Source organism: Pseudomonas sp. RIT-PI-S, from assembly GCF_025642975.1.
Taxonomy (GTDB): domain Bacteria; phylum Pseudomonadota; class Gammaproteobacteria; order Pseudomonadales; family Pseudomonadaceae; genus Aquipseudomonas.
In genome coordinates, this window is sequence record NZ_JANZKJ010000001.1 from 736,062 (window position 1) to 851,404 (window position 115,343).

A 115,343-nucleotide genomic window follows, 5' to 3' on the forward strand; every position below is an offset into this window, starting at 1 on the left:
ACGCTGCGCAGCCGGGACGATGCCTTCAAGGCTGAACTTCTAAGGGAAGTGGGGCAGCAGGTGCTGCCGTTGTTCGCCGAAGGGCGGCTGAACCCGCAAGTTGCCATGACCTTCCCGATCCAGGACGCCGAAGAGGCGTTCGCCGAACTGGCGTCGAACAAAGTCACCGGTAAAGTGGTGCTGGTGATCGACCCTACCCTGGTTTGAACCGAATGCTGTAGGTGCGGGCGTCAGCCCGCGAACCTAGGTGCGTAGGTTCGCGGCTGCGCAGGTTCGTGGGCTTTGCCCGCATCCACAGCGCCTTGGTTCAAATGCGGGCCGTCAACGCATGTCCGGCAAGTGGGCCTCGCTTTTCACGTCGGTCTTGGCAACGGCTTCGATCGGCAGAACGGTCTTGGCTTTTGGCAAGAGCACGCCCATGTTGGCCAGTACCCGATACATCGAGTATTCCTCGGTATAGCGGACCTCGGTGTAGCGGCGGTTGGCGTTATACAGCTCGTTTTCGCTGTCCAGCAGGTCGAGCAGTGTACGTTGGCCAAGACCGAACTGGTTCTGGTAGGCCGCGCGGACGCGCGTGGTGGTTTCGGCGTACTCACGCGCGCTCGGTGCCTGCTGGCGAGCGTTGAGCATGGCGTTCCAGGCCAGCGACATGTTCTCGTTCAGGGTGCGCAGGGCGTTATTGCGGATGTCCATTGCCTGGTTGATGCGGTGGGCATCGCTTTGCAGCCGAGCCTTGTCGCTGCCGCCGCGGAAGAGGTTATAGCTGACTGCCACGCCGGCGCGCCAATCATTGGCATGACCTTCCTCGCCGGAGATGTTGTCGTTGGCGCCAACGGCAACCTCAGCATCCACTCGCGGATAGAACTGCGACTTGGCCCCTTCGTATTGCTGCTCGGCGGCTTGAACATCAGCCTGGGCAGACTTCAAATAAGGGTTGTTGTCGATCATCGACTGGCGCGCTTCGGTGATTTCCGGCGGCAATTCACCGCGGATGGTCGGCGGTGCTTCCAGCTCGTCGGGCATGCGCCCGGTCGCGCTGAAGAAGTTCGCCTCGGCATCGGCCAGGTCGACCATTGCAGTCTGGTAGTTGTTCTCGGCCAGCGCGCGGCGAGCGCGGGACTGGTCGCTGTCGGCAGTGCTGCCCACACCGCGTTCGGTCCGCAAGCCGATCTGGTCGTTCACCCGCAGGTGCGCCTGCAGGTTGTTCTTGGCAAGGTCGACCAGTTCACGACGCTTGAGCACTTCGAGGTAAACCTCGACTGCCCGCAGCGCGAGGTCCTGGGCAACGCCCTGTACATAGAATGCACGGGAGTTGGACACCGCCTCGGTACGCGATACCTCGCGTGTAGCACTCGAGCCGTCGAACAGCATCTGCCGCAGACGCAGTTCGGATGTGGTGTAAGTGAGCAGCTCCTTGTGGTGGCCACCCTGTGCGCGGGTGGTCGGCGTGTCGGAGTTTTCGCGGCCGTAGCCGCCTACGAAGTCGACACTGGGAAGGTATGCACCGCGGGCGACCTTTACGTCTTCATCGGCGGCGAGGCGACTGTTGATGTTCGATTGCAGCTCCGGGTGGGTATCCACGGTGCTCTGAATGGCCTCCTGAAGCGTCATGGCGTGGGCCTGCATAGCCCCGATCGCTAATAACACTGCGCTGCAGATGGGGGTAAAGGTGCGCATCGGTGTACTTCTCCCTGTCCCTGATAGTCGTTTTTTCCGCCAAATAATTGGCGAAGTTTCTTATACTTCCGTGCACGGATGCTAACACCACTGCCGCACGGATAATTCTCTGTCGCTAATACGATTTTTTCATAACGCTTATTCCCAAAAAAACTTATGTGCGCTTCTCTCTTTCGGTTCATCGTACCTTCGCCCGATTCGCTGAAAGTACCGCATACGGCGGGCTGTAGCGATTCCTGGGGTCTTGGTATTTAGCGTTAAAAGGGATTAGTGGATCGTACTCCAGAAGGATTTTGGGCAGTTGTGAGGGTGGCGGTTTTCTGTCACCGCAGTCCGCAGGGCGATTTCGCTCTCATGTTCGATACGAAGCTTCCACAGACTGAATGTCATTGAATTCGTTCGGTTTTTGGTTCGTGAAGAAATGCTTCGACGCGGTATGGGCTAGCAAGATGCCAGCCCCGCCGTGAACTCCGGGGAACATCCCCTGTCTCCTTTGCGCAGCGGCTGGTGCTGAAAAGCAATGGAGGAGTGGGCAATGGCAACCTTGATCGGTGTCGTCAGCAAAGTAGTGGGGCAGGTATTCGCAGTCGCCGGTGATGGCACTCGTCGTCTTCTAGTCGAGGGGGATCGTGTCTATGCCGGTGAGCAACTGGACACCGGTGTTGGCGGCGCGGTTTCCGTTCACTTGCAAAGTGGGCAAGACATCGCTTTGGGCCGGGGCAGCAGCCTGGCACTGAACGAGGGGTTGCTGCACCATCAGGCACCGGACATTCATACGCTGGACGAGCGCGTCGCTGACACCGCCCTGGATGACGTCAACGCTTTGCAGCAGGCGATCGCCGCCGGCGTGGACCCGACCCAGGTGTCCGAGCCGACCGCTGCCGGCCCTACCGCCACCGGCCCAACAGGCGTGCCTGGTGGCGGTGGCGGCCATAGCTTCGTGCTGCTCACCGAGGTGGGCGGTTCGGTCTCGCCGACCATTGGCTTCCCCACAGCCGGCTTGCCAGCGACACCTGAATTCCCGGCGCCGACGCTGCCGCCTCTGGTGACCCTCGCGGGCGCCGCGGTGCCTCCGGACAACCCAGTAACGCTCAATGGGCTGGACATCACCGGCGGTGAAGTCAGGGTCAACGAGGCCAACCTTGCCAACGGTTCGAGCCCGGATGCCGCGGCGTTGACCCAAACCGGCAGCTTTAGCGTAAGCGCACCAGACGGCCTCAGCAGTTTGCTGATCGGCACGCTGGAAGTGGTCCGCGCGGGGCAAGTGGTCGGGGTAGGGCAGTCGTTCACCACGGCTGAGGGTAACGTGCTGACCGTGACCGGTTTCGACCTGGCCACCGGTACGCTGACCTATAGTTACACCCTTACCGGGAACGTCGATCATCCGGCCGGCGCCGGCACCAACACCCTGGGCGAAAGCATTCCGGTGACTGCCGTGGACAGTGACGGCTCTACCGCCAACGGTTCGCTGGATGTAGTCATCCAAGATGACGTGCCCACCGCCGTCAATGATACCCAGGCCGTGCCGGTGACCGAGCAGTTGACCACCGTCAGCGGCAATGTGCTGGACAACGACAGTCAGGGCGCGGATGCCATTGCCGGGGGTGGTATCACCGCCGGCACCTTCGTGGGCACCTATGGCACCTTGGTGCTTGCCGCCGACGGCAGCTACACCTACACGCTCAACACCGCCGGGACCAATTTCCAAGACTTGTTCGGTGGCCGTTCGGCTACGGACACCTTCACTTACAGCCTCAATGACAGCGATGGCGACAACAGCACTGCAACCCTGACGCTGAACGTGACCAACCTGGATGACCCGGTCATCATCCGCAACCTCGGTGTCGATGGCGGCGAACAACGCGTATTCGAGGCCAATCTCAGTACGGGTACCGACCCGGATGCCGCCGCACTGACCCGGACCGGCACCTTCACGCTGGATGCCAAGGACGGGCTAGCCACGCTTACCATAGATGGCGTGGACGTGATCGGTGGGGCGGCCACGGGCTTGCCGGTGACGATCACCGGCCAGTTGGGCAATGCATTGACCATCACCGGCTACGATGCCGCGACCGGGGTAGTCAGCTACAGCTACACGCTGTCTGTGGCGCAGGAGCACAACCAAGGGCAGAGCGAGCTTTCCGAGGACTTCAAGGTCGTGGCCACCGACCGCGACGGCGACAGCGGTACCGCCTGGCTGAACGTACGCATCGAAGATGACAACCCGATCGCCGTCAACGATACCGCCTCGGTCAATGACACCCATACGGTCGTCACCGGCAATGTGCTGGCCAACGATTCGCTGGGCGCCGATGCAGTGACCAGTCCGGTCACTACCGCCGGCACCTTCACCGGCACTTATGGCACCTTGGTGCTCGCCGCCGACGGCACCTACACCTACACCCTGGACACCAACAGCCAGGCGTACAAGGACCTGCTCGCCAGTAACGCACCAAGCGGCAGTGCCACCGAAACCTTCAATTATTCGATCATCGACCGCGATGGCGATACCGCTACCGCTCATTTGACCGTCAACGTGCTAAACCTCGACGACCCGGTGAAGTTCTTCGACCTAGGTGTGAACGGTGGCGAGCAGCGCGTTTTCGAAGCGAACCTCCCTGGCGGTACCGATCCGAACGACGCCGCGCTGACCCGCACGGGCAGCTTTACCCTGGAAGCCAAGGACGGCCTGGCGACCCTCACCATCGATGGCGTAGATGTGATCGGTGGCAGTTCCAACGGCCTGCCGGTGACCATTACCGGGCAGCTCGGCAACGCCCTGACCATCACCGGGTACGACGCTACTACGGGGCTGGTTACCTATAGCTACACCTTGTCCGAGGCGCAGCAGCACAACGTGGGCCGCAGCGAGCTGTCTGAAGACTTCCATCTGGTGGCCACCGATACCGACGGGGACACGGGCAATGCCTGGTTGAACGTACGCATCGAGGACGACAACCCGATCGCGGTCAACGACACCGCCACCGCCGATGACACCCATACCGTGGTCACCGGCAATGTGGTCGCCAACGACTCGCCGGGCGCCGATGCAGTAGCCAACCCGGTTACCACCGCTGGCACCTTCGTGGGCACCTACGGGACCTTGGTGCTCGCCGCCGACGGCACCTACACCTACACCCTGGACACCAACAGCCAGGCGTACAAGAACCTGCTTGCCGGCAATGCGGCGAGCGGCAGTGGCACCGAGAATTTCAATTACTCGATCATCGACAGCGATGGCGACACGGCCACGGCGACACTGCACGTCAATGTGACCAACATCGACGACCCGGTGACCTTTATCAGCCTGGGCGTGGACGGTGGCGAGCAGCGCGTGTTCGAAGCCAACCTGCCCGGCGGCAGCGACCCGGATGCCGCCGCGCTCACCCGCACTGGCACCTTTACCCTGGACGCCAAGGATGGGCTGGCCACCCTGACCATCGACGGCGTTGATGTGATCGGCGGCAGCTCCAACGGCTTGCCGGTCACCATTACCGGCCAGCTGGGTAACGAGCTGACCATCACCGACTACAACGCCACCACGGGCGTGGTCAGCTACAGCTACACGCTGTCTCAGGCACAGGAACACAACGTCGGCCAGAGCGAGCTGTCCGAAGACTTCCATCTGGTGGCGACCGACAGTGATGGCGACTCCGGCAATGCCTGGCTCAACGTGCGCATCGAGGATGACGTGCCGACCGCGGCGCCTATTACCGAGAACGTAGCGTCGCCAACGGTCAATACCAACCTGTTGCTGGTCTTGGATGTCTCCAACAGCATGGGTGGCCTGGTGGGCAACACAGGGCTGACCCGGCTGGACCTCGCCAAACAGGCGATCAATGAGTTGCTTGCCAAGTACGACAGCCTGGGGAATGTCAAAGTCCAGGTGGTGACGTTCAACAACCATGAACACGTGCTGAGCACCGAGTGGATGACCGTCGCCGATGCGCGCACACTGATCAACAGCAACACCATCACCAATGGCGGCGGCACCAACTACGACTATGCACTCGCAGGCGCGGAACAGGCCTGGGCCACCGCCGGCAAGCTGACCAACGCCCAGAACGTCAGCTACTTCCTCTCAGATGGCAACCCGACGCTGTCCGACACCCATCCGAAAACCGGCAACGGCCAGTCTGGCGACAAGACCGACGTGGCCTTGGGTGACGGCATCGATAGCACGGAACAAGCGGCCTGGCAGAGCTTCCTGGACACCAACCAGATCCAATCAAACGCTATCGGCATCGGCCCGAGCGCCAAGGCGGTGTACCTGGACCCCATCGCCTATGACGGTACCACTGGCACCGATACCGCGCCGGTGGTGGTGGCTGATGTGTCGCAACTGCCCGCCGTGCTCAGCGGCACCGTGGGCAGCGGCTATGTCGCCGGCAGCCTGACCAGCGCCGCGCACCTCGGCGCGGATGGCGGCCACGTGCAAAGCATCAGCGTCGACGGCGTGACTTACAGCTACAACGGCCAAGGCGCCGTCACAGCCAGCGGCAGCGCGGGCAGCTGGAGCTTCGACAGTGCCACCGGCTACCTGACCGTTGCCACCAACCAGGGCGGCACCTTCGCTATCAACGTGGAGAACGGCCTGTACCGTTATGTGGCCGCACAAGGCGCAGGTGGCAGCACCAGCGAGCATATCGGCTATACCCTGGTCGACAGCGACGGGGACACCGCCAGCTCCACCATCACCGTGAACATCACCCCGGGCGGGGCGCTGGCAGCAGCGGCCGATCACGTGATCACCAATGTGTTGTCGTCCTCGCTGGAGATTCCAGCGGCGGCGCTGCTGGCCAACGATGCCCAGCCCAATGGCGTAGGCGCCTTGGTGAACGGCAACAACGCCATCACCGTTAACACCGGCTGGAGCGCGCCAGGCGCAGACTTCACCGCCACGGGGCCCACCAGCCTTACGGTCGCAGCACGCACCCTCGAAGCCGAGCGCTCCAATTTCTTCGCCAACAGCCTGGCGCTGACTGCAGTTTTGTTAGTGTCCGGCACCCTGGGTAGTGTGAACACCGCCGACGCCAGCGATACGGTGAGCGTGGTCCTGCGCCAGGGCGAGACCCTGAACCTGGATTCCGCCGCGATCAGCAGCGGTGCAGTGAGCGTCAGCTATGCCCTGGATGGCGGCAGCTATACCACTGTCGCTGGTAACAGCATCACCGCCACCAGCGATGGCACCTATCACTTGAAGCTGACCAACGTGGACGCTTCGGCCAGCAGCGAGACGTATCAGCTGAACCTCAACCTGAATTACAGCCAGGTACAGGCAACGCCTACGGTTACCGCTCATTACAGCGTCGAAGACGCCCACGGCGGCCACTCCAGCGCAATCGTCACTGTGGAGCACCAAAGCGGGCAGGCCCTGACCGGTACCGCTGGCGATGACACGCTGATCGCTAACGACCAAGGTTCCGTGCTCCAGGGCGGTGCTGGCAATGATGTGCTGATCGCAGGGCAGGGCGCGGATGAGCTGCATGGTGGTGCCGGCAACGACCTGCTGCTGGCCGGGGCGCATACCGTAGTGCTCGATGGCGGTGACGGCTTCGATACCGTTAGCTATGCCGCGGCCACCAGCGCTGTCACCGTCGACTTGCACGCCGGAACTACCGGCGGCTGGGCGGCTGGAGAAACCTTGACCGGCATTGAGCAGTTGATCGGCTCGGACTACGGCGACATCTTCCATGCCGGCGACAGCGGCTTGGTAATGGATGGCGGCAAGGGTAACGACCAGCTGTACGGTGGCAGCGGCGCCGATACGCTGATCGGTGGCGCGGGCAACGACGTGCTAAGTGGCGGGGCGGGCGCTGACCAATTCGTTTGGCATGCGGGTGATACCGGCAGCGACACCGTGACTGATTTCCAGCTCGGTACCGACACCCTCGACCTTGGCGCGCTCCTGGGCGATGCCGGCAAAGGTAACCTCGAAGGCCTGTTGAGCTTCAAGGTCAGCGGAAGCGGCAGCACCCTGGTGTCCACCATTGAGGTCAGCACTACCGCTGGTGGCGCCCCGGTGCAAAGCATCGACCTGCAGCACGTCAACCTGGCCCAGGCCTATAACGTCAGCACCGATGCCAACGGCATGGTCGTGGGGTTGCAGAACAACTCGGCCATCATCAACGGCCTGCTGGGCGATCACTCGCTGAAGGTAGACAGCACCGTGTAAAAGCACATCGCCGCGACCGGTGCTTCGGTCGCGGCGATGATGTTCGGTGTGCAGGTGGTTGGCGCCGGACGGCTGGCCCCAGTTCCTACAGGGTGTCAGGCTGAAGGCGCACTCAATGCGTGCGCGGCTTGAGCACTGCTGGCTTTTCGTCCGGCGCATGGCTGAGCAGGTAGAGCCCGGTAAGGATTTCCGGGATCTGCACCGTCATGTCCGCCTGCAGCTCTGGGCTGGCAGCGATCTCGGCGAACTCCGGCTGGTCGTCGAACAACCCCGAGCCCACCATGATCGGCAATAGCAATTCGCTCACTTCATCTTCGGCGGAGGCGAACCAGGCTTCCTCGCGCAAGAACACCCCTTCCATGAAGCCGATGCACCAGCCGCGCAGCTCGGAGTCGTCCGGCTCGTCGCCCAGGTCCAGGTCGCAAGGCAGCTCGAATTCTTCGTCGCTGGCCAACTGGCGAGCGATATGTGCCTTGAGCTGAACCAGGGTGCCTTCGATCGCCTCGCGCTCGGTGGCATCGGTGTAATGGGGTTCTTCGGCGAACAGGGCGTCGATCCATTCGCGCTCCGGCACCGCTTCGGTGGAGATGGACAGCGCGGTCAAATAGCCATGCGCCGCTACGTAATCCAGCGCTTCTTCATGGAGCTCGTCGGCATCCAGGAAGACTTGCAGGCGGGTGAGTTGCTCGGCGAAGGACATGAATGACTACCTTGGGGAATGACAATGCACAATTCTAGGCCCTGAAGCCGGTTAAGCGCCACCGCAAGGGATGGAAAACCGCTGTACCCCGGCACTTTGGTATACTGCCCGCCTTTTTGCGACCGGCAGCCGTGGCGGTTCGTTCCAGGCGCCAGCCGGAACCGGGCCTCGCGCGTCGTGGCGACGCCGACCGTTTTGGGATTTCTGGAGTCATGCATGCTCGAACAGGCACAACGCGTCCTCAAGGACGTCTTCGGCTACGACAGCTTCCGCGGTAGCCAGGGGGCGATCATCGAGCGCGTGGCCCGTGGCGGCGACGCCCTGGTGCTGATGCCGACCGGCGGCGGCAAGTCGTTGTGCTACCAGGTGCCTGCGCTGTTGCGCGATGGCCTGACGATTGTGGTGTCGCCCTTGATTGCATTGATGGACGACCAGGTCGCTACCCTGGATGAGCTCGGCGTGCCGGCCGCCGCGCTCAACTCCACCGTCAGCCCCGAGCAACAGCGGGAACTGGCGGTGCGCCTGCGCCAAGGCGAGATCAAGCTCCTCTACCTGGCCCCCGAGCGGCTGGTACAGCCGCGCATGCTCAGCTTCTTGCAACAATTGAACGTCGCGCTGTTCGCTATCGACGAAGCGCACTGCGTGTCGCAGTGGGGCCATGATTTCCGCCCGGAATATCTGCAACTTGGCCAATTGGCGGAACTGTTTCCCGATGTGCCGCGCATCGCCCTCACCGCCACCGCGGACAAGCGCACCCGCGAGGAAATCGTCAACCGCCTGGCCTTGCATGACGCCGAGCGCTTCCTCTCGAGCTTCGACCGCCCGAATATCTTTTACCGCATCGTTCCCAAGGAGCAGCCGCGCAAGCAACTGCTGGCGTTCCTGGGCGAGCGAAAGGGCGACGCCGGCATCGTGTACTGCCTCTCGCGCAAGAAAGTCGATGAGGTCGCCGCGCAGCTGGTGGAGCAGGGCTTCCCTGCGCTGCCGTACCACGCCGGGCTACCAGCAGAGCTACGTGCCTTTCATCAGAAGCGTTTCCTTAATGAGGAAGGGCTGATCATGGTCGCGACCATCGCGTTCGGCATGGGCATCGACAAGTCCAACGTGCGCTATGTGGCGCACCTGGACCTGCCCAAGTCGCTTGAGGCCTATTACCAGGAAACCGGCCGGGCGGGCCGCGATGGCTTGCCGGCCGATGCCTGGATGGCCTACGGCCTGCAAGATGTGCTGATGCTCAAGCAGATGATCCAGAACTCCGAAGGGGACGAGCGACACAAGCGGGTGGAGCAACACAAGCTCGATGCGATGTTGGCGCTCTGTGAGGAAATCCGCTGCCGCCGCCAGGCGCTGCTGGCCTACTTCGATGAAACCCTGCCACAGCCCTGCGGCCATTGCGATAACTGCGTCGACGGTGTGCTTACCTGGGATGCCACCGAGCCTGCGCGCCAGGCGCTGTCGGCGATTTACCGCACCGGCCAGCGTTATGGGGTGGGGCACCTGGTGGACGTGCTCTTGGGCCGCGACAACGAGAAGGTCCGCTCGGCGGGGCATGAGCGGTTGGCGGTATTCGGCGTGGGCAAGGGGCGCCCGGAAGGTGAATGGCGCTCCCTGTATCGCCAGCTGGTCGCCCGTGGCCTGGCGGATATGGACCTTGAAGGCTTCGGCGGGCTGCGCCTGACCGACGCTTGCCGGCCACTGCTGCGCGGCGAGATAAGCCTGGAACTGCGCCGTGACCTCAAGCCGCAGGTCACCGCCCGCAGCAGCGGAGGCAGCCCGGCCAGCCAGCTGGTACGGGGCGAGGAGCGCGAGCAATGGGAAGCGCTGCGTGCCCTGCGGCGGCGCCTGGCCGAAGAGCACGGGGTGCCGCCGTATGTGATCTTCCCGGATTCGACCCTGCTCGAAATGCTCCGCAGCCAACCGCAAAGCCTGGCCGAGATGGGCCGCGTCAGCGGCGTGGGAGCGCGCAAGCTGGAGCGTTACGGCGCTGCCTTCCTCGACGTGCTGGGCGGTGGCAGTGCAGTGGCGCCGGCGCCGGTGGTCGATTTGCGCCATGAGCTGGTGAGCCTGGCGCGCGCAGGCATGACCCCCGCGCAGATCGCCGGCCAGCTCAACTGCACCGAGAAAAACGTCTACAGCCTGCTGGCCGAAGCCATCGCTGCCCAGCAGCTGTCATTGGAACAGGCCCTGGACCTGCCTTTCGAGCTGCTCAGCGAAATCCAGGACGCGTTCCTCGACGGCGAAGGCGAGTTGCCCGCGGTCAGTGACATCGCCGGCCAGTTCCAGGGAAAAGTGCCTGAGGGCGTGCTTTATTGCGTGCGTGCGGCCCTGCAGTCGGAATTCGAACTGTAGGCGCCCGGATCACGCCGTTCCTTATAGAAGCGGGGGTGGCCATCCGATACAGCCTGGGACGGCTTGCGTAACGGGAGGGTGTCGGCTTGCCAAGCGGTGGCGGCCATGATTAGCTCGCTATTAATTGTGTAGTGATACGAGTTACCTATGCCTTTGACTGATCAACACCGTTTCGGAATGCAGCTGGCCCAGCTGTCTCGCGGCTGGCGCGCCGAGCTCGACCGCCGGTTGGCTGGGCTAGGGTTATCGCAGGCTCGCTGGCTGGTGCTGCTGCATCTGGCGCGTTTCGAAACGGCGCCAACGCAACGGGAGTTGGCGCAAAGCGTTGGCGTGGAAGGCCCCACCCTGGCGCGCTTGTTGGACAGCCTGGAAACCCAAGGGCTGGTTCGCCGCCAGGCGGTGGTCGAAGACCGCCGGGCCAAGCAGATCAGCCTGAGCGAATCGGCGCTGCCGCTGATCAAACAGATCGAAACCATTGCCAATGCACTGCGGGTCGAACTCTTCACCGGCATCAGCGCGCAGGATTTGGCTACAGCCATGGCGGTTCACGCTAAGGTTCTAGCTAATCTCGAAAAGCGCGGCTGACGGCGAGCCCGCGTTGGTGCTTTGAGTTTCTCCAGCCACAGGCTATAAGGAAGGCTGTGGAAGTCGTTCCCAAGGGATGCTTATGCGCAAGCGTTTTACCCGCACCGCCCGGTCCGCGCCTCGATCGACCACGCGGTTGGCGTTCTATTCGGTAGTTGGCGGCTGTGCGCTGGCATGGTCGAACCTTGCCTGTGCGCTGGGCTTGGGCGACATCACCCTGCATTCGTCGTTGAACCAACCGCTTAACGCAGACATCGCGCTTACCGATAGCGCCGGGCTCGATGAAAACGACATCCGGGTCAGCCTGGGCACGCCGGAAGAATTCGCCCGCGCTGGGCTGGACCGCTCGTTCTTCCTGACCGACCTACGCTTTACACCAATGTTTCGCAACGGGCGGAAGGTCATTCACGTCAGTTCCAGCAAGGTCGTGGCCGAGCCATACCTGAACTTCATCGTTCAGGTCACCCCGCCAAGCGGGCAATTGCTACGCACTTACACGTTGTTGATCGATCCGCCAGGCAGTGTTGCATTGGCCCCGCCGCTCGTGGCCACCAATGCGCCGGCCGAGGCCGTATCCTCGGTTGCGCCCATGCCGACACCGGTTCAGCCGCCAAGCCCGCCACCCGCCGCGCAGCGCAAAAAAACCAGCCAAGACAGCAACGCGACGAAGCAAGCATCTGCCAGCGAGCAGCTCACCGCCACGGCGGAGCAGAACCAGCAGCTGCAGCAATCGCTGGACAACCTGCAAGCGCGCATGCAGGAGTTGGAAGACGAGCGCGCTAGCAAGGACGAGCAGCTGGCCCAGCTTCAATCACGGTTGGCCGAGGCCCAAGCGCTAGCGGCCGCGCGCAATGCCTTAGCCCCGGCGCCGGCCACGCCTGCGCCGGGTTCTGCGAGTGGTGCGGCGGCTTCCGGCGCGGCGGCGGTGGTCACGCCGCCGGTGCCTGCACCCGCCACCGCGACCGCGACCGCCAACCCTGGCCAGACCACGACCTTGCCTTCAGCTTCGTCGACATCCACGCCTGCGCCTGCGCCCACCGTTGCGCGGCCTACGGTGAACCCGCCCGCGCCCGCCACGGCGCTGCCCGTAGCGCCAGAAACCGATGACCTCACCTGGCTATTGCAGCTGGGCGCGCTGGTTGCGCTGTTGTTGCTGGTCGGCGCTTGGCTGTTGCAGCGGCGGCGGCAACGCCCTGCCTCTTCCGAAGCCGCCACGTTGCCCGCCGTGGTTTCAGCTACCAGCCAGGCCGAATCCCTGGCTGCGCAAGCCGAACCCGACAGCGCCACGCCAGCCGCCGCTCGACGCGAACAGGCGCCGGCGACCGATGCCTTGGACGCGGCCAGTATCTATATCGCCTACGGCCGCTTCAACGAGGCGCTCGGTGTACTGCGTGAAGGCCTGCAGCGCCAACCCGAGCGCCGTGATTTGCGCCTGCGCATCCTTGAAGTGCTTGGCCTGCAAGGCAATGCCCACGCCTATGCGGAAGAGGAGGCCGCCTTGCGAGCCAACGGTGAGCAAGATGCAGTGTTGGACCAGACCCGTTCACGTTTCCCGAAGCTCGCGCCGGCGGCGGTAGCCCTGGCAGCCGGCGCGGCGATGGCCGCAGACCTGGCACCACGCTTGTCGGATACCCCCCCGGCGGAGCCCTTTGACGAGCGTTCCTCGTTCGCTTCCCCTGGTTTGGAGGACGATGGCCAAGCGTCAGGGAGTGCCGCCTCGGACCTGGATATCGACTTCGACGCCCTCGGCGACTTGGGCGATCCGGCTGACATAGCGCCGTTGGCCAGTGGCGGGCGGGAGAGCGAGGCGGACGAGTTTCACCTCAACCTGGACGATGTGTCCCTGGATGCCGACTGGTCCTCGATGGACCCGTTCGAACCACCGCCCGCGCTTGCTGGGCGGCCGGCCCATGTGGAAGAGATAGAGCCCGAAGACAACTTGGCGGCGGCCGACAGCTTGTTCTTCTCGAACCTGCGCGAGCTGCCGGAGGTGCTGGAGTTACCGGAGGAGGAGTTTCTCAGCGACTTCGCCGACGAGCCCCTGGCCCCCCTCGAGGAAGCAGGCGACGACCTGGATGCGGCCTTCCTGGATAGTTTTGCTGATGAGCCGACGGGTACGCCTGGCATAGGCGAGTTGGAGCTTCAAGGGATAGGGCAGCACGAGAGCGCCGGGGATGGTTTCGAGCCGCCGGCTGACGCACTGCCGGACCTGGACGATCTGAGCATCGACTTCGACGACATTCAAAGCCAGGCACAATCGGCGGACCGCCTTGACCAAGCGCGCTCGTTGTTGGCCCGGGGAGAACAGCAAGAGGCCAGTTGGCTGTTGCACGAGCTGCTGCAGGACGGCGACGAGCCAACTCGCGAAGCGGCGCGCCAGTTGCTTTCGGGGTTATGAGGCTACGGTGCGGGTCGCAAGGCCTTTTCCGTAAAGTCCGGCCTTGCCCGCGGTCGCTAGCGCTGGATGCGATTGCGGGCAAGCACGACCGCTACGGGCAGTGTTGCTTAGAACGCCAGCTTGCCGGTGATCAGGTCTCGAAACATCACGAAGTCGCCCATCAGGCTGTATAGCGGGTGCTTGAAGGTAGCCGGGCGGTTGTGCTCGAAGAAAAAGTGGCCTACCCAGGCGAAGCCATAGCCGGCAATCGGCACGGCGAGCAACAGCCAGAAGTTCAGGGTGGCGACCGCGTAGGTCACGAAGGCAATCACCAGGCTGGTGCCCACGAAGTGCAGGCGTCGGCTGGTGCTGTTGCTATGTTCGGCGAGGTAGTAGGGGTAGAACTCGGCGAAGCTGGCGAAGTCACGGGTTTTGCTCATGGTTGCCTCCGGCTTGCGCGGTGGGGTTGAGCTGAGAATAGCCAATGCTCGGGTTGGCCTCAATGCCTCCAGAAGGCCGGCACGCACAGCACCAGCACGGTGATGATTTCCAGCCTGCCCAGCAGCATCCCGAAAGACAGCAACCACTTGGCGGAATCGGGTAGCGAGGCGAAATTGCCTGCCGGGCCGATGGTGTCGCCGAGCCCCGGGCCGACGCCCGAAACCGTACTGGCGGCGCCGGTGAGCGCGGTCATCCAGTCCAGGCCGAGCAAGCCCAGCGCCAGTGCGATCAGGCCGATGGTGGCGCCGAAGAAAAACGAGAACGTAAGGATCGAGCGCACGATATCTTCGTCCAGGCGATGCCGGTTGTACTTCTGGCTGATCACTGCGCGTGGGTGAATCAGCTGGTTGAGGCTGGCCTTCAGCAAGATGAACGCCACTTGGAAACGGAAGATCTTGATCCCGCCGGCGGTAGAGCCCGAGCAGCCGCCGATAAAGCCCAGGTAGAAGAAGAACATCAACGCGAAGTTGCCCCATAGGCTGTAATCCCCGAGCGCAAAGCCGGTGGTGGTCACCACTGAGGTCACGTTGAACGCCACGTGCCGCAGGGCCTCGTACCAGGGCAGGGATGTGCTCCACCAGTACCAGCCTCCTAGCACCAGCCAGCACAGCAATAGCATGACCATAAACCCCTGCACCTGTTGGTCCCGCAGCAATGCCCGGTAATTGCCGCGCAGCGTGGCGACGTAGAGGGTGAAGGGAAGGCTGCCCAGGATCATCAGCACGATCGCCACCCAATGCACCGCCGGCTGCTGCCATTTCGCCAAAGACTGGTCAGAGGTCGAGAAGCCCCCGGTGGAGATCGCCGACATGGCATGGTTGACGGCATCGAACAGGCTCATGCCTGCGCACCACAAGGCCAGAGTGCCAAGGAAAGTGATCCCCACGTATACCAGCACGATGGACTTGGCCACCATGTGCGAGCGCGGCATGAGCTTTTCCGAACGGTCCGAGGATTCAGTCTGGAATAGGCGCATGCCGCCGATGCGCAGCAGGGGCAGAATCGCCACGGCCATGGCGATAAAGCCGATGCCGCCGAGCCAATGGAGCAGCGAGCGCCAGATCAGAAGCCCCGGCGATAGCGTATCCAGCCCGCTTAGCACGGTAGAGCCCGTCGCGGTGATGCCCGACATGCTCTCGAAGAAGGCGTCCGTATAGCTGATCCCGGCAGTGAAACGCAGGGGCAGGGCAGCGAAGACGGCCACCACTACCCAGCTGCTGACGGTGAGCAGGTACATGTCGCGGGGGCGCAGGTTGCTCTGTTCTGGGCGGCCGCGGATCATCAGCGCCAGGCCGGCGACGAAAGTCAACAGGCTGGCCCAGAGGAAACTGTGGAGGTCGTCGGTGCGCTCGAAGATCACCAGGGTGAGCATCGGAATCGTCATGCTCACGGCGAGCGTCAGCAGGAAAATGCCAATGATGAAGCCGATGACTCTGAGGGTCGACAGTGACATTGAGCCCACGCTGGCCGGTAAGGGCCGCACATTTTACCTGCGAGACATTCCCTGTAAACGTTAGACTGCCTGCTCAGACTTGAAAGGGAGTGAGCGATGGAAGCCTTGGAAGCCTTGCTGGAGCGTGTGTCCGTGGGTCGCTTGGTGGAGCCGGCCCCGGATGCCAGACAGCGGCAGATTCTCTTCGAAGCGGCGATGCGCGCCCCCGATCACGGCCAACTGCGGCCTTGGCGGTTCCTGACCGTCGAAGGGCAGGCTCGCGAAGCCTTGGGCGAGCTTTTGGCCACGGCCGCGGCGCAGAAGGGCGGCGAAAGCAACCAGGCCGCGATCGACAAGGCCAGGGCAGCGCCGCTGCGCGCACCGCTCGTGGTAGTGGCCATCGCCGTGGTTCAGCCGCATCCGAAAGTGCCTGCATCCGAACAAGTGCTGGCCGCCGGTTGCGCCGTTCATGGGTTGTTACTGGCGGCTTACGCCCAAGGCATTGGCGCCATGTGGCGTAGCGGCGAGTTGTCCTTCGCCCCTTCGGTGGCGGCAGGGCTGGGCCTGGGGGCGCATGAGCAGATCATCGGCTTCATTTACTTGGGTACGCCGGCCAACCCACCGCGCCCCGCAAGCCGCCTCTCCCCGGACGGTTTCGTCGCGCCTTGGCCGGGTAGCTCGGCCGATGACGCCGCGCGCTAGCCCGTTACACCCCGTAGGGGCCAGGCCCTGCCTGCGCTGCGTATGCCAAGCATGGCGCCTACGGAATTTCGAGCCGACTTGTGTGCACCTAGAGCCCTCTGCGAGGGCTGGCGGCCCCTTCAGGCCGCCGAAGGCGGTTCGAATGGCAGCTCCAGGCTAGCCACGAAGCCGCCTTGCGGGTGGTTCTCCAGCACCAGCCGCCCGCCGTGGCGCTCCGCCGCGCGGCGGGCAATGGCCAGGCCCAGGCCGTGACCGGCAGCGGCCTGCCCAGGGGCGCGATAGAACGGCTCACCCAACTGGGCCAAGTGTTCAGGGGCGCAACCGGGGCCATGATCGCGGATGCTGATCGTCACGCCACTGGCGTAGGCTTGGGCGCTTACCTCGATGGCCTGCCCCGCTGGGTTGAACCGCAGCGCATTGCGCAGCAGGTTATCCGCCGCGCGTTCGAGCAGGGTGGGCCAGCCGCGCAAGGCCATGTCTGGGGCGATCGTGACCATGACGTCTTGGTCCGGCGCGCTCAGCCTGGCGTCATGGACGATGCCTGCCAGCAACGGCTGCAAGTCCACGGCTTCGGCGCTGGCCTGCTCCGCATCCACTCGGGCAAGCACCAGGATCTCACTGATCAAGGATTCGAGGCGGTCGCATTCCAGGGTCAGGCGCGGCCACAGCCGCTCGCGCTCTTCAGGCCCTGCGCGTTCGGCCAGGGCCAGGGCGATGCGCAGCCGTGCCAAGGGCGAGCGCAACTCGTGGGAAACGTCTCTGAGCAATTGCCTTTGGCTGTTGATCAGGCTTTGCAGCCGCGCGCCCATGCGGTTGAAATCATTGGCCAGCACGCCAAATTCGTCGCGCCGTGCTGCCAACTGAGCCAGGCTGTGTTGCTGGTAAGTGGCCTGTCCCAGGTCATGTACTGCCCCTCGTAGCCGTTGCAGCGGGCGGGTGATCGACAGCGTGACCAATAAGCTGAACAAGGTCAGCACCACCAGCGCGATCCCTAGCGCGCCCACCGGCCAGAGCAGGCTTTCGCGATGCCAGGCGTCCAGTTCCGGGTGCGGTATACGGTAAATGAACAGGTAGGTGTCGCCGCTGCTGGGGCTGGTGTATTCGGTGGTCAGCCGCCGCCACGGCAGTTGGCGGTCGTCCTGGCTCTGGCGCGCTTCGAACGCCTGGGCCCGGCGCGGGAAGGTGCCCGGCACTACGGCCTCGCCAGCTTCGTTCAGCACTTGGGTATCCACGTGATAGCGGCGCTTGTGCTCCTCCAGCATTTGCTCGGCGGCGTCCGCCCCGTCGGTTTCGAAGCGCTGGGTCCACTGCTCGGAGAAATCCTTGAGCGCCGGGTGCCGGCTGAGGATCCAGGCATCCTGGTTCAACACGTGCCCCATCAGCAGCGACAAGCCCGCGACCAGGGTAATTGCCAGCCAGAAGCTGGCCAGGATCCGCCAGAACAATGAACGCAACGGGGCACCTCTGCTATGAATGGACAAACCCGGCCAAACGGGCCGGGTTTGTGGGGCTACGGCGTATCGCCGCCTTATTGCGCCTTGTGATCCTTCTGCGCTTTCCAGGCTTGGAATTCAGCCCACTCGGCGCGGCGCTCATCCTGCTTCTTGGTCATCTGGTCAAACTGCTTCTGCTGGTCAGGGGTCAGCACAGCGCGGATGTCGCCGCGGGTTTTTGCTTCGCTTGCCGCCAGTGCGTCGTGCATCGCCTTTTGCTCAGGTGCCGGCAGCTTGGCCAGGTAGGTTTTGGTGATGTCGCGACGTTGCTGCATCTGCTCGCCCATCAGCTTGCCCACCTGGCGGCGCTGGTCGCGGTTCAGGTCCAGCCCTTCGAACAGCCCAGGCCCGCGGTGGTGCATCATCGCCATGCCAGGGCGCGCGCCTTCGTCAGGTGCATTGCCGGGGCCCTGGGACGCCATGGCGAGGGTCGGCAGGGTGGCTGCGAACAGCAGGGCAGTGAGAGTCTTGCGCATGGTGAATCTCCTTGTCTCGTCGCCGGTCGTTTACCGGATGAGTTCAGTCTACGCAGGCGTTCGTCAAGGGCGGTCATGGGCGGGTAAAGGGAAGGTAAACCTTGGCTCTGTACGCGAAGTATCTGCACTGGGCTGTGCAGAACCGCGGCGCGGCCTAGGCGGCGTAGTAATAGCCGCGGCTGCGCAGGGCTACGATCCTGGGGCGGCCGTCGGGGTGGGGGCCGATTTTCTTACGCAGGTTGCTCACATGCATGTCCAGGCTGCGGTCATAGAGGGTGAGCTTGCGGCCCAGCGCGAGTTGCGCCAGCTCCTGTTTGCCCAGCGGCTCGCCTGGCTGGCGCAGCAGGGCCTCGAGGATGCGGCTTTCCGAAAGCGTGAGGGAGATATCGTGCTGATCGATGCTGGCAACTCCGCGCACCGGGCTGAAGGTCAGGTCGCCCACTTCGATCTGGCTGGCGCTGGCCGTTGGATGGCTGCGCCGCAATACCGCCCGCAGGCGAGCGGTCAATTCCCGCGGGTCGCAAGGCTTTGCCAGGTAGTCGTCGGCGCCCAGCTCAAGGCCGAGGATACGGTCCAGCGGTTCGCCGCGCGCCGAGAGCATCAGCACAGGCAGGTCGGCGTGCTCGCTGCGCAGCTGCTTAAGCAGTTCCAGGCCGCTCCCATCCGGCAGCATCACGTCAAGCACCACGACCGCCGGCGCGGCTTCGGCCAGCGCGCGACGGGCGCTTTTACCATCGTGGCAGGCGCGAACCTGAAAGCCCTCGTGGCTCAGCCAACTGCTCAACAGTTCGCACAGCTCCACGTCGTCATCGATCAGCAGCAGCTCGCTCATGGGTCAGGCGCTTGGGAACACTTGCTTGAATGGTTTGACCACCACGCTGGCGTATACCCCGGCAGCTTTGTAGGGGTCGGCTTCTGCCCACTCGCGGGCGGCCTCCAGGGAGTCGAACTCGGCGACGATCAGGCTACCGGTGAAGCCAGCAGAACCAGGATCGTTGCTGTCGATAGCCGGGTGCGGCCCGGCTAGCACCAGCCGCCCATCATCCTGCAATGCTTGCAGGCGCGCCAAGTGGGCCGGGCGGGTGCCGAGGCGCTGTTCCAGCGAGCCGGCGACATCGGTGGCGATGATTGCGTAGAGCATGTCAGTCCTCGGTTTTGGTGGTGGGCGAACGGTCATGCATATGCCGCGACAGGTACAGGCCCTGGCCGAGCAGGAACAGCAGGGTCATGCCCAGGCTGCCGAAGACCTTGAAGTCCACCCAGAAGCGTTCGAAGGTAAAGGCCACGAACAGGTTGGCCGCGCCACAGACCAGGAAGAACACGATCCAGGCGATGTTCAGGCGTTGCCAGATGGCCTTGGGCAAGCTCAGGGCATGGCCCATGATGCGTTCGATCAGCACCCGGTCGCCGATGAAATGGCTGCCCAGGAACGCCAGGGCGAACAGCCAGTTCACCACCGGGGCTTTCCACTTGAGGAAGGTTTCGCTATGGAACGCCAGGGTCATGCCGCCGAACAGCAGGCAGGCGAGCAGGGTCAGCCATTGGCTTTTCTCCAGCCGGCGTTGGCGGGCCAACAAGAACCCATAGACCACCAGCGAGCTGCCGATCAGGAAGGCCGTTGCGCTGAAAATGCCGCCGAAGGCGATGCTGTGCCCGGCGATGTCCAGGGTGCGGGGTTCGGTTTTATAGACGATGAAGAACAGCAACAGCGGGATAAAGTCGATCAGTTGTTTCACAATGGCAGCCAGGCGCGGGATGTGGCGGCATAATAGCAAACCTTCCTGAACTCGAAAGCGCCGCCATGAATGTTGACCTGCACTGCCACAGCACGGCCTCCGACGGGGCGCTGGCCCCTGCCTGCGTGGTGGCCCGCGCGCACGAGCATGGCGTGCGCCTGCTGGCGCTGACCGATCACGATACCCTCGACGGCCTCACCGAAGCCCGGGATGCCGCGGCTGCGCTGGGGATGGGCTGGGTCAGCGGGGTCGAAATGTCCTGCACCTGGGGCGGTGCTACCATTCATGTGCTCGGCTATGGCTTTGCCCTGGATGCGCCAGCGCTGAACGATGCGCTCGAACAACTGCATGCCGGCCGGTGGTTGCGTGCCGAGGAAATCGACCGCCGGCTGGCCGCCAAGGGCATGCCGGGTGCGCTGGAAGGCGCCCGCGCCATCCAGGCTGCGCTGGGCGACAGCCGCAATGCCCCGGCGAGGCCGCATTTCGCCGACTACCTGATTCAACAGGGCCACGTGCCGGACCGGCCCACCGCGTTTCGAAAATGGCTCGGCGCCGGCAAGATCGGTGACGTCAAGCAGCACTGGCCCAGCCTCGAGGCGACGATCGCCACGCTGCGCTCGGCCAATGCCTGGGTCAGCCTGGCGCATCCAATGCACTATGATTTCAATCGAAGCAAGCGCCGCCGCCTGGTGACCGAGTACCTTCAGGCTGGCGGCCATGCCATCGAGGTGGTCAATGGCCACCAGGCGGACGAGCAAACAGGTACTCTGGCAATCCTTGCCCGGGAGTTCGGGCTGCTGGCCAGCGCTGGCAGCGACTTCCACGGGCCCGGCAACTGGGGAGAGATCGGCAGCTATCGCTCCATGCCGGATGACCTGCCACTGTTGTGGGAGCGTTTTCGTCATGACCGTGCATGCATACCAGCAGGGATATGAATTGAGCCAGTTCTTTCAGATTCACCCACAAACGCCACAGGCGCGATTGATCAAGCAGGCGGTGGAGATCATCCGTGCCGGTGGCGTAGTGGTGTACCCGACAGATTCGTCCTACGCGGTCGGCTGCCGGATCGGCGAAAAGTCCGCGATCGAGCGGGTACGTCGGCTTCGTCAGCTCGACGACCGTCATAATTTCACCCTCCTGTGCCGGGACCTCTCCCAACTGGGGCTGTTCGCCAAGGTGGATACCGCCGCGTTTCGCTTGCTCAAGGCGCATACCCCCGGGCCGTACACCTTTATCCTCGACGCCACCCGTGAGGTGCCGCGGCTGCTGCTGCATCCGAAGCGGCGTACCATCGGCCTTCGCGTGCCACAGCACCCCATCGCCCTGGCCCTGCTGGAGAGCCTGGGCGAGCCACTGATGAGCGTCAGCCTGGTGCTGCCTGGGGAGGCCGAGCCGTTGGCCGACCCTTACGAGATGCGCGAGCGCCTGGAGCACCAAGTCGATCTGATAATCGACGGGGGCCCTGGCGGGGTGGCGGCCTCCACCGTGGTGGACCTGTCCGGCGCCGAGCCGCAGGTGGTGCGGGTGGGCTGCGGCGACCCGGCGCCTTTCCTGGCGGGCGCATGAGCGAACTCGCCACGCCTGTGGCCGAGCTGGAGCCCGGGGGCCAACTGCAACTGGCGCTGGTCTACGGCGAAGCCTTTACCGAGGTGCCGCAGGACCTGTACATCCCGCCGGACGCGCTGGAGGTCTTCCTCGAGGCCTTCGAAGGCCCGTTGGACCTGCTGCTGTACCTGATCCGCAAGCAGAACATCGACGTACTGGATATCCCCGTGGCGGAGATCACCCGCCAATACATGACCTACGTGGAGCTGATGAAAACCATCCGCCTGGAGCTGGCCGCCGAGTACCTGGTGATGGCCGCCATGCTGGCGGAAATCAAGTCGCGGATGCTCTTGCCGCGCTCGGCAGAGGTGCAGGAAGAAGAGGGCGATCCGCGCGCCGAGCTGATTCGCCGCTTGCAGGAGTATGAGCGCTTCAAGGCCGCGGCCGAAGGCATCGACGCCTTGCCTCGCCTGGGGCGCGAGATCGTAGTGCCGCAGTTGGACGCGCCGCAGGCCAAGGCGCGCCGGTTGTTGCCAGACGTGGCCCTGGAAGAGGTGCTGCTGGCCATGGCCGAGGTGATGCGGCGCAACGACCTGTTCGAAAGCCATCAAATCAGCCGCGAGGCGCTATCCACCCGCGAGCGGATGAGCGAGGTGCTGGAAAAACTCAAGGGCGGCGCCTTCGTGCCCTTCGTCGAGCTCTTTGGCGCTCATGAGGGCAAGCTGGGCGTGGTGGTGACCTTTATGGCGATCCTCGAACTTGTGAAGGAATCTTTGATCGAGCTGGTGCAAAATGAGCCCTTTGCCGCCATCCATGTTCGGGTGCGCGGAGACTGAACGCACCGGCCCTTGCGCCACGACCAGATGTAAGCACCCATGAACCTGAACGAACCCCGCGAGCTTGCGTCCTTGCTCGAAGCCTTTCTGCTCGCCTCTGGCAAGCCACAAAGCCTGGACCGGCTCTACGAGCTGTTCGAAGAGGCCGAGCGGCCGGGGCCGACGGTTTTCCGCAAGGCCCTGGACCTGCTGCGCAAGTCCTGTGACAACCGCGCCTTCGAGCTGGTAGAGGTCGCTTCCGGTTACCGCCTGCAAATCCGCGAGCGCTATGCGCCCTGGGTCGGCCGCCTGTGGGAAGAGCGCCCGCAACGGTATTCCCGAGCCCTGTTGGAAACCCTGGCATTGATCGCCTATCGCCAGCCCATCACCCGGGGCGAAATCGAGGACGTGCGCGGTGTGGCGGTCAACAGCAACATCGTGAAAACCCTGCTCGAGCGCGAGTGGATTCGCGTGGTCGGCCATCGCGAGGTGCCTGGGCGGCCCGCCATGTTCGCCACCACCAAGGGCTTTCTTGACCACTTCAACCTGAAAAACCTTGACGAGCTGCCGCCGCTGGCCGACCTGCGCGAGCTGGAGCCGCGGCCGCTGGGTGACGAGGAAGATCTTCCGGTGCCCGCGCACTTGCAGGCGCTCGCCGACGCCAGTGCAGGGCAAGACGGCGACGAGGCCGCGCCGGTGGGCGAAGAAACCAGTTTCCGCAGCCTTTTGCTCGAACTCGACACCCTGGAGGCGGGGCTGAAAACCGACTTCGACGACCTGCCCGACCCGGAGCCCGCCTTCGAGGTGGCGCCATTGGGCGTTGGCAGCGGTTTGCCGCGCGAGGCCGACGACGACCAGCAGGGGTGATGCGCTGGTCGAATACTTTCCCTGGGTAAGTGCGTGGCGTGTGTAATGAGCGTATGATTCGCGCCCTTCGGCGAGCCTTTGGCTAGCCTGTTTCGGCGCAAGACGCCGTATTTTCTACCCACCGGGAGGTGCCACCCCATGAATGAACACGAACTCGACGCCCAGGCTCCTGTAGAGCCGCCCGCCGGCGAAAAACTGCAAAAGGTATTGGCCCGTATTGGCGTGGGCTCGCGCCGTGACGTCGAGGCCTGGATCGGTGAAGGCCGGATCAAGGTCAACGGCAAGGTCGCGACCCTTGGCCTGCGGGTGGACCTGCACGACGCCATCAGCGTTGACGGCAAGCTGATCAAGCGCGCAGAAGCCGCCGAAACGGTGCGCCGCGTGATCATCTACAACAAGCCCGACGGCGAGATCTGTACCCGCGACGACCCTGAAGGTCGCCCGACCGTATTCGACCGCCTGCCACGCCCGCGTGAAGGTCGCTGGATCAACGTCGGCCGCCTGGACATCAACACCACCGGGCTGCTGTTGTTCACCACCGATGGCGAACTGGCCAACCGGCTGATGCATCCTTCGTACGAAATGGACCGCGAGTACGCAGTGCGCGTGCGCGGTGAAGTCGATGACGACATGATTGCCCGGCTCAAAGAGGGCGTAGTGCTCGAAGACGGCCCGGCGAAGTTCACCGACATCCAGCAAGCGCCGGGTGGCGAAGGCTTCAACCATTGGTATCACTGCGTGGTGATGGAAGGGCGTAACCGTGAGGTGCGGCGCCTGTGGGAATCCCAGGGCCTGGTGGTCAGCCGCCTGAAACGCGTGCGTTTCGGCCCGGTGTTCCTCAACTCCGACCTGCCGATGGGCCGCTGGCGCGAACTGGGCCAGCACGAGGTGGACATCCTCAGCGGCGAGGTTGGGCTCAAGCCGGTCGCCATGCCGGTGCAAACCGCCAAGGCCAAGGACAAGCTCGAGCGCATGCAGCGCAAGTCCGCCCGCCCGCTGGGCCGCAATGAGCGCGTGCGCCAGGTTCGGCCGGCCTTGGAAGGCGCCGAAGAGCGCGCGCCGCGCAAGCCGCGCGACGAACAGCGCCCACGCCCGGCCTCTACCCGTGGTTCGGTGGTCGCCGAGCGGCCGAGCGACGTACGCGGCGGCAATCGTCGGCCGCCCAAGGGTCGCCCGGACGGCTCGCCGAAGCGCTGACGCAAGGTATTATTGCTTGTCTGTTGCTCGCGTTCTCGCTCTCCCCGATGTGCACTGCGCTATGTACACTCCTTCGCTTGATCGTGGCCGCCCCAGGGGGGCGGCTACAGTCTCTCCAGCCCAGCCGGCTCAGGGCGCGGCGGGCTGTTCGCCCAATAAGAACAAGGAATGTATGCGATGAGTGCCCGGCCACCCTCTGGCGGTAGCTTCCAACGCGGCCTGAAAAACCGCCATATCCAACTGATTGCCCTCGGCGGCGCAATCGGCACCGGGCTGTTCCTCGGCTCGGCCGGGGTGCTGAAATCCGCCGGCCCCTCGATGATCCTCGGTTATGCCCTGTGTGGGTTCATCGCTTTTCTGATCATGCGCCAGTTGGGCGAAATGATCGTCGAAGAACCGGTTGCCGGCTCGTTCAGCCACTTCGCCCACAAATACTGGGGCGGCTTCGCTGGCTTTCTTTCCGGCTGGAACTGCTGGCTGCTCTACACGCTGGTAGGGATGTCCGAGCTGACGGCGGTGGGCAAGTACATTCAGTTCTGGTGGCCTGAAATTCCTGCCTGGGCCTCGGCCGGCGGGTTCTTTGCCCTGGTGACCTTGATCAACCTGACCAACGTGAAAGTGTTCGGCGAAGCGGAGTTTTCCTTTGCCATCATCAAGGTGGTCGCGGTTGTGGGCATGATTGCCCTGGGTGCCTACCTGCTGGCTTCTGGCAACGGCGGGCCACAAGCCTCGGTAGCCAACCTCTGGCAGCACGGCGGGTTCTTCCCCAACGGCGTTCAAGGTCTGGTGATGGCCTTGGCGCTGATCATGTTCTCGTTTGGTGGCCTGGAAATGCTTGGCTTTACCGCCGCTGAAGCAGACCAGCCGCGCCAGGTGATTCCCAAGGCGATCAACCAGGTCATCTGGCGGATCCTGATTTTCTATGTAGGCGCCTTGGTAGTGCTGTTGTCGCTGATTCCTTGGGACAGCCTGCTGCAAAGCATTGGCGCGGCCGGCGACGCTTACAGCGGTAGCCCCTTCGTGCAAGTGTTCGCCATGCTTGGCAGCGGCACCGCCGCGCACCTGCTCAACTTCGTGGTGCTGACCGCTGCGGTGTCGGTGTACAACAGCGGCGCGTATTGCAATGGCCGCATGCTGGTGGGCATGGCCGAGCAGGGCGATGCCCCTGCTGTGCTGGCTCGGGTAGACCGTCGGGGCGTTCCGGTGCCCGCTGTGCTCGCCTCCGCCGCAGTGACCGCGGTCACCGTGCTGCTTAACTACTTGATGCCGCACAACGCCCTGGAGCTGCTGATGGCCCTTGTGGTCGCCACGCTGGTGATCAACTGGGCGATGATCAGCTGGTCCCACCTGCGCTTCCGCCAGCACCTGCAGCGCCAGAAGCAGGCACCGCTGTTCAAGGCCATCTGGTATCCGGTGGGCAATTACCTTTGCCTGGCGTTCGTGGTGGTGATCCTCGGCGTGATGTGGGCCACGGGCATGCAGGTACCGGTGATGGCGATACCGGTATGGCTGCTGGTGTCGCTGGGGCTGTACCGATTGAAGAAGACCGAGGTCGCCGCCCAGGCGGTCGAGGCCAAGTAAGGCCGTGATGCGGGAGCTGATATAGGTTCGCAGGCTTTGCCAGCGCCTCCGCCGCCGCGGGAGCTAGCGAAGCCTGCGAACGTGGCTACAATGCCCTTTCCCGTTTGCTCCCATGGCGTTTCTCATGTCCTCGTCGCCCCGCCCATTGGCGGTCACCCTGCAAGTCGTTTCGATCGTTGCCTTTACCTTCATCGGTTACCTGAACATCGGCATTCCGCTGGCGGTGCTCCCGGGGTTCGTGCACACGGACCTGGGCTTCGGCGCGGTGCTGGCAGGGTTAGTGATCAGCGTCCAATACCTTGCAACGCTCCTGAGCCGCCCTTACGCCAGCCGGATCATCGATAACCGTGGCAGCAAGCTGGCGGTGATCCTCGGGCTGACCGGTTGTGGCGCCAGCGGCGTATTCATGTTGCTGGCGGCTTGGTTGCAGGCGTTTCCCGGTGCGAGCCTGAGCTGTTTGTTCGTTGGCCGGATAGTGTTAGGCGCGGCCGAGAGCCTGGTGGGCTCCGGTTCCATCGGCTGGGGGATCGGCCGGGTAGGGGCGGCCAACACCGCCAAAGTCATTTCCTGGAACGGTATCGCCAGCTATGGCGCGCTGGCCATCGGCGCGCCTGGGGGCGTTTGGCTGGTGCAGCAGCTTGGGCTTTGGAGCATGGGCGTGGCGGTGTTGCTGCTGTCTGCATTGGGCGTGGCCCTGGCCTGGCCCAAGCTGGCCGCACCTGTCGTCAGCGGCGAGCGCTTGCCGTTCATTCACGTCCTGGGCCGCGTGCTGCCGCACGGGTGCGGGCTGGCACTGGGTGGTATCGGCTTCGGCACGATCGCGACTTTCATCACCCTGTATTACGCCTCCCGTCACTGGGGTAATGCCGCGCTGTGCCTGTCGCTGTTCGGTGGCTGCTTTATCTGCGCACGGCTGCTGTTCGGCGGCATGATCAATCGCCTGGGTGGTTTCCGCGTGGCCATCGTCTGCCTGGGCGTGGAGGCGCTCGGCCTGCTGCTGTTGTGGCTGGCGCCCGGGGTCGAGCTGGCCATGGCCGGGGCGGCGTTGAGTGGCTTCGGCTTTTCGCTGGTGTTTCCGGCGCTGGGGGTAGAGGCGGTAAACCTGGTGCCCGCCTCCAGCCGTGGCGCGGCGGTGGGCGCCTATTCGCTGTTCGTGGACCTGTCCCTGGGGCTTACCGGGCCGGTGGCCGGGGCGGTGGCGTCTGGTTTTGGCTTCGCCTCGATCTTTCTGCTTGCCGCATTCGCCGCCGCTGCTGGCCTGCTGCTGAGTTTGCGCTTGTACCGCCAGCAACTGCAGGCGCCCAGACACCCGGACCAGCCGCTATAGGCGCAGTGGCTTGGCGTCAGTCCACGCAGCCATTGCCCATCACTTCATACTCGAGCAAGTGGCGCTGGCCTTTGCTGTCGTCGTACACCATGTGCATCGGCACTACCTCGCAGGTGTTTGGCACTGCCTCCATGGACACCACCCGGGCGATATCCAGTGGGGTGGAATAGTTGTAGTGTTCTACCAGCAGCTCGCCAGTGGTAGCGGGCGCCTGTCCGGCAGCGGCGAATGTGCTGGCGCAGGCGGAGAGGGCGAACATCAGGCGTTTCATTGCGGTTTCACCTTTCTTGCGGTCGAACGTGCCCGCGCGACCTTTTTTCGAGGTTGCGGGCGTGGCGTTCAGGGCGTTTGGAGGCAGACCTTCGTGGGGGCTGTCGTTGCGTTTGCCATAGCTGGCGGGGCGCATTCTAGGCGCGAGCTTGACGGCCGGAACAGGCTGGCTTTTGATAAACAGTATTATCGGAATACGTAACAATTCAGCCGCCTGGCGGCCCTGAAGAGCCTTTTACTACCATCGTCGAATGGTTGCGTGGCGGTAACTTCACGTACAACGCAAACATACAAGAACAACGATTGCCTCCGAGGAAAGTAAAGATGAGCGCGGCTTCCCTGTACCCAGTTCGCCCTGACGTGAAGGAACACACCCTCACCGACGAAGCGACCTACAAGGCCATGTACCAGCAGTCCGTGGTGAACCCCGACGGCTTCTGGCGCGAGCAAGCCCAGCGTCTGGACTGGATCACCCCCTTCACCAAGGTCAAGCAGACCTCTTTCGATGATCACCACGTAGACATCAAGTGGTTCGCCGACGGCACCCTCAACGTGGCGTACAACTGCCTGGACCGCCACCTCGAAACTCGGGGCGATCAGCCAGCGATCATCTGGGAAGGCGACGATCCTTCGGATAGCCGCACCATCACTTACCGCGAGCTGCACGAGGAGGTGTGCAAGTTCGCCAACGCCCTGCGCGGCCAGGATGTGCACCGCGGTGACGTGGTCACGCTCTACATGCCGATGATTCCCGAAGCTGTGGTCGCCATGCTCGCCTGCGCGCGCATCGGTGCCATCCATTCGGTGGTGTTCGGCGGCTTTTCGCCCGAGGCGCTGGCGGGGCGCATTATCGACTGCAAATCCAAGGTGGTGATCACCGCTGACGAAGGCGTGCGCGGCGGCAAGAAAACCCCGCTCAAGGCTAACGTCGACCGTGCCCTGACCAATCCGGAAACCGCCAGCGTGCAGAAGGTCATCGTGTGCAAGCGTACCGGTGGCGAGATCGAGTGGAACCGCCATCGCGACATCTGGTACCACGCCCTGCTGGACGTTGCCTCCAGCACCTGCGCGCCGAAGGAAATGGGCGCCGAGGAAGCGCTGTTCATCCTCTACACCTCCGGTTCCACCGGCAAGCCCAAGGGCGTGCTGCACACCAGCGCGGGCTACCTGCTGTATGCCGCGCTGACCCATGAGCGGGTGTTCGACTACAAGCCTGGCGAGGTCTACTGGTGCACCGCCGATGTGGGCTGGGTGACCGGGCACAGCTACATCGTGTATGGCCCGCTCGCCAATGGCGCCACCACCTTGCTGTTCGAAGGCGTGCCGAATTATCCGGACATCACCCGCGTGTCGAAGATCATCGACAAGCACAAGGTCAATATCCTCTACACCGCGCCTACGGCGATCCGCGCGATGATGGCCGAAGGCACCGCGGCGGTCGCTGGCGCCGACGGTTCCAGCCTGCGCCTGCTCGGGTCGGTAGGGGAACCGATCAACCCGGAAGCCTGGAACTGGTATTACAAGACCGTGGGCAAGGAGCGTTGCCCGATCGTCGACACCTGGTGGCAGACCGAAACCGGCGGCGTACTCATCAGCCCGCTGCCCGGCGCGACCGCGCTCAAGCCGGGCTCGGCCACCAAGCCGTTCTTTGGTGTGGTACCCGCGCTGGTGGACAACCTGGGCAACCTGATCGAAGGCGCCGCTGAGGGCAACCTGGTGATCCTCGACTCCTGGCCCGGGCAGGCGCGGTCGCTATACGGGGACCACGATCGCTTCGTCGATACCTACTTCAAGACGTTCCGCGGCATGTACTTCACCGGTGACGGCGCCCGCCGCGACGAAGACGGGTATTACTGGATCACCGGGCGGGTGGACGACGTGCTGAACGTGTCTGGCCACCGCATGGGCACGGCGGAAATCGAAAGCGCCATGGTCGCCCATCCCAAGGTGGCCGAGGCCGCGGTGGTGGGCGTGCCTCACGACATCAAGGGCCAGGGCATCTACGTCTACGTCACGCTCAACGCCGGCGAGCAATCCAGCGAAGCCTTGCGCCAGGAGCTGAAAAACTGGGTGCGCAAGGAAATCGGCCCCATCGCCTCGCCGGATGTCATTCAGTGGGCCCCCGGCTTGCCGAAAACCCGCTCCGGCAAGATCATGCGGCGAATCTTGCGCAAGATCGCCACCGCCGAATACGGTGCCCTGGGTGATATCTCCACCCTGGCGGACCCGGGTGTTGTCCAGCACCTGATCGACACTCACCGGCAGATGTCTGCTGCTTAAAACCGCCTTATCGAGCACACGGTAATCCAGCCCCGCTTCGGCGGGGCTTTTGCTGTATGGAAACAAAACCTGTGTTACCGGATAATGCGCCGCTGAGGTGGGGGGAAACACTTTGCCAGGCCGCGCTAGTCGATGACGGGCCGCGAACCGCTCTACACCGCGGTTGCTCGTAAAAGGGCAGGGAACTTGCAGTAGCTTTCTGTTTGGCCTTCGCTTTGCTGATCATCCGCCGGCCTGCTTGTCAAGAGGTATGCCCGCCGTCCCAGGTTCTTCTGTAACTTGTTGTCGCATTGCAGAAATTTCCTACAACCGCCCACCGCTAAAATGCCCACCACTCGCCTCCGCTCCGGTGGCGTGATTTATTTTTGGCAGCGCCTGGCCTCGCCCTCGCGCCTCGTCATCCGATGGAGTATTCCCATGAAGAAGCTTGCACTGTTTGGTGCGCTGGCGCTGTCCGTGCTGTCCTTTACTGCCGCGGCCGACGACAAGCCATTGAAAATCGGTATCGAGGCCGCTTATCCACCGTTTGCCTCCAAGGCGTCGGACGGCAACATCGTTGGTTTCGACTACGACATCGGCAACGCCCTGTGCGCTGAGATGAAGGTCAAGTGCGTTTGGGTCGAGCAGGAGTTCGATGGCCTGATCCCGGCGCTCAAAGTGCGCAAGATCGACGCCATCCTGTCTTCGATGTCCATCACCGAGGATCGCAAGCAGTCCGTGGATTTCAGCAACAAGTACTACAATACCCCGGCTCGCCTGGTCATGAAGGAGGGGGTTGCCCTGGATGACTCGCTGAGCGCACTCAAGGGTAAGAACATCGGCGTGCAGCGCGGCTCGATCCACGAGCGCTTCGCCAATGAAGTGTTGGCACCCAAGGGGGCTAAGGTCACACCTTATGGCTCGCAGAATGAAATCTACCTGGACCTGGCCGCTGGCCGCCTCGACGGCACCGTTGCCGATGCCACCCTGTTGCAGGACGGCTTCCTGAAAACCGACGCGGGCAAGGGCTTCGCATTCGCCGGCCCGGCGTTCACCGACGTGAACTACTTCGGCGACGGCGTGGGCATTGCGGTGCGCAAGGGCGACAAAGCCGACCTGGACCGCATCAATGCCGCCATTGCCGCTATCCGCGCCAACGGCACCTACAAGCAGATCCAGGACAAGTACTTCGACTTCGATATCTACGGCCAGTAACGCCGCCATCACCTCGGGCAGGGGCCGCGTGCGGCCCCGCTTCGTTTTTGGCCCCTGAGCGGTTTCATTGCATCCGCGTTGCTCCTGCATTTCACCCGCGTTGCACCCGCGCGATGCGTCCCCGCTCATTCAGAAGGTTTGCGAGCATGTTGAAAGGCTACGGCGAGGTCATCCTCGAGGGGGTCGGCCTGACCCTGCAACTGGCGCTCTCGTCCATGGCGCTGGCAATCGTCCTGGGCCTGGTAGGCGCCGCGTTCCGACTGTCGCCTATACGCCTGCTGGCGTGGCTGGGCGAGCTGTACTCCACGGTGATCCGCGGCATTCCGGACCTCGTGCTGATCCTGCTGATTTTTTATGGCGGGCAGGACCTGATCAACCGGGTCGCGCCCTTGGTCGGCTATGACGACTACATCGACCTCAACCCGTTGATGACCGGGGTGTTCACCCTGGGCTTCATCTTTGGGGCCTACCTGTCAGAAACCTTCCGCGGCGCGTTCATGGGCATTCCCAAGGGGCAAGCCGAAGCCGGCATGGCCTATGGCATGAGCAGCCTGCAGATTTTCTATCGGGTGCTGGTGCCGCAGATGATTCGCCTGGCGATTCCCGGCTTCACCAACAATTGGCTGGTACTGACCAAGGCCACGGCGCTCATCTCCGTGGTGGGTTTGCAAGACATGATGTTCAAGGCCAAGCAAGCGGCCGACGCCACCCGTGAGCCCTTCACCTTTTACCTGGCGGTGGCGGGGCTGTACCTGCTGATCACCAGCGTGTCGCTGCTGTTGCTCAAATGGCTGGAGCGACGCTACTCCGTAGGGGTAAGGACGGCGGAATTATGATCTTCGACTACAACGTGATCCTGAGCAGCCTGCCGCTTTACCTGGCCGGTTTGCTTGAAACCCTCAAGCTGCTGGCCCTCTCGCTGTTGTTCGGCCTGGCCGCCGCCCTGCCGCTAGCGTTGATGCGGGTATCTCGCCAGCCATGGATCAACGCGCTGGCCTGGAGCTATACGTATGTGATCCGCGGTACGCCGATGCTGGTACAGCTGTTTTTGATCTACTACGGCCTGGCCCAGTTCGCCGCGGTGCGTGAAAGCGTACTGTGGCCTTGGCTGTCGAGTGCGACCTTCTGCGCCTGCCTGGCGTTTGCCATCAACACCAGCGCTTACACGGCCGAGATCATCGCCGGCAGCCTGCGTGCCACGCCCCATGGGGAAATCGAGGCGGCACGGGCGATGGGCATGTCGCGGGCATTGATGTACCGCCGCATCCTCCTGCCATCGGCCATGCGCCGGGCGCTGCCGCAGTACAGCAACGAAGTGATCATGATGCTGCAGACCACAAGCCTGGCCTCCATCGTCACCCTGATGGACATCACCGGCGCGGCGCGGGCGGTCAACGCCCGTTACTACCTGCCGTTCGAAGCCTATATCACCGCTGGCGCTATCTACCTGTGCCTGACCTTCGTGCTGGTGCGGCTGTTCAAGCTGGCGGAGCGACGCTGGCTGGGCTACCTGGCACCGCGCAAGGGCTAAGCGCATTTGCGGGCGGCCTCAGCGCCGCCCGGCCTTATTTCAGAGACCGACCCCATGAACAAACTCGAAGTACAGGACCTGCACAAGCGCTACGGCAGCCATGAAGTGCTCAAGGGCGTGAGCCTGGCCGCCAAGGCCGGCGACGTGATCAGCATCATCGGCTCCAGCGGCTCGGGCAAAAGCACCTTTTTGCGCTGCATCAACCTGCTGGAACAGCCTTGGTCCGGGCGCATCCTGCTCAACAACGAGGCGCTGACGCTGGTGCCGAACAAGGGCGGCGGCCTCAAGGCGGGCGACCCCAAGCAGCTGCAACGCATGCGCTCACGCCTGGCCATGGTGTTCCAGCACTTCAACCTGTGGGCCCACATGACCGCGTTGCAGAACGTGATCGAGGCCCCGGTGCATGTGTTGGGCATGAACAAAAAAGAAGCATTGGAGAAGGCCGAGTATTATCTGGCCAAGGTTGGCGTGACGCACCGCAAGGATGCCTACCCTGGGCACATGTCTGGCGGTGAGCAGCAACGCGTCGCCATCGCCAGGGCACTGGCGATGGAGCCAGAAGTGATGCTGTTCGACGAACCAACGTCTGCATTGGACCCCGAGCTGGTGGGCGACGTGCTCAAGGTGATGCAGTCGCTGGCCCAGGAAGGACGTACCATGGTGGTGGTTACCCATGAGATGGGTTTCGCCCGCGAGGTGTCCAACCAAGTGGTATTCCTGCACAAGGGGCTGGTGGAAGAGCGCGGTGACCCACGAGAAGTGTTGGCTAACCCGCAGTCGGAGCGCCTGCGTCAGTTCCTCTCCGGTAGTCTTAAATAAGCAAGCCTCCCGTCGCCTGGCTCGGCGGTCGGCTATTCGAATTCAAACGTGTGGATTTTTTTAAATGACCGCCCAGCGTATCGGTTTTCTCATCTGGCCCGGCACCAAGGCGCTGACCCTGGCCTTGGCCGAGGAAGCCTTGAGCGTCGCTCGCAGGGTGCACCCTGAGGCGCTGTACGAGCCATTGTTCCTCCACGCCGAAGCGCTTCCCGCCGGCGCTTGGCAATTGCCCGGCGAGCCTTGGGCGGGCCGGCTCGAGGGCTGCCAGAAACTCTTTCTGGTCGCGGACGAGCCACCTTCGGCGCTGTCACCCGCCTTGGCCAGCGCGATCAAGCAATTGGTGCGCGGCGGCTGCGTGATTGGCGGCTTGTCCGCTGGCATCTACCCGCTGGCCCAGTTGGGCTTGCTTGATGGTTATCGGGCTTCGGTGCACTGGCGCTGGCAGGACGACTTCGCCGAACGTTTTCCGAAGGTGATCGCTACCAGTCATTTGTTCGACTGCGATCGCGACCGCCTCTCCGCATGTGGCGGGCTCGCTGTGCTGGACCTGATGCTGGCGTTGCTGGCGCGTGACCACGGCGCCGAGCTGGCCGGGGCGGTCTCCGAGGAACTGGTGGTCGAGCGGATTCGAGAGGGCGGCGAGCGCCAGCGCATCCCGCTGCAGAACCGCTTGGGCTCGAGCCATCCCAAGCTGACCCAAGCGGTGTTGCTGATGGAAGCGAACATCGAAGAACCGCTGACCACCGATGAAATCGCCCAGCATGTGTGCGTGTCTAGGCGCCAACTGGAACGGATCTTCAAGCAGTACCTCAACCGCGTACCCAGCCAGTACTACCTGGAACTGCGCTTGAACAAGGCCCGCCAGATGCTGATGCAAACCAGCAAGTCGATCATCCAGATCGGCCTGTCCTGTGGTTTCTCCTCGGGGCCGCACTTCTCTAGCGCCTACCGTAACTTCTTCGGCGCCACCCCTCGTGAAGACCGCAACCAGCGCCGCACCGGCAGCCCCTTCGAGCTTGCACCGGTGCCCGCCGAGCGGGGTTGAGCCTGCGCGCACCCTCCCTGCCTGTAGGTGCGGTTGGCGCCCGCGAAGGGCGTCCACCACGGTTCGCCGAGTGGCGCGGGCTTCCTACACTGTTTTATTCTGACGCTATATGTCGCATTGCTGAAAGCCCCGGTTTTTCGGGGTTTGTGGCTGTAACAAGTTGTCGCTTGGCGGCAAGGCCAAGGGCCAACCCCTCTTTACAATCCTTCCATCGCCGGCCACTTTCGGGCCGGCGCTTCGCTTCAGGAGACGCTGATGTCCGCTGATCACGCCCAGGTGCAACGCGCCGATTTCGACCAGGTAATGGTCCCCAACTATGCGCCGGCGGGGTTCATTCCCGTGCGTGGGGCAGGCTCTCGAGTCTGGGACCAGGCCGGGCGTGAGCTGATCGATTTCTCCGGCGGCATCGCGGTCAACGTACTCGGCCATGCCCATCCGGCCTTGGTTGGCGCCCTGACCGAACAAGCGAACAAGCTGTGGCATGTTTCCAACGTGTTCACCAACGAGCCGGCTCTGCGCCTGGCCAAGAAGCTGGTGGCCGCGACCTTCGCCGAGCGGGTGTTCTTCTGCAACTCCGGCGCGGAAGCCAACGAAGCTTCGTTCAAGCTGGCGCGTCGGGTCGCTCACGACCTGTATGGCCCCGAGAAATGCGAGATCATCGCCGCGGTCAACAGCTTCCATGGGCGGACCCTGTTCACCGTCAGCGTGGGCGGCCAGCCCAAGTATTCCGATGGCTTCGGGCCGAAAATCGAAGGCATCACTCATATTCCTTACAACGACCTGGCTGCGCTCAAGGCAGCCATCTCGGACAAAACCTGCGCCGTAGTGCTCGAACCCATTCAGGGCGAGGGCGGTGTGCTGCCGGCCGAGCAGGCCTACCTGGAAGGCGCGCGCGCCCTCTGTGACCAGCACAACGCCCTGCTGGTGTTCGACGAAGTGCAGAGCGGCATGGGTCGCAGCGGGAAACTGTTCGCCTACATGCACTATGGGGTCACCCCAGACATCCTCTCCAGCGCCAAGAGCCTGGGCGGCGGCTTCCCTATCGGCGCCATGCTGACTACCGACAAGCTTGCCAAGCACTTGGCGGTAGGCGTGCACGGTACTACCTACGGCGGCAACCCCTTGGCCTGCGCCGTGGCCGAGGCTGTGGTCGATGTGATCAACACTCCCGAGGTGCTCAAGGGCGTGGAAGAGCGCCACCAGCGCTTCGCTACCCGCCTGCGCGCCATCGGCGAGAAGTACAAGGTGTTCACCGAGGTGCGTGGTTTGGGCCTGCTGATCGGTTGCGCCCTCAGCGAGCCGTGGAAAGGCAAAGCGAAGGAGTTCTTCAACGCCGCCGAACGTAACGATGTGATGATCCTGCAAGCCGGCCCGGACGTGGTTCGCTTCGCGCCGAGCCTGGTGATCGACACCGTAGACATCGACGAAGGCCTGGACCGCTTCGAGCGGGCGGTCGCCCAGTTGACCCAGGCCTGACGGCCCACCGGCGGGGCCTGGCGCCCCGCTTTTATTTTCTTATTCAAGGAGTGGCACCATGCTGGTGATGCGCCCTGCGCAAATGGCTGACCTGGACGAGGTGCAACGGCTCGCCGCGGACAGCCCGATCGGTGTCACTTCGCTGCCCGACGACCTCGAGCGCCTGCGCGACAAAATCGTCGCTTCCGAGGCGTCCTTTGCCGCTGAAGTCAGCTTCAACGGCGAAGAGAGCTATTTTTTCGTGCTGGAAGATACCGTTCGCGGCCGCTTGGTCGGCTGTTCGGCGATCGTTGCCTCGGCGGGGTATTCCGAGCCGTTCTACAGTTTTCGCAACGAGACCTTCGTGCATGCCTCGCGTGAGCTGAAGATCCACAACAAGATCCACGTGCTCTCGCAGTGCCATGACCTGACCGGCAACAGCTTGCTCACCAGCTTCTACGTGTTGCCTGAACTGGTCGCCACGCCCTGGGCGGAGCTCAACTCGCGCGCCCGCTTGCTGTTCATGGCTAACCACCCGGAGCGCTTTGCGGACTCGGTGGTCACCGAAATCGTCGGCTACAGCGACGAGCATGGCGACTCGCCGTTCTGGGATGCGATCGGGCGTAACTTCTTCGACATCAACTACGCCGCCGCCGAGCGCCTGTGCGGGTTGAAGAGCCGGACGTTCCTCGCCGAGCTGATGCCGCATTACCCCATTTACGTGCCGCTGCTGCCCGATGCCGCCCAGGAAGCCATGGGCCAGGTGCATCCGCGTGCACAGATCACCTTCGATATCCTCATGCGTGAAGGATTCGAGACCGAGCATTACATCGACATCTTCGACGGCGGGCCGACCCTGCACGCGCGGGTTTCGAACATCCGCTCGATCGCCAACAGCCGGGTGGTTCCCGTACGCATCGACGAAACCGGCAAGGGCGGGCGGCAGTACCTGGTCGCCAATGGCCAGTTGCAGGACTACCGCGCTGCCTTGCTCGAGCTGGACTGGGCGCCCGGCAAACCGGTAGGCCTGCCGGCGGCGGTGGCCGAGCGGCTTGGCGTGGGCGACGGCAGCAGCGTGCGCCTGGTCGCGGTGTAACTAGCAGGGTTCGTTGCCTGGCGCAGGCCAGGCCGAAGATCGCGGCCCTTTGAAGCGGCCGCCCGAGGAGAAAGCATGATTGTTCGTCCCGTACGCAGCAGCGACCTGAGCGCGCTGATCGACCTGGCCCGCGGCACAGGCCCCGGCCTTACCACCTTGCCGGCCAACGAGGAACGCCTCGGCCAGCGGGTCGAGTGGGCGGAAAAGACCTTTCGCGGTGAAGCGGAGCGGGGCGACACGGATTACCTGTTCGTGCTCGAAACCGACGATGGCACCGTGGTCGGCACCTCGGCCATCGCCGGCGCCGTGGGCCAGCGCGAACCTTGGTACAACTACCGAGTGGGCCTGACGGTCAGCGCCTCCAAGGAGCTGAACATCTATCGGGAAATCCCGACGTTGTTCCTGGCCAACGACCTTACGGGCAACTCCGAGCTGTGCTCGCTGTTCCTGCGCGATGACATGCGCAGCGGCCTCAATGGCCGGCTGCTGGCCAAGGCGCGGCTGTTGTTCATGGCCGAGTTCACCTCGCTGTTCGGCAACAAGGTGATCGCCGAACTGCGTGGCATTTCCGATGCAGGCGGCCGCTCGCCGTTCTGGGAAAGCCTGGGGCGCTACTTCTTCAAGATGGAGTTCAGCCAGGCGGACTACCTCACCGGCGTGGGCAACCGCGCGTTCATCGCCGAGCTGATGCCCAAGTTCCCGCTGTACACCTGCTTCCTTTCCGAACCCGCGCGCGAGGTCATCGGCAAGGTGCATCCCGACACGGAGCCAGCGCTGGCGATGCTCCGTGGCGAGGGCTTCAACTATCAGGGGTACGTGGATATTTTCGACGCAGGGCCAGCGGTGGAATGCGAGGTCGCGAAGATTCGCGCCGTGCAGGAGAGCAAGACGCTGGTGCTGGCGGTCGGCACCCCCGGCGACGATGCGCCGGTGTATCTGATCCATAACCGCCAGATGGAGCAGTGCCGCATCACCGCGGCGCCCGCTCGCCTGGCCGCGGGCACCCTGGTGGTGGACCCGCTCACCGCGCGCCGCTTGCGGCTGCATGCTGGCGACCAGGTTCGCGCGGTGCCTTTGTCACCCAATACGGCTCTGGAGGGCCAGCCATGACCACTCTGTTTATCGGCGGGCAATGGCTCGCAGGCCAAGGCGAGGCTTTCCAGTCCCTGGACCCGGTCAGCCAGCGGGTGTTGTGGGACGGGCAGGGCGCCTCGGCGCAGCAGGTCGAAGCAGCGGTGGCTGCGGCTCGCGAAGCCTTCGCTGGCTGGGCTAGCCTTGCGCTGGAAAGCCGCATCGGTTACCTGCAGGCCTTCGCTGAGCGCTTGAAGGCGCACGCGGACGCCCTGGCTCGCTGCATCGGTGAAGAAACCGGCAAGCCGCTGTGGGAAGCAGCCACCGAAGTGACCAGCATGGTCAACAAGGTGGCGATCTCGATCCAGGCCTACAACGAGCGCACCGGCGAGAAGAGCAGTGTGCTCGGCGATGCCAATGCCGTGCTCCGGCACAAGCCGCACGGTGTGGTCGCGGTGTTCGGCCCTTACAACTTCCCTGGCCACCTACCTAACGGGCACATCGTGCCGGCGCTGTTGGCGGGCAACACTGTGGTGTTCAAGCCCAGCGAACTGACCCCCGCGGTCGCCGCCTTGACCGTTCGCTGCTGGCAGGAAGCCGGGCTGCCCGCCGGTGTGCTCAACCTTGTGCAGGGCGCGCGGGAAACCGGCATCGCCCTGGCCGCGGCAGACATCGACGGGGTGTTCTTCACCGGCTCCAGCCGTACCGGCAACCACCTGCACCAGCAGTTCGCCGGGCGGCCAGACAAAATCCTCGCTCTGGAAATGGGCGGCAACAACCCCTTGGTGGTTGACCAGGTTCAGGACCTCGACGCCGCGATCTACACCATCGTGCAATCGGCGTTCATCTCCGCCGGGCAGCGCTGCACCTGCGCGCGGCGCTTGCTGGTGCCGGCCGGGGCCTGGGGCGATAGCCTGATCGCCCGCCTGGTGGACGTCACCCGGGCGATCCGCGTGGGTGCCTTCGATGAACAACCGGCGCCGTTCATGGGCGCGGTGGTATCGCTGGCTGCGGCGCAAGCCCTGATGCAGGCCCAGGCCGAACTGCTGGCTCAAGGCGCCGAGGCGTTGCTGCCAATGACCCAACCCAACCCTGGCGCGGCATTGCTCACGCCAGGCTTGCTCGACGTTACCGCGGTGGCCGAGCGCGTGGACGAAGAGCTCTTCGGCCCACTGCTGCAAGTGGTGCGCTATACCGACTTCGACGGCGCCATCCGTGAAGCCAACAACACCCGCTATGGCCTGGCCGCAGGCTTGTTGTCGGATTCGGCCGAGCGTTACCAGCAGTTCTGGCTGGGTAGCCGTGCCGGCATCGTCAACTGGAACAAGCAATTGACCGGTGCTGCCAGCAGCGCGCCCTTCGGCGGCGTTGGCGCTTCGGGCAACCATCGCGCCAGCGCCTATTACGCGGCCGATTATTGCGCCTTCCCGGTGGCCTCGCTGGAAGCCGAGCGGGTGAGCCTGCCGCCGTCGCTGACGCCGGGCGTGACCCTGTAGCAGGTGTGCGCTGCAAGCCGCTGGACGAGCCATGAGACCTAAAAGAATTTTGCTGGAGCCGAGCCGATGAAAGCGTTTGAAGTCAACTTTGACGGGCTGGTGGGGCCGACCCACAACTATGGCGGGCTGTCTTATGGCAACGTCGCTTCCCAAAGCAACAGCCAGGCGCAGTCCAACCCGCGCGAAGCGGCACGGCAAGGCTTGGCCAAGATGAAGGCGCTCAGCGACATGGGCTTCGTCCAGGGCGTGCTGGCGCCACAGGAGCGCCCGGATGTAGCGGGCCTGCGCCGCCTGGGCTTTGCCGGCAGCGATGCCGAGGTGATCGCCCAAGCCGCCCGCGACGCCATGCCGATCTTCGCTGCCAGTTGCTCGGCGTCGAGCATGTGGGTAGCCAATGCCGCTACCGTCAGCCCCGGTGCCGATACTGCGGACGGGCGCGTGCATTTCACCGCCGCCAACCTCAATTGCAAGTACCACCGGAGCATCGAGCACCCCACCACCAGCCGGGTGCTGGCGGCGATGTTCGCGGACGAAGCACGTTTCGCTCACCATGCCGCGCTGCCCGCGGTCGCTCAGTTCGGCGACGAAGGCGCTGCCAACCATACACGGTTCTGCCGCAGCTATGGCGAGCCGGGTGTCGAGTTCTTCGTCTATGGCCGCGCGGCGTTCGATAGCCGGCGGCCGGTGCCGCAGCGCTACCCGGCGCGGCAGACCCTCGAAGCGTCCCAGGCCGTGGCGCGCTTGCATGGGCTGAGCGAGGAGGGGACGGTCTACGCCCAGCAAAATCCGGCGGTCATCGACCAAGGTGTGTTCCACAACGACGTGATCGCGGTGGGTAACGGGGAAGTGCTGTTCTACCACCAGGACGCCTTCCTGGACACCGAGCAGGTGCTGGGCGAGCTGGCGGCCAAGCTGGGCAAGCGCGGCGGGCAGTTTCAGGCAATCAGCGTGCCGCGTGACCAGGTCAGCGTGGAAGACGCGGTACGCTCGTATCTGTTCAACAGCCAACTGCTTACCCGCGCCGACGGCCGCATGCTGTTGATCGTTCCCGAGGAATGCCGTGCCAACCCGCGGGTGTGGAACTACCTCCAGGGGCTGACCGCCGGTAATGGCGCCATTGCCGAAGTGTGCGTTTTCGACCTCAAGCAAAGCATGCAGAACGGCGGCGGGCCTGCTTGCCTGCGCCTGCGCGTAGCACTGAACGAACAAGAGCTGGCGGCGGTGAACCAAGGCGTTATCATGACCGCCAGCCTGTATGAGCAACTCACCCAGTGGGTCGACCGGCACTATCGCGATCGCCTGAGCGAAGCCGACCTGGCCGATCCGCAATTGCTGGTAGAGTGCCGCACAGCGCTGGATGAACTGACTGGCTTGCTCAAGCTGGGCTCGGTTTATCCTTTCCAACTCAATTGACGAGAGCCCCACTATGTCCGATGCCCTGCGGCTGATCCTTGAAGACGACGACGGCACCCAGCTGGAAACCTCCTGCACCCGGTTCGCCGTGGTATGGCAGGGCAAGGAGGTGTGGATTCAGCAAGGTGGCAATGGTCAGTTGCTCATTGGCGTGGATGTGGAAGACGGGGATACCGAGTATGCCAACCTGCTGCTGCGCCCGATGGCGACCAACCTGGTCAGCCTGCAGCTAGAAATGGAGCCGGTAGAGCAGGACGATGACGCCGACGGCCACATCCATGGCCCCGATTGCGGCCATCATCACTGATCTCGGCGAGGAAACCGGCCCATGCTGTCGCTTGGCAAAATGCTTGAACTCACCCTGGCCGACCGTGAACCGGCACAGAAAACCCAGATGACGGTGAGCGGGACCTGCCTTCGCTGGCTGGCCCACGGTGCCCTGGAAGTCCGCCCTCATGCAGATCGCGACAACGGCCTCGATTTGCTGTTGTCCGCGGGCATTCATGGCAACGAGACCGCGCCCATCGAGCTGCTCGACGAACTGATCCATGCGATCGCTCGCGACGAGCTTCAGCCCCGCGCGCGCTTGTTGTTCCTGTTCGGTAACCCCGAGGCCATCCGCCGCGGCGAGCGCTACATCGAGCAGGATGTGAATCGCTTGTTCAATGGCCGCCATGAACTGTCCAGCGGCTTCGAAGCGATGCGCGCCTGTGAGCTGGAGCGGCTAGCGGCGAGCTTCTTCTCGCTGGAGGGGCGTACCCGGCTGCATTACGACCTGCATACGGCCATCCGTGGCTCACAGTTCGAACAGTTCGCGCTCTACCCCTGGAAAGAGGGGCGAGAGCACTCCCGGCATGAATTGGCCCGGCTGAAGTCGGCGGGGATGCAGGCAGTGCTGCTGCAAAGCCGTCCGGCCATCACGTTCAGCGCGTACACCTACGAACGTCTGGCCGCCGAGGCCTTTACCCTGGAACTGGGCAAGGCACGCCCGTTCGGGCAGAACGGTCAAGTCAACCTGACACGGCTCGATGCCTGCCTGCGGGGGCTGATCGAGGGTAAAGAGGCGGCAATCGATGCTACCCAGTTGGACGGCCTGGCCTTGTTCAACGTGTCGCGGGAGATCATCAAGGGCACCGAGGCGTTTCGCCTGAACCTGCCGGCCGACGTCGAGAATTTTTCCGAGCTGCCCGCAGGGTTTGTGCTGGCCGAGGATGCGGACACCCGCTGGGTCGTGGACGAGCAAAACGCGCGTATCATCTTCCCCAACCCCAAGGTCAAGAACGGCCTGCGCGCCGGCATCGTGATCGTGCCTCACGCCGGCTGAGCCCGGTTGAGGGGAATTTAGGGCTGCGCACGCTTGCCCCGTAGCAGCCCGGCTTGCCGGCGACTGGCCTCACCGCCGCGCAATGCCCGGTCGTCATCGGCTTTGAACCGGTATTACGGTTTGTCGCGAGCAAGCTCGGCGGCTACGGAATCAGTGCTGTGGCGCCCGTCGTTTAGCCCAACAACCCCTTCACATCACGGATTTTCTGCAACGTATCCACGCAGGCTCGGGCCGCTTCCGCGCCCTTGAGGTGGAAGTGGCGGAAGAAGTAATCGTGGTGCTCCTTGCCTTCATGGAAGTGGTGCGGCGTCAGCACTACGGAAAACACCGGCACTTCGGTATCCAGCTGCACCCGCATCAACCCGTCGATCACCGCGTGGGCGACGAAATCGTGCCGGTAGATGCCGCCGTCCACGACCAGGCCGGCGCCGACGATTCCACCATAGCGGCCGGTGCGGGCCAGCAGTTTGGCGTGGAGAGGGATTTCATAAGCGCCGGCGACTTCGAAGCAGTCCACCTGATCGGCGTTGACGCCGAGCCCGGCGAGGGTCTCGATAAAGCCAAGACGACTCTGGTCGACGATGTCCTTGTGCCAGCTGGCCTGGATAAATGCGATACGCGAAGCGGAATTCGATTGCACGGTGACTCTCCTGTTCATCGAGGAATAAACAGGGCACGCGAGGAAGGGACGAGCAGGCGCGAGGCGCCGCAGGCAGGCATCCCGTTCTCTCTTTATCCGGACTATACCGTCGGCCCCGGAATCACACCGGGTCTGCTGACCCCGCCGAAGCGGGCGCTCGCGGGCTAGGCCAGCTAATCAAGCCTGTGGCCATTACCGCCGGTGGGGAATCTCACCCCGCCCTGAGAACGTTTCCACCCGAAGGTGGCGCGGCATTATTAACACAGCCGGGCACGCATGGGGAACCCTCCACCGTAAGGCGTGCTAGATTTTTCCGGCTGGCGCCAGGTCACCCTGGCGCTGGTTCGCCGATAGCGGCCATCCGGCCGTCTGCCCAAGGAGAGGCTGATGAACCTGATCGATCTACGCAGCGACACCGTGACCCGTCCAACCGCTGGCATGCTCCAGGCCATGACCCGCGCCGAAACCGGCGACGACGTGTACGGCGAGGACCCGACCGTTATTCGCCTGGAAGCACGGCTGGCTGAACAGTTGGGGTTCGCGGCGGGGCTGTTCGTGCCCAGCGGGACCATGAGCAACCTGCTTGGGCTCATGGCCCATTGCGAGCGGGGCGATGAATACATCGTTGGCCAACAGGCGCATACCTACAAATACGAAGGCGGCGGCGCGGCGGTGCTGGGCTCGATCCAGCCGCAGCCGCTGGAGAACCAGGCCGATGGCTCGCTGGACCTGCGCCAGGTAGTGGCGGCAATCAAGCCGGACGATTTCCATTTCGCCCGTACTCGCCTGCTGGCCCTCGAAAACACCATGCAGGGCAAGGTGCTCCCGCTTGACTACCTGGCGGCGGCGAAAGCCCTGTGCCGCGAGCGCGGCCTGGGCTTGCACCTGGACGGTGCCCGGTTGTTCAACGCCGCGGTAGCGCTGGGAGTGGAGGCGGGCGCGATCAGCGGCTGCTTCGATTCTGTGTCGGTGTGCCTGTCCAAGGGGCTAGGCGCCCCGGTTGGGTCGGTCCTTTGCGGCGACGCCGCGCTGATAGGCCGCGCCCGGCGCTGGCGCAAGATGGTCGGCGGCGGCATGCGCCAGGCCGGCCTGCTCGCTGCGGCGGGGCTCTATGCTCTGGATCACCAGGTAGCCCGGTTGGCCGATGACCACGCCAACGCACGCCGGTTGGCCGAGGGCCTGCAAGCGCTCGGCTACGCAGTGGAGCCTGTGCAGACCAACATGGTGTACGTGGAGATAGGGCAGGCAGCCATCGCGTTGCGTGACTTCGCTGCCAGCCAGGGTGTTCGGCTGACCGCCAGCCCACGCCTGCGCATGGTCACCCACCTGGACGTCAGCGCCGCCCAAGTAGAACAGGTGATCGAGGTGTTCGCCGGGTTTACCCAGCAAGGCGGATACGAATCGTCCAATTGATGGACTCAATCGTACAAACACACTGTACCCTGGCGGCAGGGCCGATATAATGCGGCCCTTTGCCGTCGTTTCGACGCCAAGCCTACGCCTCTGGCCGCTGTCTCCGTGGAAGAACCTATGAAAAGCGCAGAAATCCGTGAAGCCTTCCTCCGCTTCTTCGAAGAGCAAGGCCACACCCGTGTAGCCTCAAGCTCTCTGATCCCCGCCAACGACCCGACCCTGCTGTTCACCAACGCCGGGATGAACCAATTCAAGGATTGCTTCCTCGGCCAGGAGAAGCGCGCCTACACCCGTGCGGTGAGCAGCCAGAAGTGCGTGCGCGCCGGCGGCAAGCATAACGACCTGGAAAACGTCGGTTACACCGCCCGGCACCATACCTTCTTCGAAATGCTGGGCAACTTCAGCTTCGGCGATTACTTCAAGCGCGACGCCATCACCTTCGCCTGGACGTTCCTGACCTCCGAAAAGTGGCTGAACCTGCCCAAGGAGAAGCTCTGGGTCACGGTCTATGCCAGTGACGACGAAGCCTATGACATCTGGACCAAGGAAGTCGGCGTGCCCGCCGAGCGCATGGTTCGCATTGGCGACAACAAGGGCGCGCCCTACGCGTCGGACAATTTCTGGACCATGGGCGATACCGGCCCGTGTGGCCCATGCACCGAGATCTTCTACGATCACGGCGCCGACATCTGGGGCGGCCCGCCTGGCTCGCCGGAAGAAGACGGCGACCGCTACATCGAGATCTGGAACAACGTGTTCATGCAGTTCAACCGTACCGCCGACGGCGTGCTGCATCCATTGCCCGCGCCGTCGGTGGACACCGGCATGGGCCTGGAGCGGATCAGCGCGGTGTTGCAGCACGTGCACTCCAACTACGAGATCGACTTGTTCCAACACCTGTTGCAAGCGGCGGCCGATGCCGTGGGTTGCAGCAACGACGGGCAACCTTCGCTCAAGGTGGTGGCCGACCACATCCGTTCGTGCGGCTTCCTGATCGCCGATGGCGTGCTGCCTTCCAATGAAGGCCGCGGCTATGTGCTGCGGCGGATCATTCGGCGGGCCTGCCGTCATGGCAACAAGCTGGGCGCCCGCGGGGCGTTTTTCCACCGCATCGTCGCGGCGCTGGTTACCGAAATGGGCGAGGCGTTCCCGGAGCTCAAGAATCAACAGGCGCATATCGAGCGCGTGCTCAAGGGCGAGGAAGAGCAGTTTGCCAAGACCCTCGAGCAAGGCCTGAAAATCCTCGAGCAAGACCTCGCCGAGCTCGAGGGCAGCGTGGTGCCGGGGGCGGTCATCTTCAAGCTGTATGACACCTACGGCTTCCCGATGGACCTCACCGGCGACATCGCCCGCGAGCGGAACCTGACCCTGGACGAAGCTGGGTTCGAGCGTGAAATGGACGCCCAGCGCGAGCGCGCGCGTTCGGCGAGCGCCTTCGGCCTGGACTACAACAGCCTGGTCAAGGTAGAGCAAGACACGCAATTCCTCGGCTACACGACCCACAGCGGAGAGGGCCGGGTCGTTGGCTTATATAAAGACGGGCAGGCTGTACAGGCGCTGGCCGAAGGCGATGAAGGCGTGGTCATCCTCGACCAGACGCCGTTCTACGCAGAGTCAGGTGGCCAGGTCGGTGACCGTGGCTTCCTGCAAGTCGGCAGTGCGCGTTTCCAGGTCAGCGACACCACTAAATCCGGTGGCGCTTTCCTTCATCACGGCCTCGTCGCTGTTGGTGGGTTGCAGGTGGGGGATCAAGTGCAGGCTCAGGTCGAGGGCGACCTGCAGCAGGCGACCTCGCTCAACCACTCCGCCACCCACCTGTTGCATGCGGCCCTGCGCGAGATCCTCGGCGACCACGTGCAGCAGAAAGGGTCGCTGGTCGACAGTCAGCGCCTGCGCTTCGACTTCAGCCACTTCGAGCCGGTCAAGCCAGAACAGATCAAGGCGCTCGAAGACATCGTCAACCGCGAAATCCGTCGTAACACGCCGGTGCAGATCGAGGAAATGGACATCGACAGCGCCCGCGAGAAAGGCGCCATGGCGCTGTTCGGCGAGAAGTACGGCGACCGGGTGCGCGTACTGACCATGGGCGGCGATTTTTCCGTCGAACTGTGCGGTGGTATCCACGCCAAGCGCACCGGCGATATCGCCGTGTTCAAGATCACCAGCGAAAGTGGCGTGGCTTCAGGCGTGCGGCGCATCGAGGCAGTGACCGGTGCCAATGCCCTCAGCCTGCTCAACAGTGCCGAAGAGCAGGTGCGCGAGGCCGCTACCTTGCTCAAGGGCAGCCGCGACAACGTGTTGGACAAGCTTCAGTCGCTGCTTGAGCGCAACCGCCAGCTGGAAAAGCAGCTGGAGCAGTTGCAGGCCAAGGCCGCCAGTGCTGCCGGTGACGATCTGCTCGCCCAGGCCGTTGAGGTCAAGGGCGCCAAGGTGCTCGCTGCGCGCATCGATGGCGTGGACGGCAAGGGGCTGCTGGCGCTGGTCGACCAACTGAAGAACAAGTTGGGCGAGGGCGTGATCCTGCTTGGCGGCGTGCAGGACGACAAGGTCGTGCTGGTCGCCGGCGTCACCAAGGCACTGTCGGCACGAATCAAGGCCGGCGACCTGATGAAGCAGGCCGCGGCAGCGGTAGGGGGCAAGGGTGGCGGCCGGCCGGACATGGCCCAGGGCGGTGGCGTCGATGCCGCGGCGCTGGATCAGGCCTTGGCGTTGGCGGTGCCATTCGCCGAACAAGGGCTTTAAACCCGTGGGTTCGCCACGGCCCCAGCCGTGGCGGGACACTCCGGGACGTTTAATGGGTGCCCTGCGTGGGCGTGAGGCGGCGTTGAAATGGCTTTGATCGTACAAAAGTTTGGCGGCACCTCGGTGGGCTCGATCGAGCGAATCGAACAGGTAGCCGAGAAGGTCAAGAAATTCCGCGAAGCAGGCCACGACCTGGTGGTCGTGTTGTCGGCGATGAGCGGCGAAACCAACCGCCTGATCGACCTGGCCAGGCAGATCAGCGACCAGCCCGAGCCCCGCGAGCTCGATGTGGTGGTTTCGACCGGCGAGCAGGTGACTATCGGCCTGCTGGCCATGGCGCTGATCAAGCGCGGTATCCCGGCTGTGTCCTATACCGGCAATCAGGTGCGTATCCTGACTGACGACGCCTACAACAAGGCGCGCATCCTGCAGATCGACGATCAACGCCTGCGCGAGGATCTTAAAGCGGGCCGGGTAGTGGTGGTGGCAGGCTTCCAGGGCGTGGACCAGAACGGCAACATCACTACCTTGGGGCGTGGGGGGTCCGATACCACTGGCGTTGCCTTGGCCGCGGCGCTCAAAGCCGACGAATGCCAGATCTACACCGACGTGGACGGCGTTTACACCACCGACCCGCGCGTGGTGGCCCAGGCGCAACGGCTGGACAAGATCACCTTCGAGGAAATGCTCGAAATGGCTAGCCTCGGCTCGAAGGTGTTGCAAATTCGCGCCGTGGAATTCGCCGGCAAATACAACGTTCCGCTGCGCGTGTTGCACAGCTTCCAAGAGGGTCCCGGGACCCTGATCACCATTGACGAAGAGGAAACCATGGAACAGCCGATCATTTCCGGCATCGCCTTCAACCGCGACGAGGCCAAGCTGACCATCCGTGGTGTGCCGGACACCCCCGGCGTTGCGTTCAAGATCCTCGGCCCGATCAGCGCGGCAAATATCGAAGTGGACATGATCGTGCAAAATGTTTCGCACGATAACACTACGGACTTCACCTTCACGGTGCACCGCAACGACTACCAGAAGGCCTTGGGGGTGCTGCAAGCCACCGCTACCGAGATCGGCGCCCGCGAAGTGGTAGGGGATACCAAGATCGCCAAGGTATCTATCGTCGGCGTAGGCATGCGCTCTCACGCCGGTGTTGCCAGCCGGATGTTCGAGGCGTTGGCCAAGGAAAGCATCAATATCCAGATGATTTCCACCTCGGAGATCAAGGTTTCGGTGGTCATCGAAGAGAAGTATCTGGAACTGGCCGTGCGCGCCCTGCACACGGCGTTTGATCTGGACGCCGCCGCCCGCCAGGGCGAGTAAGGCAGTCGAGGGCGCGGCCATGACCGCGCCCTTTTCTTTTACGGCCCATGGAGCGCAGCTTTCATGGCCGTTTTGGCAAGCGGAAGGGCCTTGGCCGCCGCGAAGCCCTTTTTTTGCAGACCATTCCCGAAAAGATCATAAGGAGAGTTTCATGCTGATTTTGACCCGCCGCTGTGCGGAGAGCCTGATCATTGGCGATGGGGAAATCACTGTGACGGTGCTTGGCGTCAAGGGTAACCAGGTACGGCTTGGGGTCAACGCGCCTAAGGAAGTCGCGGTTCACCGCGAGGAAATTTACCAACGAATTCGCAAGGAGAAGGACGAAGAACCAAGCCTTTAATTTTCTTCGTTTTTTTTGTTTGCAAACGGGGAAGAACGTGGTTAATATACGCCCCGTGTTGCGGAGAGGTGGCCGAGTGGCCGAAGGCGCTCCCCTGCTAAGGGAGTACACCTCAAAAGGGTGTCGGGGGTTCGAATCCCCCCTTCTCCGCCATTATTCAAAGTGATTCGCTGCATCGCGGATTACCAAAGCAGCACATGCACTCATAGCTCAGCTGGATAGAGTACTCGGCTACGAACCGAGCGGTCGGAGGTTCGAATCCTCCTGAGTGCACCACATCAGAAGCCTTGGAATAACATCCCAAAGCGCTGACACCAGCGGTCACTGGTTTAAAAACGCCAACCTGCACTCATAGCTCAGCTGGATAGAGTACTCGGCTACGAACCGAGCGGTCGGAGGTTCGAATCCTCCTGAGTGCACCATATCAGATGCCTTGGAACGACAGCTCCAAGGCACTGCACCAGAGGTGACTGGTTTAACAAGCGCCAACTTGCACTCATAGCTCAGCTGGATAGAGTACTCGGCTACGAACCGAGCGGTCGGAGGTTCGAATCCTCCTGAGTGCACCATCTCTAGAAACCCGCATCCAAGGATGCGGGTTTTTTTTCGTCTTCAGATAGCTGCCCGCAAGAGCGGAGGCGTTCTAGCTGCAATGTACAGCCATGCGCCTTCCTTCATTGCCGCCAGGGGATGTACTTCTTTGGCTTGCTCTTGCGTGCCTGCGTTGGGGGCCGTTGCGCAGGCGTTCGTGCCGCCTGGGGTGGTGGCGCGGAGCGTTGGGATGCTGCTTCTCGGTTCGCCCTGGACCCGGCAGAAGGTGGCTTGGCCAGTGGGCGCGGTGCGACGCTGCCGGGTGGCGGGTTCCATGCGCGGTAGGGTTCACCGGGTTGCCCGTCAGGGCACGCACTGTGGGTGAAGGTCAGCTCACCGGTGCTGCCTACGCATTTTTGCACTACCGAAGCTTCGGTCTGTTCAGCCATCCCGGCAAGGACCAGCCACTGCAATGCTCGTATGGATATTCTCATCGATGCCCTCCCTGGCGATGCTCGATACGCGTCAGCCGATACCCTGGCTAAGCGTAGCGCCGAAGGCAGCGCGGAACTGGGCAGTCTGTTAAGGGATGTATCGTCATTTAAGCCTGCTATACCCTGTGAGGGAGTGCCGGCAAGCATTTGTAAATCCACAATTTAGTAACTAAAAAATCCGGTTAGCGGGTATGATTGCCGCCGTCTGCCCCGCCGGGGCATTGGAATTCCCTCCATGGACTTACCCAGTAGAACCTTAACCAAGCCTTTGGCCCTTACAGTATTGATTGATTGATCTCCCGGTGTGGTCCACTAACTGGGAGTGGAGTACACCTATGACCGAAGTCGAAGTCACAAATCGGCAAGAAAGCCTGCAGGACCGTCTAGGTCAGGTCGTTGAGCTGCTGCATAAGCAGCGAGTGGTCGAGGACCTGACGCACCGGCAGGAAGGGCAGCACCAGGCGCTGGTCGAAAACCTCGTGCATCGGCAAAACCTTGTGGAGCTGCAGCGCAAGCTCGATGAGCTGCATTCCGCCGACATTGCCTACATCCTCGAAGCGCTGCCGCTTCATGATCGCCTTACCGTATGGCAGTTGGTCAAGGCCGAGCGGGATGGCGACATCCTCCTTGAAGTGTCCGATGCGGTCCGCGAAACGCTCATCGCTGACATGGAGGACCACGAGCTGCTCGCCGCGGCCAAGGAAATGGATGCCGATGAGCTGGCGGACCTGGCGCCGGAGCTGCCGCGGGACGTCGTCCATGAACTGATGGAAAGCCTTGATGCGCAGCAGCGCGAGCGAGTGCGCTCGGCGTTGAGCTACGAGGACGATCAGGTGGGCGCGTTGATGGACTTCGAAATGGTGACGATTCGCGAGGACGTGACCCTGGAGGTCGTGTTGCGCTACTTGCGCCGCCTGCGTGAGCTGCCCGGCCATACCGACAAGGTATTCGTCGTCGACCAGGATGGTGTGCTCAAAGGCGTGCTGCCGGTCAAGCGCTTGCTAGTCAACGACCCCGACAAGCGCGTGGCCGATGTCATGGCCAACGACCCGGTCACGTTTCACCCCGATGCAGACGCCTACGAGGCTGCCCAGGCATTCGAGCGCTATGACTTGGTATCCGCGCCCGTGGTCGACAAGAACCGTCGCCTGATCGGCCGTCTGACCATCGACGAGATGGTCGACCTCATCCGGGAAGAAAGCGAAAGCGAAGTGCTCAACATGGCTGGCTTGCGCGAGGAAGAAGACATCTTCGCCTCGGTCTGGCGGTCCCTGCGCAATCGTTGGTCTTGGCTTGCAATAAACCTCATCACGGCGTTCATTGCCTCTCGTGTGATCGGCTTGTTCGAAGGCTCTATCGAGCGATTGGTGGCGCTTGCGGCGTTGATGCCGATCGTGGCAGGGATCGGTGGCAACTCCGGTAACCAGACCATCACGATGATTGTGCGGGCCATGGCGCTGGACCAGGTCAGTACCGGTAATACTCGGCGGCTGCTTAAGAAAGAATTGTCGGTGGCAGTGTTGAACGGGCTGATCTGGGGGGGCGTGATCGGGATGGTTGCCTGGCTGCTATATCACAGTTGGTCATTAGGCCTGGTGATGACGGCCGCCATGACGCTGAACCTGCTGTTGGCAGCATTTATGGGTGTCGTGATCCCGATGTCGTTGGCAAAGCTCGGAAAGGACCCTGCCATGGGCTCGAGCGTAATGATCACGGCCATGACAGACAGTGGGGGGTTCTTTATTTTCCTGGGCCTGGCAACCCTGTTCCTCATGTAAGCTCGGCGCAAGCCAATAAAAAAGGCCAGCTGAGATGCTGGCCTTTTTTATGTGCGCGTTATGCGCGGCGCCCTTCGGTATTCAGGAAGCATCGGCGTCGGCGGCAAGCTCCACGTCGTGCGCGATCAGCGCAATGAGTGCATTTTGCTGGCGATGGGTAAGTTGACGGAAGCGCTGCAGCAGTTCGCGCTCATGGAGCGACAGCTCCGGGCTATCAAGGCGCATGCTCAGCTCTTCGCCGAGCGCACCCTCTTGAATGAGGCTCTGCTCCAGCCGCGCGATGATCTCGGAGTTCATGCTGCGGTGGTGGGTCCGGGCGACCTCAGCGATGCGTTCGCGCATGCCATCAGGAAGGCGGACGACGAACTTGTCTGCGGTGCGGCTGGAATAGACTGCCTGTTTCATTGGGCGCATATAGTTAACCGGTTAAGTTCAGGAAAGCGGTTCCTCGGAGCGGGCCGCAGGATGTGGGTACGACAGTCATTTTTGCCAAATGTTCCGCCGAAAACGTCGTTTGGCCGAACATTATGCCTGTTGTACGCCATAACCTTGGCGCCAATTCTGTGACAAATTCTGAACCGAACGAAGGCTCTTCGCCAGTACCTAAAATCTGAAATGTGGACTGGTTCGGAAAAATGGCATTTAGCCAGCCCGAGAGCAACCAAATGCCGCTGCGTACTTGCTCGGTTGGACGTTGCATAGGCCGCCATGGACACGTTGGTTTTTTGCCGGCCCGTAAAGGGCGCGGTAACCTAGCGAGGTGTTCCCGAGTTAACCGCTGGCAGTGGAGCAGACGGCCAACGCTTGCGATACCTGGGAAACACAACATTAGACAGCATAGTGGCAATTAGGCTATTGGCGAGTACAGCATCAAGGGGCGGACGAAATGCAGCGAGGGCGGCTGATCTATCTGATGGGAGCGTCCGGCTCCGGTAAAGATAGCCTCATTGAGGCAGCGCGCCACGCGCTGCACGAGCGGGGCATCGAGGTGGTGCGCCGAGTGATCACCCGTTCTGCCGAAGCCAGTGGTGAGCAAGCCATGGGTGTCAGCCAGGAAGCCTTCGAGCAGATGGTGGCGCAGGGGCGTTTTGCGTTGAACTGGAGTGCCAATGGCTTACTGTATGGAATTCCAATAGAGATCGAGCAGGCACTGGCGGCGGGGCGCTGGGTGCTGATGAACGGATCGAGAGGATACCTACCGCACGCCCTGGTGAAATACCCGGACCTTCTGGTGGTGCTGGTGACTGTTAATAGCGAAGCGTTACGTCAGCGGCTGTTTGCTCGAGGGCGAGAAACCCCGGCGGAAATCGAGGCCCGGCTGGCACGCAACGACCGGCTGCATCATACGGGGGCGGCGTGGCGGGGGGAAGCCCCGCAAGTCTATAGTGTCGACAACTCAACCACGTTGCAGGCGGCGACGGCCGCTTTGCTCACGCTGATCGATCAGCAGCGGATCAGCGCAACTGAGGATTGAAACGTATACGTTTTCCTCGAATCAGCGCCAGCACGAACAACACCGCGCAGCCCAGGCTGAGGCTGAGCAGCAAGTTGGTGACAATGCTGGCGGGGTAGGGGACCACGGCGGCGGCAAGAAAGCACAGCAGGGTGCCCGACAGGAAAATCATTGCGGACCTGGACATATCGAACCTGCGTTAGAAAGTGAAGCGATCAAGGCGGCGAGCGGGCGTCTGCAGCATTTCTTCCGCCACCGGGGCATTCGCTGCCAATGCAGTGGCAGGGCTGAGCTCATGCATACCTGCACGCTGTGCCATTGGCCGCTGTACCCAGTCATGCAGATCCACATGCGCCTGGGCATCGTGCGCCGGCGCAAAAAAATGAAACGAAACCATCGTGACCATGGCCAAAGCATTCAGAAGGTAGAGGGCGGCGTTCATCCATGTCTCCAATGTGGTGTAGCTAGCTGACCATTCACAGGTGCCGACTAAAGCGGTAGCAGCGCTCGTGCCAACTGCTCTGTGAATAAAAATCCTTTTTAAATCAATACCTTATAAGCACAATCTAGAAGCTCTTGCATGCATTGTGCATTGTTTGACGCTTTCACCCGTGCACATTGCACGAATACCCTCTCTAAAGTCTAGATGCGACACGGCAATGTGCCGCTATTGCTTAGAACTTTTTGGCTTGCATCACCCCACGATTATGATGCCCTGCAGTGGTTTGCATCTCGCGAAGCGGGGTGATAGATTTGCAGCCGCTTTTCCAAGGCCCTATGCCTGGCTGCGCCCCCGTGATGGGAATCATTGATTCTCTTGGGTTTTGGTACTTGTCCTTGTAGTTCAACGGATAGAACGGGGCCCTCCTAAGGCTCAGATGCAGGTTCGATTCCTGCCGGGGACACCACGCCACCCTCCTTTGCATTTCAGCCACCTTTGCCACGATCGAGCAGCCGTTAGGCAGCCGACGACGCACGCCTGTGGCCTTCGACACTCACGCTCCATAACCCGCCACCGAGGCATCCGGGCGCACTGATCAAGTGCTCTGAAGTGGACCAATAGGTCCGCCGATTTATGCGCGATTCGCTATCTCCTTGTTTATCCACGCCTTCGCCTCCCTGGCATGCATTCTGCTGAGCGCCTGTGGCTTATGGCCGATGGATCAGGCAGCCCGCCATGGCGTACCTGACACTGCCGGGATGAACTCAACTCAAGGGGTGGACGCTAAATGAATAACCCGTTTTCCTGGTCGATCAATGCCAAGCGCGGCGCAATCATCGCGCCCAACGAGCGCCTACCCTGGCCACAGACCATTGTGCTGGGCATCCAGCATGTGTTCGCTATGTTTGGCGCCACCTTGCTAGCACCTTTGCTGATGGGGCTGGACTCCAACGTAGCGGTGCTCATGAGCGGAGTGGCCACTTTGGTGTTCTTTATGGTCACACGCGGTAAGGTCCCGAGTTTTCTTGGCTCCAGCTTCGCTTTTATCGGAGCGGTTAGCGCGGCGACTGCGTATGCCGGCAGCGGGCCGAACCTTAATATTCCCCTTGCGTTGGGTGGGGTGGTGCTTTGTGGGCTGGTATACGTGGCTATTGGCATCGTCGTGCAGGCGGTCGGCGTAAGCTGGATCGAACACATCACGCCGCCCGTGGTGACTGGCACGGTGGTGGCCGTCATCGGGTTGAACCTGGCCAGCGTACCGATCAAAACCATGGCCTTTTCCAATTTTGACACCTGGATGCAGCTGATTACCTTCGTTTGTGTCGCTTGCATTGCCGTCTTCACAGCAGGGTTGCTGCAGCGAATGCTGTTATTGGCCGGGCTGGTAGCCGCCACGCTGATCTACTTCGTGCTCGCCAACGTGCTGGGCCTGGGCCATCCCATTGATCTTGGCCGTATCGCCACCGCGCCTTGGGTGGGAATCCCCGCTTTCCAGGCGCCTGTATTCACGATGTCCGCAGCGCTGTTGATTGTTCCGGTAGTGGTCATCCTGATTGCGGAAAACCTGGGGCATATCAAAGCCATCGCCTCGATTACCGGGCAAAACCTGGACAGCTCCATTGGCCGCGCGTTTATCGGCGATGGCATCGCCACGGTACTGAGCGGCGGTGTGGGAGGGGCTGGTATGACCACCTACGCGGAGAACATTGGCGTTATGGCTGCCACAAAGGTGTATTCCACCGCGTTGTTTACCGTCGCGGGCATCGTGGCCATTATCTTGGGGTTCTCCCCCAAGTTTGGCGCTGTGGTGCAAACCATTCCGGTACCTGTGATGGGCGGGGTGTCGATCGTGGTGTTCGGCCTGATTGCCATCGCCGGAGCAAGGATCTGGGTGGAGAATAACGTCGACTTCTCTGACAGCCGTAATCTACTGGTGGCGGCGATTCCGCTGGTGCTCGGTACCGGCGACTTTACCCTTCATATCGGAGGCTTCGCCCTGGCCGGGCTAGGCACTGCAACCTTCGGCGCGATCTTGCTGAACCAACTGCTGAACCGCCGATCGACCACACGTAACAGCGCCTTGGACGAGCCTGCCTCCTTGGCATCGAAGTAAGCGCGGCCTCTGCCCAGGCTAAGGCCTGGGCTTGATGCCGTTGAAGATCAGCCCTTTGATGTTTTCCAGGGTCTGAGTGAAAAACTCAGGGTCGGCGAGGGTCTTTCCGGTGACCGCCTGCACTTGAGTGCTGAAGTCCGCATAGTGCTGCGTGGTGCTCCACAGATTAAAAATCAGATGGTAAGGGTCTATCCTTTCCAGCTTGCCGGCTTCGATCCATTCCCCAATCACCTGGACTTTCATAGCCACCAACTCGCGCAGTGGCTGTTCGAGTTGAGCGCTGATCAACGGCGCCCCTTGCATGATCTCCATGCAGAAGAGTTTCGACTCCGCCGGATGGTCCCGGGAGAGTTCCAGCTTTACCCGGATGTATTCGCCTATGGCTTCGATGGGGTCTTGCTCGGCACTGAACCCGCGAAGCGGATGCAACCAGACTTCCAGCAAATGCTCGAGCACGCTGACGTAAAGATCTTCCTTGCTGCCGAAGTAATAAAGCAGGTTGGTTTTCGAAACATCTGCGGCAGTTGCCACCTGCTCCAGGCTGGTGCCATGCAGCCCATACATTGAAAATAATTTCAGTGCCGCCTGGATAATTACCGTGCGCTTGTTTTCGACCAATTGCGCGCGCCGGCTCTGCGCTTTCTCGCTCATCTTTCGGGCAGGCTTTTTCCCTGCGACGTTCCGTTCAGCTACAACTTTGGCCCGCGCGTTGTTGGCGAGTGCCTTTGCCGGCTGCTTGCGCGTTGGGCCTTCTCCATCAGGCGTTGTACTTTTCACAGATCGGTCCGGGTTGCAAATCGGTCGGGCATTGTAGCAGCCCCCTCGAGAAATGAACGAGACACTCCGCTCCGCTTCCGGTAGCGCGCACTGAAAATGAGCCCGGCGCCTCAGCACTGTGCGGAGCAGGGCCAACCGAATGGTCCTGAGTGGACCATTTGGTCTGAATTAACCGATTGTAAATTCACAACTGGATGATTAATAAGGTTTTTTATTTTATGGCATAGCTTGTGCTGTATCCGGGAGGAACGTTGCCATTCATTCAAATCAACGGGCCCGGAGGTGTTTATGAAAGTCGGTATTTTTATTCCCATCGGAAACAACGGGTGGTTAATTTCCGAAAACGCGCCTCAGTACAAACCCACCTTCGAACTTAACAAGCAAATTGCCCAGTGCGCAGAGGCTTATGGCCTGGACTTTCTCTTGTCGATGATCAAGTTGCGTGGCTTCGGCGGCAAAACAGAGTTCTGGGACCATAATCTTGAGTCTTTCACGTTGATGGCTGGCCTGGCTGCGGTCACTACGAAGATCAAGCTTTTTGCCACGGCGCCCTCGCTGGCACTGCCCCCTGCCATCGTCGCGCGGATGGCGTCCACCATCGACTCGATCTCCAACGGCCGGTTTGGCGTGAACCTGGTGACCGGTTGGCAACGGCCAGAGTATTCGCAGATGGGCCTGTGGCCCGGCGATGAATTCTTCAGCACCCGGTACCAGTACCTGGCTGAATACATACAGGTGCTGCGCGACCTGTGGGAGCGCGGTCAGTCAGACTTCAAGGGTGATCATTTCACCATGGACGATTGCCGGTTGAGCCCACGGCCCCAGGCGCCCATGAAGGTCATCTGTGCCGGCCAAAGCGATGCCGGCATGGCGTTTTCCGCCGACCATGCCGACTACAATTTTTGCTTCGGCAAAGGCATCAACACCCCCAAGGCGTTCGCGCCGGCTGCGCAGAAGCTTATCCAGGCCACAGAAGTCAGTGGCCGCAAGGTCAGCACCTACGTACTGATGATGGTCATTGCTGATGAAACCGACGAGGCGGCCTGGGCCAAGTGGGAACATTACAAGGCCGGTGTCGATGAAGAAGCAGTGGCGTGGCTAGGCGTTCAAGGCGGGGCAGATAAAACCTCTGGCGCAGACACCAACGTGCGGCAAATGGCAGACCGCACCTGCGCAGTGAATATCAATATGGGCACGCTGGTGGGCTCCTATGCCGCCGTGGCCCGCATGCTCGACCAGGTTGCCGAGGTTGAGGGGACCGAGGGCGTACTGTTGACCTTCGACCATTTCGTCGAGGGCGTCGAAGCTTTCGGCACGCGCATCCAGCCGCTGATGACCAGCCGGATCGACGCGCACACCCCGGTGCCGTCGCAGGCAAGGAACATCTCGGCCGCGGTGGGGGCATAGCCATGGGTATCAAGCAGAACCTTACCCTGAGCTCCAACACACCAGCGGGTATTGCCAACCTTGGCAACACCCAGCCCTGGGTGCTCCCGGCACGGCCAGAACCGCTGTTCTTGCATGCCAGCAATACCGCATTAGTCGTGGTGGACATGCAGAACGCCTATGCCTCGGTGGGTGGTTACGTGGATTCGGCCGGCTTCGATATTGGCGGTGCCCAAGGGGTGATCGACAACGTGGGCAAAGCGATCACGGCGGCCCGCGCTGCAGGCATAACGATCGTGTACCTGCAAAATGGTTGGGACAACCAGTACGTGGAGGCAGGCGGGCCAGGCTCGCCCAACTGGTACAAGTCCAACGCGCTGAAAACGATGCGCAAGCATCCAGAACTGCAGGGCAAGTTCCTCGCCAAGGGCGGCTGGGATTATGAAATGGTCGCGGCACTCACGCCCCAACAGAACGACATCGTGGTGGCCAAAACCCGCTACAGCGGCTTCTTCAATAGCAACCTGGATAGCACGCTGCGTGCCCGTGGCATCCGAAACCTGGTGTTCACCGGCATTGCCACCAATGTGTGTGTGGAGTCCACCCTGCGCGATGCCTTTCACCTCGAATACTTCGGTGTGATGCTCGAGGATGCCACCCATGAGCTCGGCGGCGCGGCAATCCAGGCTGGCGCCGTTTACAACATCGAGACGTTCTTCGGCTGGGTCTCGACCGTCGAGGCGTTCGTAAACGTGGTAAGCGCCGAACACCCCATGCAATGACTTCTCCATGAGGGACCGCAAATGCCTAAGCAAGCCATTATTCCACCCGGCACCACCGCCCCCATTGGCCCGTTCGTGCCGGGTACCTGCGCGGACGGCATCGTCTATGTCGCCGGAACGCTGGCATTCGACGCCAACAACAACGTTGTTCATGTGGGCGACGCCGCTGCGCAAACCCGTCACGTACTCGACACCATCAAGCGGGTGATCGAGACCGCAGGCGGGGCCATGGAGGATGTCACGTTCAATCATGTGTTCCTTAAACACTGGGAGGACTATCCCGCGATCAACGCGGTGTATGCCGAGTATTTCCCCGGGGTAAAGCCGGCCCGGTATTGCGTTCAGGTGGGGTTGGTGAAGCCTGAAGCGCTGGTGGAGATCGCCAGCGTGGCACATGTAGGCAGGCCCGGATGATGAGCACGCTCTATTGGGAAACCCACGGCCCTGCCGATGGCGAGGTGGTGTTGATGTGCTCAGGGCTGGGTGGTTCGGCCGGCTATTGGGCGCCTCAAGTACCGGCCCTGGTGGAGGCGGGTTACCGGGTGGTCCTCTATGACCAGCGGGGCACGGGCCGCAGCCTCCAACCGCTCAAGGCGGATTACCGTATCGAGGACATGGCCGCTGATGTGCTGGCGCTGCTCGAGCAGGCGGGGGCCCGGCAGTGCCATTTCGTTGGCCACGCCCTCGGCGGGCTGGTCGGCTTGCAATTGGCACTGGATGCCCCGGCCGCCTTGGCCAGCCTGGCACTGATCAACGCCTGGGCGCAGCCTAACCCGCACTCGGCGCGCTGCTTCGAGGCGCGCCTGGCGTTGTTGGACCACGCTGGCCCCCGCGCTTACGTACAGGCCCAGCCGATATTCCTCTACCCGGCGAGTTGGGCCGCGCTGCATGCCGAACGCGTCGATCAGGAAGTGGAACACGCGCTGGAGCACTTTCCTGGGGCCGCCACCCTGCGCGCGCGGATTGGCGCATTGCGGCGCTTCGACGTCAGCGACCGGCTCGCACAGGTCATAACGCCCACGCTGGTATCCGTTGCCCTGGACGATGTACTGGTGCCTGCGACCTGCTCGGCGCAGCTGGCGCGGGCAATCGCCGGCAGCGTGTACCACGCGGTGCCCCATGGCGCGCACGCCCACAACATCACCGATGCGCCAGCGTTCAACCGGGCGCTGCTGTCCTTCCTTGCAAGGCTAAGGTAGCTCGCCGCGCCCGAGCCATCGTTTGCCCCCGATATGGAGATTGCCCCATGCACACTTCGCTAGCCCAACCCCACACGCTGACGGCCATTGAATCGGCGCCCGGCTTGACCAAGCCCGCGTTTCGCGACGCGATGGCGCGGCTGGGCGCGGCGGTGAACATCATCACCACGGATGGCCCGGCGGGGCGAGCGGGCTTTACCGCCTCGGCGGTATGCAGCGTGACCGATGAGCCGCCAAGCTTGCTGGTCTGCCTCAACCGCGCGGCCTCCGTGTATGCCACCTTCAAGGGCAATGGCGTGCTCTGCGTGAATGTGCTCGGCGCCGGCCACCAAGGCATCTCCAATCTGTTCGGCGGCAAGACGCCCATGGCAGAGCGATTCGCCGCGGCCAGTTGGTCGCCCGGTGCGTCTGGTTCGCCGATTCTCGAAGAGGCGAGCGTTTCCTTCGACTGCCGCCTGCGCCAGAGCACTGAGGTCGGTACCCATGACGTGCTTATTTGTGAAGTAGTGGCTATCAAGGCCAGCGAGCGAGCGCACGGCCTGATCTATTTCAACCGCGCCTATCACGAGCTGTCGGCCGCTCAATGATCACGCGGTGCCTTTTGCTTGATATTTTTAACGCCCGATGCGAATTTTGTACGGGTCGCCGCTCACGGCACTGACCTAATAACAAGGATTGCGTCATGCTGACCGATAGCCCGCTCGCGGGCGTTGATGAGATCGAATGCGTTACCCCGGACCTGAACGGCGTGCCACGCGGCAAGGTGATGACCGCGGCAGGTTTCTCGGAGGGGCGACGCCTGCAACTGGCAAGGGGCGTGCTGCTGCAGTGCATCATGGGCGGCTACCCGCCTGCACGCTTTTACGGCAGTGACGACGGCGATCTGGCGCTAGTTCCAGACCCCGCGCACATCTACCGGTTGCCCTGGAGTGAGCACCCCCGTGCATTGGCTATCTGCAACGCCGAAGAACTCAGCGGTGGCGGCTCCTCGTTGTCGACCCGGGCCCAGCTCAAGCGGGTGATCGCCCGCTACGCCGCGCGTGGGCTCGCGCCGGTGGTGGCCACGGAGCTTGAGTTCTATATATTCGCCGCCAACACCGACCCTTCCCAGCCGTTCCAGCCGCCCGTGGGCCTCGATGGTCGGCGCGAGGACGGACATTCGGCGTTCAGCGTGTCCTCCAATAACGGGCTGCGGCCGTTCTGGAACGAGGTATACCAGTGCATGGCGGCGCTCGGGCTGCCGCGCGACACCTTCATGCACGAAATGGGCGTCAGCCAGTTCGAGATCAACCTGCTGCACGGCGATCCGCTACTGCTCGCCGACCAGACCTTCCTGTTCAAGCACCTGCTCAAGGAGGTCGCGCTCAAGCATGGGTTGATCGCGGTATGCATGGCCAAGCCGCTGGCGCAGGTGCCGGGCAGCTCCATGCATATTCACCAGAGCGTGGTCAGCCTGGACAACGGCCGTAACGTCTTCAGTGACGACAAAGGCCAGCCGACCTCGGCCTTCCGCCATTTCATCGGCGGCCAGCAGGCGGCCATGGCGGACTTCACCGCCTTGTTCGCGCCTAACGTCAACGCCTATCAACGCCTGTACCATCCGTATGCCTCGCCAAATAACGCCTGCTGGTCAGAGGACAACCGCGCCGCTGGCCTGCGAATTCCCGCCAGCGCCCCGGTTGCCCGGCGAGTAGAGAACCGCCTCCCTGGCGCCGACGCCAACCCTTACCTGGCCATCGCCGCCAGCCTTGCTGCTGGCCTGCACGGCATCGAGCGCGAACTCGAGCCGACGCCGCCTATCCAGGGCGAGTTCGAGGTGCCGGAAAATCTTGCATTGGCCTGTACCCTGGAAGGGGCATTGAAGCGTCTGAAACGCAGCGAACTGGCCGTGGAACTGTTCGGCCAGGAGTTCATCGAAGGCTACATCGCGACCAAGACCATGGAACTGACCAGTTTCATGGACGAAATCACCCCCTGGGAACGCCGCGTCCTCGCCACTCAAGCCTGATCCGTCGGCGCCCTGGCTGTGGCCAGGGTCGCCGTTGTGTTGCCTTCAGGTCATTTGTGCGGGTGTTGCGGAGCGTCAATGCGTCAGATCTGGAAAAACTTTCGAGGCTTGTACTTCGCGGCCCTCATGATGCTGATCGGGTCGGGCCTGCTCAGTACCTACCTTGCCTTACGCTTGGCTGCCGACCACGTGGATGGCCTGTGGGTGGGCGCGCTGATGGCAGCGTATTATTTCGGCTTGGTGCTGGGCGGCAAGATCGGCCATCGGTTGATCGCCCGGGTGGGGCATATCCGGGCATACACCGCATGCGCCGGAATCGTCACCGCGGCGGTGCTGGGGCATGGCCTGACCAGTCTATTGCCCGTGTGGCTGCTGCTGCGCTTGGTGGTCGGGCTGGCGATGATGTGCCAATACATGGTCATCGAAAGCTGGCTCAACGAGCAGGCCGAAGCGCGCCAGCGCGGGCTGGTGTTCAGTGGTTATATGATCGCCTCGTACCTGGGGCTGGTGCTCGGCCAGTTCATCCTCGTGTTACACCCGCAGTTGGGGCTGGAACTGCTGATGATGGTCGCCTTGTGCTTTGCCCTGTGCCTGGTGCCGGTGGCTTTGACCCGGCGCATTCACCCGGCTGCCCTGCACTCAGTGCCGATGGACCCGCGCTTCTTCATCCAGCGGGTGCCGCAATCCTTGAGCACCGTGCTGGGCGCGGGGCTGATCATCGGTTCGTTTTACGGGCTGGCGCCGTTGTATGCAGCGGGGCAGGGCCTGAGCACGGAAGCGGTGGGTATGTTCATGGGCTGCTGCGTGTTCGCCGGCCTTGTGGTGCAGTGGCCACTGGGCTGGCTGTCGGACCGCTATGACCGCGCCGCGCTGATTCGCACCATTGCCATGGCCCTCTGCGTGCTGGCACTGCCCATGGCGGTGCTGCCGCGGCTGCTGCCAATGCCGATGGAAGCGCTGTTCGCCGGTGGGTTCGTGGTGTCGTTGTTGCAGTTCTGCCTGTATCCGTTAGCGGTGGCATTTTCTAACGACCATGTGGAGAGCGAGCGCCGGGTTTCGCTCACCGCCATGCTGTTGGTGACTTACGGGGTGGGTGCCAGCATCGGGCCGCTGGCCGCCGGGGTGCTGATGAAGCTTTACGGCAGCGAGATGCTCTACGGGTTCGTGTCGTTCTTTGCCCTGGTGCTGGTATGGCGAGTGCGGCCGCGGGCGGTCACCAATTTGCACCAGGTCCAGGATGCACCGCTTCATCACATCGCCATGCCCGACAACATGACCAGCTCCCCACTGGTCGCCGCGCTCGACCCGCGGGTGGACGAACAGGTGGTCGAAGATCAGATGAAAGACAATTGACCGTCGGCGCTTACAGGCAGCAGGCCATGGTAGCGATCAGGTCAGAAGTCGTCTTTATCGAATCGCCGGGCTTCGCGTTGCAGCTGGTAGACGAAACGCTCGACGTTACGCTGCACCAGCCCGCTCATGTTATGGAAGCGTACGCCGGCGAACGTGGTTTCCAGGCGCTCTTCGAAATGAAGGTAGCGTAGCTCGACCGGCGTGGTAATAGCGCCGAAGGGCAGGGCGGCGGCAAATTTGTCATACACCTGGCCCAGCTGCAGTTGCTGGGTGATGTCGCCTTCGAAGCGCAATTTGCATCCAGTGGCGGAGACGTCCAGCAGCTTGCCTCGCACAGGCTTGGCCAGCTTGTCGCCGGCAACCTCGACATCGACCAGCGCGGAGAGCTTGAGCGCCGCCCGGAACGCATTGCGGCGCTGGTGGTAGATGACCTCTACCGGCAGCGCGCCACGATAGCTGCGGCCATTTTCGTTATCCAGCACACGGAACTGCCCATTGGACTCCCACGCAATGCGTACGCCATCGTGGAAGCCTTCTACCCGGAAGTGCTCGCCGTTTGTCAAAAAGCGCTCCCCATCTCGGGGGATCAGCTCGTCGAGGGCGAACGTCCCGCTGTCCCGATCCACATCCACCACATAGCTCTGAAAGCGCTGCTGGCGCTCGGTAAACGTCACGATGAGCGGGTCGTGCCCGTCCATCAGCGACTTCACGTTGGCCAGAATCTCTAACGCAGTGGTAAGAACCTTGGGCGGTTGCGGCACATCGTCCGCACTCGAGGCGTTGAACACGATGATCGGGTCTCCAGGCAAAAAACGTAACGGGCAAGCGTGAGGCATTGTGCCATCACTGTATGCGCGGCGATACTGAAACCTCAGGCCTGGCTGAGAGCCCGTACTGTGGCCAACCGGGCGGTGGCGCCGCGGGCGGTGTACAGCGAAGGTGTATCGCCGCCACGCAGGATCTTCAGCTGGTTGGCGGTAGCGAACTGCTGCAATGCGATCGCTCGACCGTTTTGCTCGTTAACCGCCTGACACCCGGCCAGGATCGCCGCCAGGTGTTCGCCACGTTCGACCAGCACCTTGCCCAGCACCGACTTCTCAGCCAGTTGCGCAAGGCCCTCGGCATCCGGAGACAACCCCATCGAGGCCAGCAACTCGCTGCGTCGACGGCCGTGCTGGCCCAGCTGCACGATCAACGACTGCTTGTGCGCCAGGATGTTTTCCAACAACTGCATGTCACGACCCCGCAGCGCGGTATATTCCTCGCGCAGCAACGCCTGTAACTGCTCGGCGGGCGCGATGTCATCTTCAATCAACTGCAACAAGGTCGTGTCGTGCATGGCGGGTCTCGATGTTCACTACGCCCGGTAAGTCATGAGCTGCGTGAGCGGGCTCAGGCTTCGAAAGAAAGCATTTTGCTGGCAACGCGGCTGCTATCGACCTGGTAGCTGCCATCGGCGATCTGCTGCTTGAGTTCGGCGACACGGCTGGCATTGACGGGTGCGTCGGTGCCTAGGCTTTCAGTCACCTTCTTCATGTGCTGGGCAACATCGCTGAGTTGGACGGACTCGCCCGCTTGGGTGGTTTGCTGGACGCTTTTGACGTCGTCTACGGCCCCAACTGGCTTGCTGCTGGTGGTACGAGCAGTGCTGGAGACCTGAGTGGAGCCGGTAACGCTCCGGAAATCGATAACCATGATATGAACCCCTTGGTATTTGGACGCTTGCCTTGTTTTCGACTAGGTGCCGAGAAACTTTAGGGTATTTTTTCGAAAACACCCCAACGGCAAGGTTCACCCGCCAAGTGTAGGAAAATCAGGCTCGGGCCGCTAGGGCGGCTCGTCTTTACATGGACACTTCCACCTGCGCCGGGCCGGTCACCCGCGCCTTCACCACCCGCTGGGAGTTAAGGTTGCGCACGCGGATCTGCTCATTCATGCCGCCATTGCTCAAGGCTTCGCCAGGCATTTTCACCGCCAGGGTGCCGCTACGCGCGGTGATCACTACCTGGTCACCCTTGCGGATGACCTCCGGCTGCTCGATCTGCACCGGCGCTACTACCTGGTCCATGACCGTTGGTCGGATCACCCTCTGCCCCAAGGCTTGATCGAGCGAAACAAGAAAACCTTGATTCAACTGGCCCACGTCGCGCTCCTTTAGCACCACGTCGCCCTCCGCGATGACGGTGTCGCGCTTCAGCGGCCGGGTGGCGACTATCACTTCGCGGTACAGCTTGACCGTCGCGGGCACGAAGACCGTCCACGGCGAGCCGCCTTCGCAGCGCACCCGCACGGTCACTCGCCCCAAGGGAATGGCCGGGCTTTCGAGGCGAGCGGTGAGCTCACGGTCGCACTGTGGCATGCGCAGCCGGGGGTCGAGGGTGGCCACTTCGATCTCATAGCGGCCTTCGGTCTGGCTCGTCGCTAAATAATCTTCGACGGTGAACTCAAGAAACCCTTGGGTTACACCGATAAGCTGTTCGGGCGCTGTGACATCGTCGGCAAGCAAGCGCCCGGAACCGAAGAGACACAAGGTAGCGAACAACCCATAGAGGGTCGCGATCAGATGTCGTGAATATGGCGTTTTCTCGTTCATGGCTATGCTTGAGCAAGTGACGTGCCACAATCGCCGCTTGCTCGCACCTAACGGGGCTGCGCAGAGCCGACAGTACAAGGTGGAGGTTTAACATGGCTGGTGTGATGGATTCCGTAAACCAGCGCACGCAACTGGTAGGGCAGAACCGCCTTGAACTGTTGTTGTTCCGTCTGAACGGCAAACAGTTGTACGGCATCAATGTCTTCAAGGTTCGCGAAGTGCTGCAATGTCCGAAGCTGACCTTGATGCCCAAGTCCAGCCCGGTTGTTCGTGGTGTGGCCAATATTCGCGGCGCCACCATTCCAATTCTCGACCTGTCGATGGCCACGGGCTCGCGCTCGCTGGACACCGTGCAGGACACCTTCGTGATCATCACGGAGTACAACACCAAGATTCAGGGCTTCTTGGTTCATTCGGTCGAGCGCATCGTCAACATGAACTGGGAGGCTATCCATCCGCCACCCAAGGGCACTGGCCGCGACCATTATCTGACCGCGGTCACCCGGGTCGATAACCAGCTGGTGGAAATCATCGACGTGGAAAAGATCCTCGCCGAAGTTTCGCCGATCTCGGAAACCATCAGCACCGGCGTCATCGACGAAGCGGTCCAGAAGAAGGCTACGGCCTTGCGGGTACTGACCGTGGACGACTCCTCGGTAGCGCGCAAGCAGGTGAGCCGCTGCCTGGAAACCGTCGGCGTGGAAGTGGTCGCTCTCAATGATGGGCGGCAGGCGCTGGAATACCTCAAGGCGATGGTGGCCGACGGCAAGGACCCGAACGAGGAGTTCTTGATGCTCATCTCGGACATCGAGATGCCGGAGATGGACGGCTATACCCTCACGGCGGAAATCCGTAGCGATCCGCGGCTGCAGAAGCTGCACATCGTCTTGCATACGTCCCTGTCAGGCGTATTCAATCAGGCTATGGTGAAGAAAGTCGGCGCAGACGACTTCCTCGCCAAATTCCGCCCGGACGATCTCGCATCCCGGGTGGTCGAACGCATTAATGCAAAAGGTTGATCGGGCCTGGCCCGGTAAAAGATTCACCAACTAAGAGGCGGCACCATTGGCTACGGCGAATTCGGATTTTGAACAGTTCCGGGGCTTCCTGGAAAAGGCCTGTGGCATTGTGCTGGGCGAAAACAAACAGTACCTGGTGTCCAGCCGCCTCAACAAGCTGATGGAACAACAAGGCATCAAGACCCTCGGCGAGCTGGTTCAGCGTATCCAGAGCCAGCCACGGGGTGGCCTGCGCGAGCAGGTGGTCGATGCCATGACCACTAACGAAACCTTATGGTTTCGGGATACCTACCCCTTCGAGGTGATGAAGAACAAGGTCCTGCCGGAAATGATCAAGGCCAGCCCCGGCCAGCGCCTGCGCGTATGGTCGGCTGCCTGCTCTTCGGGCCAGGAACCTTACTCGTTGTCGATGACCGTGGAGGAGTTCACCCAGGCCAACCCGGGCCAGCTCAAGGGGGGTGTTCAAATCGTGGCGACCGACCTGTCGCCGTCGATGTTGCTCAACTGCAAAAGCGGCGAATACGACAGCCTGGCCATCGGCCGTGGGTTGTCGCCTGAGCGCTTGCAGCGGTTTTTCGACGTCAAGCCGGGCAACCGCTGGGCGGTGAAGGCGCCGCTGCGCAGCCGCATCGATTTTCGTCCCATCAACTTGCTGGACAGCTATATGTCGCTGGGCAAGTTCGATGTGGTGTTCTGCCGCAACGTGCTGATCTACTTCTCGGCCGAAGTGAAGAAAGACATCCTTTCGCGGATACACGCCACCCTCAAACCTGGCGGGTATCTGTTCCTGGGGGCGTCCGAAGCCCTCAACGGCTTGCCCGACAAGTACCAGATGGTGCAGTGCAGCCCAGGCATCATTTACCAGGCCAAATGACCCGCCGCTTCGCCGCCGGAAATCCACCGGCGGTGGAGCGGGGTTCTCCCCTGTAGTAGCGGGCTCAGCCCGCGTACCTTCTCCGCCAGTATTCCTTTCCGTTCCAGTTGGCCTCTGTTGGTGGGCTTCGCCCGCTCCTACAGTGCCACTTAGCCCGCCTGTCCTGCTCGCGCCTGCCTTGGCCCCTGTCTTGCTATCTCTCCAACACCGGCAGCTTTTCTGACGCTGCCCTTGCCGCTTTGCCGCTTGCCACCGGAAACGAATTGCCGCTTTTCTGGCGACATTTTTCGGTAATGCTCGGGGAGGCCTTGCAAAACAAGGGGTTAGAAAGTTGGCACAGCTGTTGCTATATCACCATCAGCACATCAAGTTTCGCCGCAGAGGTATAGATCATGGGCATCAGTTTCGACAAGGCGCTTGGCATCCACGAGCAGGCACTGAACTTCCGCGCGCAGCGTGCCGAAGTGCTGGCCAACAACCTCGCCAACGCCGACACCCCTAACTATAAGGCCCGCGATCTGGACTTCTCTTCAGTTCTGGCCGCGCAAGCCGACAAGACCCAAAACGGTACGTTCGGGTTGGAGCGTACCAACGCCATGCATATCGACGCGCAAGGGCTGAGCTCGGACGACGGCACGTTGCAATACCGCGTACCTACGCAGCCTTCGCTGGATCAGAACACCGTGGACGCGCAGATCGAGCAGTCGAACTACGCCAAGAACGCAGTGGATTTCCAAGCGAGCTTCACCTTGCTGAACAACAAATTCAAGGGCCTGGTCACGGCCATCAAAGGAGAGTAATCGATGTCTCTTTCCAGCGTATTCAACATTGCCGGCACCGGCATGAGCGCCCAGACCACTCGCCTGAACACCGTGGCCAGTAACATCGCCAACGCCGAGACCGTATCGTCCAGCGTCGACCAGACCTACCGCGCCCGTCATCCGGTGTTCGCCACCGTCTTGGCCGACCAGGCTGGCGGCAGCACCGGGGACAGCGGCTCGCTGTTCGATGACCAGGGCGTGGCGGGGCAGGGCGTGCAGGTCAACGGCATCGTCGAGGACCAAAGCAACCTCGAAGCCCGTTATGAACCCAACAACCCTGCGGCGAACAAGGACGGGTATGTTTACTACCCGAACGTTAATGTCGTCGAGGAAATGGCCGACATGATATCCGCAAGCCGGTCGTTCCAAACTAACGCCGATATCATGAACACCGCTAAAACCATGATGCAGAAAGTACTGACGCTGGGTCAGTAAGCCAAGGGATAAACCATGACCACTACTACTGACAGCACCAGCTCTTCGATACTCTCGCAATATGCGGTGTCGAATAAGAGCAGTACTTCATCTACATCGTCCACGTCGTCTTCTTCTACAAGTTCGGCCACGGGCAGCCAGTCGCTTGGCAAGGACACGTTCCTGCAACTGCTGGTCACCCAGTTGAAGAACCAGAACCCGCTGGACCCGCAAGACAACTCGGCATTCGTGGCCCAGTTGGCGCAGTTCAGCAGCGTGGAAGGGATCAACAATCTCAACAGCACGGTGTCGAGCCTGGCGAGCAACTACACCTCCAACCAGGCGCTGCAAGCGTCGGCCCTGGTAGGTCATTCGGTGTTGGCGCCTGCCAGCAGCACCGCGGTAAACACCAGCACGGGCCTTACCGGGCAGTTCGATCTGGCCTCGTCCAGCTCCGCGACCTCGGTCAAGGTATACGACGCCAACGGCGCGCTGGTGAAGAACATTGACCTGGGTTCGCAGGGCGCGGGCACGGTCAGCTTCAACTGGGATGGCACTAGCAACGACGGCGTTGCCCTTTCGTCGGGCACCTACAAGTTTGTCGCGAGCGCCACCGTAGATGGCAAAGAAGTTGCTCAAACCACGTACCTGCCTTCTACCGTCACAAGTGTGACGGTCGGCAGTACCGCAGGTGATATGTCTCTTAAATTGGCCGACGGCTCGAGCGTAGCGCTGTCGCAAGTTAAATCCGTTGGAATTTGAGCCGGCTAATCGGCACTGGAGTTTACTATGTCGTTCAACACCGGCCTCAGCGGTCTCAACGCGGCCAACACTGCTCTTAACGTTACCGGCAACAACATCGCCAACGTCGCGACCACCGGCTTCAAGAAGTCCCGCGCCGAGTTCGGCGACGTGTACGCCAACTCGCTGTTCCTGGGCAGCTCGAAGAACGGCGTAGGCTCGGGTGTGACCACCGCGGCGGTTTCGCAGCAGTTCACCCAAGGCACCATCAGCAGCACCGGCGCCAGCCTGGACATGGCCATCAACGGCAACGGTTTCTTCGTCGTCAGCGACAACGGCAACAAGGTATATACCCGCGCCGGTGCCTTCGGTACCGACAAGTCGGGCAATATCGTCGACGCCAGCGGCAACAAGCTGATGGGCTATGGCACCGACTCCAACGGCAAGGTCATCGACGGCGTGCTCACCACGCTGAAGGTCGACAGTTCGGCGCTCGCACCTAAAGCCACAGACCTTGTCACCGAAACGATGAACCTGAACTCCAGCAACAGCGTTCCGGCCGTTACTCCGTTCGATGCGTCCGACACCACCAGCTACAACTACACCTTCAGCACGGACATCTACGACAGCCAGGGTAACTCCCACACCATGAGCCAGTACTTCGTGAAGAACGACACGAACGACTGGACCATGTACACGACCATCGACGGCGTAAACCCGGCGGACCCGACGTCCACCACGCCGTTCTCGGCCAACATGACGTTCAATGCCGACGGCAGCCTGGCGACCACCACCAGCAGCGATTTCACCGTGGACTCGAACGGCAAGCTGACCATGACCAACTGGGTTCCGGCGGCCAAGAACGCTAGCGGCGTGATGGCCAGCAACGGGACTACCGCAGCCGATGGCGGCGTGAGCCTGAATATGGCCAGCACCACGTCCTATAACACGACCTCGGCGGTGACCGCCAAGTCGCAGGACGGTTATGCCACCGGTAGCCTGTCCTCCCTGTCGATCGATACTGAGGGCAACATCTTCGGGACCTATAGCAACGGCCAATCCAAGACCATCGGCCAGGTGGCGTTGGCCAACTTTGCCAACGTGCAAGGCCTGACCCCCAATGGCGCTACCGGCTGGCGCGAATCTTCCGCTTCCGGCGTGCCGGTTGTGGGCGCGCCCAACAGCGGCACCATGGGTACCCTGACCGCGGGCTCGCTGGAAGACTCCAACGTGGACCTGACCAGCGAACTGGTGAACTTGATCAAGGCGCAGAGCAACTACCAGGCGAACGCAAAGACCATCTCCACCGAAAGCACCATCATGCAAACCATCATTCAAATGACCTGATGCACGCGGGGCGGCGCAAGGAGTCGCCGCCCCCGCCGTGGAGCCCGCATGAAGAAGTATGTACACCTTTTGCTGATGCTCCTGACCGTGACCGGTGGCCTTGCACAAGGCGCTCCGGCTCCGTGGTTCAAGTATCAAAGCCTGAGCACTGGCCAGTTCGTGTGCACCCAGGCCGACCCAGGCGAAGCGTTCCAGCGGTTTGCCGGCCCGTTCAACAACGCGGGTTGCCGCCCGTAATGTAGGACCTGTAGGACCTGTAGGAGCGGGCGTACGCCCGCGAACTGCGCCCACGACCGCTCGTTTTGGCGATGCCCCATCTCACCGGGTTATGGCACCACCGCTTCGCCGTCAGCAAATTCGCGTCGCCGCCTTGCCGTCACCGGCAAGGCAACGCCGAAATATCGGCACCTCTCTACCGTCGGCTTTCTGTCGAACCGCTGTAAACCCCATTATAGAGCCATCGAGTCTGAGTTTTAAAACTTGGCCCGGGTATTGCTATATCTCTGGTACACAGTGACTCAGCGGCCGCAGCCGCCAAGGAGACGACCATGGATAAAATGCTTTACGTCGCCATGACCGGTGCCAGCCAGAACGCCCTTGCGCAAAAGGCTCACGCTAACAACCTGGCCAACGTATCTACCAATGGTTTCCAGAAGGACCTCGAGCAGGCTCGCTCCATGCCGGTGTTCGGCGACAGCTTGCCCTCTCGTGCCTACGCGATGACCGAGCGGCCCGCCACCGACCTGAGCGCGGGCCCGATGATCCAGACCGGCCGTGACCTCGACGTGGCCGTCGGCGGCGAGGGTTGGATTGCGGTGCAGGCCCCGGATGGTTCCGAAGCCTATACCAAGAGCGCCAGCCTCAACGTGGACGCGCTGGGCGTGCTGCGCACCAGCACCGGCATGGCGGTCATGGGCAATGGCGGGCCGATTGCCGTGCCGCCGGAAGAGCAGATCGATATCGGTCAGGACGGCACTATCAGCATCCGCTCGCTCGGCCAGGCGCCATCGGTGATGGCGACGGTCGACCGGATCAAGACCGTCAACCCCAAGGCGTCCGACCTTACCAAAGGCACCGACGGCATGATCCACACCAAGAACGGCCAGCCGGCCGCGGTGGATGGCAGCGTGCAAATGACTTCGGGCTTCCTGCAGGGCAGCAACGTGAATGCGGTCGATGAAATGACTCAGGTGATGGCGCTTTCCAAGCAGTTCGAGATGCACATCAAGATGATGACCACCGCCAAGGAAGACGATGAGGCGATGGCACGCGTCCTGCAAATGTAATGGTAACCCACACCTTTATTGACACCACAGGCGCGGCCTAGCCGGCGCCCGAAGGAGAACGCAATGCTTCCAGCACTTTATGTCAGTAAAACCGGCCTGGCTGCCCAGGACACCAACCTGACCACCATTTCCAACAACTTGGCCAACGTGTCCACCACCGGTTTCAAGAAAGACCGCGCCGAGTTCCAGGACCTGCTGTACCAGGTAAAACGCCAGCCGGGTGCTCAGTCTACCCAAGACAGCGAACTGCCTTCGGGCCTGCAACTGGGTACCGGTGTGCGGATCGTCGGCACCCAGAAGAACTTCACCGCCGGTAGCCTGCAGACCACTGACCAGCCGCTGGACATGGCTGTGAACGGCCGTGGTTTCTTCCAGGTGATGCAGCCGGACGGGACCATTTCCTACACCCGTGACGGTACCTTCCACCTGAACTCCGATGGCCAGATCGTCACCGCCAACGGCCTGGCATTGCAGCCTGCCGTGACCGTGCCGGCCGACGCCCAGACCTTCACCGTGGGCACCGACGGCACCGTCTCGATCACCACCACCGGCAGCGCTACCGCCCAGGTGATCGGCAACATCCAGACCGCCGACTTCATCAACCCGGCTGGCCTGCAATCCATCGGCGGCAACCTGTACCTGGAAACCGCCGCCAGCGGCGCGCCGAACGTCGGCACCCCTGGCTTGAACGGCTTCGGCACCGTGCTGCAGAACACCCTGGAAAACTCCAACGTGAGCACCGTTGAAGAGTTGGTGAACATGATCACCACCCAACGTGCCTACGAGATGAACTCCAAGGTGATCTCCACCGCGGACCAGATGCTCCAGTACGTGACCCAGAACCTGTAATCGCTGTTTGAAACTTCTTAATCGCTTGCCCAAACGCCTGAAGGATCAGTTACACCGTGAGGTTGGAGTCATGAATCGTCTGTCTGCTGTGTTGTTGTTGACTGGAGCTGCGTTGCTCGGTGGCTGCATGTCGCCGCCCCCGAAGGCGGACGATCCTTACTTCGCGCCGGTGTTGCCGCGCACGCCGTTGCCAGCAGCCTCCAACAATGGCTCGATCTACCAGGCTGGCTTCGATCAGAACCTGTACACCGACCGCAAGGCGTTCCGGGTAGGGGACATCATCACCATTACCCTGGCGGAGAAGACCTCGGCGAGCAAAAGCGCCAACTCCAAGGTGACCAAAAGCAGCAGCAACAAGATTGGCCTGACCTCGCTGTTCGGCGGCAGCGGGACGACCAACAACCCATTGGGTGGCGGCGACCTGAGCCTGGATGCCGGCTACAGCGGCGACCGCACTACCAATGGCGATGCCAAGGCCGCGCAGGGGAACAGCCTGACCGGTTCGATCACCGTGACCGTGGCGGATGTGCTGCCCAACGGGATCATCTCGGTTCGTGGCGAGAAGTGGCTGACGCTCAACACCGGCCAGGAACTGGTACGGATTGCTGGCCTGATTCGTGCAGATGACATAGCGACCGACAATACAGTGTCGTCGACCCGTGTTGCTGACGCCCGTATCACTTATTCGGGCACCGGCTCTTTTGCCGAGGCCAGCCAGCCCGGGTGGTTGGATCGGTTCTTCGCGAGCCCCTACTTCCCCTTCTGAGTACGTATGACCATGTTGAACTTCAAGCAGTTGGTGGCGGCATCCCTGTTGTTCCTGACCGCGTTCGGCGCTCACGCCGAGCGCCTCAAGGACATCGCCAGCATCCAGGGCGTACGTAGCAACCAGTTGATCGGTTACGGGTTGGTAGTGGGCTTGAGCGGCACCGGCGACCAGACCACGCAAACGCCTTTCACCCTGCAGACGTTCAACAACATGCTGGCGCAGTTCGGCATCAAGGTGCCCACCGGGACCACCTCCGCGCAGCTGAAGAACGTCGCGGCGGTGTCGATCCATGCCGACCTGCCAGCGTTCTCCAAGCCGGGCCAGACCATCGACATCACGGTCTCGAGCATCGGTAACTCCAAGAGCTTGCGAGGCGGCAGCCTGCTGATGACCCCGCTCAAAGGTATCGACGGCAATGTGTATGCGATTGCCCAGGGCAACCTGGTGGTAGGTGGTTTTGACGCTGAAGGCAAGGACGGCTCGAAAATCACCGTGAACGTGCCGTCGGCAGGTCGGATTCCTGGCGGCGCAACGGTAGAGCGGTCGGTACCGAGCGGCTTCGATCAAGGCAATTTCCTTACCCTGAACCTTAATCGGCCGGACTTTACCACCGCCAAGAACATCGTCGACAAGATCAACGAATTACTTGGCGCGGGAGTTGCAAGTGCAGTGGACGGGGGATCGGTTCGGGTGACCGCGCCGCTTGATCCCAACCAGCGTGTGGACTACCTGGCCGTACTGGAAAACCTTGAAGTAGACCCCGGCCAGGCCATGGCCAAGGTCATCATCAACTCTCGGACCGGCACTATCGTGATCGGCCAGAACGTCAAGGTAACGCCAGCGGCAGTGACTCACGGCAGTTTGACAGTGACGATCACCGAAGACCCGATCGTCAGCCAGCCCGGACCGTTGTCCAATGGCCAGACCGCTGTAGTTCCACGCTCGAAGGTCAATGCCGAACAGGAAGCCAAGCCCATGTTCAAGTTCGGCCCCGGAACCACGCTTGATGAGATCGTGCGTGCTGTCAACCAGGTTGGCGCCGCGCCCAGTGACCTGATGGCCATTCTTGAAGCCTTGAAGCAGGCCGGAGCCTTGCAAGCCGACCTGATCGTAATCTGAGGGTGATGCAGCATGGACATGTCTTCTGGCGCCGGCTCTTCTGGTGTGAAGTCCTCGGGCACCGATTCGGGTGCCTACACCGACCTTAACCGGTTGAACTCGCTCAAGGTGGGTGATCGCGACAGCGAGCCCAACCTGCGCAAGGTCGCCCAGGAGTTCGAGTCGGTGTTCGTGGGGCAGATGCTCAAGTCCATGCGCTCAGCCAACGATGTGCTGGCCAAAGACAACCCGATGAATTCCGAAGCCGTGAAGCAGTACCAGGACATGTATGACCAGCAGCTGTCGGTCAGCCTGTCCCACCAAGGCAACGGCATTGGCCTGCAAGACGTGCTTATGCGCCAGCTGTCCAAAACCAAGGACGTTGCCCATACCGGCAGCAACCCGTTCAATCGCCCGGACGCCAACCAGCACGCCTTGGGCGCAGTGCGCAATGGTTCGGCCGAATCGCACTCCGCCGCTGCCTCGGCGCACAACGACATGGCCATGCTCAACCAGCGCCGCCTGGCGCTGCCGAGCAAGTCCGTGGATCGCCTGCTGGCCGGTATCGTACCGGGCGAAACCGAAGCCACAAGCCGCAACACGCTGGTACGTGGCGAGGCGCCGCACGCCAACCTGCTGCACCCGCAAAAGGCGAATCGCATCAACGCACCGGTCACGGCACCTGCCAGCGACGCCATCGCCAGCACGGCCAGCGCCACTGGCAACGAGCAGAGCGCTGGGAGTGACAACGGCGCGGCATACGGCGACTGGACCCAAAACTATGCGGGCGCGCCCAAGGTTGCGGCTACTGGTTCACGCACTATCGCCCAGGTGCCGCTGGCACCGGGCAAGGCGGCGTTCGGCTCGCATGAGGACTTCATCGCCACCATGCTGCCCATGGCCCAAGAAGCCGCGGCGCGCATCGGCGTGGACCCCAAGGTGCTGGTGGCGCAAGCCGCGCTGGAAACCGGCTGGGGTAAATCGGTGCTGCGCCAGAGCGACGGCAGCACCACCCATAACCTGTTCAACATCAAGGCCGGTTCGAGCTGGAAGGGTGACACGGCGCGCGCGGTTACCGCCGAGTACGAAGGCGGCGAAATGGTCAAGGAGTCGGCGCAGTTCCGCTCTTACGATTCCTTCTCCGACAGCTTCCACGATTTGGTGAATCTGCTGCAGAACAACGATCGCTATCAAGATGTTGTGAAGTCTGCCGATAACCCGGAACAGTTTGTCAAAGAGCTGCAGAAAGCCGGTTATGCCACGGACCCGCATTATGCGAGCAAGATCGCGGCAATCGCCAAGCAGCTCCAGAGCTACGAGAACTACGCGTCTAGCGGCTCATCCACGACTTTATAAGGTTTGAACCATGGCGAATCTGATCAACATCGGTCTGTCCGGGCTGTCCACCAGCCAGGCCGCGCTGACCACGACCAGTAACAACATCTCCAACGTGGGCACGGCGGGTTACTCGCGCCAGTCCACGGTGTCCAACGCAGGCGCGCTGCAAAGCATCGGCGGCGCCGGCTACGTGGGCACGGGTACGACCCTGGCCGAAGTGCGTCGGATCTACAGCTCCTACCTGCAAAACCAGGTATCGAGCAGTACCGCCCTGGATTCGGAAGCCAGCACCCTGTCGACCAATGCTGCCACGCTCGACTCGCTGCTGTCGGACACCAGCACCGGTATTACCGGCGTGCTGTCCAACTTCTTCAAATCCCTGCAAACCGCTGCCGCGACCCCCAGCGACACCGCCTCGCGGCAGTTGCTGGTGACTGCTGCCTCCACCTTGAGCAACCGCTTCAATTCGGTGGCGTCGCAGATCTCTTCGTCCAATACGGACATCAACAGCCAGCTCACCAGCCTGTCTGATCAGGTCAATACCCTGAGCAAGTCCATTGCCTCGCTCAACCAGCAGATCGTTTCGATGTCGGGCACCGGCACGCCGAACAGCCTGATGGACTCTCGCGATGAAGCCGTGCGCCAGCTCAACGAGCTGGTGGGCGTTACCGTGCAGCAACGCGACGGCCAGTACGACGTGTACCTGGGAACCGGCCAGGCGCTGGTATCGGGCACTACCGCCAACTCCCTGACCGCGCAGCCGAGCAGCAGCGATCCGACCCAATATGGCCTGACCGTCAACTACGCCAGCTACAGCACCGAGGTGACCTCCGTGGTCAGCGGCGGCAAGATGGGTGGCCTGTTGCGCTATCGCGATGAGGTGCTGCAACCGGCGCAGAACGAGCTTGGCCGCCTGGCGATCGTCGTCAGCGACTCGATCAATTCCCAGCTCGGCCAGGGTGTGGACGCCAATGGCAATTTCGGCAGCAGCCTGTTCTCCAGCGCCAACAGCGATACCGCGGTGGCTGGCCGTAGCCAGGCATCGGCCAAGAACAGCGCCGGCTCCGGCAACCTCGGCGTCACCATCACCAATAGCAGTGCGCTGACCGCTTACAACTATTCGGTGAAATTCAGCGACGCCAACACCTACACCGTAACCCGTTCGGACGGCACCGCCATGGGCAGCCATTCGCTGACCGAAGACCCGGCGCCGAGCATCGACGGCTTTACCCTGGCGCTGCAAGGCAATGCCCTGAGCGCGGGTGACAGCTTTACGGTTTCGCCAACCCGTAACGGCGCGGGCGAAATCAAGACCACCATGACCGATGTGTCCAAGCTGGCCTTCTCCGGCCCTCTCGCGGCCACTAGCAGTTCGGGCAACAGCGGCACAGGCAGCGTGACCCAGCCTACGTTGACCACCAAGCTGAACGTGTATGACTCCACGGCGCTCGCGCAGGCCCAGAACGGCATCGAAAACGGTTTGCCGGTCAAGATGGTGTTCGGCTCGGCCAGCAACGGCAGCCAGGGCTATACCCTTTATAACGCCAGCGGTGCCAGCATCGGCAGCGGCACTATCATCCCGAACCAGACCAACACCTTGAACGTGTCGGTGCCCATGCTCGACGACAGCGGCAACCCGATGCTCGATGCCAACGGCACCGCCATGACCGCGACCTTCCAGATGAGCGTCAGTGGTTCGCCCGCGGCCAACGACAGCTACACGGTCGCCTTCAACAGCAATGGCGCGTCGGACAACCGTAACGCGACCGCCGTGCTTGGCCTGCAGAGCTCCAAGACCGTCGGTACGACTTCCGGAGGCGGTGGCGTGAGCATGACTGGCGCCTATGCCAAGCTGGTCGAGGACGTTGGCGCCAAGGCCGCCCAGGCCAGCGGCGATGCCACCGCCACTGCGGCAGTGCTGTCCTCGGCGACCGAAAGCCGGGATTCCGTCGCCGGGGTCAACCTGGACGAAGAAGCCGCGGACTTGGTCAAGTTTCAGCAGTACTACACGGCGTCCTCGCAGATCATCAAGACTGCGCAGGAAGTTTTCTCCACCCTGCTCAACGCCTTGTAAGGGAGCCGATCACATGCGCATCTCCACCGGCCAATATTTCGCCAACAGCACCACCACCTACGCCAAGAACTTCTCGGACACCGCCAAGACCCAGGAGCAGATCAGCTCGGGCAAGCGCATCCAGACCGCCTCGGACGATCCCATTGGTGCGTCCAAGCTGTTGCAGCTGCGCCAGCAGAGCACTGTGCTGGATCAGTACAGCGCCAACATCACCAGCGCCAACAATTCGCTGCTGTCCGAAGAAAGCGTACTCAAGAACATCACCACCGCCTTGCAACGTGCCGGCGAGCTGGCGCTGGAGGCCGGTAACGGCGCGCTGACCGATGACGACCGTGCCTCGATCGGCAGTGAAATCGGCCAGATCAAGGACACTGTGTACGGTTTGCTCAACACCAAGGACGCCAACGGCCAGTACCTGTTCTCCGGTTCCAAGACCACCACCCAGCCGTACTCGCTCAACAGCGACGGCACCTATACCTACCAGGGCGACGAGACTCAGCTCAGCCTGCAGGTATCGGACACCCTCTCTGTGGCCACCAACGACACCGGCTTTAGTATTTTCGACCTGGCGACCAACACTAGCCGTACCCAGACTACCCAGACCTCGCCGTCGACCGTGGATGGCAAGCTGTCGGTGTCCAATGGGCAGATGACCTCGCTTACCAGCTACAACACCAAGTTCGCAGCCAGCCAGCCCTATAGCCTGACCTTCACCAGCGGCACCCAGTACACCATCACGGACGCCAGCGGCAACGATGTGACGGCCCAGTCTGATGGCAAGGGTACCTACAACTACAAGAAGGAAGGCGGCGACACGGTCAGCCTGTATGGCGTCACCTTCAACGTGAACAGCAACGTGCCGAGCACCGACAACGCCGATACCGTGTTGGCGGGGCGCACGTTCAGCCTCAAGGCAACCCCAGACACCATCACCACCAATCGGCTGGCGAGCAACACCTCGACCGCGCAGATGACGGCAGGCAGCGTGACCAACGCCGCGACCTATACCGCGGGCTTCCCCACCAATGGGGCCTTGATCAAGTTCTCCAGTGCCACCGACTACCAGGTGTTCGCGCAGCCGATCACCGATTCGAGCAAGCCGATCAGTAGCGGTACCTATGACGGCAGCGGGACCCTGACCACCACCGGGGTGACTTTCAACGTCAGCGGCACGCCGGCGACCAACGATCAATTCACCGTCAGCGCCAACACCCACAGCACGCAGAACGTACTCGATACGCTCAACCAGCTGCAGGTGGCGTTGAACACGCCGACGGCGAACGATCCGGCCGCGCAGCTCAAGCTGCGTAACTCCCTGGAATCGGCTGTGGGTAACCTGCAGTCGGCGACCAACAGGGTCGACGTGACCCGTGGTTCGATCGGTGCTCGCGGCAACGCCTTGGACATCCAGACCACGGAGATCGAAAGCCTGCAGATGGCCAACTCCACCACGCAGTCGCAGATCGGCGACACGGACCTGGCCAAGGCAACTACCCAGCTCACGCTGCAGCAGACCATGCTGCAAGCGGCGCAGCTGTCCTTCGCCAAGATCTCCCAGCTGAACCTGTTCGACCGGTTGTAAGCCGCTGCCCAGCCCCCGGATGAGGGCTGGGCGCAATCCGGGCCGATTTCCCGGCCGCAGGCTTCGCCAGCGCCTGCAACGATCGGCACTCAGCTATGGACCTGGGCATATCCGGGAACGATTCCGACCCAACCGCCAGCACTGCCCTATGCTTCATCGGGCGCGGTGCTGGCGGTTTTGTCGTTCATGGGCGGTTTTCCGGCACTTGTTTTGCAAACCATGCCTATTGGCATCGTTGCCGTCATTTTTCTGGCCGACCGCAGCTTTTAACGGCCATCAGGCGAGTTCCTCATGAAATCGACACCGCTGGTCACCATTGCCGTTCTTGTTCATGACGCTACCCACTTCTACCGGGCCTTGCACAGCGCGCTAGGGCAGAACTACCCGGCGCTTGAAGTTATCGTCAGCGACAGTTCCGGTAGCCCCGAAGTGGCCCGCCTGGTCGAAGAGGCGCGCAAGCACTCGCAAGTGCCGCTGCGGCACCACGCGCACAAACGGCCCTTGGCCTATCCCGCCGATGTGAACTGGGCGTTAGGCCAGGCAAAGGGGCAATACGTCAAGTTTTTGCTGGGTGACGACTGGATACTGCCCGTCCTGGTGGCGCGCCAGGTGCAGTCGCTCGAAGCCTACCCCGAGGCTGGCATGTGCTCGGCGCAACGCTGGTTCGCGGACCCCGACAGTGTGTTGTTGCCCACGCGGGTAGAGAATTTTTCGCTGTTCTCCGAGGACATGCTGCTCAAAGGTGGCGACCTGCTGTCGTTCTTCGAAGCCTGGCCGATCAACTTCATCGGCAGCCTGAGTTGCACCCTGCTGCGCCGTGACTACCTCAAGCGAGTAGTGCCGGCCTTGGCCAGCCCCGACAGCGAGCTGCTGGTGGATTTCGACCTGGCCCTGTACGTGAGCGTGCTGCGCCACGGTCACCTTGCCGCGATTGCCCAGACCCTTTGCGCGGAGCGTCTTGAGCCCGCCCGCTATGAAGGAGTCGATGTGACCGCCCGGCATAATCTCGAGCAGGCGATTCTGGTTCGGTTGGTCGGCCAGGTCGGCGGTGAGCGGGCGCCCTGGCCGGGTTCTGTACGGGTCAGCAACCTGATCCTGCCACCCGTGCCTGAGGCCAAGCGGGAGTACACCGAGCTGCCGATGACCCGCCTGCTGCACATCCAGACGCTTACCCAGGGGGATCGCATCGGCAGCAGTGCACGCACCTTCGCCGAGATGTACCAGCAGTGGTTGCAAAGCCGGGATTTCCCAGAAGGGGGCAAGGCGCTGCTGGCCGAACGCATCGCTGGTTGGCCTAGCCAGCCGCAGATCATGCCCGTGATCATTGCCCGCGACGATGCGCCAGGGCTTGAGGCCACGCTCGCCAGTGTGGCGGCGCAAAGCTATGCGGCCTGCGGGTGCCTGGTGCTGTCCAGTGCCCAGCCCTCGCTGGAACTGCGCGGCGAGCATGTTTACGCGCCGTTGCAAGCAGACTGGGCCGCTCAGCTCAATGAGCTGCTGGTTCAGCTCGAAGGCTTCGACTGGTTCTACCTGCTGCAAGCCGGCGACACCCTGAGCCCCCATGCCTTGCTGCAGATCGCCGAGCGGGTGGCCACCGGCAATGGCCTCCAGGCCTGCTATAGCGACGAAGACCGTGGCGCTCAGGCAGCGACCCCGGAGCCGGTGTTCAAGCCGGCGTTCAACCTGGACCTGCTACGCGCCTACCCCTATGTTGGCCGGGCCATCGCCTTCTCAAGGCAAGGCTTTGCCGAGGCCGGCGGGCTCGACGGCGGCGCGGGGGAGGCCGCCGGCGCCGACCTGGTGCTACGGATGGCCGAGCATTTCGGCTTGGGCGCCATCGCTCATGTGGCCGACGTGCTATTGCATGCGAGCCAGCCCTACGCCAGTTGGCTCGCTGAGCCGAGCGTGGCCGAAGGGCACGGTCATCTGCTCGCTGGGCATCTGTCGCGCCTGGGGCAAGCCTTCGAATGGCGCCCGGCGCAGGTGCGTGGGTTCCTGCGCGCCGGCTACCTGCATGAGCAGCGGCCGCTGGTATCCATCCTGCTTCTGAGCGTGGACAACCCAGCGCTGATGCAGGCTTGCCTGGACAGCCTGTTAGCGAAGACCACCTATAGCCACTACGAAGTGATCATCGGCGTGCACTCTAGTGAGTCCGCCGCCAACCGCGAGTGGCTGCAAGCCCTGGTGGCCATCGGCGGAGGGCGCATCCGCGTGCTGGATCAAGCGCCGGAGCGGGTGGTGGGCGTGCGTTACAACGCCCTGGCCGAGCACGCCCAGGGCGACTACCTGCTGCTGCTCAGCGCCGATTGCCGCGCCATCGAGCCTAACTGGCTGGACGAATTGCTCGCCCATGCGCAGCGCCCGGAAATCGGCGTGACGGGTGCCAAGCTGCTAGGGCCGGACGGGCGCATCGAACATGCTGGGCTGATCCTCGGCATGCGCGGCATCGCCGGTTCGCCTTTCCTCGGCGAGGCGCCTGCAGCGCGCGGCTACCTGCAACGCCTGGTAGTGCCGCAGAACTACAGCGCGGTCAGCCAGCATTGCATGATGATCCGCCGCAGCCTGTTCGACAGCCTGGGTGGCTTGAGCGACGGCGTGTTCGGCGAGCATTGCGCCGACGTAGAGTTCTGCCTTCGGGTGGCCGACGCCGGTGCGCTGGTGGTGTGGACGCCCGACGCCCTGTTGGGCTATCGCTCCGCCTTGGAAAACACCCCGCAGGCCCGCCCGGGTTACGACCTGGCCATGGCTGAAGCCTACCGCCGATGGATGCCGCGGCTGGTGGCCGACCCTGCCTACAACCCCAACCTGACCCTGGGTGGCTCAAGCTTCGGCCTCGACACCGGCCTGCACACGGGCTGGCAACCGTTCCAGCAGCGCTTGCGGCCGCATTTGTTGTGCCTGCCGATCAACCCAGGCGCGGTAGGCCATTACCGGCTGATCCAGCCCTTCCATGAAGTGGAGCGGGCGGGGCTGGCCACGGGGCTGGTGTACCACGGCGTGCCCTCGCTGACCGAGATGGGGCGCATCCGCCCAGACTCAGTGATCTTCCAGGGCCGCTACAGCGCCCGGGCCGCTGAGGGCATCGAGTCGTTCAAGCGATTCAGCGATGCGTTCCGGGTGTTCGAGCTCGACGACTACTTGCTGGACGTGCCTGGCGCCAACGAACACAAGCGATTCCTCGCCAAGGACATCCAGTCCTCGCTCCGCCATAGCGTGGGGCTGTGTGACCGGCTGGTGGTCTCCACTCAGACCCTCGCCGAAGTGATGGCCGACATGAGCGCGGACATCCGCGTGGTCCCCAACATGCTGCCTCCGGAGCGTTGGGTGCACTTGCGCGGCAAGCGTGGGCGGGGTGAAAAGCCACGGGTCGGCTGGGGCGGCGGCACCAGCCATACCGGCGACCTGTTGCTGATCAAGGACGTGGTGCGCGCGCTGGCCGATGAAGTGCACTGGGTATTCTTCGGCATGTGCCCAGACGAACTGCGCCCGTACATCCACGAGTATCACGGTTCGGTGCCGCTGGAGCAGTACCCGGCCAAGCTGGCCAGCCTGGACTTCGACCTGGCGGTAGCCCCCTTGGAACAGCACATTTTCAACGACTGCAAGAGCAACTTGCGGCTGCTCGAGTACGGCGCCTGCGGATTCCCTGTGGTGTGTACCGAAACCCGCAGTTACCGGGGCACCTTGCCGGTGACCCTGGTGAGCAGCAACGGCACTGAAGAGTGGATCGCGGCGATTCGTTCGCACCTGGCAGACCCCGCCGCCAGCGCTGCCCAAGGCGAGGCGCTGCGCGACACCATTCACCGTGACTTCATGCTGCATGGGCCGGCGCTGCAGCGTTGGCTGGAGGCCTGGACGCCGGGTTAAACCGGCGCACCCGCCTTTTCACCCCATTACCATCCGTTTGCAGGAGCTCTCATGGGACCGTCGCCACTGGTCAGCATCGTCATCCCCGCCTACAAGGCCGCCTTCTTCGAAGTTGCCCTGCGTAGCGCCTTCGCCCAGGATTATCCGGCGATCGAGATCATCATCGGTGACGATTGCGCCACCACCGCGATCAGCGACATCGTCGAGCGGCTGCGTGGCGAAAGCCCCTGGCCGATCGACTACCTGCGCAACCCCGTGCAACTGCGCGAGGCGCCCAACGTCACCAGTTGCGTGCGCCGCGCCAAGGGCAAATACGTCAAGTTCCTCTACGACGACGATGTGCTGGCGCCCCATTGCGTGCGCCGGCTGGTCGAGACGTTAGAAAGCTACCCGGGCCTGGCCCTGGCAACCGCACGGCGCATGTTGATCGATGAAGATGGCCTGCCACTGCCGGACATCTATGCAACGCGCTTCCCCTTTACCGAGAGCATGCGCATCCATGGGCCGGACCTGACGTCCTTCTTCGGGGAGTACACCTACAACTTTGTTGGCGAGCCCACCTCGGTACTGTGCCGCCGGGCCGACCTGATCGATTTTGGCGACAGCATCTTCGGCCTCGATGGCCAGCATATCGACTGGGTCGGAGACTTGGCCATCTGGGTCAAGCTGATGCGCCGTGGCGACCTGGCGATGCTCGACGAAACCCTCAGCCAGTTCCGGGTTTCGTCGCAGCAGTTCAGCCAAGGCGGGCGCGATGACACTAGCGGCCCGCGGGCCTATCACGCGCTGTTCCGGCGCCTTCTGAACGAGCTGGGCTGGGTTCGCCCGCAGGCGCAGAACACCCATGTACGTTGTGCGCCGCTGGCGGTTGCCAAGGCGGGTGAGCCAGGGCAGCCCTTCGACCTATGCGCCTGGCTCCACGAAGTGTTGCCCGGCTATGCCCAGCCGGACTTCAAGCGCTGGTGGCAGGCCCGCCAACTGGGGCCTGCCCGCCAGGCGAAAATAGATGCCCACGCCAGCGCGCATGGCGGTGGCCCCGCCGTGCTGCTGGTGATCAACGACCTGGCCAACGATGAAGCGCGGTTGCTGCAAACCTTGCACAGCCTGGACCGTCAGGCGCCGCTGCTGGCCAACACCACTGTGGTGGTGCTCTCCAGCCGCCCGAACGTGGGCAGCGGGCAAGTAGAAGAGCGTTTTTATTGGGTCAGCAGCCAGCAGAACCTGCGCGCCGCACACCTGAACCAGCTTATTTCCGAGCTGAGCTTTGACTGGCTGCTGAGCGTGGATGCAGGCACCCGGATCAATGCCGATGCCTTGAGCGTCACCTTCCTCGAGCTGATGGGTAACCCGGCCTGCCCGGCAATCTTCTGCGACGAGGTCTATAGCGATGGCCACGGCGGGCTGTGGCCGCTGTTGCGCGGCAACTTCAACCTGGACCAATTGCTCAGCGTGCCGTTGGCCATGGCCGGGCACTGGTTGTTCCGCCGCGATGCGCTCACAGCCATGGACGGCTTCGATGGCAGCCTGCCGGCGGCCTTGGAATTGGACATGATCCTGCGCCTGATCGAAGCCGGGCAGCACGGCTTTGGGCACATCAGCGAGGCACTGGTGACCCTTGACGCCCGGCCTTTGCAGCCATGTGCGGATGAGCGCCGGGCCTTGTTGCAGCATTTGCAGCGGCGCGGATATAGCCACGCTCAGGTCGCCGAACCGTCCAACCGCCATTACCACTTGGATTACGGCCACCTCGGCGAGGGCCAGGTTTCTCCAACGGTGGCCGTGCTGGTGCCGGCGCAGGGCCCGCTGGAGATCCTCAAGCGCTGCGTGAGCAGCGCTCTGATGCTCACCGGCTATACGAATTTCCAGGTGGTGCTGGTGGAAACCGAGCGAACCACCGAACCCCTGGGCGAATGGATGGACGAACTGGCGGGCGAGGCCCACGGCAGGGTATTGGCCGTACGCAGCCCGCGCCCGCTCGGCGTGAACACGGCCATCAACGGCGCGGTCGAAGCGCTCAATCATGACTTCATCACGTTGCTCGATCCTGCGTGCGTGGTGGTTGAAGAGCGTTGGCTGGAACTGATGCTGGACCAGGCCCTGCGCCCAGAAGTCGGTGCCGTGGGTGCACGCCGGGTAGAGCGCGGCGAGCGCCTGCTGGACGCTGGCCTTCGCCTGGGCCTGGAAGGGCCGGCGGAAACCGCTTTGCTACGCCGCGAAGAGGGGCCTGTGGAGTATGTGCAGGTGCAGCGCAATGTGGTGGCGTTGTCCGCTGCCTGCCTGATGATGTCGCGAGCTATCTTCCGCCAGGTGGGTGGCTTCGACGATGAGCGTTTTGGCCAGCGCTGGGCCGATGTGGACTTGTGCCTGAAGCTGCACTGGGCCGGCTACTTGAATGTGTGGACGCCGCGCGCCTGGGTGGCCCAGACCGAGCCGGTGCGCCCGGCTTCTTCAGGTACCGACGCCGGCTTGCTTGCCCTCGACGAAGCGGCCATGTATGCGCAGTGGGGGGCCTCGCTGGGGCGCGACCCCTGCGCCAGCCACCTGTATGCGCAGCGTGGCAACGGCTTCGATTTCGACCCGGACCCGCAGGCACTGTGGCGGCCGCTGGCCTTCGCCGGGTTGCCGGTGGTAGTGGGCGGTGGCGCCCCCGGCAGCGCCGATCCACGCATCGTGCAGCCGCTGGAAGCACTGCGTGCCTCCGGCCTGCTCGAAGGTGGCTTGACCCCGCATGCGTTGCGGGTCAGCGAATGGCTGCGCCTGGTGCCGGGCTCGGTGGTGTTGCCGCTAGGCGCGACGGTAGCCGATTTCGGCCTGGATGCCGCACGCGCCGGGCAGCTGGCGCCGTGCCGGATCTGCGACCTGGCTAGCGCTGCTGACAGCCAGCTCGAACCCGCGGCGCTGAACCAGGCATTGGCCGGGTTCGACAAGGTGTTGGTGGCGACACCCGAGCAGGCCGAGCGGGTTGCCGGTGCGCACCCGCGCATCGAAGTGCTGCCCACCCGGCTTGCCCCGCTGCTGTGGGCAGACTTACCGCAGCCTGAAAAAGCCAGTGCCCGGGTACGCGCAGGCTTGGTTTGCGACGACCTTCATAGCCTGGATAGCACGTTGCTCGCCGGGCTGCTGGAGCAGTTCGCCGGGCGGGTTCATTGGGTGGTCATCGGCCAGTTGCCGCCCTCGCTGCGCCCTTGGGTGGATGAGTTTCACCCAGCGGTGGCGCCTCATCGCTACCCCTCGCAGCTCGCGCAACTAAGCTTGCACGTGGCGGTGGTGGCGGTGGCCGATGGGTTCAGCCAGCTCGCGCTCGCCGAGCAGCGGGTCCTGGAACATGGCGCCTGTGGTGCGGCGGTCATCAGTAATCGTCCCTCGGCATGGCCGGTGGCAAGCGCAGGCCCGGACCTGGAGGCAGTCAGCGCAGCCTTACAGGCCTGGCTGGACGCGCCTGAACAGCGTGAAGGCGCCGCCAGTAAGCTGCACGCCGAGGTCATGGCGAGGGGGCTGATTCAAGGCGAGCAGGCCGAGCGGTGGCTGGCGGCCTGGGGGCCATTGATGGATTAAGGCGGCCTTTGTCGGAAGGCGCCTGCGAACCGCCGGCGCCACCTCGTTTCCGGGAAGCGCCCGTCCTACACCTCCACTGCGGGCCCGGGCGCAGCTCGAGAGCGTTCGCCGGCTTCTACACCCTTGCGGGTGCTGGCGCGTTAAGCAGCATCTCGATCATGCTGCAATCGAAGGTGTGGATACCGCACTGGCGGGTGACGTCCAGGCGCTCGGCAAAGCTATCGTCCACCAGGATTGCATCGGCCTCTTTGATAAAGGCCGACTTCGGCCGTCCATCGACGATATGGATCACCTCGTCGAAGATCCCGGCGAGGCGATACTGGCTGAGCGTGGCCTGCACGTCGAACCGATGCCGGGTAATCAATTTCACCCCAATGCCGCGGTTCAGGCACTGGAAAATCAGCGCTAGCACAGGCAGGTTCACCTCGCCGCGAAGGATGAGGGTGTCGTCCAGGTCGATGTACGCCACGGAAAACTCGATCGAATGGCGGTAGCGGTTGGCCAGGGCACGGTCGATCTCCACGCTGCCGGCATAGGTCAGTAGCCCCAGGGGCAAGCGCTCGTGTTCGTAGATCCCAAGCAGCGGGAAGTTGACCCCGCGTACCCGGTTCAGCGCCATGGAGCCAGCGATGCGCGGAGCGACTTCCAGCAAGGTCAGCTCGCCGTCTTCGGCCCGCTTGACCTGGAAGAACCAAGGGCCGCGCATTCGCAGGCGATCGCCGATGGCAGCGGCGATCCGCTCGATGCCGGGCAAGTCTTCGCTCACGCTATTGACCGCGATGCCGTTGCGCATGCGCACCCGGCGCCGCGCCGCCGCAAACAGCAGGCCGCGCTCACGATCGGAGAAGCAGTCCACGGTGAATTCTTCGCCCGGCAAATACTCGCAAATCAGCGGCTCGCTCACCGCTGCGCAGGCGATCTCCAGCGCCTTGGCATCATCGGCCCGGGTGGCGCCCTGGCTGCCCTGGCCGCGATCAGGCTTGACGAATACGGGAAACCGCTCCACCTGCGCGGGCTCGGCAAACACCCTCGGCACCTTCACGCAGCCGTGGAGGGCGCGGTAAGTCTGGGATTTGCTCCGAGTGATGCGGCAGGTTTCGGCGCTGGCGGCGATCACCGCGCAGGACAGTTGCTCGGTCACATCCTGTAGCGCGACGATGACGTCATCGTAGGCGGGGTAGATGTAGTCGATCTGCAGCCGCTGGCAGAGCGCGACCAGTGCCGTCAACCAGCCCGGCTCGGAGATGTTCGGCAGCAGGTGGTAATCGTCGAACACCAATTGGGCCGGGTTGCTCACCGCCTGGCCGGCGCCGAATACCTGGGTCTCCTTGCAGCCGCGCAACGCATTGAAAATTTCCAGGCCGATTTCAGTACCGGCCGGAAAGACCAGGACATTACGAGCCTTCATTGCCCGGCCCCTTGGCGCAACAGCGTGCAGATGGTATCGACCACTTCATCTGGCAGGTCGGGGTAGATGGGCAGGCAGAGGATCTGCGAAGAAATACGCTTGGCCACCGGCAACTTGCTCAGGTCCGCCGACGGCAACCCGCGGTACATCGGAAATTCGCAGATCAGCGGATAGAAATAGCGGCGTGCCAGGATGTCATGGGCACGCATCAGTTCGTACACCTGGTCGCGGCTGAGCGGATAACGCTCAGTCACCAGGATGGGGAAGTACGAATAGTTCGCCTCATGCCCCTGCGGCAGGGTGAACAGCTCCAGGCCGGGTATCTGGCCGATGGCTTCCCGGTAGCGCTGGTCGATGCGCTGGCGCATGCCCAGGGCCCGGTCGATGTGCTTTAACTGCAGCAACCCGAAGGCAGCGTTGATTTCGCTCATTTTGCCGTTGATGCCTGGGGCGACCACCGTGACCTCATCGGCAAAGCCGAAGTTCTTCAGATAGTCGATGCGTTTTTTGGTTTTTGCGTCCGGGCACACGATAGCGCCGCCCTCGAAGGTGTTGAACACCTTGGTGGCGTGGAAGCTCAGGATCGACAGGTCGCCATGGCGCAGGATGCTGGTGCCGTTCTGGCGCACGCCGAAGGTATGCGCAGCGTCGTAGATGACCTTCAACCCATAGTTGTCGGCAATCGCCTGGATCTTCTCCACATCGCAAGGCGTGCCGTAGCAATGCACCGGCAGGATCGCAGTGGTTTTCGGGGTGATGGCTTTCTCGATGCTGGCCGGGTCCAGGTTGCAGGTGACTGGATCGATGTCCACGAACACCGGCGCCAGGTCATTCCACAGCAGGGAATGGGCAGTGGCCACGAAGGAGTAGGGCGTGGTGATCACCTCGCCAGTAATGCGCAGGGCTTGCAGCGCGGTGACCAGCGCCAGGGTGCCGTTGGCGAACAGGCACAGGTAATCCACGCCCAGGTATTCAGCCAAGGCCTGTTCGAGCTGCTCATGGAACGGCCCGCCATTGGTCAGCCGGCGGCTCTCCCACATCTGCTCCAGGTAGGGAATGAACTCCTCGAGGGGCGGTAGCAGGGGGCTGGTGACCGGGATGACTTTTGACATGTGATGACCCACTCCACAGGGCACGCCGCACCCAAGGCAGAACCGTCAAGAAAACGGCCGCGCGGCGGCAATGGCAGAGCCGCAGCAAATACTCTGCCAATGCGTACCGCGAGAGCGGTATTGCCGGGCTAGGCGTTGGTGGCGCGGGCTTTAGCCTGCGCGCCAAGCGTACGGCTGTTCGCGGTGTATCCTCTCCCGCATGCACCCTTGGCAGAGATTCCTGCACACTACGCGTGACCTGTTGGTCATTTTGCGCATCTCTTCAATATTGTAACCTGAGGCAACAAGGGCCCCAGGCTGCCCGCAGCCTATCGCCGGGCTGCCCGTTCAGGCCTTTGTGAGCGCTACGTCTGGGTGACGGCGCGTTATTCCAGCGATCTTTTTTTGGGAAGCCAGGATGATTGGCATCAAGAGCATAGCGAGTTACGTACCGGTTGCCGGCCTGGACAACTACGCCCAGGGTGCGAAATTCGGCAAAGACGAAGACTTCATTCTCGGCAAGATCGGCTCGGCCTTCCTGCCCCGCAAAGCCCCAGAGCAAGAGACCTCGGATTTGTGCGTGGAAGCGGTGAATGCCTTGTTCGCCAACAATCCGGCACTGGACCGCAACGCCATCGATGCCTTGATCGTAGTAACCCAGAATGGCGATGCCGAAGGGCTGCCACACACTGCGGCGATCGTGCAAGACAAACTCGGCTTGCCCACCGGCATTGCCGCCTTCGATATTTCCCTGGGCTGTTCTGGGTATGTGTACGGCATCTATGCGCTCAAGGGCTTCATGGAAGCCGCTGGCCTGAAAAACGGGCTGCTGGTCACTGCCGACCCTTATTCGAAGATCGTCGACCCCGAAGACCGCAACACCACCATGTTGTTTGGCGATGCGGCCACCGCGACCTGGATGGGCGAGGGTGCTACCTGGCAACTGGGCAAGTCGTTGTTCGGCACCGATGGTTCCGGGGCGGCGCACTTGAAGGTCGAGGACGGTACGTTTTTCATGAATGGCCGCCAGGTGTTCAACTTCGCCCTCGTGAAAGTGCCGGCGCACCTGCACTCGCTGTTGGAAATGTCTGGGCTTACCCACTCGGACATCGACGCCTACTGCATTCACCAGGGCAGCGCGGCGATCGTCGACGCGGTGGCGCGCCGGTTCGAGGAAGCCCAGCCAGAGAAATTCGTCAAGGACATGGTCGAGACCGGCAATACCGTCTCTTCCAGCGTGCCGTTGCTGCTTGAAAGGCACTTGTTCGGCTCGAGCTGGAAGCGTGTGGCGATCAGCGGCTTCGGTGTCGGGCTGTCGTGGGGATCGGCTATCCTCTACCGCGAATAGGATCTACCTCGCGGGCACGTATTTTGATCGATGACATCCTGACGCAAAACCTGGCGTTGATCCGCCAGCGCTGGCCCTCTGTGGCCGCGCGGCTCGAGCATGAAGCGCCACACCAGCTCGACGCCGAAGTGATCGAAGGCCATGACCAGACCCTGCGCATCAGGGGCATTCAACTCACGAGCCGCCATGATCGCCTTGCCGAGGCCCGCTATCAGGCGGCCTCGCTCCCCACCGCAGCGCCCGAACTCCACGTGTACGGCACGGGCCTGGGCGACCTGCAGCGCATCCTGCTCCAGGCCCCGACCTTACAGAGGCTGCACGTGCATGTGCTTAACGGCGCAGTGTTTGCTTTGGCACTCGGGGCGCTCGACCAGCTCGATTGGCTGGGTGACCCACGCGTTGGGCTGGCGTATGCCGGCGATACGGCGGAAATCAGCCTCCCGTTCTTCGCGCTGCCCTCCGAATTGGCTTTGGCCGATGACCAGGCGGCCAAGATTCGTGATCGCCTGGTAAGCGAAGTGCACTTAGGCTTCAACAACCGGATTTTCGAGGCTGACGATCCTGCGGTAATAGCTCGGTTGCAGTCCAACGAGCTTCTGCTGGCGCAAGATGGCGACGTCGCCCAGTTGTTCGGCAGTGCGCCGGGTGCCCACGTCTATATAGTGGCCACTGGGCCGACGCTGGAGCGCCACTACGATCATCTTCGCCTCAGCCAGGCGACGGCCGAGCGCCCACTGATCATATGCGTGGACACCGCTTACCGGCCGTTGCTCGATCACGGGATCGTGGCGGACGTGGTGATCGCCATCGACCGCCATATCCGGGAGCGCCATTTGCCCGGCGAGCAGTCGGCAGGGATCCCCCTCGTTTACCTGCCCATGGTCGCCCCGCAGGTTCTGCAGCAATGGCACGGCCCACGCTTGGCCGCCTATTCGGCGAGCCCAGCCTATGCCCCGTATCGTCAGCGCTTGCCCAAGGGCCTGCTGCACAGCGGCGGCAGTGTCATTCACCCCGCCGTGGACCTGGCAGTGCGCATGGGCGCGGTACGGGTGACGCTGTTCGGCGCTGATTTCGCATTCCCTTACGAGAAGACTCACGCGGGCTGGGACGATGGCGAGTTCGGCTCGCCGGCCAGGCTCGCCCGCTATTGGGTAGGCGATGGCCATGGCGGGCGGGTACGCACGCAGCTCAACCTGCGCGGCTACCTCACCGAGTTGGAACGCTATATCGCCCAGCACCCGGAAGTGGCCTTCTTCAATTCCAGCCGTGACGGTGCCTTTATCGCAGGCACCACTTTCGCCGAGGGCCTGGCCCATGGATGACTCTTTGCTGCTTATAGAAGAGGCCCGTGCCTGCGCCGGGTTGTTTCGGCTTGGCCGCGATGTGGAGGCCGCGCTGAGCATGGTGGATCTGTTCGACCGGATTGCGCCACTGTTCGCGACCGCGCCTGATGATGTGCAGCAACAGTGGGGGTTGCTGGTGATGGAGATTTTTTCTCGCCAACAGCTTCAGGATTGGCTAGGGGTTGCCGATTACCTGATGTACGAGTTGGAAGCGCTTATCGGGCAGGGCAAGTGGTAACACTTTAACCCGCCGCGTGATCCCTCTGGCAAGTTTGTAAAGTCATACGTCGCAAGTAAGGCCGGATGACAAATGCCAAGAGAATCACAGTTTTCTTCTTCTAAGCTGCGGCGTTAACGCCGTAACCCATTGGAAACGATGGCAAAAACAGCAAAGAAGAAAAAAACTTCGAAAAGCCCCTCAAGCAAGCGACCAACACGACGATAACTATTACGAAGGTTCTCTAGGCCACACCCGGCTCAGCCAGGGCCGGATAGCCAAGTACACAACCCCCCCTGAGGAATTCGTCATGTCGTTGACCGTTAACACCAACATCGCTTCGCTGACCGTTCAATCCAACCTGACCAAAGCATCCAGCGCCACCGCTACCTCGATGACTCGTTTGTCCTCGGGTTTGAAAATCAACAGCGCTAAAGACGACGCCGCTGGCCTGCAGATCGCTACCCGTCTGACCACTCAGATCAAAGGTCTGACCGTAGCTACCAAGAACGCCAACGACGCAAACTCGATTGCCCAGACCGCTGAAGGCGCTCTGCAGCAAACCACCAGCATCCTGCAGCGTATGCGTGAACTGGCTGTTCAGTCCCGCAACGACTCCAACAGCAGCGCTGACCGTGGTGCACTGCAATCTGAATTCACCCAGATGAGCGACGAACTGACCCGTATCTCCACGTCGACCACCTTCGGTACCGGCATGAAGCTTCTCGACGGTTCGGCTTCCGGCCTGCAGTTCCAGGTTGGTGCCATGACCGGTTCTGACCAGCACATCGACCTGGGCATCAGCCTGAACGCTTCGGCTTCCGGCCTGGGCGTAAGCAGCGCAGCGATCACCGGTTCGAGCGTAAGCGGTACCCACGACGCGATCGACTCGGCCATCAGCGCCATCGACGCCGCACTGAACACCGTGAACGACACCCGTGCCGACCTCGGTGCTAAGCAAAACCGTCTGACCAGCACCATCGATAACATCAGCAACATCATCTCGAACGCTACGGCCTCTCGCTCGACGATCCAGGACGTAGACTTCGCTTCCGAGACTGCTGAGCTGACCAAGCAGCAAACCCTGCAACAGGCTTCCACCGCGATCCTGTCCCAGGCCAACCAGATCCCTTCCGCTGTACTGAAACTGCTTCAGTAATAACGGTCGATGATCAATGACGAGAGGGTGCGCAGAGCGCGCCCTTTCGTTGTTTTCACCCTGAGGTGACGGTTATGGACATGAGTGTCAATGCAGTAAAGGCGCTTGAGATCAGTAAGCCCATGACTGCGCCAACTTCCAGTGACAACACAACACCCGCCACCGACACGTCGTCGGCCACAGGTGATGTGAAGGCCACCGGCAAGGTTGAGCGTAACCAGGTCGAAAAAGCTGTTCAGGACATTCAGGCGTTCGTCGATTCAAACCAGCGCAACCTCAATTTTTCCATCGACGAGACCACCGGTGACGTCGTGGTGAAAATTGTCGCGACTCAAAGCGGTGAGGTTATTCGACAGCTTCCCTCCGAAGAAGCCTTGAAGATGGCGCAACGCCTGAAGGACCCTCACAGCTTACTGTTCGACGAGAAGGTCTGAATTGGGCACGGAACTTGTAGTGTTCCGGTGAAGAAGGTAGCGGCGCCGGATTCTCGGCGTTGCTGACCCCCAGGAGAGGATTAATGACTACGACTTCATCCACTACATCCACCACGTCGGTCAGTTCGAGCGGCGGGATCACAGTAAGCGGCGTGGGTTCGGGCATCAATACTGCAGCGATCGTCACGGCGCTCGTCAATGCGTCCAGCAGCCCCAAGCAAACGCAGATCACCAAGCAGGAGACGGCGACCAATACCACGCTGTCCGGCATCGGTACCCTCAAGAGCGCGTTGGCGGCGTTCCAGACGGCGGCTGCCGCGCTGAACACTACCAATACGTTCATGGGGCTGACGGCAACTTCCTCGAACGAGTCGGTAGCCAAGGTTACATCGGACAACACCGCCTCCACGGGCAGTTATTCCCTGCTTGTGGGCAACATCGCGACCGCCTCCAAGGTTTCGAGCAAACTGTTCACCAGTGGGTCGACCACTGCGATCAGCTCTGGCACCTTGAACATCACCCAAGGTAGCAACAGCTATTCGGTGACGGTAGGCTCCGGGGCAACCTTGAGCAGCGTGCGGGATTCGATCAACTCGTCGCTGACCTCCAGCGGTATCAGCGCCAACATCGTCACGGACTCCACCGGTTCGCGGCTGGTGTTGACCTCTACCACTACGGGCGCGGGGTCGGACATTTCCACCAGTGGTATCTCCGAGCTGACCATCGACGGAACGGCGCACCTCAATAGCAGCGACGCCACCAGCGCGGGCTATATCACGGCGCGGCCGGTCGATGCTTCCTACAGCGTCGACGGGCTGGCGATGACCAGCAGCTCCAATACCGTTACGGCGGTGAGCGGCCTGACCCTGACGTTGACTGGCGCGAGCGCATCGGCCACCACCCCGACCACCATCGGTGTGTCTGCGGACAGCGACACGCTCAAGAAGTCGGTGCAGTCGTTCGTGGATGCCTACAACACCATGATGACGGTCATCAACAACCAGACCAAGGTGACCTCCACCGGCGCAACGACCAGCACCGACAGCTCAGGCACCACCACGGCCGCCGCGCTGACCGGTGATTCCATGGTGCGTAAGCTGGTGTCGCAGATCCACGAGGTGCTGACCAAGGAAAGCACCACCAGCGGCTCGTTGAGCGTACTTTCGCAGCTGGGGGTAGGGACCAATTCGACCACGGGCTTGCTGTCGCTCGATGACACCAAGTGGACCTCGGCGATGAAGACCCAATACGGTAACGTCGCCAGCCTGTTCACTGGCGACAACGGCATTATCACCCGTATGGACACCATTCTCGACGATTACACCGAGACTGGTGGGATCCTCGAAACCCGGCAGAAGACGCTTAACGCCAAGCTGAGCGACCTCGATGACCAGCAAGATGCCTTGGACCGCCGCACCGAAGCGCTCCAGGCGACGCTCACGGCCAAGTACACGCTGATGGATACCTTGGTGGCCCAGCTGAACTCCACGAGCAGCAGTGTGCTCACCACGCTTAACGCCTTGAACAACTCCGATGATTAATCGTTAGAGTGGTTTTTCCGCCCGGTAGTCGCTTTCAGGCTCCCGGGCTTTTTCATTACTGGGCACCGTTAAAGTTAACCGGCTTAGTGTCGATAAACTAAGTAAGGGAACCGACTGGTCCCACAGATTTTTTGCCCTAATTCCTGAGGCCAACCGCAATGCATCCAATGAAGGCGCTTCGCCAATACCAGAAAGTCAACTCCCACGCTCAGGCGTCCGAGGCCAGCCCGCACCGGCTGGTGCAAATGCTGATGGAAGGCGCGTTGGACCGCTTGGCTCAGGCCAAGGGGGCAATGGCGCGTGGCCAGCTCGCGGCCAAGGGCATTATGCTGGGCAAGGCCATTGAAATCATTGGTGGCCTGCGCGAAGGCCTGGACCCAGAGAAAACCGACGACAAGAAGGGCATTGCCCGGCTGGACCAGCTCTACGCCTACATGATGAAGCAGCTGCTTCAGGCTAACCGCAAGAACGATCCGGCCATCATCGACGAAGTCGCTCGGCTTATGATCACCGTAAAGGCTGGCTGGGATGCGATTGGCCATGTCCCTCAGGAATAATCGCGAGGACTCGACCATGAGTGCCCTGGAACGCATCGAATACACCCGGGCAGCGCTGGGCGACGCCCTGGCGGTAAAAGACTGGGCTGCCATCGGCAAGCTGGACCTGCAATGCCGTGCCTGCCTCGACGGGCTGTTCGACGGCGTGGCGGTGGACCCGGCGGTGCTCAGGCACAACCTCGAAGCACTGCTCAACCTCTACCGGCAACTGGTGGAAGCCAGCCGTGGAGAGCGCCAGGCGGTAGCCGAAGAACTCAAGCAGGTCCGTCAGGGGCAGAGCGCCAGCAAGGTCTACCAGCTGTTCCGTTGATCCCTGCCAAGCGCCATGCCGCAGGGCCCGGCAGCGCTGAATGCGCCATAAATTTGACTATGCCGGAGTTTTTGACTTTACTAGTGCCTGCTTATCAGGCTCCGGCGTCTTAGGGTGTACAGCCAAGACGTGGTAAATCGCCGTAGCGGGCATCGGGCCGTAGCGGGCATTGACTAGGGAAGTTGCTATTGCATGTGGCGTGAAACGAAAATTCTGCTGATCGATGACGATAGCGTTCGCCGCCGTGACCTTGCGGTGATCCTCAGTTTCCTGGGCGAGGATAATTTGCCCTGTGCCAGCGCCGACTGGCAGCGTGTGGTCGAAGGGCTGGCGTCGAGCCGGGAAGTGCTTTGCGTGCTGGTCGGAACGCTCAATGCGCCGGCGAACCTGGCCGGGTTGCTCAAGACCATCGCCGCCTGGGACGAATTCCTGCCGGTGTTGCTGCTTGGAGACAGCTCCCATGTGGAGCTGACCGACGACCAGCGCCGCCGGGTACTCTCCAACCTGGAAATGCCGCCCAGCTACAGCAAGTTGCTGGACTCGCTGCACCGCGCCCAGGTGTATCGCGAGATGTACGACCAGGCCCGTGAGCGCGGGCGCCAACGCGAGCCCAACCTGTTCCGCAGCCTCGTCGGCACCAGCCGCGCCATCCAGCACGTGCGGCAGATGATGCAGCAGGTGGCCGATACCGATGCCAGCGTATTGATCCTGGGCGAGTCGGGCACGGGCAAGGAAGTCGTCGCCCGTAACCTGCATTACCACTCCAAGCGTCGTGATGCGCCTTTCGTGCCGGTCAACTGCGGCGCCATCCCCGCCGAGCTGCTTGAGAGCGAATTGTTCGGCCATGAGAAGGGTGCTTTCACCGGCGCCATCACCAGCCGCGCCGGCCGCTTCGAATTGGCCAACGGCGGTACCCTGTTCCTCGACGAAATCGGCGACATGCCGCTGCCCATGCAGGTCAAGCTGCTGCGCGTGCTGCAAGAGCGGACCTTCGAGCGGGTAGGCAGCAACAAGACCCAGAGCATCGACGTGCGCATCATCGCGGCGACCCACAAGAACCTCGAAGGCATGATCGAGACGGGCAGCTTCCGCGAGGACCTCTACTACCGCCTTAACGTATTCCCCATTGAAATGGCCCCCCTGCGTGAGCGGGTAGAAGACATTCCGTTGCTGATGAACGAACTGATTTCGCGCATGGAGCATGAAAAGCGCGGCTCGATCCGCTTCAACTCCGCCGCGATCATGTCGCTCTGCCGCCATGCCTGGCCGGGGAACGTCCGTGAGCTGGCCAACCTGGTCGAGCGCATGGCGATCATGCATCCCTATGGCGTGATCGGTGTGTCGGAGTTGCCGAAAAAGTTTCGCTATGTGGACGACGAAGACGAGCAATTGGTGGACAGCCTGCGCAGCGACCTCGAGGAGCGCGTGGCGATCAACGGCCACGCGCCCGATTTCGCCTCCAACGCGTTGCTGCCGCCGGAAGGGCTGGATCTCAAGGACTACCTCGGTGGCCTTGAGCAAGGCTTGATCCAACAGGCGCTGGACGACGCCAATGGTATCGTTGCCCGTGCCGCCGAGCGCCTGCGTATCCGCCGTACCACCTTGGTGGAAAAAATGCGCAAGTACGGCATGAGCCGCCGCGAAGGCGACGACGCCGGCGACGAATGACGGCCTAGGTTCAGGCGCCGCTTGGTTCGCAGGCGGCGCCCGGTCTTACAGGGCAAGCGCAACCCTGTAGGGACGGGCTCAGGAACACGCCCTCATATCACCCCTGATACAAACCCCGGCACATCAATTGCAGCACTCCGGCATCCATACCGTTTTCTGACGGTGAGCCATGAGAGTTGATGATGTCCAGGGCCGCCCCTCTAGCTGAAGACCGTGAAGCCTCCCCTAGCGTCGCGCACGACCTCGACCAGGCGTTTGCCCTGTTCAACCAGGTGTCTGCGCAGCTTAACGACTCCTATAACCTGCTCGAGAGCCGCGTAAGCCATCTCAAGGGTGAGCTGGCGCAGGCCGGCGCCGATCGTTTACAGCAGCTGGCGGAAAAAGAACGCCTGGCCAACCGCTTGCAGCACTTGCTGGACCTGCTGCCCGGCGGGGTAATCGTGATCGACGGGCACGGCCGCATCGCGGAAGCCAACCCGGCTGCGCTCGCCCTGCTCGACGGCCCGTTGGAGGGTGAGCTGTGGCGTGAGGTGATTGCCCGGTGCTTCGCGCCCCGGCGCGACGACGGCCATGAAGTGTCTTTGAAGGACGGCCGCCGCCTGTCCATTGCCACGCGTTCGCTGGGTGCCGAGCCCGGTCAGTTGGTGTTGCTCACCGATCTGACCGAAACCCGTCGCCTGCAGGATCAGCTCGCGCGCCATGAGCGCCTGTCGGCCTTGGGCCGGATGGTCGCTTCATTGGCACATCAGATCCGCACCCCGCTTTCGGCCGCGATGCTCTATGCCAGTCACCTGCAGGAGCCAGCGCTGGCGAACGAGACCCGCCAGCGTTTCGCCGGACGACTCAAGGATCGCCTCCACGAACTGGAGCACCAGGTGCGGGATATGCTGGTTTTCGCCCGCGGCGAGCTGCCGTTGAATGATCGCTTGGCTCCGGCGGCCCTGTTCGCGGCGCTGCGCGACGCCGCCCATGCGCGCACCGAAGGCTTGGCATTACGCTGGCAGTGCAACGTACGCCAAGGCGAGTTGTGGTGCAATCGCGACACTTTGGTGGGAGCACTGCTCAATCTGCTGGAGAACGCCATCCAGGCCAGCAGCGATGAATCGCACTCGCAGCCCCGGCTCAAGGTCCATCTGTATAGGCGCGCGAGCCAGCTACGGCTGTGCATCAGCGATGCAGGCCCTGGCATAGATGCCGCTACCCTGGCCCGCCTGGGCGAGCCTTTCTTCACTACCAAGACCAACGGCACCGGCCTTGGCCTGGCCGTGGTGCTGTCAGTGGTGCGCGCTCATGGCGGTGAGCTGCGGTTGCGCTCCAGGCCCGGCCGCGGCACTTGCGCATTGGTGACCTTGCCATTGCTTGAAGGGCAGGACGGCGAATGAGCGTAAAAATACTGTTGGTTGAAGATGACCGCGCCCTACGCGAAGCCTTGGTCGACACCTTGCTGCTGGCCGGCCACGACTATGTGGCGGTGGCCTGCGCCGAGCAGGCATTGGCCCGGGTAGAGCGCGAGGCCTTCAGCCTGGTGATCAGCGACGTCAACATGCCTGGCATGGACGGGCATGGGCTGCTGCAGCGGCTCCGCGCCAGCTGGCCGCAGCTGCCGGTATTGCTGATGACCGCGCATGGCAGCGTACAGCGGGCTGTAGAAGCCATGCGCCAAGGCGCGGTGGATTATTTGGTCAAACCTTTCGATGCCAAGGCATTGTTGCAACTGATCGGCCGCCACGCCCTGGGGCGCCTGCCCTCAGCCGAGGGGGACAACACCGTGGCGTGCGAACCGGCCAGCCAGCGGCTGCTGGCCTTGGCGGTGAAGGTAGCCCGCAGCGATTCCACTGTGTTGATTTCCGGCGAGTCCGGCACGGGTAAAGAAGTGTTGGCGCGTTACATCCATCGGCATTCGGCCCGCGCCGAGCAGCCCTTCGTGGCGATCAACTGCGCGGCGATTCCCGACAACATGCTCGAAGCCACGCTATTCGGCCACGAGAAGGGCGCGTTCACTGGCGCGATTGCCGCACAGGCGGGCAAGTTCGAGCAGGCCAACGGCGGCACCCTGCTGCTCGATGAAATTTCCGAAATGCCCCTTGGCCTGCAAGCCAAGCTGCTGAGGGTGCTTCAAGAGCGCGAAGTGGAGCGGGTGGGCGGGCGCAGGCCGATCCCTTTGGATATACGCATCGTCGCCACCACCAACCGCCAGTTGCAGGACGAAGTTGCTGCCGGCCGGTTTCGCGAAGATCTTTACTACCGCCTGTCGGTCTTCCCTCTGGCTTGGTTGCCGCTACGCGAGCGGCCGGGCGATATCCTGCCGTTAGCCGAACGTCTGCTCGGTCACCATTCCAGCAAAATGAAGCTCGGGGTTGTCCGGCTGTCGGACGACGCGCGGGCCGCGCTGGTGGCTTACCGTTGGCCGGGCAACGTCCGCGAGCTGGATAACGCCCTTCAGCGGGCGTTGATCTTGCAGCAAGACGGCGTGGTTGAGGCTGCCGATTTTTGCCTCCAGGCCAGCGCCAGCCCAGTAGCCTCGGTGTTTCCCGCCGCTTCGCCCGAAGCGCCGCCTGCCGTTGGGCTTGGCGATGATCTGCGTCGCCGCGAGTTCGAATTGATCCTCGATACCTTGCGCACCGAGCGCGGCCGCCGCAAGGAAGCCGCCGAGCGGTTGGGCATCAGCCCGCGAACCTTGAGGTATAAGCTCGCTCAAATGAGAGACGCCGGAATGGACGTCGAGGCGTACCTGTTCGCCAGCTGATGTGACACCCCTGTTGCGTTGGCATCGCTCTTGCTACTTCCATGGCAACTGATGCTTTAAGCGTCAAAAAAACTTCCAGGCCCCGGAGAGCAGCCCACATGACCCAAGGTGTTGAATTCAATCGGTTGATGATGGATATGCGTTCCATGCAGCTCGAAGCCATGGGTACGTCCAAGGCCGCGGCAGCGTCGGCTGTGAGCGAAACCGGCGGCAGCAGTTTCGCTGACCTGCTCGGCAACGCGGTGGGCAAGGTGAACGATACCCAGCAAGCCGCCAATCAGCTGGCTAACGCCTTCGAGATCGGCAAAAGCGGCGTCGACCTGACGGACGTGATGATTTCCTCGCAGAAGGCGAGTGTGTCCTTCCAGGCGCTGACCCAGGTTCGTAACAAACTGGTTCAGGCGTACCAAGACATTATGCAAATGCCGGTTTGAGGGCAGGTTAGGTCATGGCGGAAGCAACAACGGACAACGTACCGGCCAAGAGTGGCCCCGCAGGCGGCAAGTCGATGCCTGGCATGGCCTTCCTGGAAAATATCTCGAAGATGCCGGTGCTGCGGCAGGTTGGCCTGTTGGTCGGCCTGGCCGCCAGCGTGGCGATCGGCTTCGCCGTGGTCCTGTGGTCGCAGCAGCCGGACTACCGCCCGTTGCTGACCAGCCTTCAGGGAATGGACGCCAAGCAGGTGACCGATACCCTGGCCGCCTCCGACATTCCTTACACCGTAGAGCCGAACTCCGGCGCGCTGCTGGTCAAGTCCGAAGACATCGGCCGTGCCCGTCTCAAGCTGGCATCTGCCGGCGTAGTGCAAGGGGATGGCAATGTCGGCTACGAGCTGTTGGATAAAGACCAAGGCCTGGGCACCAGCCAGTTCATGGAAGCGGCGCGTTATCGTCGCGGCCTCGAAGGCGAGCTGGCTCGTACCATCTCCGCCCTGAATGGGGTGAAGGGTGCACGTGTGCACCTGGCGATCCCGAAGAGTTCTGTGTTCGTTCGTGATGAACGCAAACCCACCGCCTCGGTGCTGGTGGAGATGTATGGCGGGCGTACGCTCGATCCGGGCCAGGTCATGGCCATCGTCAACCTGGTGGCCACCAGCGTGCCGGAGATGGACCGCAACGGCGTGACCGTGGTGGACCAGAAGGGCACCCTGCTGTCCGACTTGGGTGAGAACTCCGAGCTAAGCATGGCTGGCAAGCAGTTCGACTACACCCGTCGCATGGAAACCATGCTTACCCAGCGGGTGCAGAGCATTCTCCAGCCGGTGCTGGGTAACGACCGGTTCAAGGCAGAAGTGTCTGCCTTGGTGGACTTCAGCGCCGTGGAGTCGACCTCCGAGCAGTTCAACCCGGACCAGCCGGCGCTGCGTAGCGAACAATCGGTTACCGAGCAGCGCTCCAGTGGCAGTGGCCCGCAGGGCGTGCCGGGAGCACTGAGCAACCAGCCGCCGAGCCCCGCCAGCGCGCCGCAGACCACCAAGGGCGCTGCCCCAGCGGCACCTGGCGCGATTGCGCCTGGCCAACCTCTGTTGGACGCCAACGGCCAGCAGATCATGGACCCCGCAACCGGCCAGCCCATGCTCGCCCCATACCCGGCGGACAAGCGTCAGCAGTCGACGAAGAACTTCGAGCTCGATCGATCAATCAGTCACACCCGTCAGCAGCAGGGCCGGTTGACTCGCCTGTCGGTCGCGGTGGTGGTGGATGACCAGGCCAAGCTGAACCCGGCCAACGGCGAGATCACCCATGCCCCTTGGGGCGCGGAAGATCTGGCCCGCTTCCAGCGGCTGGTGCAGGACGCGGTGGGCTTCGATGCCAGCCGCGGCGACAGCGTGACCGTGATCAACGCACCCTTTAACCCCAACCAGGGTGAGGTGATCGCCGAGCCGTCCTTCTACCAGCAACCCTGGTTCTGGGACATCGTCAAGCAGGGCCTTGGGGTGGTGTTCATTCTGCTGCTGGTGTTTGGTGTGTTGCGCCCCGTGCTCAACAACATCACTGGGGCGAGCAAATCCAAACAGCTGGCGCTGGACGGTGAAGGCGTGCCAGGCGGCGGTGGTGTGATCGGGGCCGGCGGTTTCTCCGGCATGGGTGGTGAGCTGGCCGATGATCGGGTCAGCTTGGGCGGGCCGCAGAGCATCATGCTGCCAAGCCCGACCGAGGGATATGACGCCCAGCTGAACGCAATCAAGAGTCTTGTGGCCGAAGACCCGGGCCGTGTCGCGCAGGTCGTGAAAGAGTGGATCAACGCAGATGAGTAGCAATCAGGCAGTTGCCGCACCCAAGCTGACCAAGGTCGACAAGGCAGCCATTCTCCTGTTGTCGCTGGGCGAAACCGACGCCGCCCAAGTGCTACGCCACATGGGGCCGAAGGAGGTCCAGCGAGTGGGCGTGGCGATGGCGCAGATGCGCAACGTGCACCGCGAACAGGTCGAAGAGGTAATGACCGAGTTCGTCGCCAGCGTGGGCGACCAGACCAGCCTGGGCGTCGGCTCGGATGGCTACATCCGCAAGATGCTGACCCAGGCCCTGGGCGAGGACAAGGCCAACGGCCTGATCGACCGGATCCTGCTTGGTGGCAACACCAGCGGGCTGGACAGCCTCAAGTGGATGGAGCCGCGCGCGGTCGCGGACGTGATCCGTTACGAGCACCCGCAGATCCAGGCCATCGTGGTCGCCTACCTTGACCCCGACCAGGCCGGCGAGGTGCTGGGCCACTTCGACCATAAGGCGCGGCTGGACATCGTGTTGCGGGTGTCTTCGCTCAACACTGTACAACCGGCGGCGCTCAAGGAACTCAACACCATTCTGGAGAAACAGTTCGCGGGCAACTCGACCACCGCTCGTACCACGCTGGGCGGTATCAAGCGCGCTGCCGACATCATGAACTTCCTCGACAGCTCGGTCGAAGGCCAACTGATGGACTCGATCCGCGAGATCGATGCCGAGCTGTCTGGCCAGATCGAAGACCTGATGTTCGTGTTCAACAACCTCAAGGACGTCGACGACCGCGGCATCCAGGCGTTGCTGCGCGAGGTGTCGTCCGAGGTGCTGGTGGTCGCGCTCAAGGGCGCGGACGACGGCATCAAGGAAAAAATCTTCAAGAATATGTCCAAGCGTGCCTCCGAGCTGCTGCGCGACGACCTGGACTCCAAGGGGCCGGTGCGCGTCAGCGACGTGGAAACCGCGCAGAAGGAAATTCTTACCATCGCCCGGCGCATGGCCGAGGCCGGGGAGATTGTGTTGGGTGGGAAAGGCGGCGAGGAGATGATCTAAAGCTTCAGACGATTGTCTTACTGTATGCCCCCGGCACGCCGTGGTGAAACCGCGCCGTGCTGGTCGCCTATCCGCTTTGCCAGGAAAACTCAATGAGCCAGTCGACTAAGGAACCCGTCAGCGAGCTGATCCGCGCCAAGGATTTGCAAGGCGTGGATGTGTGGCGGCTGCCCAGCTTCGACCCCGAGCGCGTGGAGCCTGAACCTGAGCCGGAAGAAGTCAGCGAAATCGAAGAGGTTCCGCTCGAAGAAGTGCAGCCGTTGACCCTCGAGGAACTCGAGGCGATTCGCCAGGAGGCTTATAACGAAGGCTTCGCGGCCGGCGAGCGCGATGGTTTTCATTCCACACAGCTCAAGGTTCGACAAGAAGCCGAGGTGGTGCTCCAGGCACGCTTGGCCACGCTCGAAACCCTGATGAACAACCTGATGGTGCCTATCGCCGAGCAGGATACCCAGATCGAACGTTCGCTGGTGGAGCTGGTAAGTCATATCACCCGCCAGGTCATTCAGCGCGAGTTGAAGATGGAGTCCTCGCAGATCGAACGGGTCACCCAGGAAGCGCTCAAGCTGCTGCCCATGGGCGCCAACAACATTCGTATTTTCGTCAACCCGCAGGATTTCGAGCAGATCAAGGCGTTGCGCGAGCGCCATGAAGAGAAATGGAAAATCCTCGAAGATCCGGCACTGCTGCCCGGCGGCTGCCGTGTAGAAAGCGAGCACAGCCGCATCGACGCCAGCGTCGAAACCCGTATCACCCAGGCGCTGGCGCAGCTGTTCGACCAGTTGCACGAGCAAGGTATGCACCCGGCCGAGGCCGACCTGCACCTGGAACTGGAGACCAGCGATGCGACTTGACCGCACCAGCTTTGGCAAGCGCCTGGGCACTTACGCGCCAGCGGTAGATTTGCCGCGCCAGGCCGTGGTGGAAGGGCGGTTGCTGCGCATGGTGGGGCTGACGCTGGAGGCCGAGGGCCTGCGCGCGGCCATGGGCACCCGCTGCACCGTCATCAACGACGACAGCTACCAGGCTTCGCAAGTCGAGGCCGAGGTCATGGGGTTTGCCGGCAGTAAGGTCTTTTTGATGCCAGTGGGCAGCGCCGCCGGTATCGCTCCGGGCGCGCGGGTAGTGCCGCTGGCTGATACCGGCCGGCTGCCCATGGGCATGAGCATGCTCGGCCGGGTGCTCGATGGCGCCGGGCGGGCACTGGACGGTAAAGGCCGTATGCGCGCCGAAGACTGGGTGCCGCTGGACGGCCCGACCATCAACCCGCTTAACCGCGACCCCATCAGCCAACCGCTGGACGTTGGCATCCGCTGCATCAATGGCCTGCTGACGGTAGGCCGGGGCCAGCGCCTTGGGTTGTTCGCTGGTACCGGGGTGGGCAAGAGCGTGCTGCTCGGCATGATGACGCGCTTCACCGAGGCGGAAATCATCGTGGTAGGGCTGATCGGCGAGCGCGGCCGGGAGGTGAAGGAGTTCATCGAGCATAGCCTTGGCGCGGAGGGCCTCAAGCGCTCGGTGGTGGTGGCGTCCCCGGCGGACGATGCCCCGCTGATGCGTTTGCGCGCGGCCATGTACTGCACTCGCATCGCCGAGTATTTCCGCGACAAGGGCAAGAACGTGCTGCTGTTGATGGATTCGCTCACCCGGTACGCCCAGGCCCAGCGGGAAATCGCCTTGGCCATCGGTGAGCCGCCCGCCACCAAGGGGTACCCACCCTCGGTGTTCGCCAAGCTGCCGAAGCTGGTGGAGCGCGCCGGCAACGCGGAAGCCGGTGGGGGGTCGATTACTGCTTTTTATACCGTGCTGTCCGAAGGCGACGACCAACAGGACCCGATCGCTGACTCGGCCAGGGGCGTGTTGGACGGCCATATTGTGCTGTCCCGACGGCTGGCCGAAGAAGGGCATTACCCGGCCATCGACATCGAAGCGTCGATCAGCCGGGTCATGCCATCGGTGGTGACCCCTCAGCATTTGACCCAGGCCCAGCAATTCAAGCAGTTGTGGTCGCGTTATCAGCAGAGCCGCGACCTGATCAGCGTGGGCGCCTACGTGGCCGGAGGCGACCGTGAAACGGACATGGCGATCAGCTTGCATCCGCAGCTGGTGCACTTCCTGCGCCAGGGCTTGCACGACAACGAAAGCCTCAAGGCTAGTTCGGAACGCCTGGCCGCGGTATTCCGCCCGCTCGCGCCGGGTTGATAAATCATGGCCACTAGTCGAGCGGCGCGCCTGGCGCCTGTGGTTGAAATGGCCGAGAAAGCCGAACGCACCGCGGCGCAGCGGCTTGGGCATTTCCAGGGGCAGATGCGCCTGGCCGAGGCCAAGCTGCAGGAGCTGGAGCAATTTCGCATGAACTACCAGCAGCAGTGGATCAACAATGGCACCCAAGGTGTGTCCGGGCAGTGGCTGATGAATTACCAGCGCTTCCTGAATCAGTTGGAAACCGCTGTGGGCCAGCAGCGCAAGAGCCTGGCTTGGCACCAGAACAACCTCAACAACGCTCGCGACACCTGGCAGAAGGCCTACGCCCGGGTAGAGGGGCTGCGTAAATTGGTGATGCGCTACATGGCCGAGGCCCGTTCGCTCGAAGATAAGCGAGAACAGCGCTTGCTCGATGAACTTTCTCAGCGGTTGCCGCGGTCTGATTCATATTGAAGCCAAATTCTGGCATCTGGTTGCCGCTCGCCAGGGCGCCTGCTACACCTCATTTGAAACGTCCCTTGCATATAAAAGGATTGATGTATGGAAGCCGCCACTAAAGTCGATCCCGTGCTGTCTGCAGACGGGAAAGAATTGACGATCAAGATCAACGGACGCTTCGATTTCGCTTGCCACCAAGCTTTCCGTGATGCGTACGAGCGGGTGAACCACACACCCAAAGAGTTCGTGATCGACCTTATGAACACCACCTACATGGACAGTTCGGCCTTGGGAATGCTGTTGTTGTTGCGCGACCATGCCGGCGGCGAAAAGGCGGTGGTGCGGCTGATCAATGCCAGTGCTGATACGCGAAAGATCCTGGCCATCTCGAATTTTGAAAAACTGTTCAGCGTTGCCTGATGCTCTCGGATAGCCCTTCGGTTTCGGTGCTGATCGCCGACGACAACATGACCGACCGGATGTTGTTGTCGAGTATCGTCCGGCGCCAGGGCCACCATGTACTGCAGGCGGGCAACGGCGAGGAGGCCGTGAAGGTCTTCGAGCAGATGCGCCCGCAGATCGTTCTGCTGGACGTGATGATGCCGGTGATGGATGGTTTCGAGGCGGCGCGGCGGATCAAGGCACTGGCCGGCGAAGCCTTGGTGCCGGTGATCTTCCTCACCTCGATGACCGAGGACGACGCCTTGGTGCGCTGCCTGGAAGCAGGCGGTGACGACTTCCTGCCCAAACCCTACAACCAGATCATCCTCGCCGCGAAAATCCACGCCATGGAGCGGATGCGCCGCTTGCAGGCCACCGTGCTCAAGCAGCGCGACGAGCTCGCCCGGCACCATGGCCACTTGCTCAACGAACAGCGGGTGGCCAAGGCGGTGTTCGACCAAGTGGCCCATTCGGGATGCCTGGGCGCCGCTAATATCCGTTACCTGCAATCGCCCTACGCGCTGTTCAACGGCGACTTATTGCTGGCGGCGGCCAGCCCCGGCGGGGACCTCCACGTGCTGCTCGGTGACTTCACCGGCCACGGGTTGCCGGCCGCAGTGGGCGCCATGCCGCTGGCGGACGTGTTCTATGGCATGACCGCCAAGGGCTATGGCCTCTCCGAAACGCTGCGCGAAATGAATGCCAAGCTCAAGCGCATCCTGCCCCCGGATATGTTCTGCTGCGCGACGCTGATCAGCGTCAGCGTCAACCGGCGGGTGCTGGAGGTCTGGAATGGCGGCATGCCCGATGGCTATATCCTGCGCAAGGACGGCGGGCGGGTATCCACCCCGTCGCGCGCCTTGCCGCTGGGCATCCTCTCCCCAGAGCGCTTCGATCCCTCCACGCAGGTGTATCCGGTAGAGGAGGGGGATCGGATCTTCCTGCTGTCCGATGGCGTGATCGAAACCGCCAATAATCACGAGACCCTGTTCGGCGCCGAGCGGCTCGAAGCGGTGCTGGATCGCAACGTCGACCGTGATCGGCTGTTCGAAGACATCCGTGAAGCGCTGCAGGTGTTTCATGGGGAAACCCGTGACGACGTCAGCATGGTCCAGGTGCGTGTGGTCGACTCGGCCAGCCTGCCACCGGTAGCCTTGGCACCGGAGCGCGGCCAGCCGACGCCAAGGGATTGGTCGGTCTCCTTTGAATTTCGCGCCGAGACCCTCAAGCGCTATAACCCGCTGCCCTTCCTGCTGCAGCTGCTGCAGGAAGTTCAAGGACTGCGCGGGCAGAGCGGAGCGCTATACAGCGTGCTCACCGAGCTTTATTCCAACGCGCTCGAGCATGGCGTGCTTGGCCTGGACTCTACCCTCAAGCGCGATGCCGAAGGCTTTGGCCGCTATTACCAGCTGCGCGAAGAGCGCTTGCGTGAGCTGCAACGGGGTTATGTGAAGGTGAGCCTGGTGGTCGAACCCGAGGGCCAGGGAGGCGGGCGCCTGATCATCTTCATCGAAGACAGCGGTGACGGTTTCGACGTCCCCGCGACCCTCCGGCAAGTCGGCGAAGGCCTGGGCTACTCGGGCCGCGGCATGAAGCTGGTCAGGGCACTGAGCCGCAGTGCCACCTGGGCCGACGACGGGCGCAGTGCCCGCGTAGAATTTGCCTGGGAGGGTCAGGCATAATAGCCCGCGTTCAAGGAGGACGACGTGACCACACCCCATCTGGACCCTGGTGTACTCACAACGCTCAGGGAAATAATGGGCGAGGATTACCCCTTGCTGGTCGACACCTATCTCAGGGATTCCGAACAGCGCCTGGCCAAGTTGGTGGAGATCACCTCAGCGCCAGAGTTGCGGGAAGCCGCTCACAGCTTCAAGGGCAGCAGCAGCAACATGGGGGCAACGCCGCTTGCGGAACTGTGCGGCCAGCTCGAGCACCTGGAGCTCGATGCGCCCAGCGCGGTAGCCGCTACGCTAGTTCAGCAGATTGCCAGCGAGTTCGCCTGCGTGCGCTCGTGTTTTCTGGCCGAACGTCAGCGCTGAACCTCACTCCCCTCTGCCATCTGAAAGCTGGCCCGCCTTTTGCTTTAAGCCATGTATCCGTTTACTTACCCACCTTGCGGGGTTCTAGTCATGGCTGTCGCTTCAAACCCACTTTTGCAGATTGGTACTTCCGTCGCGGCTTCTGGCAAGGCCCAGACCACCGCCGCGAGCGCCCTTAACAAAGTTGCCGACGCCACCAAGGACGGGGGTTCCAGCTTTGCCGAAGTCTATGCCCAGGAGCATAAAGCCCTTCCTCAGAAGAGCGGCGCCAGCGCAACGGCGCGCCCGACTGACCATCTTGCTTCGACCGACAAAAAGCCAGCGGTTGCCGCCAAGCAAAAAGACGATAAACCGTCGGTTGCCGCCGACGGCAAATCTTCGCCGGTGGCCAAGAATGATAAAACTGATAAAGCCGGCAAGGCTGACAAAACCAGCAAGGCGGACAAATCGGATACAGCGGGCGAAGCCGACGACGCCGATACCGTCCAGGCCGATGACGCCACCGAAAGTACTGACGTTGTCAGTGCCAAGGCGGACGACGATACGCTGCAGAGCGATCTGGCCGATGCCAGCCTCAACCCGCCTCAGCCGCTGATGGACCCAACCGCCGCCGCTCCGGCGCCGGCCCCGGCGCACGTGGCGAACGATCCGGCGCCGCAGCCACAGCCACTGATCGACCCGGCACAGTTGCAGGCCGCCACCCAGGCACAGGCGCCAACGCCTGCAGCCAACGATGATTTCGATCCGGCTGCGGATCCGCTCGCCGACCTGCCGATGGTGCGGATGGCGCTGGAACAAAGTGCAAAGGATCAAGGCACGACCTCTGTACATGCCAAGCCCGATACCGGCACGGCTCAACCCGCCGCTGATGCCAGCAGCAGCACCTCGTTTGCCGAAAGCATGGGCGCCATGGTCGAGCAACAGAAGGTGACCGACAGCGCCACCTCTGACAGCGATAAGGATGGCCTAGGGGCGATTGGCGAACTCAAGGGGGGCAAGGCCGCTGATGGCAGCGACAACCGTGTGGACGACCTGAGCAGCCGCCTGGGCCAGCTCAACCAGGCGGTGAGCGGCAAGGCCGCAGCCAGCGCTGCCACCCCCCTGGCGCAACCGTTGAACATGCAGCAGAACGGCTGGAGCGAGGGGCTGGTGAACCGGGTGATGTACCTGTCCAGCCAGAACCTGAAGTCGGCGGATATTCAACTGCACCCGCTGGAGCTTGGCCGCTTGGACATCCGCGTGGACGTCACTCCCGACCAGCAGACCCAGATCACCTTCCACAGTGCCCACCTGGGCGTGCGTGATGCGTTGGAAAGCCAGCAGGGCCGTTTGCGCGACATGCTCTCGCAGCAAGGCATGACCCAGGTCGATGTCAATGTGTCGAGCCAGTCTCAGCAGCAACAACAGCAACAGCAAGCCCAGGCGCAGGCTGCCCAGGCGAGCGCCAGCGGCCGTGGCCGTGGCGGTAACGTCGCTGATGAACCAGAGGTCTCGGCAGTGGCTGAGGCAGCGGCCACCCAAAGCGTCATTGGCAGCAGCATGGTGGACTACTACGCCTGACGCGCGCCCGTAAAGCGGCGGCACCTACCTACCGGGTATGCAACCAGCTGGAGGTGGCGCCGATGCGAATCCGCCAGGCGAGGGGGCAATAGGAGGGGGTGTATGTGCGGATCTGCCGGTGCAGCGCGGCCAAGTGCCGCGCGGGCACATACAGCTCCGTGGCAATCCGGCAAATCGAGCGAAATTGCTGCAACTCCGGTTGCCGTTCCATCAGCACGTCGTTGAAGACGCCAGGCCCCGTGACCTGGTTGATCCGCCGCGCATAGGCGGTAACGGCCTCATGGCTGTCGGCACCTTCGTACGGCCGTCGATAGTAAAGGTCGCGGTTGGCCAAAAAGCGCATGTAGCTTTCTTCGGAGATCTGCGCCAGCACTGGGTTGTCCGGCAGGGTGGCGAAGTTGCTGGTATTGAAACCGCAGTGCAGTCCCAGTCGCGGCTCGCTCACCAGGCCGTTCAGTAGCAGTTTGCCGGGGGCGACTGTCCAGTCTTTCTCGGCGAAGCCATCCCCGCTCTGGGTGCCGGCATAGATCACATCGTCTACGTCCATGTACACACCACCAAAGTGGTGGAGCATGCGATAGCGGAGCACATCCGCCGCGCTGGCGTAGTTGATCCCGCTGCCCTCGGTGGCCGCCAGGTACTGCTGGTAATAGGGGCTTTGCGCGAAGCTGCGGAAGAATTCCGTCGACTTCAGTTCTTGAACCTTGAGGTTTGGCGCGGCCGCGGCCAGGTCTGCGAGGGTCAGCGTATGGTCCAGCGGGTCGTCTATCGCCAGGTACAGGTGGTAGTCGAAAGGCGCCGCGCCGCTGCCAGCCTGGGCTGCATTGCGTAGCAGGTTGTCGACCAGTTTGCCGGGCATGCGCCGCCCCAGCCAAATGCTATGGATCGTTCTTGGTAGCGGCAGGCGCCCCGCTGAGGGCAGGTCAGGGATCGTCCACGGATAGGACGCCGGGATACCCAACTCAGCTGTGGCGGCTTCGATGCTCGCCGCCGGCGCATCCGGCACCTGGGTAACGTCGAACAGTTCGAAGCCCGCGCGGCTTTCGTTATACCGAAAGGCCGACCCCCGGGCGGTGCGCCAGCTTTCGCTGAAGGGATCGAAGCGAACCAGCCGCAGGCTGTCGTCCACTTCGATCAGGTGCCCAGGCGCTACCACGCTGTTCAGTTGCTGCTGTTGTACCCCTCGCAGCACCTTGACCGCCGGCCTGCGCCAAGGTTGCCGGGCCAGCGGCGAGAGCAAGCGCAACCGCGCCGGGCTCATTTCAGCCAAAGCCAGATGCGCTTCATGCTCGAGCCATGCGCCATCGGCCAGCGCTTCCAGTTGCGGCGCAGATAACGCCTGATCTTCCTGGCCAAGCAGCGCCAGGGTGTTGGCCCGGTTGAGCCGCAGGTTCAGCCGTAGCGAAGCCACCCGCAAGCCACGCGCCTGGATTCGGAACAAATGAAAAGGGCCATCGAAGTTCGCCTGGGCATAAGCCAGCGCGCCCTCGGCGTTGCCGAATGCCCGTAATACCGGGCCGTCAATCATCGGCGCCAAGCGCACGAAGCGCGTGCTGGCGGGCAAGCCTGCGCTTAGCAAGGCGGTCGCGGGCTCGTCCCGGGCCGCCTCCTGCACGGCAAACAACACCTCCACATCGGTTCGCTCGATCATGCCGCGGCTGTTGAGGGGCCAAGCCGATACCGGCGAACTGGGCAGGGAGGCTGCTGTAAGAGCCGAGGTGGGATCTTCCTGCCCGACTTCCCATTGCCAATCGGCGACCTCGCCCGATCCCAGGAACGGCAGGGTCAACAGCGCGGTGAGGCCTTGCCCGAACGCCGCTGCAATGGCGCCGCTGCGCTCTTCGTGGGAGCGGGCATCGATGGCCTTTTCGATATCCAGCCCCAATGCCGTGCCGGCACTGGCAAGCGCCACCAAGGCTACCGGCCAGCCAACCGGAGCAAGGTCGCTGGCAAGCCTGGAAAGCGTCGACAGAAAGGCGATGGCGGCGTCCTTGCGCAGGCGGCTGTTGCTGGTCAGCGCTTCATGGGCGTGGCGCAGCATTTCCGCTTCGGCCTGCTCGGCCAGCCAGGCAAAGGGGTCACTGTTCACCGGCAGCGCATCACCTCCGAGCCAGCCGGGCGCGAGCTTGCCCTCGGCCAGTTTCGCCACGGCGGCGCGTGCCTGGTCGTCGTTCAGCGCAAAGCGTGCCTGCAACAGCGCCAAGCCCTGCGCAGTGGTGGCCTGCCGAGCAAGCCAGGCCGCCAAGGCTTGGTTGCTGGCAAACCGCTGCACCGGGGGCATTCGGCTGGGCATGTACAGGTATTGGCCGCCATCGACGTCATGGATGCGCAGCATGTCACGCGCGGCGTGGCCCTCGATGCTCAATCCGGTGATGCGCAGCCCAGCCCGGGGAGGGCGCTGGCGGCCGAGGTTGGCCGGCGAAAGATCAGTACCCACGCCTGCCGCCAGCGCACCGCGCAGGGTCGACAGCTCCACCTCGCCCAGGTACCCCGCATCGCGTGCATGGGCCAGGCTCACCAAGGCACTTGCCCGGCCTAGGGCGATGAAGTCAGTGGTACGGGTGCGCCAGAAGTAACTCAGGCGCGATCGGTAATGGGTGGCGAAGTCGGTGTGCCAGAAATCCGCGCTGACCCGGCTGGGCAGCAAGCCTATCTCGCAGCGTTCGTCGTAGCGCCCCTCGCCGGCCCCGCGGGTATAGAACCCGCTGAACATGTCGAGCTGATCCAGCCGCTCTTGGTCGCTGGATGCAAACCGCTGAAGCACCAACCGCGGCAGCGTAAGCGTCTCGCTTGGCGGGCCGCCATGAGCCCAGCCGGTAAAGGCTGCTTCGCTCGACTGTGCGTTGTCGAACCTATGCCAATACACCGCGTGGACGTCCAGGGCCTCCAGGTGGTGAGCCCGCAGCAGGCGCTTGGCCTCCATTTCAGCCGCGCGGTCTAGGTCGGGGTAATCGGCGAACCAGCGCTGGCTCAGTTCGATCAGCTCCGCCATCTGGCGAGTTCGTGCATCCACTGTCATTTTTCCAGCCTCCTGTTTGCGAAGGCCGGACTCTGCAGGCTAGGCCGCCAGGGCTGCGGTACATATGGCAAGCTGCACCGGCGGAAACATGGCATAACACTTGCTCGACCACAGGCGATCGGTGGTGTATCCCCTTATTGCGACGGATTATTGGCATGGCTAAGAAAGAAGAAGATGCAGGCGCCGCCCCTGAGAAAAAGAAGGGCAAGCTCAAATTCATATTGATCATCGTGGTCGGCCTGCTGTTAGCCATCGGCGCTTCCGTGGGTGGAACCTGGTACTTCATGCACAAGTCCCAAAGCAATAAGGAGGAGAAAGCGCCGGATGCCGCCGCTGCCGCAACTGGCAAGCCCGCTGCCATTTATGAGTCCTTGAGCCCGGCCTTCGTGGTGAACCTGACCCAGAATGGAAAACAGCGCTACCTTCAGGTGAGCATCACGCTGCTGACCCATGACCAGGCGGGCCTCGATGCGCTGAAGGTGCATCTGCCGGTGATCCGCAACAACCTGGTGATGCTGCTTTCAGGCCAGGACTTCGCCACGCTGGCAAGCCCGGTAGGCATCGAGATGCTGCGGCAGAAGGCGACCGCCAGCGTTCAGGAAGTGGCGCAGAAGGAGGTTGGCAAGCTGGTGGTGGATCAACTGTTGTTCACCAATTTCGTATTGCAATAGGAAACCCTCATGGCCATGCAGGACCTGTTGTCACAGGACGAGATCGACGCGCTGCTGCACGGCGTGGACGATGGGCTGGTGCAGACCGAAACCGTGGTCGAGCCCGGCAGTGTCAAAAGCTATGACCTCACTACCCAGGACCGGATCGTGCGCGGTCGCATGCCGACCCTGGAAATGATCAACGAGCGCTTCGCCCGCTACACCCGCGTGAGCATGTTCAACCTGCTGCGCCGCTCCGCGGACGTTGCTGTTGGCGGCGTGCAGGTGATGAAGTTCGGCGAGTACATCCATTCGCTGTACGTGCCTACCAGCTTGAACCTGGTCAAGGTCAAGCCATTGCGCG

General features: G+C 62.5%; 100 protein-coding genes, 5 tRNA genes, 1 pseudogene and 1 riboswitch (2 of these 107 cut by a window edge). Of the genes and pseudogenes, 84 read left to right on the forward strand and 22 right to left on the reverse strand.

Annotated features, from left to right (window positions below):
• A protein-coding gene (locus OGL93_RS03430) for an NAD(P)H-quinone oxidoreductase (RefSeq protein WP_263260957.1) crosses the window boundary here: on the forward strand, positions 1-207 show its end. 756 nt of this gene lie to the left of the window's left edge; 207 of the gene's 963 nt are visible here — the last part of the coding sequence; the start codon falls outside the window, past its left edge; its stop codon occupies positions 205-207.
• Between the two features lie 114 nt (positions 208-321).
• On the opposite strand, the gene OGL93_RS03435 is transcribed toward OGL93_RS03430, so the two are convergent.
• Entirely contained in the window at positions 322-1,677 is a 1,356-nt protein-coding gene (locus OGL93_RS03435) for a TolC family outer membrane protein (RefSeq protein ID WP_263260958.1), read from the reverse strand.
• A gap of 535 nt (positions 1,678-2,212) precedes the next feature.
• Here OGL93_RS03435 and OGL93_RS03440 point away from each other — a divergent pair.
• On the forward strand, positions 2,213-7,852 hold the full coding sequence (locus tag OGL93_RS03440; RefSeq protein WP_263260959.1) for a retention module-containing protein: 5,640 nt from the start codon (positions 2,213-2,215) through the stop codon (positions 7,850-7,852).
• 112 nt (positions 7,853-7,964) lie between these two features.
• Here OGL93_RS03440 and OGL93_RS03445 read toward each other — a convergent pair whose 3' ends face one another.
• Entirely contained in the window at positions 7,965-8,552 is a 588-nt protein-coding gene (locus OGL93_RS03445; protein ID WP_263260960.1) for a YecA family protein, read from the reverse strand.
• A gap of 216 nt (positions 8,553-8,768) precedes the next feature.
• Between OGL93_RS03445 and recQ the strand changes: the two genes are divergently transcribed.
• From recQ to OGL93_RS03460, 3 genes are all read left to right on the forward strand, one after another.
• Entirely contained in the window at positions 8,769-10,901 is a 2,133-nt protein-coding gene (gene recQ, locus OGL93_RS03450) for a DNA helicase RecQ (RefSeq protein ID WP_263260961.1), read from the forward strand.
• A gap of 147 nt (positions 10,902-11,048) precedes the next feature.
• Positions 11,049-11,486 carry a MarR family transcriptional regulator gene (locus OGL93_RS03455; RefSeq protein ID WP_263260962.1) on the forward strand — a complete coding sequence of 146 codons (438 nt, stop codon included), beginning with the start codon at positions 11,049-11,051 and terminating at the stop codon, positions 11,484-11,486.
• Positions 11,487-11,568: 82 nt separating this feature from the next.
• Positions 11,569-13,884, forward strand: a complete 2,316-nt coding sequence (locus tag OGL93_RS03460) for a hypothetical protein (protein ID WP_263260963.1) — start codon at positions 11,569-11,571, stop codon at positions 13,882-13,884.
• A gap of 107 nt (positions 13,885-13,991) precedes the next feature.
• Here OGL93_RS03460 and OGL93_RS03465 read toward each other — a convergent pair whose 3' ends face one another.
• Positions 13,992-14,303: a DUF962 domain-containing protein gene (locus tag OGL93_RS03465; RefSeq protein WP_263260964.1), complete on the reverse strand. Its 312-nt coding sequence runs from the start codon at positions 14,301-14,303 to the stop codon at positions 13,992-13,994.
• A gap of 59 nt (positions 14,304-14,362) precedes the next feature.
• Positions 14,363-15,817: a TrkH family potassium uptake protein gene (locus OGL93_RS03470; protein ID WP_263260965.1), complete on the reverse strand. Its 1,455-nt coding sequence runs from the start codon at positions 15,815-15,817 to the stop codon at positions 14,363-14,365.
• A gap of 96 nt (positions 15,818-15,913) precedes the next feature.
• Here OGL93_RS03470 and OGL93_RS03475 point away from each other — a divergent pair, with 96 nt between their 5' ends.
• On the forward strand, positions 15,914-16,498 hold the full coding sequence (locus OGL93_RS03475; protein WP_263260966.1) for an NAD(P)H nitroreductase: 585 nt from the start codon (positions 15,914-15,916) through the stop codon (positions 16,496-16,498).
• A gap of 119 nt (positions 16,499-16,617) precedes the next feature.
• On the opposite strand, the gene OGL93_RS03480 is transcribed toward OGL93_RS03475, so the two are convergent.
• From OGL93_RS03480 to OGL93_RS03500, 5 genes are all read right to left on the reverse strand, one after another.
• Positions 16,618-17,952 (reverse strand): HAMP domain-containing sensor histidine kinase, encoded by a 1,335-nt coding sequence (locus OGL93_RS03480; RefSeq protein WP_263260967.1) that lies wholly within the window; start codon positions 17,950-17,952, stop codon positions 16,618-16,620.
• A gap of 74 nt (positions 17,953-18,026) precedes the next feature.
• Positions 18,027-18,467, reverse strand: coding sequence for a Spy/CpxP family protein refolding chaperone (locus tag OGL93_RS03485; protein WP_263260968.1), 441 nt, complete (start codon positions 18,465-18,467; stop codon positions 18,027-18,029).
• Between the two features lie 154 nt (positions 18,468-18,621).
• A complete protein-coding gene (locus OGL93_RS03490; protein ID WP_263260969.1) occupies positions 18,622-19,299 on the reverse strand; it encodes a response regulator transcription factor in 678 nt (225 codons plus the stop codon).
• 3 nt (positions 19,300-19,302) lie between these two features.
• The gene (locus OGL93_RS03495; RefSeq protein ID WP_263260970.1) at positions 19,303-19,608 is read right to left on the reverse strand and encodes a YciI family protein; all 306 of its coding nucleotides are present in this window, start codon (positions 19,606-19,608) and stop codon (positions 19,303-19,305) included.
• Position 19,609: 1 nt separating this feature from the next.
• Positions 19,610-20,203, reverse strand: a complete 594-nt coding sequence (locus tag OGL93_RS03500) for a septation protein A (RefSeq protein WP_263260971.1) — start codon at positions 20,201-20,203, stop codon at positions 19,610-19,612.
• Between the two features lie 65 nt (positions 20,204-20,268).
• Here OGL93_RS03500 and OGL93_RS03505 point away from each other — a divergent pair, with 65 nt between their 5' ends.
• The 7 genes from OGL93_RS03505 (at position 20,269) to OGL93_RS03535 (ending at position 27,535) form a co-directional block, all read left to right on the forward strand.
• The gene (locus OGL93_RS03505; RefSeq protein WP_263260972.1) at positions 20,269-21,138 is read left to right on the forward strand and encodes a PHP domain-containing protein; all 870 of its coding nucleotides are present in this window, start codon (positions 20,269-20,271) and stop codon (positions 21,136-21,138) included.
• 1 nt (position 21,139) lies between these two features.
• Positions 21,140-21,769, forward strand: a complete 630-nt coding sequence (locus OGL93_RS03510) for an L-threonylcarbamoyladenylate synthase (protein WP_263261105.1) — start codon at positions 21,140-21,142, stop codon at positions 21,767-21,769.
• Positions 21,770-21,885: 116 nt separating this feature from the next.
• A complete protein-coding gene (locus tag OGL93_RS03515; protein ID WP_263261106.1) occupies positions 21,886-22,584 on the forward strand; it encodes a ScpA family protein in 699 nt (232 codons plus the stop codon).
• Between the two features lie 39 nt (positions 22,585-22,623).
• Positions 22,624-23,430, forward strand: a complete 807-nt coding sequence (gene scpB / locus OGL93_RS03520) for an SMC-Scp complex subunit ScpB (protein WP_263260973.1) — start codon at positions 22,624-22,626, stop codon at positions 23,428-23,430.
• A 138-nt stretch (positions 23,431-23,568) separates the two neighbouring features.
• Entirely contained in the window at positions 23,569-24,627 is a 1,059-nt protein-coding gene (rluB, locus tag OGL93_RS03525; RefSeq protein ID WP_263260974.1) for a 23S rRNA pseudouridine(2605) synthase RluB, read from the forward strand.
• Positions 24,628-24,804: 177 nt separating this feature from the next.
• A complete protein-coding gene (locus tag OGL93_RS03530; protein WP_263260975.1) occupies positions 24,805-26,208 on the forward strand; it encodes an amino acid permease in 1,404 nt (467 codons plus the stop codon).
• 124 nt (positions 26,209-26,332) lie between these two features.
• Positions 26,333-27,535, forward strand: a complete 1,203-nt coding sequence (locus OGL93_RS03535; protein ID WP_263260976.1) for an MFS transporter — start codon at positions 26,333-26,335, stop codon at positions 27,533-27,535.
• 16 nt (positions 27,536-27,551) lie between these two features.
• Here OGL93_RS03535 and OGL93_RS03540 read toward each other — a convergent pair whose 3' ends face one another.
• Positions 27,552-27,806 (reverse strand): DUF2790 domain-containing protein, encoded by a 255-nt coding sequence (locus OGL93_RS03540; RefSeq protein ID WP_263260977.1) that lies wholly within the window; start codon positions 27,804-27,806, stop codon positions 27,552-27,554.
• 323 nt (positions 27,807-28,129) lie between these two features.
• Between OGL93_RS03540 and acs the strand changes: the two genes are divergently transcribed.
• The 13 genes from acs (at position 28,130) to astE (ending at position 42,529) form a co-directional block, all read left to right on the forward strand.
• Positions 28,130-30,085: an acetate--CoA ligase gene (acs, locus tag OGL93_RS03545; RefSeq protein ID WP_263260978.1), complete on the forward strand. Its 1,956-nt coding sequence runs from the start codon at positions 28,130-28,132 to the stop codon at positions 30,083-30,085.
• A 417-nt stretch (positions 30,086-30,502) separates the two neighbouring features.
• Entirely contained in the window at positions 30,503-31,279 is a 777-nt protein-coding gene (locus OGL93_RS03550) for an ABC transporter substrate-binding protein (RefSeq protein ID WP_263260979.1), read from the forward strand.
• 146 nt (positions 31,280-31,425) lie between these two features.
• The gene (locus OGL93_RS03555; protein ID WP_263260980.1) at positions 31,426-32,115 is read left to right on the forward strand and encodes an ABC transporter permease; all 690 of its coding nucleotides are present in this window, start codon (positions 31,426-31,428) and stop codon (positions 32,113-32,115) included.
• Positions 32,112-32,810 (forward strand): ABC transporter permease, encoded by a 699-nt coding sequence (locus OGL93_RS03560; RefSeq protein ID WP_263260981.1) that lies wholly within the window; start codon positions 32,112-32,114, stop codon positions 32,808-32,810. The genes OGL93_RS03555 and OGL93_RS03560 overlap by 4 nt, the downstream gene beginning before the upstream one ends.
• 54 nt (positions 32,811-32,864) lie before the next feature.
• On the forward strand, positions 32,865-33,629 hold the full coding sequence (locus OGL93_RS03565) for an ATP-binding cassette domain-containing protein (RefSeq protein ID WP_263260982.1): 765 nt from the start codon (positions 32,865-32,867) through the stop codon (positions 33,627-33,629).
• A gap of 64 nt (positions 33,630-33,693) precedes the next feature.
• Positions 33,694-34,674, forward strand: a complete 981-nt coding sequence (gene argR, locus OGL93_RS03570; RefSeq protein WP_263260983.1) for a transcriptional regulator ArgR — start codon at positions 33,694-33,696, stop codon at positions 34,672-34,674.
• A gap of 255 nt (positions 34,675-34,929) precedes the next feature.
• Positions 34,930-36,150, forward strand: coding sequence for an aspartate aminotransferase family protein (locus OGL93_RS03575; RefSeq protein ID WP_263260984.1), 1,221 nt, complete (start codon positions 34,930-34,932; stop codon positions 36,148-36,150).
• Between the two features lie 58 nt (positions 36,151-36,208).
• On the forward strand, positions 36,209-37,225 hold the full coding sequence (gene aruF / locus OGL93_RS03580) for an arginine/ornithine succinyltransferase subunit alpha (protein ID WP_263260985.1): 1,017 nt from the start codon (positions 36,209-36,211) through the stop codon (positions 37,223-37,225).
• Positions 37,226-37,300: 75 nt separating this feature from the next.
• Entirely contained in the window at positions 37,301-38,335 is a 1,035-nt protein-coding gene (gene astA / locus OGL93_RS03585) for an arginine N-succinyltransferase (protein WP_263260986.1), read from the forward strand.
• Positions 38,332-39,792, forward strand: a complete 1,461-nt coding sequence (gene astD, locus OGL93_RS03590) for a succinylglutamate-semialdehyde dehydrogenase (protein ID WP_263260987.1) — start codon at positions 38,332-38,334, stop codon at positions 39,790-39,792. Before astA ends, astD begins: the two co-directional genes overlap by 4 nt.
• Before the next feature lie 66 nt (positions 39,793-39,858).
• On the forward strand, positions 39,859-41,205 hold the full coding sequence (astB, locus tag OGL93_RS03595) for an N-succinylarginine dihydrolase (protein ID WP_263260988.1): 1,347 nt from the start codon (positions 39,859-39,861) through the stop codon (positions 41,203-41,205).
• A gap of 13 nt (positions 41,206-41,218) precedes the next feature.
• Positions 41,219-41,512: a topoisomerase II gene (locus OGL93_RS03600; protein WP_263260989.1), complete on the forward strand. Its 294-nt coding sequence runs from the start codon at positions 41,219-41,221 to the stop codon at positions 41,510-41,512.
• A 21-nt stretch (positions 41,513-41,533) separates the two neighbouring features.
• On the forward strand, positions 41,534-42,529 hold the full coding sequence (gene astE / locus OGL93_RS03605; protein ID WP_263260990.1) for a succinylglutamate desuccinylase: 996 nt from the start codon (positions 41,534-41,536) through the stop codon (positions 42,527-42,529).
• A 172-nt stretch (positions 42,530-42,701) separates the two neighbouring features.
• Here the strand turns inward: astE and OGL93_RS03610 are convergent, their stop codons facing one another.
• Positions 42,702-43,169: a 6,7-dimethyl-8-ribityllumazine synthase gene (locus tag OGL93_RS03610; protein WP_263260991.1), complete on the reverse strand. Its 468-nt coding sequence runs from the start codon at positions 43,167-43,169 to the stop codon at positions 42,702-42,704.
• A gap of 79 nt (positions 43,170-43,248) precedes the next feature.
• A riboswitch (FMN riboswitch) is annotated at positions 43,249-43,402 on the reverse strand.
• A 154-nt stretch (positions 43,403-43,556) separates the two neighbouring features.
• Between OGL93_RS03610 and ltaE the strand changes: the two genes are divergently transcribed.
• From ltaE to mgtE, 9 genes are all read left to right on the forward strand, one after another.
• Positions 43,557-44,582, forward strand: coding sequence for a low-specificity L-threonine aldolase (gene ltaE, locus OGL93_RS03615; protein ID WP_263260992.1), 1,026 nt, complete (start codon positions 43,557-43,559; stop codon positions 44,580-44,582).
• Positions 44,583-44,699: 117 nt separating this feature from the next.
• Positions 44,700-47,324: an alanine--tRNA ligase gene (gene alaS, locus OGL93_RS03620; RefSeq protein WP_263260993.1), complete on the forward strand. Its 2,625-nt coding sequence runs from the start codon at positions 44,700-44,702 to the stop codon at positions 47,322-47,324.
• An 87-nt stretch (positions 47,325-47,411) separates the two neighbouring features.
• A complete protein-coding gene (locus tag OGL93_RS03625) occupies positions 47,412-48,647 on the forward strand; it encodes an aspartate kinase (RefSeq protein ID WP_263260994.1) in 1,236 nt (411 codons plus the stop codon).
• A 151-nt stretch (positions 48,648-48,798) separates the two neighbouring features.
• Positions 48,799-48,987: a carbon storage regulator CsrA gene (gene csrA / locus OGL93_RS03630; protein WP_263260995.1), complete on the forward strand. Its 189-nt coding sequence runs from the start codon at positions 48,799-48,801 to the stop codon at positions 48,985-48,987.
• A 62-nt stretch (positions 48,988-49,049) separates the two neighbouring features.
• Positions 49,050-49,140 (forward strand) — tRNA-Ser (locus OGL93_RS03635).
• Positions 49,141-49,186: 46 nt separating this feature from the next.
• Positions 49,187-49,263, forward strand: a tRNA-Arg gene (locus OGL93_RS03640).
• Between the two features lie 69 nt (positions 49,264-49,332).
• Positions 49,333-49,409: transfer RNA gene (locus OGL93_RS03645), tRNA-Arg, on the forward strand.
• 70 nt (positions 49,410-49,479) lie between these two features.
• A tRNA-Arg gene (locus OGL93_RS03650) sits at positions 49,480-49,556 on the forward strand.
• Positions 49,557-50,347: 791 nt separating this feature from the next.
• Positions 50,348-51,790, forward strand: a complete 1,443-nt coding sequence (gene mgtE, locus OGL93_RS03655; protein WP_263260996.1) for a magnesium transporter — start codon at positions 50,348-50,350, stop codon at positions 51,788-51,790.
• Positions 51,791-51,871: 81 nt separating this feature from the next.
• Here mgtE and OGL93_RS03660 read toward each other — a convergent pair whose 3' ends face one another.
• Complete coding sequence (locus OGL93_RS03660) at positions 51,872-52,204, reverse strand: Arc family DNA-binding protein (RefSeq protein WP_263260997.1); 333 nt, start codon at positions 52,202-52,204, stop codon at positions 51,872-51,874.
• Positions 52,205-52,676: 472 nt separating this feature from the next.
• Between OGL93_RS03660 and phnN the strand changes: the two genes are divergently transcribed.
• Positions 52,677-53,264: a phosphonate metabolism protein/1,5-bisphosphokinase (PRPP-forming) PhnN gene (gene phnN / locus OGL93_RS03665; RefSeq protein WP_263260998.1), complete on the forward strand. Its 588-nt coding sequence runs from the start codon at positions 52,677-52,679 to the stop codon at positions 53,262-53,264.
• On the opposite strand, the gene OGL93_RS03670 is transcribed toward phnN, so the two are convergent.
• Both OGL93_RS03670 and OGL93_RS03675 read right to left on the reverse strand, forming a co-directional pair.
• Positions 53,245-53,430: a PA3371 family protein gene (locus tag OGL93_RS03670; RefSeq protein WP_263260999.1), complete on the reverse strand. Its 186-nt coding sequence runs from the start codon at positions 53,428-53,430 to the stop codon at positions 53,245-53,247. The genes phnN and OGL93_RS03670 overlap by 20 nt on opposite strands.
• Positions 53,431-53,442: 12 nt before the next feature.
• Positions 53,443-53,685 (reverse strand): hypothetical protein, encoded by a 243-nt coding sequence (locus OGL93_RS03675; protein WP_263261000.1) that lies wholly within the window; start codon positions 53,683-53,685, stop codon positions 53,443-53,445.
• A 391-nt stretch (positions 53,686-54,076) separates the two neighbouring features.
• On the opposite strand from OGL93_RS03675, the gene OGL93_RS03680 reads away from it, so the two are divergent.
• Both OGL93_RS03680 and OGL93_RS03685 read left to right on the forward strand, forming a co-directional pair.
• Positions 54,077-54,151: transfer RNA gene (locus OGL93_RS03680), tRNA-Arg, on the forward strand.
• A 321-nt stretch (positions 54,152-54,472) separates the two neighbouring features.
• Positions 54,473-55,798 (forward strand): uracil-xanthine permease family protein, encoded by a 1,326-nt coding sequence (locus tag OGL93_RS03685; RefSeq protein ID WP_263261001.1) that lies wholly within the window; start codon positions 54,473-54,475, stop codon positions 55,796-55,798.
• Positions 55,799-55,816: 18 nt separating this feature from the next.
• Here OGL93_RS03685 and rutR read toward each other — a convergent pair whose 3' ends face one another.
• Positions 55,817-56,710, reverse strand: a complete 894-nt coding sequence (gene rutR / locus OGL93_RS03690) for an HTH-type transcriptional regulator RutR (RefSeq protein ID WP_346659631.1) — start codon at positions 56,708-56,710, stop codon at positions 55,817-55,819.
• Between the two features lie 153 nt (positions 56,711-56,863).
• On the opposite strand from rutR, the gene rutA reads away from it, so the two are divergent.
• The 7 genes and pseudogenes from rutA to OGL93_RS03725 form a co-directional block, all read left to right on the forward strand.
• A complete protein-coding gene (rutA, locus tag OGL93_RS03695) occupies positions 56,864-57,982 on the forward strand; it encodes a pyrimidine utilization protein A (protein ID WP_263261002.1) in 1,119 nt (372 codons plus the stop codon).
• A gap of 2 nt (positions 57,983-57,984) precedes the next feature.
• Positions 57,985-58,743 (forward strand): pyrimidine utilization protein B, encoded by a 759-nt coding sequence (gene rutB, locus OGL93_RS03700; protein WP_263261003.1) that lies wholly within the window; start codon positions 57,985-57,987, stop codon positions 58,741-58,743.
• Positions 58,744-58,764: 21 nt separating this feature from the next.
• The gene (rutC, locus tag OGL93_RS03705; RefSeq protein WP_263261004.1) at positions 58,765-59,157 is read left to right on the forward strand and encodes a pyrimidine utilization protein C; all 393 of its coding nucleotides are present in this window, start codon (positions 58,765-58,767) and stop codon (positions 59,155-59,157) included.
• Positions 59,157-59,942: a pyrimidine utilization protein D gene (gene rutD, locus OGL93_RS03710; protein ID WP_263261005.1), complete on the forward strand. Its 786-nt coding sequence runs from the start codon at positions 59,157-59,159 to the stop codon at positions 59,940-59,942. Before rutC ends, rutD begins: the two co-directional genes overlap by 1 nt.
• A 47-nt stretch (positions 59,943-59,989) precedes the next feature.
• Positions 59,990-60,529, forward strand: coding sequence for an NADH-dependent FMN reductase RutF (gene rutF, locus OGL93_RS03715; RefSeq protein WP_263261006.1), 540 nt, complete (start codon positions 59,990-59,992; stop codon positions 60,527-60,529).
• Positions 60,530-60,708: 179 nt separating this feature from the next.
• On the forward strand, positions 60,709-61,950 hold the full coding sequence (locus OGL93_RS03720) for a glutamine synthetase family protein (protein ID WP_263261108.1): 1,242 nt from the start codon (positions 60,709-60,711) through the stop codon (positions 61,948-61,950).
• Positions 61,951-62,028: 78 nt separating this feature from the next.
• Positions 62,029-63,294 (forward strand): annotated as a pseudogene (locus tag OGL93_RS03725) (MFS transporter); the annotation flags it as partial.
• Positions 63,295-63,344: 50 nt separating this feature from the next.
• On the opposite strand, the gene OGL93_RS03730 reads toward OGL93_RS03725, so the two are convergent.
• The 4 genes from OGL93_RS03730 to flgA form a co-directional block, all read right to left on the reverse strand.
• Positions 63,345-64,091, reverse strand: coding sequence for a flagellar brake protein (locus OGL93_RS03730; RefSeq protein ID WP_263261008.1), 747 nt, complete (start codon positions 64,089-64,091; stop codon positions 63,345-63,347).
• Positions 64,092-64,174: 83 nt separating this feature from the next.
• Complete coding sequence (locus OGL93_RS03735) at positions 64,175-64,642, reverse strand: flagellar protein FlgN (protein WP_263261009.1); 468 nt, start codon at positions 64,640-64,642, stop codon at positions 64,175-64,177.
• Between the two features lie 53 nt (positions 64,643-64,695).
• Positions 64,696-64,998, reverse strand: coding sequence for a flagellar biosynthesis anti-sigma factor FlgM (gene flgM / locus OGL93_RS03740; protein ID WP_263261010.1), 303 nt, complete (start codon positions 64,996-64,998; stop codon positions 64,696-64,698).
• A gap of 148 nt (positions 64,999-65,146) precedes the next feature.
• Positions 65,147-65,896, reverse strand: coding sequence for a flagellar basal body P-ring formation chaperone FlgA (flgA, locus tag OGL93_RS03745; RefSeq protein WP_263261011.1), 750 nt, complete (start codon positions 65,894-65,896; stop codon positions 65,147-65,149).
• A 92-nt stretch (positions 65,897-65,988) separates the two neighbouring features.
• Between flgA and OGL93_RS03750 the strand changes: the two genes are divergently transcribed.
• The 16 genes from OGL93_RS03750 to OGL93_RS03825 all read left to right on the forward strand — a co-directional run bounded on the left by OGL93_RS03750 (position 65,989) and on the right by OGL93_RS03825 (position 87,530).
• Positions 65,989-66,915, forward strand: coding sequence for a chemotaxis protein CheV (locus tag OGL93_RS03750; RefSeq protein ID WP_263261012.1), 927 nt, complete (start codon positions 65,989-65,991; stop codon positions 66,913-66,915).
• Positions 66,916-66,961: 46 nt separating this feature from the next.
• On the forward strand, positions 66,962-67,789 hold the full coding sequence (gene cheR, locus OGL93_RS03755; RefSeq protein ID WP_263261013.1) for a protein-glutamate O-methyltransferase CheR: 828 nt from the start codon (positions 66,962-66,964) through the stop codon (positions 67,787-67,789).
• Positions 67,790-68,181: 392 nt separating this feature from the next.
• On the forward strand, positions 68,182-68,589 hold the full coding sequence (gene flgB / locus OGL93_RS03760; RefSeq protein ID WP_263261014.1) for a flagellar basal body rod protein FlgB: 408 nt from the start codon (positions 68,182-68,184) through the stop codon (positions 68,587-68,589).
• Positions 68,590-68,592: 3 nt separating this feature from the next.
• On the forward strand, positions 68,593-69,045 hold the full coding sequence (flgC, locus tag OGL93_RS03765; RefSeq protein ID WP_263261015.1) for a flagellar basal body rod protein FlgC: 453 nt from the start codon (positions 68,593-68,595) through the stop codon (positions 69,043-69,045).
• A 15-nt stretch (positions 69,046-69,060) separates the two neighbouring features.
• Positions 69,061-69,786: a flagellar hook assembly protein FlgD gene (locus tag OGL93_RS03770; RefSeq protein WP_263261016.1), complete on the forward strand. Its 726-nt coding sequence runs from the start codon at positions 69,061-69,063 to the stop codon at positions 69,784-69,786.
• Positions 69,787-69,813: 27 nt separating this feature from the next.
• Positions 69,814-71,112: a flagellar hook protein FlgE gene (gene flgE, locus OGL93_RS03775; protein ID WP_263261017.1), complete on the forward strand. Its 1,299-nt coding sequence runs from the start codon at positions 69,814-69,816 to the stop codon at positions 71,110-71,112.
• 48 nt (positions 71,113-71,160) lie between these two features.
• Positions 71,161-71,349 (forward strand): hypothetical protein, encoded by a 189-nt coding sequence (locus OGL93_RS03780; RefSeq protein WP_263261018.1) that lies wholly within the window; start codon positions 71,161-71,163, stop codon positions 71,347-71,349.
• A gap of 311 nt (positions 71,350-71,660) precedes the next feature.
• Complete coding sequence (locus OGL93_RS03785) at positions 71,661-72,398, forward strand: flagellar basal body rod protein FlgF (RefSeq protein ID WP_263261019.1); 738 nt, start codon at positions 71,661-71,663, stop codon at positions 72,396-72,398.
• Positions 72,399-72,461: 63 nt separating this feature from the next.
• Positions 72,462-73,247 carry a flagellar basal-body rod protein FlgG gene (gene flgG, locus OGL93_RS03790; RefSeq protein WP_263261020.1) on the forward strand — a complete coding sequence of 262 codons (786 nt, stop codon included), beginning with the start codon at positions 72,462-72,464 and terminating at the stop codon, positions 73,245-73,247.
• Positions 73,248-73,317: 70 nt separating this feature from the next.
• Positions 73,318-74,013, forward strand: coding sequence for a flagellar basal body L-ring protein FlgH (gene flgH / locus OGL93_RS03795; RefSeq protein WP_263261021.1), 696 nt, complete (start codon positions 73,318-73,320; stop codon positions 74,011-74,013).
• A 12-nt stretch (positions 74,014-74,025) separates the two neighbouring features.
• A complete protein-coding gene (locus OGL93_RS03800) occupies positions 74,026-75,135 on the forward strand; it encodes a flagellar basal body P-ring protein FlgI (protein ID WP_263261109.1) in 1,110 nt (369 codons plus the stop codon).
• Positions 75,136-75,147: 12 nt separating this feature from the next.
• Entirely contained in the window at positions 75,148-76,470 is a 1,323-nt protein-coding gene (gene flgJ / locus OGL93_RS03805) for a flagellar assembly peptidoglycan hydrolase FlgJ (protein ID WP_263261022.1), read from the forward strand.
• A gap of 10 nt (positions 76,471-76,480) precedes the next feature.
• Positions 76,481-78,526 (forward strand): flagellar hook-associated protein FlgK, encoded by a 2,046-nt coding sequence (flgK, locus tag OGL93_RS03810; RefSeq protein ID WP_263261023.1) that lies wholly within the window; start codon positions 76,481-76,483, stop codon positions 78,524-78,526.
• Positions 78,527-78,539: 13 nt separating this feature from the next.
• Positions 78,540-80,108, forward strand: a complete 1,569-nt coding sequence (locus tag OGL93_RS03815; protein ID WP_263261024.1) for a flagellar hook-associated protein 3 — start codon at positions 78,540-78,542, stop codon at positions 80,106-80,108.
• A 291-nt stretch (positions 80,109-80,399) separates the two neighbouring features.
• Positions 80,400-83,975 carry a glycosyltransferase gene (locus OGL93_RS03820; RefSeq protein WP_263261025.1) on the forward strand — a complete coding sequence of 1,192 codons (3,576 nt, stop codon included), beginning with the start codon at positions 80,400-80,402 and terminating at the stop codon, positions 83,973-83,975.
• Between the two features lie 51 nt (positions 83,976-84,026).
• Positions 84,027-87,530, forward strand: coding sequence for a glycosyltransferase family 2 protein (locus tag OGL93_RS03825; protein ID WP_263261026.1), 3,504 nt, complete (start codon positions 84,027-84,029; stop codon positions 87,528-87,530).
• A 115-nt stretch (positions 87,531-87,645) separates the two neighbouring features.
• On the opposite strand, the gene OGL93_RS03830 is transcribed toward OGL93_RS03825, so the two are convergent.
• Entirely contained in the window at positions 87,646-88,938 is a 1,293-nt protein-coding gene (locus tag OGL93_RS03830; RefSeq protein WP_263261027.1) for an ATP-grasp domain-containing protein, read from the reverse strand.
• Positions 88,935-90,050, reverse strand: coding sequence for a dTDP-4-amino-4,6-dideoxy-D-glucose aminotransferase VioA (gene vioA / locus OGL93_RS03835; RefSeq protein ID WP_263261028.1), 1,116 nt, complete (start codon positions 90,048-90,050; stop codon positions 88,935-88,937). Before vioA ends, OGL93_RS03830 begins: the two co-directional genes overlap by 4 nt.
• 397 nt (positions 90,051-90,447) lie before the next feature.
• On the opposite strand from vioA, the gene OGL93_RS03840 reads away from it, so the two are divergent.
• The 21 genes from OGL93_RS03840 (at position 90,448) to OGL93_RS03940 (ending at position 111,310) form a co-directional block, all read left to right on the forward strand.
• Positions 90,448-91,377, forward strand: coding sequence for a ketoacyl-ACP synthase III (locus tag OGL93_RS03840; protein ID WP_263261029.1), 930 nt, complete (start codon positions 90,448-90,450; stop codon positions 91,375-91,377).
• A gap of 56 nt (positions 91,378-91,433) precedes the next feature.
• Complete coding sequence (locus OGL93_RS03845) at positions 91,434-92,699, forward strand: 6-hydroxymethylpterin diphosphokinase MptE-like protein (RefSeq protein WP_263261110.1); 1,266 nt, start codon at positions 91,434-91,436, stop codon at positions 92,697-92,699.
• Entirely contained in the window at positions 92,692-92,958 is a 267-nt protein-coding gene (locus OGL93_RS03850) for a hypothetical protein (protein WP_263261030.1), read from the forward strand. The genes OGL93_RS03845 and OGL93_RS03850 overlap by 8 nt, the downstream gene beginning before the upstream one ends.
• Positions 92,959-93,247: 289 nt before the next feature.
• Positions 93,248-94,096 carry a flagellin domain-containing protein gene (locus tag OGL93_RS03855; RefSeq protein ID WP_263261031.1) on the forward strand — a complete coding sequence of 283 codons (849 nt, stop codon included), beginning with the start codon at positions 93,248-93,250 and terminating at the stop codon, positions 94,094-94,096.
• A gap of 74 nt (positions 94,097-94,170) precedes the next feature.
• Positions 94,171-94,530: a flagellar protein FlaG gene (locus OGL93_RS03860; protein WP_263261032.1), complete on the forward strand. Its 360-nt coding sequence runs from the start codon at positions 94,171-94,173 to the stop codon at positions 94,528-94,530.
• Between the two features lie 83 nt (positions 94,531-94,613).
• Positions 94,614-96,071, forward strand: a complete 1,458-nt coding sequence (gene fliD, locus OGL93_RS03865) for a flagellar filament capping protein FliD (protein WP_263261033.1) — start codon at positions 94,614-94,616, stop codon at positions 96,069-96,071.
• A gap of 158 nt (positions 96,072-96,229) precedes the next feature.
• Complete coding sequence (gene fliS / locus OGL93_RS03870) at positions 96,230-96,628, forward strand: flagellar export chaperone FliS (protein ID WP_263261034.1); 399 nt, start codon at positions 96,230-96,232, stop codon at positions 96,626-96,628.
• Positions 96,629-96,644: 16 nt separating this feature from the next.
• The gene (locus OGL93_RS03875) at positions 96,645-96,938 is read left to right on the forward strand and encodes a flagellar protein FliT (RefSeq protein ID WP_263261035.1); all 294 of its coding nucleotides are present in this window, start codon (positions 96,645-96,647) and stop codon (positions 96,936-96,938) included.
• Positions 96,939-97,130: 192 nt separating this feature from the next.
• Positions 97,131-98,606, forward strand: coding sequence for a sigma-54 dependent transcriptional regulator (locus tag OGL93_RS03880; protein ID WP_263261036.1), 1,476 nt, complete (start codon positions 97,131-97,133; stop codon positions 98,604-98,606).
• A gap of 182 nt (positions 98,607-98,788) precedes the next feature.
• Positions 98,789-99,988 carry an ATP-binding protein gene (locus tag OGL93_RS03885; RefSeq protein ID WP_263261111.1) on the forward strand — a complete coding sequence of 400 codons (1,200 nt, stop codon included), beginning with the start codon at positions 98,789-98,791 and terminating at the stop codon, positions 99,986-99,988.
• Positions 99,985-101,352: a sigma-54 dependent transcriptional regulator gene (locus tag OGL93_RS03890; protein ID WP_263261037.1), complete on the forward strand. Its 1,368-nt coding sequence runs from the start codon at positions 99,985-99,987 to the stop codon at positions 101,350-101,352. Before OGL93_RS03885 ends, OGL93_RS03890 begins: the two co-directional genes overlap by 4 nt.
• A gap of 98 nt (positions 101,353-101,450) precedes the next feature.
• Positions 101,451-101,786 carry a flagellar hook-basal body complex protein FliE gene (gene fliE / locus OGL93_RS03895; protein WP_263261038.1) on the forward strand — a complete coding sequence of 112 codons (336 nt, stop codon included), beginning with the start codon at positions 101,451-101,453 and terminating at the stop codon, positions 101,784-101,786.
• A 14-nt stretch (positions 101,787-101,800) separates the two neighbouring features.
• Positions 101,801-103,609 carry a flagellar basal-body MS-ring/collar protein FliF gene (gene fliF / locus OGL93_RS03900; protein ID WP_263261039.1) on the forward strand — a complete coding sequence of 603 codons (1,809 nt, stop codon included), beginning with the start codon at positions 101,801-101,803 and terminating at the stop codon, positions 103,607-103,609.
• A complete protein-coding gene (gene fliG / locus OGL93_RS03905) occupies positions 103,602-104,624 on the forward strand; it encodes a flagellar motor switch protein FliG (RefSeq protein WP_263261040.1) in 1,023 nt (340 codons plus the stop codon). The genes fliF and fliG overlap by 8 nt, the downstream gene beginning before the upstream one ends.
• A gap of 92 nt (positions 104,625-104,716) precedes the next feature.
• Positions 104,717-105,478 carry a flagellar assembly protein FliH gene (fliH, locus tag OGL93_RS03910; protein ID WP_263261041.1) on the forward strand — a complete coding sequence of 254 codons (762 nt, stop codon included), beginning with the start codon at positions 104,717-104,719 and terminating at the stop codon, positions 105,476-105,478.
• Positions 105,468-106,826, forward strand: coding sequence for a flagellar protein export ATPase FliI (fliI, locus tag OGL93_RS03915; RefSeq protein WP_263261042.1), 1,359 nt, complete (start codon positions 105,468-105,470; stop codon positions 106,824-106,826). Before fliH ends, fliI begins: the two co-directional genes overlap by 11 nt.
• A gap of 6 nt (positions 106,827-106,832) precedes the next feature.
• Positions 106,833-107,282 carry a flagellar export protein FliJ gene (gene fliJ, locus OGL93_RS03920; protein ID WP_263261043.1) on the forward strand — a complete coding sequence of 150 codons (450 nt, stop codon included), beginning with the start codon at positions 106,833-106,835 and terminating at the stop codon, positions 107,280-107,282.
• 87 nt (positions 107,283-107,369) lie between these two features.
• Positions 107,370-107,687, forward strand: a complete 318-nt coding sequence (locus tag OGL93_RS03925) for an STAS domain-containing protein (protein WP_263261044.1) — start codon at positions 107,370-107,372, stop codon at positions 107,685-107,687.
• Positions 107,687-109,390 (forward strand): SpoIIE family protein phosphatase, encoded by a 1,704-nt coding sequence (locus OGL93_RS03930; protein ID WP_263261045.1) that lies wholly within the window; start codon positions 107,687-107,689, stop codon positions 109,388-109,390. Before OGL93_RS03925 ends, OGL93_RS03930 begins: the two co-directional genes overlap by 1 nt.
• Before the next feature lie 24 nt (positions 109,391-109,414).
• Entirely contained in the window at positions 109,415-109,750 is a 336-nt protein-coding gene (locus tag OGL93_RS03935; protein WP_263261046.1) for an Hpt domain-containing protein, read from the forward strand.
• A gap of 90 nt (positions 109,751-109,840) precedes the next feature.
• Complete coding sequence (locus tag OGL93_RS03940) at positions 109,841-111,310, forward strand: flagellar hook-length control protein FliK (RefSeq protein ID WP_263261047.1); 1,470 nt, start codon at positions 109,841-109,843, stop codon at positions 111,308-111,310.
• Positions 111,311-111,338: 28 nt separating this feature from the next.
• Here the strand turns inward: OGL93_RS03940 and OGL93_RS03945 are convergent, their stop codons facing one another.
• Positions 111,339-114,329 carry a DUF6543 domain-containing protein gene (locus OGL93_RS03945; RefSeq protein WP_263261048.1) on the reverse strand — a complete coding sequence of 997 codons (2,991 nt, stop codon included), beginning with the start codon at positions 114,327-114,329 and terminating at the stop codon, positions 111,339-111,341.
• A 155-nt stretch (positions 114,330-114,484) separates the two neighbouring features.
• Between OGL93_RS03945 and fliL the strand changes: the two genes are divergently transcribed.
• Together fliL and fliM are read left to right on the forward strand one after the other, a co-directional pair.
• Positions 114,485-115,000 (forward strand): flagellar basal body-associated protein FliL, encoded by a 516-nt coding sequence (fliL, locus tag OGL93_RS03950; protein ID WP_263261049.1) that lies wholly within the window; start codon positions 114,485-114,487, stop codon positions 114,998-115,000.
• Between the two features lie 9 nt (positions 115,001-115,009).
• Positions 115,010-115,343, forward strand: partial view of a flagellar motor switch protein FliM gene (gene fliM / locus OGL93_RS03955; protein WP_263261050.1) — the start only. The gene runs 635 nt beyond the window's last position; the window shows 334 of its 969 coding nt (coding positions 1-334); its start codon is at positions 115,010-115,012; the stop codon falls past the right edge of the window.

Bases quoted from the DNA above. Each gene is read 5' to 3' on its own strand.
- OGL93_RS03435 (WP_263260958.1), bottom strand. From the start codon at position 1,677: ATGCGCACCTTTACCCCCATCTGCAGCGCAGTGTTATTAGCGATCGGG.
- OGL93_RS03440 (WP_263260959.1), top strand. From the start codon at position 2,213: ATGGCAACCTTGATCGGTGTCGTCAGCAAAGTAGTGGGGCAGGTATTC.
- OGL93_RS03445 (WP_263260960.1), bottom strand. From the start codon at position 8,552: ATGTCCTTCGCCGAGCAACTCACCCGCCTGCAAGTCTTCCTGGATGCC.
- recQ (WP_263260961.1), top strand. From the start codon at position 8,769: ATGCTCGAACAGGCACAACGCGTCCTCAAGGACGTCTTCGGCTACGAC.
- OGL93_RS03455 (WP_263260962.1), top strand. From the start codon at position 11,049: ATGCCTTTGACTGATCAACACCGTTTCGGAATGCAGCTGGCCCAGCTG.
- OGL93_RS03460 (WP_263260963.1), top strand. From the start codon at position 11,569: ATGCGCAAGCGTTTTACCCGCACCGCCCGGTCCGCGCCTCGATCGACC.
- OGL93_RS03465 (WP_263260964.1), bottom strand. From the start codon at position 14,303: ATGAGCAAAACCCGTGACTTCGCCAGCTTCGCCGAGTTCTACCCCTAC.
- OGL93_RS03470 (WP_263260965.1), bottom strand. From the start codon at position 15,817: ATGTCACTGTCGACCCTCAGAGTCATCGGCTTCATCATTGGCATTTTC.
- OGL93_RS03475 (WP_263260966.1), top strand. From the start codon at position 15,914: ATGGAAGCCTTGGAAGCCTTGCTGGAGCGTGTGTCCGTGGGTCGCTTG.
- OGL93_RS03485 (WP_263260968.1), bottom strand. From the start codon at position 18,467: ATGCGCAAGACTCTCACTGCCCTGCTGTTCGCAGCCACCCTGCCGACC.
- OGL93_RS03490 (WP_263260969.1), bottom strand. From the start codon at position 19,299: ATGAGCGAGCTGCTGCTGATCGATGACGACGTGGAGCTGTGCGAACTG.
- OGL93_RS03495 (WP_263260970.1), bottom strand. From the start codon at position 19,608: ATGCTCTACGCAATCATCGCCACCGATGTCGCCGGCTCGCTGGAACAG.
- OGL93_RS03505 (WP_263260972.1), top strand. From the start codon at position 20,269: ATGAATGTTGACCTGCACTGCCACAGCACGGCCTCCGACGGGGCGCTG.
- scpB (WP_263260973.1), top strand. From the start codon at position 22,624: ATGAACCTGAACGAACCCCGCGAGCTTGCGTCCTTGCTCGAAGCCTTT.
- rluB (WP_263260974.1), top strand. From the start codon at position 23,569: ATGAATGAACACGAACTCGACGCCCAGGCTCCTGTAGAGCCGCCCGCC.
- OGL93_RS03530 (WP_263260975.1), top strand. From the start codon at position 24,805: ATGAGTGCCCGGCCACCCTCTGGCGGTAGCTTCCAACGCGGCCTGAAA.
- OGL93_RS03535 (WP_263260976.1), top strand. From the start codon at position 26,333: ATGTCCTCGTCGCCCCGCCCATTGGCGGTCACCCTGCAAGTCGTTTCG.
- OGL93_RS03540 (WP_263260977.1), bottom strand. From the start codon at position 27,806: ATGAAACGCCTGATGTTCGCCCTCTCCGCCTGCGCCAGCACATTCGCC.
- acs (WP_263260978.1), top strand. From the start codon at position 28,130: ATGAGCGCGGCTTCCCTGTACCCAGTTCGCCCTGACGTGAAGGAACAC.
- OGL93_RS03550 (WP_263260979.1), top strand. From the start codon at position 30,503: ATGAAGAAGCTTGCACTGTTTGGTGCGCTGGCGCTGTCCGTGCTGTCC.
- OGL93_RS03555 (WP_263260980.1), top strand. From the start codon at position 31,426: ATGTTGAAAGGCTACGGCGAGGTCATCCTCGAGGGGGTCGGCCTGACC.
- OGL93_RS03560 (WP_263260981.1), top strand. From the start codon at position 32,112: ATGATCTTCGACTACAACGTGATCCTGAGCAGCCTGCCGCTTTACCTG.
- OGL93_RS03565 (WP_263260982.1), top strand. From the start codon at position 32,865: ATGAACAAACTCGAAGTACAGGACCTGCACAAGCGCTACGGCAGCCAT.
- argR (WP_263260983.1), top strand. From the start codon at position 33,694: ATGACCGCCCAGCGTATCGGTTTTCTCATCTGGCCCGGCACCAAGGCG.
- OGL93_RS03575 (WP_263260984.1), top strand. From the start codon at position 34,930: ATGTCCGCTGATCACGCCCAGGTGCAACGCGCCGATTTCGACCAGGTA.
- aruF (WP_263260985.1), top strand. From the start codon at position 36,209: ATGCTGGTGATGCGCCCTGCGCAAATGGCTGACCTGGACGAGGTGCAA.
- astA (WP_263260986.1), top strand. From the start codon at position 37,301: ATGATTGTTCGTCCCGTACGCAGCAGCGACCTGAGCGCGCTGATCGAC.
- astD (WP_263260987.1), top strand. From the start codon at position 38,332: ATGACCACTCTGTTTATCGGCGGGCAATGGCTCGCAGGCCAAGGCGAG.
- astB (WP_263260988.1), top strand. From the start codon at position 39,859: ATGAAAGCGTTTGAAGTCAACTTTGACGGGCTGGTGGGGCCGACCCAC.
- OGL93_RS03600 (WP_263260989.1), top strand. From the start codon at position 41,219: ATGTCCGATGCCCTGCGGCTGATCCTTGAAGACGACGACGGCACCCAG.
- astE (WP_263260990.1), top strand. From the start codon at position 41,534: ATGCTGTCGCTTGGCAAAATGCTTGAACTCACCCTGGCCGACCGTGAA.
- ltaE (WP_263260992.1), top strand. From the start codon at position 43,557: ATGAACCTGATCGATCTACGCAGCGACACCGTGACCCGTCCAACCGCT.
- alaS (WP_263260993.1), top strand. From the start codon at position 44,700: ATGAAAAGCGCAGAAATCCGTGAAGCCTTCCTCCGCTTCTTCGAAGAG.
- OGL93_RS03625 (WP_263260994.1), top strand. From the start codon at position 47,412: ATGGCTTTGATCGTACAAAAGTTTGGCGGCACCTCGGTGGGCTCGATC.
- csrA (WP_263260995.1), top strand. From the start codon at position 48,799: ATGCTGATTTTGACCCGCCGCTGTGCGGAGAGCCTGATCATTGGCGAT.
- mgtE (WP_263260996.1), top strand. From the start codon at position 50,348: ATGACCGAAGTCGAAGTCACAAATCGGCAAGAAAGCCTGCAGGACCGT.
- OGL93_RS03660 (WP_263260997.1), bottom strand. From the start codon at position 52,204: ATGCGCCCAATGAAACAGGCAGTCTATTCCAGCCGCACCGCAGACAAG.
- phnN (WP_263260998.1), top strand. From the start codon at position 52,677: ATGCAGCGAGGGCGGCTGATCTATCTGATGGGAGCGTCCGGCTCCGGT.
- OGL93_RS03670 (WP_263260999.1), bottom strand. From the start codon at position 53,430: ATGTCCAGGTCCGCAATGATTTTCCTGTCGGGCACCCTGCTGTGCTTT.
- OGL93_RS03675 (WP_263261000.1), bottom strand. From the start codon at position 53,685: ATGAACGCCGCCCTCTACCTTCTGAATGCTTTGGCCATGGTCACGATG.
- OGL93_RS03685 (WP_263261001.1), top strand. From the start codon at position 54,473: ATGAATAACCCGTTTTCCTGGTCGATCAATGCCAAGCGCGGCGCAATC.
- rutA (WP_263261002.1), top strand. From the start codon at position 56,864: ATGAAAGTCGGTATTTTTATTCCCATCGGAAACAACGGGTGGTTAATT.
- rutB (WP_263261003.1), top strand. From the start codon at position 57,985: ATGGGTATCAAGCAGAACCTTACCCTGAGCTCCAACACACCAGCGGGT.
- rutC (WP_263261004.1), top strand. From the start codon at position 58,765: ATGCCTAAGCAAGCCATTATTCCACCCGGCACCACCGCCCCCATTGGC.
- rutD (WP_263261005.1), top strand. From the start codon at position 59,157: ATGAGCACGCTCTATTGGGAAACCCACGGCCCTGCCGATGGCGAGGTG.
- rutF (WP_263261006.1), top strand. From the start codon at position 59,990: ATGCACACTTCGCTAGCCCAACCCCACACGCTGACGGCCATTGAATCG.
- OGL93_RS03720 (WP_263261108.1), top strand. From the start codon at position 60,709: ATGACCGCGGCAGGTTTCTCGGAGGGGCGACGCCTGCAACTGGCAAGG.
- OGL93_RS03735 (WP_263261009.1), bottom strand. From the start codon at position 64,642: ATGCACGACACGACCTTGTTGCAGTTGATTGAAGATGACATCGCGCCC.
- flgM (WP_263261010.1), bottom strand. From the start codon at position 64,998: ATGGTTATCGATTTCCGGAGCGTTACCGGCTCCACTCAGGTCTCCAGC.
- flgA (WP_263261011.1), bottom strand. From the start codon at position 65,896: ATGAACGAGAAAACGCCATATTCACGACATCTGATCGCGACCCTCTAT.
- OGL93_RS03750 (WP_263261012.1), top strand. From the start codon at position 65,989: ATGGCTGGTGTGATGGATTCCGTAAACCAGCGCACGCAACTGGTAGGG.
- flgB (WP_263261014.1), top strand. From the start codon at position 68,182: ATGGGCATCAGTTTCGACAAGGCGCTTGGCATCCACGAGCAGGCACTG.
- flgC (WP_263261015.1), top strand. From the start codon at position 68,593: ATGTCTCTTTCCAGCGTATTCAACATTGCCGGCACCGGCATGAGCGCC.
- OGL93_RS03770 (WP_263261016.1), top strand. From the start codon at position 69,061: ATGACCACTACTACTGACAGCACCAGCTCTTCGATACTCTCGCAATAT.
- flgE (WP_263261017.1), top strand. From the start codon at position 69,814: ATGTCGTTCAACACCGGCCTCAGCGGTCTCAACGCGGCCAACACTGCT.
- OGL93_RS03780 (WP_263261018.1), top strand. From the start codon at position 71,161: ATGAAGAAGTATGTACACCTTTTGCTGATGCTCCTGACCGTGACCGGT.
- OGL93_RS03785 (WP_263261019.1), top strand. From the start codon at position 71,661: ATGGATAAAATGCTTTACGTCGCCATGACCGGTGCCAGCCAGAACGCC.
- flgG (WP_263261020.1), top strand. From the start codon at position 72,462: ATGCTTCCAGCACTTTATGTCAGTAAAACCGGCCTGGCTGCCCAGGAC.
- flgH (WP_263261021.1), top strand. From the start codon at position 73,318: ATGAATCGTCTGTCTGCTGTGTTGTTGTTGACTGGAGCTGCGTTGCTC.
- OGL93_RS03800 (WP_263261109.1), top strand. From the start codon at position 74,026: ATGTTGAACTTCAAGCAGTTGGTGGCGGCATCCCTGTTGTTCCTGACC.
- flgJ (WP_263261022.1), top strand. From the start codon at position 75,148: ATGGACATGTCTTCTGGCGCCGGCTCTTCTGGTGTGAAGTCCTCGGGC.
- flgK (WP_263261023.1), top strand. From the start codon at position 76,481: ATGGCGAATCTGATCAACATCGGTCTGTCCGGGCTGTCCACCAGCCAG.
- OGL93_RS03815 (WP_263261024.1), top strand. From the start codon at position 78,540: ATGCGCATCTCCACCGGCCAATATTTCGCCAACAGCACCACCACCTAC.
- OGL93_RS03820 (WP_263261025.1), top strand. From the start codon at position 80,400: ATGAAATCGACACCGCTGGTCACCATTGCCGTTCTTGTTCATGACGCT.
- OGL93_RS03825 (WP_263261026.1), top strand. From the start codon at position 84,027: ATGGGACCGTCGCCACTGGTCAGCATCGTCATCCCCGCCTACAAGGCC.
- OGL93_RS03830 (WP_263261027.1), bottom strand. From the start codon at position 88,938: ATGAAGGCTCGTAATGTCCTGGTCTTTCCGGCCGGTACTGAAATCGGC.
- vioA (WP_263261028.1), bottom strand. From the start codon at position 90,050: ATGTCAAAAGTCATCCCGGTCACCAGCCCCCTGCTACCGCCCCTCGAG.
- OGL93_RS03840 (WP_263261029.1), top strand. From the start codon at position 90,448: ATGATTGGCATCAAGAGCATAGCGAGTTACGTACCGGTTGCCGGCCTG.
- OGL93_RS03850 (WP_263261030.1), top strand. From the start codon at position 92,692: ATGGATGACTCTTTGCTGCTTATAGAAGAGGCCCGTGCCTGCGCCGGG.
- OGL93_RS03855 (WP_263261031.1), top strand. From the start codon at position 93,248: ATGTCGTTGACCGTTAACACCAACATCGCTTCGCTGACCGTTCAATCC.
- OGL93_RS03860 (WP_263261032.1), top strand. From the start codon at position 94,171: ATGGACATGAGTGTCAATGCAGTAAAGGCGCTTGAGATCAGTAAGCCC.
- fliD (WP_263261033.1), top strand. From the start codon at position 94,614: ATGACTACGACTTCATCCACTACATCCACCACGTCGGTCAGTTCGAGC.
- fliS (WP_263261034.1), top strand. From the start codon at position 96,230: ATGCATCCAATGAAGGCGCTTCGCCAATACCAGAAAGTCAACTCCCAC.
- OGL93_RS03875 (WP_263261035.1), top strand. From the start codon at position 96,645: ATGAGTGCCCTGGAACGCATCGAATACACCCGGGCAGCGCTGGGCGAC.
- OGL93_RS03880 (WP_263261036.1), top strand. From the start codon at position 97,131: ATGTGGCGTGAAACGAAAATTCTGCTGATCGATGACGATAGCGTTCGC.
- OGL93_RS03885 (WP_263261111.1), top strand. From the start codon at position 98,789: ATGTCCAGGGCCGCCCCTCTAGCTGAAGACCGTGAAGCCTCCCCTAGC.
- OGL93_RS03890 (WP_263261037.1), top strand. From the start codon at position 99,985: ATGAGCGTAAAAATACTGTTGGTTGAAGATGACCGCGCCCTACGCGAA.
- fliE (WP_263261038.1), top strand. From the start codon at position 101,451: ATGACCCAAGGTGTTGAATTCAATCGGTTGATGATGGATATGCGTTCC.
- fliF (WP_263261039.1), top strand. From the start codon at position 101,801: ATGGCGGAAGCAACAACGGACAACGTACCGGCCAAGAGTGGCCCCGCA.
- fliG (WP_263261040.1), top strand. From the start codon at position 103,602: ATGAGTAGCAATCAGGCAGTTGCCGCACCCAAGCTGACCAAGGTCGAC.
- fliH (WP_263261041.1), top strand. From the start codon at position 104,717: ATGAGCCAGTCGACTAAGGAACCCGTCAGCGAGCTGATCCGCGCCAAG.
- fliI (WP_263261042.1), top strand. From the start codon at position 105,468: ATGCGACTTGACCGCACCAGCTTTGGCAAGCGCCTGGGCACTTACGCG.
- fliJ (WP_263261043.1), top strand. From the start codon at position 106,833: ATGGCCACTAGTCGAGCGGCGCGCCTGGCGCCTGTGGTTGAAATGGCC.
- OGL93_RS03925 (WP_263261044.1), top strand. From the start codon at position 107,370: ATGGAAGCCGCCACTAAAGTCGATCCCGTGCTGTCTGCAGACGGGAAA.
- OGL93_RS03930 (WP_263261045.1), top strand. From the start codon at position 107,687: ATGCTCTCGGATAGCCCTTCGGTTTCGGTGCTGATCGCCGACGACAAC.
- OGL93_RS03940 (WP_263261047.1), top strand. From the start codon at position 109,841: ATGGCTGTCGCTTCAAACCCACTTTTGCAGATTGGTACTTCCGTCGCG.
- OGL93_RS03945 (WP_263261048.1), bottom strand. From the start codon at position 114,329: ATGACAGTGGATGCACGAACTCGCCAGATGGCGGAGCTGATCGAACTG.
- fliL (WP_263261049.1), top strand. From the start codon at position 114,485: ATGGCTAAGAAAGAAGAAGATGCAGGCGCCGCCCCTGAGAAAAAGAAG.